Here is a 111,560-nt window from a genome sequence, read left to right on the forward strand (position 1 = left end):
CTGCGCGTCAAACCCCTCGGGGGCGCCGCCAACAGTTACGTGGTTCGGAGCCGTCATCGCCTAGCCTTTCCGAATTTCCTACCCCAGAACCCCGACCGAGAAGTTCTGATACATACCCCAAAGCGACGTGATCAAGATCGAGATCATTCCAATGATCTGCGTATAAATCCGGCAGCGGGTCAAAACCTTGCCGGTAAATTTCAGCGTCTCGTCGCCCTGCCGCAATTTCCGCGCCGCCCGGATGTTGATTAGCATCACCAGACAGACCGGGAACAACAACAAAAACACGGCCTGTGCAAATTCGACACCATAATAGAACCCAAGCATTGCCAAGCCGGTGAAGAAAAAACAGCTCAGCCCAAGTAGGACCAACCCGGATTTGTCAACGATGAAAAGAATACGATTTCCGTTGATTCGCACGATGTCCAGCAAGTCGCGCTCGGCCTGCCCGCCGACCCGTCGGGCCCGCACCAGCAGATCGAACGGAACTCCCATCGCCCAGTGGCTGGCCGACGACCACAACACGGCCAACATGATCCAGTACCACAGATTCGAAAAGCTGCGCATGTCGATGATTTCGAAAAGCGAAGAGTATAAGTCCAAGCGTCAGCCCTTTGTTCCCAGTCTTGATGGGCTGTTTCGCACAGGTGCGATCATCCTGACCCTTGAGACCACATGGAATTCATGCCACCCAATGCGGGAATATTCAAGGAGAGCGCGACATGAAACCGACCATCGCCCCCTATCCCCTGACCCGCTTTCGCCGGGCGCGCCAATCGCAGGCCCTGCGCGGGCTTGTTCGCGAAAACACGCTGACCACCGATGATCTGATCTGGCCGGTTTTCGTGCGTGACGGCGAAGGTGTGGAAGAGCCGGTGCCCTCAATGCCCGGCGTCGTGCGCCGGTCTGTTGATCTGATCGCCAAGGCCGCGGTCGAGGCGCAGGCGCTGGGAATTCCGGCGATCTGCATCTTTCCTTACACCAACCCCAGACTGAAAACCGAAGACTGCGCCGAGGCCTGGAATCCCGACAACCTGTCCAACCGTGCCATCCGAGCGATCAAAGCGGCAGCTCCGGACATTGCGGTGATGACCGACGTGGCGCTGGACCCCTACAACATCAACGGGCATGACGGGTATGTAGTCGATGGCGAAATTGTGAACGACAAAACGGTCGAGGCACTGGTCAAGATGACCCTCGCTCAGGCCGAGGCCGGTGCTGATATCATCGGCCCTTCCGACATGATGGACGGCCGCATCGGCGCGATGCGCCAAGCACTGGAAACGGCCGGGCATCAGAACGTGATGATCCTCAGCTATGCCGCAAAATACGCCAGCGCCTTTTACGGGCCGTTCCGCGATGCGGTTGGCGCGTCGGGCGCACTGACCGGAGACAAGAAAACCTATCAGATGGACCCGGCCAATTCGAACGAAGCGCTGCGCCTGATCGAACGCGACCTGACCGAGGGCGCTGACATGGTGATGATCAAGCCGGGGATGCCTTATTTGGATATCTGCCGCCGGGTGAAAGACGCTTTTGGAGCGCCAACATATGCCTATCAGGTGTCGGGCGAATACGCGATGATTCAGGCCGCCGCACAGAATGGCTGGATTGATGGTGAGAAGGTGATGCTAGAAAGCCTGCTGGCATTCAAACGCGCGGGCTGTGATGGCATCTTAACCTACTTCGCGCCCGAGGTCGCACGCATCCTTCAGAGCTAAAACCCCTAATTGTCGCGATTTTTTGCCGATTGAAGCCTGCGGTCACTCAGCTTTCCCGTGACACGCAGCCGCAATCGGCGTATTCTTGCACATAAGATCGGGATCACCCGACATATCAGGCAGTTATACAGAGAAAAAACATGAGCAGTTCCAATGCACCCCAATTGAGCCGTCGTGGCTTTGCCTTTGGCATGGCCGGATTGACGGTAACCGCAGCCTGCGGCAATGGCGTCGGCAGCACCAACGCAGCCAAGATCGACGCCCGCGTCGATGCCACGCTTGCCGAGATGTATGCGAAATATCCCAACACGGTTGAGATCGCCAATAAAGCCACTGGCATGTTGGTTATGCCCCTGATCACCGACGCCGGCCTAATCTTCTTTGGCGGCGCCTACGGTCAGGGCGCGTTGCGCATAGAAGGCGCAACAGTTGACTACTACTCCGCAATTTCCGGAACTGCCGGCCTGCAAATCGGCGCTCAGCAATATGCACATGTCCTGTTCTTCATGACGCAGGATGCACTGAATGATTTCCGCCGCTCCAGCGGATGGACTGCCGGTGCCGATATTGGCTATGTCGTTGATGCAACAGGAAGTTCCCTATCCACGGACACAACGACACTGCGTTCACCGGTGCTGGCCGTCGTATTCGGACAGGCCGGACTGAAATTCGGCGCCACGGTCGAAGGCACCAAATACACACGCATCATTCCATAACTCCGGGCTACCACGCGCCCCTCGAATGGAGCCCGTCACAGCGCCGCTGTGGCGGGTTTTTTTCTTATGGCTCTGGAATCGCGAATATTCCCGGGCTGTTCCTCTTTCGGTCAATGCGACCATCCACTAGTCTTGCCGCAATTGGAAATGGATCAGGATTAAAGGCCGCAAATGGGTTTGGTTTTTCGCTGGCTGGTGCGCATTACAACGGGTCTGATCCTGCTGGCCATGGCCGCTGTAGGGTTGGTGTATTTCCTGGCCAGCCAATCCCTACCGGACTATGATCAAACGGTTGAAGTAAGTGGGTTAACGGCCCCTGTAGAGATCATTCGCGACACTGCCAATGTCCCTCATATTCTGGCCGAGAACGACCCGGATGTGTTCTTTGGTCTTGGCTATGCCCATGCACAGGATCGCCTGTGGCAGATGACCGTCATGCGCCGCACGGCCCAAGGCCGTTTGTCCGAAATCTTCGGCACCCGCACTGTTCATATCGACAAGCTGCTGCGCCGGTTGGACTTGTACGGGCTGGCTCACCGCTCGGTCGAGGTGCAGGATGATTACACCAAAGCCGCGCTGCGTGCCTATGCCGCCGGGGTGAATGCAAGGCTGGATGAGATCAACGAGGCCGCCTTGGGCCGTGGTGCGCCCGAAATGTTTCTGTTCAACGCACCCGTGTCCCCGTGGCAGCCCGGCGACAGTATCGCAGTGATCAAACTGATGGGTTTGCAGCTGTCTGGGCATCTGCAGGATGAAGTGCTGCGTGCACGCACGTCCTTGATGCTAAACAACCCCGAACGGCTGGCCGATATCCTGCCCGACGTGCCGGGCGCAGGTATCGCTGCCCTGCCCGAATATGCCGCGCTGTTTCCCAATGTGCCGCGTTATGCTCGCGGCACGCCGACGCCCGACAGCCCGCTGTCCCCCTTCCCCAAACGCGGATTGGCCGGAGCTTCGAACGCATGGACCGCCGCACCTTCCCGTTCAGCGAGCGGTGGCACATTGCTGGCCAACGATCCCCATCTAGGCTTCACGGCACCGGGCGTCTGGTATCTGGCTCGACTGGAACTGGCCAAGGGCGGAGTGATCGGCGCGACCATCCCCGGCATTCCCGCCATCATGACGGGGCGCAGCGACCGGTTGGGCTGGGGTCTGACGTCTTCGTATCTGGACGATCAGGACGTACATATCGAACAGTTGAACCCTGAAAACCCAGAAGAATACCTGACGCCGGACGGTTACAAAACATTCCGCACTCGCCCCTCGATCATTGAGATCAAAGACCAGGCGCCGATCACCCTGACCCTGCGCTGGACGGAAAACGGCCCGGTGCTGCCCGGCAGTCACTATAATCTTGAAACGATTACACCTCCCGGCCATGTCGCGTCGCTGTCTTGGACGGCACTCAGCCCGCGTGACACATCGATGACGGCGTCGATGGCGCTGATGAATGCGGACAGCGTCCGTCAGGGCATCGATGCGGCCGAGCTGTTCATATCGCCCTCACAAAACCTGTCGCTGGTTGACAAGGACACAATCGGCCTCAAGCTCATCGGAGCGATGCCGAAACGCGACCTGCGCAACCAAAGCCGTGGCCGTATCCCAACGCCCGGCTGGCTGGCCGAAAACCTTTGGCAGGGCCGCCTGCCCTATGCAGACAACCCCGAATTCGTGGCTCCAGCGGGGGGGATTCTGGGCAACACCAACAACAAGATCATCGACCGTCCCTTCCCCGAGCATGTATCCTATGAATGGGGCGACACCCAGCGCGTGCACCGCTGGGAACGCCTGATGCAGTCGCGCGAGGTCCACACCCGCGACAGCTTTATCGAGGCGCAGCTGGATACCGTCAGTTTCACCGCCCGCTCACTTCTGCCGCTGATCGGCGCGGATTTATGGTTTACCGGAGCTTCAGCCCCCGAGGGCACACCCGAGCGCCAACGCCAGATCGCCCTATCCCTGCTGGCCGAGTGGAATGGGGAAATGAACGAACACCTCCCCGAACCGCTGATCTATGCCGCATGGTTGCGGTCGCTGCAGATCCGGCTGATCTCGGATGAATTGGGCCCGCTGGCCGCCGAATACAAGCATGTCGAGCCGTTGTTTATCGAGCGGGTCTACCGCGATATCGATGGCGCATCGGTCTGGTGTGACGTCCGCCAAAGCGCTCCGACCGAGACCTGCACCGACATGGCGCGGTTGGCACTGGACGACGCAATCATCTGGATTTCCGAAAATTACGGTGGCGCACTGGAATCCCTGCGCTGGGGCGATGCGCATCAGGCCACCCACGACCACCCGGTTTTGGGCTCGGTCCCGGTTCTGAGGTTCTTCGTCAATATCCGCCAATCCACCAGCGGTGGAGACAACACCCTTCTGCGCGGCCGCACCTCGGGCGAAGGCAAGCACCCGTTCCGCAACGTCCACGGCGCGGGTTACCGCGGTGTCTATGACTTCGCTGATCCGGACAGTTCAGTGTTTATCACCGCCACCGGTCAGTCCGGTCATTTCCTGTCGCGCTATTATGACGATCAGGCGCAGCTGTGGCGGCGGGGAGAGTACATTCCGATGTCGCTGGACCTCGATCTGGCGCGGGCTGCTGCTGTTGGTGTGACAAACTTGATCCCGCGCTGATTTCACCTGTTTCGGCAGGACCTTGCCCCTTTTTTTGGGTGCCGTGGACGCGCACCCGTCTTTTCGCCTACGATCTGGGGACCAACAAGTTGGGACCGGGGGCACAAATGGCAAGTATACGGGATAGGTTAAACAATCTCGCACGCGACTACGCAATCGCCTGGAGCTCGGGAGACCCGAACGCGGTGGCCGAATTCTTTGCGCGTGACGGGCAGATTTCGATCAACCGGAATGAGCCTATGGTCGGCCGCGAGGCGATTGCCGACGTAGCGCGGGGATTCTTTGCCGACTTTCCCGATCTGGAACTAAGATGCGATATGCTGCGATGGGCCGGAGCGCACGCAATTTTTGTCTGGACGCTGGAAGGCCATCACGCGGAAACCGGCAACCTTGTGGTCACCCGTGGCTGGGCCGAGTGGGAGCTGACCCCGGACCACAAGATCCAGTCCTCATCCGAGTGGTTCGACACGGACGACCATCAAAGACAGATTGACGGAGCTTGATCTTTAAAGCGCCGCGAACTGCGCCGCCTGCTTGTCTGTCCACAGAACGGTGATCTCAAACCCATCCTCGGTCTGCTTTTCGGACCGCACCACATCCTGCCGGAACAGCCACGCGCGCTTGTTGCCCTCGGCAAAGCCCAGCGTCAGCATCTCTTCGTGACGCGCACCCTGCAGCTTGGTAGCGATCTCGGCCAACAGAGGTTCAACCCCTTCGCCTGTCACCGCTGAAATGGCAAAGATTGCCGGATCACGGTCTGCCCGTTTAAAAGCAGCTTCGCGTTCGTCGTCGTTCAGCAGATCAATTTTGTTCCAGACCTCTAGCCGGGGTCGTTCGTCATCAACACCCAATGACGTCAGGATCGCCTCGACGTCCTGCGCCTGTGCGACGGTTTCCTCGTGGCTGATGTCGCGCACATGGACAACGATATCGGCGCCCAGAACTTCTTCGAGCGTTGCCCGGAACGCCGCGACCAGCTCTGTCGGCAGGTTCGAAATGAACCCCACAGTGTCTGACAGGATCACTTCTGGGCCGTCGGGCAATTCGACCCGGCGCATGGTTGGGTCCAACGTCGCGAACAGCATGTCCTTGGCCATTACCTCGGCCCCGGTCAGGCGGTTGAACAGCGTAGATTTTCCAGCGTTGGTATAGCCGACCAAAGCAACAATCGGATATGGCACCTTAGCACGTGCGGCGCGGTGCAGCGTTCGGGTCTTTACCACTTTCTGCAATTGTCGCCGCAGACGGACAAGTTGTTCGTCAATGGCGCGGCGGTCGGCCTCAATCTGGGTTTCACCGGGGCCACCAACAAACCCCAACCCACCCCGTTGCCGTTCAAGGTGGGTCCAGGCCCGCACCAGACGGGTACGCTGATAGCTGAGCGCCGCCATCTCGACCTGCAGCACGCCTTCGCGGGTGCGGGCGCGATCGCTGAAAATCTCCAAAATCAGGCCGGTGCGGTCGAGGATTTTAACCTTCCACGCCTTCTCAAGGTTGCGCTGCTGGACAGGCGACACAGGCCCATCGATCAGAACCAGTTCGATTTCGCTGTCGTGCAGCCGTTCGGCCAGTTCTTCGATCTTGCCGCTGCCGAACAACAGCCCGGGCTGGGCACGTTGTAGACGCACAATTTCGGACCCGATCACATCCAGATCGGGCAAAGCGGCAGCCAGTGCCACCGCCTCCTCCAGCGCCGGTTCAGGAACGCGGCGCTGTTCATCAGATTTGATTTCCGGATGCAGCACCCAAGCCCGGGTGCGCGTCCTGTCATGTTCCATCAAGAGGCGTCTTCGCCCTCATACAGGCTGATCGGCTGCGACGGCATGATCGTCGAAATCGCATGTTTGTAGACCAGCTGCGACTGTCCGTCGCGGCGCAACAATACGCAGAAATTGTCGAACCAGGTGATAACACCCTGCAATTTCACGCCGTTGATCAGGAATATTGTGACCGGGACCTTTGCTTTCCGTACATTATTCAGGAACGCGTCCTGCAGATTCTGTCTGTCCGAAGCCATATTTATTTATCTCGCCATTGTTCTTGCTACGCGCTGCGGACCAACGCGCTCCCTCTGGCTGAGTATGGAGTGGAGTTAACAGAGTTTCCAGATCAAAAATCAGTCTTTGCAAGACTGTTGAATCTTAGTCTCGCCAGAGGCTTGGCGTAATCAACGCGATGATCGCCAACGTTTCCAACCGCCCAATTACCATCGCCGCGCACATGGTCAGCTTAGCCCCGGCGGACAGGTCAACGATCCGAATTGGGATGTCCGTGGCCAGTTCGATGAGCGGGCCCGTCGTGCTCAGTGACGCAACGGTAAGTACCATCGCCTGTTCGAACCCTGCCCCCATCATTGCAAGCAGCAGATTAAACAACGCCGCCGTCAGCGCGAACATCATCAGGAAGATCCAGGCGATAAAGGCACCGTCGCTTTGAATGCGTCGGTTGCCACCACCGACACCACTGACAGACGACGGATAGATCAGGCGGTCAATCTCACGTGCACCGTTCAGGTACAGAGCAAACACGCGCAACAGTTTGACACCACCCGCAGTGGTTGCGACACCTCCGCCAATCAGGGCCATCCCCATCAGGATCAGACCTGGAGTTCCCAACCCCGAAAGTTGCTGTGCATCGTTCCAATTGGAGCTTTCGAACCCTGCAGTGGTCAGAAATGACAGGGCCGTAAACGTCATCCCCCAAAAAACGTGCATGGCTTCTACCGGATGCAGTGTACCGCCGATTTCATTGACCCCGGCCCAAACGCGGAAGAACAGCAACGTTGCAACAGCGATCACAATCGACAGGCCGATTCGAAACTCAGGGTCCTTGTCCAGCCGCGAATACCCCGTCGTGGCAGTGTCGGTGGAAAAGGTCAGCCGCGACAAGGCGAAGAACAGAAACAGAAAAAGAATCGCCTCACCGGTGATACCGGCCTGCGCCCCTTCAAGCCCCCCTACGGGCGAAATACCAGACGTAGCCATCGTGGACATGGCATGGCAGATAGCGGTCAATCCTTGCTCTCCCGCGATCAGCAGCAGCAACCAGATCACCCCCGTCAGGCCTGCGTAAACCGGTGTCAGCGTCAATGTCACCCGGATCAAACGCCCGCGCGGGTCGACCTTTTCGCTTTGCGCCACGCCCGAGACAGGGCGACCGGGCTGCCCCCGCGCTGTCACTTCGAACCCTCCAAGCGCCAGTGGCGCCAGGATGGCTGCTGCAGAAATCCACATCAGCAAACCACCCATCCAGCCCACCAAGGCGCGCCACAAATGCAAAGGTGCCGTCAGGCGGTCAGGATCGGGGAAAATGTCGGCACCTGTAGTCGAAAGTGCGCTGACCATATCGAAGTAGGCATTCAGGAAAGTCGTGTTTCCCAATGCGTCATGCAGAGGGATGGCAAGGAACAGTGGAAGGACGGTAAAGCACCCCAATAGCACCGCCAGTTGCCCCAGTGTCCCGCGGCGTGGAACTCGGCTTGACGACGCCATCGCAATTGTCGCCACCACGAACAAACCCAGCAACCCCGAATAGAAGAACGACCGCGAAGTGTCGTGGTCATCCAGTGCCAGTGCGTAGATCGCGGGGATCCACATGGCTACCGAGACGACGCCCCAGATCAGTAGAAACAGCGGCAAGCGCCGCACCAGACCGATCCGTTGTGTTCGCGTGCGCATCATCAGAAGAAATCGATCGAAACCTGCATCAGCCGTTCGACCTCGGGGACATCCTTGGTCATGGCAAAGATTGCCACCACATCTTTTTCCTCGATCCTCAGGCTGCCCGTGGGGCGCAGCAGCTCATCGCCCTTGCGAACCGCGCCCACCAAAACGCCTTCGGGGAAATCAATGTCACGCAATTTCTGACCGGCCATAGGAGAGGTCGAGAGAACCTCGGCCTCGATCACTTCAGCCTCGGCGTCGCCGATTGAGTATACCTGCCGCACCCGTCCGTGGCGAATGTGTCGCAGGATCGAGCTAACCGTGGTGGCGCGTGGGTTAATATAGGCGTCGATCCCAAGCGGACCCATCAAAGCAACCATGCTGGGATCGTTGATCAGGGCAATCGCCAGCGCGCAGCCCTCGGCCTTGGCACGTACAGCAGCCAGCATGTTGGCGCGGTCGTCATCGGTGACCGCCAGCATCGCGTCGGCGCGCTCAATCCCGGCCTCGCGCAGCAAGGCCGCATCCAGCCCGTCCCCGTTCAGAACGATGGTGCGTTCCAGCGATTCGGCGGCCAGTTCAGCGCAATGGCGATCCCGCTCAATGATCTTGGCGCGCACCCGGCTTTCGCGTTCTTCCAGCGTCCGCGCGACCTCGAGCCCGACGTTGCCGCCGCCCACGATTACCACGCGGTCCTGTTTCTTTTGCGTCTTGCCAAAGACCTCCATCGTGCGGTCCACGTCTTTGACATTGGTAAAGACATAGCATTCATCGCCGACAAACAGCTGGTCCTCGGATTCCGGAGCAAACAGGCTGCCGTCGCGCCGAACACCCACGACAATCGAGCTGAGCGTCGAGAACAGATCCGTCAGCTGGCGCAGCGGAGTGTTAATGATCGGGCAGTCTTCGTCGATGCGAATGCCCAGCAGCTGTGCCTTGCTGTCCATGAACATCTCGGTGTCGAAGGCCGACGGTGCAGACAAGCGGCGCATGGCAGCAGCGGCCACCTCGCGTTCTGGGCTGATCACCACGTCGATGGGCAAGTGATCGCGGCGGTACAGGTCCGAGTGGATCGCTTGAAGGTAGGACTTGGATCGCAGGCGCGCGATCTTGCGCTGGATCGAAAAGACGGAATGCGCCATCTGACAGGTGACCATGTTCACCTCGTCCGAATGGGTCGCGGCGATGATCATATCAGCATCCCGAGCCCCTGCCCGGTCCAGCACATCCGGATAGCTGGCAAACCCGGCGATCCCCTGCACATCCAGCGTCTCGGTCGCGCGACGCACCAGATCGGGGTTGTTGTCCACCACCGTTACGTCGTTGAGTTCGCCCGACAGGTGCCGTGCAATCTGCCAGCCAACCTGACCGGCACCGCAAATTATGACCTTCATGTTTCTGGCCCTTCTGCCTGAATTCTTTGAATGACAGATGCCCCGATAGCGGTCAATTGAATTGTCATGCCCGTAAAGCTAAGGCAAGATAAGCCTATGAAATCAGTACTTCGTTTGCTTATTCCAATGGTCGCCCTGTCCGCATGCAGCGGACCGCTTTCGCTGTACTACCGCGAGGGCGAAAGCGTATCGCGTGCACAGTCAGAGACCACGCAATGTCAGGTTCTGGCGCTTAAGGAGGTACCGGTCGCCAATCAGGTGCGGCAAAGCCCGCCCACTTACTGGCCCGGTCGCACTTATTGCGATGGCCGTGGACGGTGTTACCGTTCTGGCGGCTGGTGGCAACCGGGGCGGGTATATACCGTTGACGTCAATCAAGGGCTGCGCGATCAAGTCGAGGCTCAGTGCATGGCTAAAAAGGGTTTTCGCCCGGTCAGCCTTCCGCCCTGCAAGCAAAACGTAAGTTCGCGGGTCGCCGCAGTGCCGACAACAAAACTGCCGCCGCTGAGCACCGAGTCCTGTTACGTGAAATTCGACAACGGGTCGTTCCAGATCATCACACCCGGCCAGTCCGGATAACGACCCGGCGGATTATTCCGCCGGTTCCGGTTCATCCAGTTGCGCCACCCGTGCACCAGATTTGTTCGAGGTTACAACTCCCAGCGACTTGAGCTTGCGATGCAGCGCGCTGCGCTCCATTCCCACAAAGCTGGCGGTGCGGCTGATATTGCCGCCAAAACGGTTGATCTGGGTCAGCAGATACTCGCGCTCAAACGCCTCGCGCGCTTCGCGCAGTGGCAAGGTCGCAAGGGCTCCAGACAGTACCACGCGGCCTGAATCGTCGGTCTTTTCCTCTTCAGTCGGCAGTTCCCTGGCCTCAATCGGCCCGGTCCCATCACCCAGAATCAGCACCCGCTCAATCAGGTTCTTGAGTTGACGCACGTTGCCCGGCCAAGTCATGGTCTGCAGCAACGCAACCGCTTCTTCCGAGATTTCACGTAGGGTCAGGCCCTGAGATTCGTTGCACATTTCTATGAAATGCTGCGCCAGAACCGGGATATCCTCGCGCCGTTCCTCTAGCGACGGAACCGCGATCGGTACAACGTTCAGCCGGTGATAGAGCTCCTCGCGGAACCGGTCGGCGGCGATTTCCTCTTCCAGATCGCGATTGGTCGAAGAGATCACTCGCAGATCAACCCGCACCTTGTCCGATCCGCCAACGCGCTGGAATTGCTGATCTACCAGCACACGCAGGATTTTGGATTGCGTACCCAGAGGCATATCTGCGACCTCATCGAAGTAGACGACGCCGCCGTGGGCTTCTTCCAACAAACCGGACTCGACGCCCCGCTCCGAGGATTCCCGACCAAACAGCACTTCTTCGACACGTTCCGGTTCGATCCCGGCACAGTTCACGGTCACGAAGGGCGCGTTGGCGCGGTTGGAATGGGCATGGATGTAACGCGCGGCGATTTCCTTGCCTGATCCCGCCGGTCCGCTCAGCATCACGCGACCGTTCGATTTGGTGACCTTGTCCAACTGGCTCTGCATCGCCCGGAAGGAAGCAGATTTGCCGATCATGTCGGAACTGGTGACCTCCTTGCGTTTCAGCGAGGCATTCTCGCGGCGCAGGCGAGAGGTCTCCATCGCACGGCGGATCACCACCATCAGTTGGTCGATATTGAAGGGCTTCTCGATAAAGTCGTAAGCGCCCTGCTTGATTGCAGCCACCGCGATTTCAATATTGCCGTGGCCGGAGATAATCACCACCGGCACGTCTGGGTTGTCGCGCTTCACTGCCTTCAGGATATCGATCCCGTCCATGCGGCTATCCTTTAGCCAAATGTCCAGAATCAACAGCCCCGGCGGCTCGGAATTGATTTCGGCCATGCACTCATCCGAGTTGCCGGCCCGCCGGGTTGAATAGCCTTCGTCCTCCAGAATGTCGGACACCAGTTCGCGAATATCGCGTTCGTCATCTACGATCAGAATGTCGCTCATCTTTGGCCTGCTTTCAGTTTGTTTATATGAATTGCCTGCTTTTCTGGCGCTGCGGTCGGGGAAAGACTGCCCCCGGGCAAACGGATCACGGCCATCGCACCGAAATGGTCCTGTCCGTCAAAGACGGGCGCATCTTCTAGTGTGAGCGCTCCGCCATGTTCTTCGATAATCTTCTTGACGATAGGCAGGCCCAATCCAGTGCCCTCGTCCCGTGTGGTCACATACGGTTCAAACAGGCGCGCCCGGTCTTCGGGCAGCCCGATGCCGTTGTCTGCAATAGTGATAACTGTACCCGCGTCATCGCCAGTCACGTCCACCTTGATTTGTGGCCTTAAGTTATCTGGCGGGCCTTTTTTCTTCAGGGTTTCGATGGCCTCACCTGCATTCTTGATCAGATTTGTCAGCGCCTGGTTCAGCATCGTCGCATCCAGATCAGCCAGAATTGGATGATCCGGCAGAGAGGCGTCGATCTGCACATCCGGCTGCCCGGCCTGCTGCAACAGCACGGCCTCACGCACCAACCCGACCACGTCCTCCTCACGCCGATCCGGTTCCGGCATCCGCGCAAATTTCGAGAATTCGTCCACGATCCGCCGCAGATCATTGGTCTGCCGCACGATCACATCGGTCATGGATTCGAGGCTGTCGCAATCCTCTTCATTCAGTTTGCGAGAGAATTTCCGTTTGATCCGTTCAGCACTCAGCTGAATCGGGGTCAGCGGGTTCTTGATCTCATGCGCGATGCGCCGCGCTACGTCACCCCACGCGGCCATCCGCTGTGCGCTCACCAGATCAGTCACGTCGTCAAAGGCGACCACGTACCCTTCCAGCCCACCATCTTCGCCGCGTCGCGTCGCCATGCGAACCAGCAGGTTTTCCAAGCGCCCCTTGCGGGTAACCTTGATCTCTCCCTGAACCGCCTCCTGCCCGCTTTCCTTAAGGCTTTCGAACAGCGGCAGGAACTCGGGTACTGCGATGCCGATCGACAGCTTCTCGTCGACTTGCGCCCAGTCCAGCAGACGTTCAGCCGATCGGTTCACAAAGGTCACGCACCCGTCCGGGTCAACCCCGACGACGCCGGAGGTCACCGAGCTAAGTACCGAATCGAACAGGCGTCGACGGCGTTCGATCTGGCGAGTGTTCTCCAGAAGGGTGTCGCGTTGCCCTTTAAGCTGTCGGGTCATCTGATTGAAATAACGCCCTAACATCGCAATCTCGTCGTCGCTGGCTTCTTCGATCACCTGCACGCTCAGGTCACCTGCGCCGACTCGCTGCGCCGCAGTGGTCAATCGCCCAACCGGGCGCGACAAGCGCTCGGCGAACCACATGCCCAGTGACATCGCCGCCAGAATCAGGATCACCGCAAAGCCCAGATACAACAGACCAAATTCAAAGAGCACCCGGCCCCGATCGCTCTCGAGTTGTTGGTAGAATTGCACCGTTTCCTTGGTATCATCCAGCAGCGTCAGCAACTGGCCATCCACCTCGCGGCTGACATAGAGATACCGGTCGAGATAGGCCTGCAAAGGCACCAGCGCGCGGAATTCACTGTTTTGCCAGTCGGCTATGATCAGATACCCATTGTCCGTGGCTTCAACGAACTGTTCGGATGTTGGAGCCTCGTAGTCGAACAGGTAAGACCGATCACCGCGGGACCGGATTTCACCAATGCCGTCAATTACATAGGCCTCGCGTAGGCCGCGCTGAATCTGCGCCTGCCCCTGCGCCAAAACTTCGCGCAGTTCCGCGTCCGAAATATAGTAGTCCCGCGCACGGGCATTATCCAGAAATCGCGCTAGAACAACCGCGTCCTGCGTCAGGCCCTCGCGGTGTTCCTGTTCATAGGCCTCGGCCGCAGTCAGGGACGAGCCCACAACTTCGCGAACGCGGTCCGAAAACCACCCTTCGAGGCCGATATTCACCGTCAGGCCAGCAAAAATCGCGACTGTTACGGTTGGCACCAGCGCTAACAGCGTAAATGCGCCGATCAGACGAAGGTGCAGACGAGAACCCGCCGACTTTGCCCGACGGGCCGCGATCAGACTACCGACCTGTCCCAGAACCAGTGCGGCCACGACAAGCACATATACAAGGTCTGCAAGAAGGATCAGACGCAGCGTTGGGGCCGATGCCCCCAGATCAAATGGACCGATGACAAGATAGGTGGCCAGCGCCAAGGCAGGGCCTAGAAGAACCAGCCCCAAGGTGCCGAAATTGCGCAGTTTTCGGGATTTCCGCCACCGATTGATCGCTGGAATCGGCCCGCTCTGTGCCCGAGTTGCCACCGTCTGCCCTCATCCTGATGTGTCGCTTGCGCGACGTACCGCCATATGTCGTGGTCTTTGCCGGGTGCGAACCCGGATGCCACGGTTTGTGTGGCGATATTACATCAGTTTGCGTCGGCGTGTCACCTGAATATCGAGATCTGTAATCTTTTTCCGCAACGTATTTCGGTTTATCCCCAGAAGATCCGCACATTTCGCCTGATTTCCGCCGGTTGCGTCCAGCGCCAGTTCGATCAGCGGCGCCTCAACCTCGCGCAGGATGCGCTGATAGAGGCCCGGAGGCGGCAGAAGGTTACCGTGCAGGTCGAAATACCGACGCAGATGGCGCGCCACCGAAGCCGACAGTTTCTCCCGCTCGCCATCACCCAGAACCGGTTCTGCCTCGGGCTGGCTGCCCAACACCATCTCAACCTCGGCCTTGGAGATTTCGTCAGCGCGGCTTGTCAGGCTCAGGCGGCGGATGGCGTTTTCCAACTGCCGCACGTTGCCCGGCCAGGAATACCGCCGCACCAGTTCCACCGCATCGGGGCTGAGCCAGCGTTTGGTGCCGTGCTCGCGTTCTTCGCGCGCAAGGAAATGATCGGCCAGCAGAGTGATGTCATCTACCCGTTCCCGCAGAGCTGGCACGTGTACGGTGGCACCACATAGACGATAGTAGAGATCCTGACGCACCTGCCCACTCTCCATCGCTTCGGTCAGGTCTGATTGGCTGGTGGCCATAAAGCGCGGTACGTGATCGCCCGGCGTGTCCATCATGCGCACGATGCGGGCCTGCAACTCGTCCTCGATATCGGCGATCTCATCGATCAGCAGCGTGCCACCGCGTACCCGCGCCATAACCCGCGCAGGTCCTTCCAGATCACGCAGATCGGCCGCAGTTGCCGTTACAAACGGCAATGTTCGGCGATCCGAAAAGTCATGAATAGCACGCGCAATCAATGATTTACCGGTTCCGCTTTCACCAGAGATCATCACCGACAGATCGGTGTTCATCACCCGTGCGACCAACCGATACAGCGCTTGCATCACCGGGGTCCGCCCGACCAGAGGAAGTTCTTCGGGGCGGTCATCACTAGTCTCGACCACTTCGGCAGGCGCGCGTTGTTTCTGCTCCAACGCCCTCGCGGTGCGCTTCATCAGATCGGGCAAATCGAAGGGTTTCGGCAAATAATCATAGGCATCTGCCTCAGCCGCCTGAATCGCCGTCATGATGGTGTTCTGAGCCGAGATCACGATGACCGGCAAACCGGGCCGATCCTGCGCAATCTTAGGCAGCATCTCGAGGCCATTACCATCCGGCATGACCACGTCCGAGATCACCACATCGCCCTTGCCTTCGCCGACCCAGCGCATCAGCGTGGTCAGCGAGGATGTGGCGTGAACCTTGCACCCCGCCCGCGTCAGGGCCTGAGTCAGAACGGTGCGGATCGTGCGGTCGTCATCTGCGACCAGTACTGTGCCATCCATCGGGTGCTCTCCTTATATCTTTGCTCTTATCGGCTGTTTATGTTGCGTCTTTCGGTGCCCGCCTCAGCGAGATGCGGAACACCGTGCGACCCGGCACCGAGTCGGCGGAAATCCAGCCGTCATGGTCCGAGATGATCTTGCTGACCAGCGCCAGCCCAAGGCCAGTGCCGTTTTCCTTGCCCGACACGAAAGGGTCGAAGATGTCGCTGCGTATTTTCTCAGGCAGACCCGGCCCGTCGTCGATGATCTCGATCTGCAGTGGCAGGGAATGGCCGGAACCATCACTGCGGCGCAGGCGGAAGGAATGTTCGAAATAGGTCCTCAGGCGGATGGTTCCACCATTGGGATCAGCGGCTTCCGAGGCGTTCTTAAGTAGATTAAGGATCACCTGCAGGAACTGATCTGGGTCACCGTAGGCCAAGGGTAGAGACGGGTCATACTCTTCGATGATCTTCATATGCGCTCCAAACCCCAGCAGCGCCGAGCGGCGCGCGCGGTCCAAAACGTCGTGAATGTTGACCGGCTTGAAATCGGGTTGCGAGAGGTTCCCGAACTGCTCAACCTGCTCCAGCAGTTTCACGATTCGACGACTTTCCGCGACAATAAGATCAGTTAGTTCAAGGTCTTGCTGCGGAATGTTCATGCTCAGCAACTGTGCCGCGCCTGTGATTCCGGCCAACGGGTTCTTGATCTCATGCGCCAGCATTTCGGCCATGCCGATGGCCGACTGCGCAGCAGATTTCACCGTGTTGCCCCGCGTCATCCGCCCCGCCAATTCGCGAGGTGAGATCATCATGATCATCGACCCCGGATGCCCGACCAAAGGCGCAATCTGCAACGCGCATTGCAGCGGTGCCCGGTTACCCGACCCGGCATCCACATCGTTGACGAACAGCGGTGTGCCCTGCGCGCGCGCTCTTTCAAAAGACTCTTCCAGAGGCGCGTCCACGGCGATCTGGTCCCAGACCGGGTGTCCGATCACCGATTTGCGCGAGGCGTTCAGAAACCCTTCGCCAGCCGAGTTCACATCGGCAATCCGATCCTCGGCGTCGATGATGAAGGCCGGAACAGGCAGCGAGGTCCAGATGCTTTGATCCGAGGTCATGCTGCCACCTCCGCATCGGTACTCAGCGCATCGCCAAGCAGGCGCAGCACCTCATCCGTATAGCGTGAGGTCAGAACGGCGCGGCGCAGCGCGGGCGACGTCCCGACCTCATCCATGTACCAGCCCAGATGCTTGCGCGCGACGCGCAGACCCAGATCAGAACCGTAGAATTCCAGCATCGCCTGATAATGCGCGCGGACCATATCGATCAGATCATCGCCTTTAGGAACGCCAGGGGACGCGGCGCCGTAAAGATCGTGGCAAATCTGCGCCAGCAGCCAGGGTTTGCCCTGCGCCCCGCGTCCGACCATGACGCCGTCGGCCCCCGACTGATCCAAAGCAGTGCGCGCGGTGTCCGTGTCCACAATGTCACCATTGGCGATGACAGGGATCGAAACCGCCTCTTTCACTTCCCGGATTGCGTGCCAGTCTGCCTGACCTTTGTAGAACTGACAGCGGGTGCGGCCATGGATCGTGACCATGCAGATACCGGCCTCTTGCGCCCGCCTCGCCACGTCCGGCGCATTCAACAGGGCATCGTCCCAACCCAAACGGGTCTTCAGCGTAACTGGCACATCGACGGCCGCGACCACCGCTTCGATTAGGGTCAGCGCGTGATCCGGCGTTTTCAGCAGCGCGGACCCGGAATAGCCGTTGGTCACCTTCTTGGCCGGGCAGCCCATGTTGATATCAATTACGCGCGCGCCGCGATCAGCCACCTGCCGCGCCGCCTCGGCCATCCAGTGCGCCTCGCGTCCAGCCAGCTGCACAGCGGTGTTTTCCACATCCGCCGACAGCTCGGCCCGCTCGCGCACGCCGGGTTTGGCCTGAACCATCTCTTGACTGGCGACCATCTCGCTGACGACCATGCCCGCGCCAAAGCGCATCACCAGATCACGGAACGGCCGGTCGGTGATTCCGGCCATCGGAGCCAGCAGCACCGGCGGGTTCAGGTCTTTGTCGGCGAGTTGAAGAGTCAACGTGCTTAATCCTTGGGCAGTTGCGGCTGTGATATCGAATTGAGCGCATATGAACAACAAATCGGCGGCCATCAAGCCCGCAAAATCATCACATGCCTATTTTTTAGGCAGCTTAACGCGGGTGATTGCCTCTGCATTCACCGCACCCTAAACATTGCCCCCGAAACACCGGAGATAATGCCCCCATGACCACCGCCGCCATCATCGTCGCCGCAGGACGCGGGCTGCGCGCCGGAGGAGGTACTCCGAAACAGTGGCGCTCTCTAGGCGAACGCCGCGTCGCGGACTGGACCATTGATCGATTTCGTGGCCACGTCGACCATATTGTGCTGGTCCTGTCCGAAGATGATGGCCCTGCATGGGCCGAATTTGAAAACGCAGACCTGATTCTGGCCGCAGGAGGGAACGACCGGGCCGGTTCGGTCCGTAACGGCCTTGCCGCCCTAGCAGAGCTGGCGGTCGATCATGTCCTTATACATGACGTCGCCCGACCCTGTGTCGGACTGCAGACCATTCAGCAGGTTCTGGCCGCGTTGAACGCGCACCCGGCAGCGGCGCCGGGTCTGGCGGTGACCGACGCGCTTTGGACCGGGGACAGAGTCATTGTCACCGGAACGCAGGATCGCTCTGGCCTGTTTGCCGCACAGACACCGCAGGGTTTTCACTATGATGCCATTGTCGCGGCCCACGCCGCCCATCCCGGAGGGGCCGCAGATGACGTTGAGGTCGCTCGCGCCGCAGGGCTGGATGTGGCCATCGTGCCGGGCGATGCGGACAACATCAAAATCACACGGCCCGAGGATTTTGCCCGGGCGGAACGCATATTGGGAATGGAAATGGATGTAAGGCTGGGCAACGGGTACGACGTACATCGGTTTGGCGACGGGGATCACGTGGTCTTGTGTGGCGTGAAGGTGCCGCATGATCGTGGCCTGCAAGGGCATTCGGATGCCGACGTAGGAATGCACGCAGTGACCGACGCGATCTATGGCGCGCTGGCGCAGGGCGATATCGGACAGCACTTCCCGCCATCCGACCCGCAATGGAAAGGGGTCGCCAGCGAGATTTTTCTGCGCCACGCAGTCGAATTGGCCGGCAAGATGGGGTACGCCATCTCGAATGTCGACTGCACGCTGGTCTGCGAATACCCCAAGATCGGCCCCCACGCGCCTGCCATGCGGGACGAGATGGCGCGGATCATGGGACTGCGCGCCGATCAGGTCTCGGTCAAGGCGACCACGTCTGAACGGCTGGGATTTACTGGGCGCAGTGAGGGGATCGCCTCATTGGCCACAGCATGTCTGGTGAAATCATGAATGTCGCACGGCTGATCGGAACTGTCTGCGGCGTCGGCTACTTGCGCCCGGCACCGGGCACATGGGGATCGCTGGCTGCCCTACCCCTCGTCTGGGTCCTGCATACTATCGGTGGTTTCCCGTTGCTGGTGATCGCGACCATCGCAGTGTTTTTCGGCGGCCTTTGGGCTACCCGCGTGATGACTGAGGGTCAGGACAATCACGACCCGTCTGAAATCGTAATTGACGAAGTCGCTGGGCAGTTCATCGCGCTGTGGGCGATTTCCTATCCGTCCTGGGCGCATGGGATCGAGATCGCTGCACTCTGGCCCGGCTGGATCGTCGGGTTTCTGCTGTTCCGCTTGTTCGACATCACCAAACCCGGCCCTGTCGGCTGGGCCGACCGGCGCAACGATGCGATGGGCGTGATGCTGGACGATGTGATCGCGGGTGCCTTTGCCGGGATCGGCGTGCTGATCCTTGCCGGTATCGCACATGGGATCATGGGACTATGACCGTCGCCGCGCTTCTTGACCGGGCCAAAGCACAAGGCGTGATGATTGCCACCGCCGAAAGCTGCACTGGTGGTATGGTCGCCGCGGCGCTGACCGATATCCCGGGAAGTTCCGCGGTCGTTGAACGTGGATTTGTGACCTACACCAACACCGCCAAGCAGCAGATGTTGGGCGTGCGGGCCGAGACTCTGGCCGCAAATGGTGCCGTTTCGGAACAGGTCGCGGGCGAAATGGCGGAAGGGGCGCTTAAGAACTCAAACGCGCAGCTAACCGTCTCAGTCACCGGTATCGCTGGCCCCGGCGGATCAGAGTTCAAGCCCGAAGGCCGGGTCTGCTTTGGGCTGGCTGTGGAAGGCGCCCCGACCCGCACCGAAACGGTCGATTTTGGCGCGCTTGGTCGCGAAAACGTCCGCCAGGCGGCGCGGGATCACGCACTGGAACTGCTGTCGCAGGGACTTTTCACTATCGCCTAAAAATTCGGCACACCCCGCTATTTGGCGCACACTTAATCACCGGTTAACAAAAAGCCACCAAAACAGGCGCTAACAATCGCACTTGCCTCTTTTTTCCGCGCCCGCTCTCCGCTTCAAGCCGCGCCACCCAAGCTGAAGAGGAGAACGGCCGATGAATGGAGCCGATACCGCCTGGATCATAGTGGCAACTGCCCTGGTCCTGTTCATGACATTGCCGGGTCTAGCCCTGTTTTACGGCGGCCTCGTGCGTGCCCGCAACGTGCTAAGCGTCTTCATGCACTGCTTCAGCATCGCCTGTCTTATGAGCATCCTTTGGCTGGTCGCAGGTTATTCCATCGCGTTCGGTGAGGGCACCTCGGGCCTTTGGGGCGGTCTGGGCAAGGCCTTCCTGAACGGTGTCGATGCCGACAGCCTGTCGGGCACCCTGCCCGAGGTTCTGTTCTTTGCGTTCCAGATGACCTTCGCCATCATCACCCCGGCGCTGATCGTCGGTGCCTATGTCGAACGTGTAGGCTTTGGCTTTGTGCTCACCTTCTCTGCCCTGTGGATGCTGCTGTGTTATGCACCGGTCGTCCATTGGATCTGGGGCGGCGGCATTCTGACTGACGGCGGCATTCTGGGAGAAATCGGTGTTCGCGACTTTGCAGGTGGCATCGTTGTGCACGAAACCGCCGGCCTGGCCGCGCTGATTATCGCCGTTGTTCTTGGCCCGCGCCGCAACCGCACCACCCCTCCGCACAATCCCGGCTATGTGATGATCGGGGCCGCGATGCTGTGGGTTGGCTGGTTCGGCTTCAACGGCGGTTCTCAACTTGCGGCCGATGGCGGCGCCGCGATTGCGATGACCGTCACGCATATCTCAGCTGCGACCGCGTCGCTGAGCTGGGCGCTGTACGAACGCATCAAATATGGCAAAGCCTCAATGGTCGGCTTGGTGACCGGTACGATCGCCGGTCTGGCCTCGATCACCCCGGCCTCGGGCTATGTCGATCCGGTTCAGGCGCTGATCATCGGTGCCGTGGCGGGCGTCCTGTGTCAGGAGGCCGTCAACGTCATCCGCAAAATGCTGAACATCGACGACACGCTCGACGTTTTCGCGGTGCACGGCGTTGGTGGCATCTTCGGCACCATCATGATCGCTGTCTTCGGTCTGGGCAGCTGGACCGCACAGCTGGGCGGGCTGGTGATCGTGGGTGCCTTTACGTCAATCGTGACGTTTATCCTGATCAAGGCTATTGCGCTGGTAACGCCGCTCCGCGTCGACGCCGAGACCGAGACAAACGGGCTCGATCTTTCGGTCCATGGTGAGCGCGCCTATGACATGAGCAGCTGAGCCCACCTTGGCTGCCATGTGCCCGCAAGGGCCAAAGCGGACCTCCCATCGGGGTCCGCTTTTCTTTTGCACGCAAGCCTCTCGACTCTGGGCCAAGGGTCGCGCTATCAGCCCGCAACGCCATTTTGTCCCGAGGTTGCACCATGATCCCCAGTTCTTTCCCCGATAGCACCGAAATCGCCCGCCTGACCGCGCGGATGCTGCTGGAGATCAAGGCCGTGCACTTCAGTTCGCGCGAGCCGTTTACTTTGGCGAGCGGTCTGCCCAGCCCGACCTATATCGACTGCCGCAAGCTGATCTCGTACCCGCGCATCCGCTCGACTCTGATGGATTTCCTGACCGTCACCGTGATGCGTGACGCAGGCTTCGAGGCGTTCGACAATATTGCAGGTGGTGAGACTGCGGGCATCCCGTTCGCCGCCATGGTCGCCGAGCGCATGGCCCTGCCGATGACTTATGTGCGTAAAAAACCCAAAGGTTACGGCCGTAACGCCCGCATCGAAGGCGCGATGAGCGAAGGTGAGCGTGTGCTGCTGGTCGAGGACCTGACCACCGATGGCGGTTCGAAGCTGTCCTTTGTGGATGCGATCCGCGAAACCGGTGCATCCTGTGGGCATACGGCGGTGATTTTCTACTATGGCATCTTCCCCGAGACCGAAAAAACTTTGGGCGACCACGGCGTTCAGCTGCATCACCTGTGCACCTGGTGGGACGTTCTGGCCGAGGCCAAAGCGCAAAAAGCCTTTGATCAGGAGACACTTGAGGGCGTCGAGGCCTTCTTGAACGACCCGCGCGGCTGGCAGGAAGCCCATAAACCCACGTAAAGTTCCTGTGGATTTTATGGGGATAAGTGTTTTCCGAATCGTCTTGGACTGACCCTATTTAGTCAAACCTGCCACAATGCTTACTAAATGTTGCGGCAGCTGGGATGGCATGGCAAACTGAGTAAAAGTTATCCCCATTGCGAGGGACACTTATCCCAAGGGTTATGTCATTTATCCCGACATACCCCCAGTCATTTGCAGATAGCCCAAACAGGGCCGTCACGTGTAGAACCTCGGAACGGGCAGCGGGGACAAAATGAACGAGATTAGCAGCATCGAGCAGGCAGCAGCACAGATTCAGAATGCCGAAACCATGCCGCATTCAATTGAGGCCGAGCAGCAGCTTCTGGGTGCGATCCTGACAAACAACGATCTGTATGACCGGGTGGCTTCGATTATCGGGTCCGAGCATTTCTATGACCCGGTCCATGCCCGTATCTATGAGGTCGCAGCCAACCGCATCGCCAAGAATGCGCTGGCCTCGCCTGTCACGCTGAAATCCTTCATGGCCGAAGATGAGGGCCTCAAGGAGCTGGGCGGCCCCGCTTATCTGGTCAAGCTGGCGGGTGCCTCAATCAGCGCCTTTGCAGTGCATGACTATGCCCAGATGATTTATGACCTCGCCATCCGGCGTGAGTTGATCCGGCTGGGTCGCGACATCTCGGACAAGGCGGCGCGGGTCGATGTGTCCAGCGAGCCCAAGGAACAAATCGTCGAGGCCGAGCAACAGCTCTATCAGCTTTCCGAGCAGGGCCAGACCGAACAGGGTTTTCAATCCTTCCTTAAGGCGGTCACAGAAGCCGTCAACGTCACCAACGAAGCGTACCAGCGCGGTGGTGGCATGGCAGGGATTTCCACCGGTCTGGCCGACTTGGACAAACAGTTGGGTGGTCTGCACCCATCGGACCTGATCATCCTGGCCGGTCGTCCGTCGATGGGGAAAACCTCGCTGGCGACCAACGTCGCGTTCAACGTGGCCAAGGCCTATAAGCGCGGCACTAAGCCTGACGGGTCCGAGGGTGCGATTGACGGCGGTGTCGTGGGTTTCTTCTCGCTCGAAATGAGCGCCGAGCAGCTGGCGGGCCGTGTTCTGGCCGAAGCCTCTGAAATTTCGTCGCACAAGATCCGTCAGGGCGACATGACTGAGGCCGAGTTCCGCCGCTTCGTGGACGCTGCCAAAGAACTGGAAGCCTGTCCGCTGTTCATTGACGACACCCCGGCCCTGCCGATCTCGCAACTCGCCGCCCGCGCGCGCCGGTTGAAGCGGACGCACGGGCTGGACCTGCTAGTGATCGACTATCTGCAACTCTGCCGCGGCATGGCCGACAACCGCGTCAACGAAATCGCCGAAATTTCGATGGGTATGAAAGCCATCGCCAAGGAATTGAACATCCCGGTGATCGCGCTGTCTCAGCTATCCCGTCAGGTCGAAAGCCGCGACGACAAGCGCCCGCAGCTATCAGACCTGCGGGAATCGGGCTCGATCGAACAGGATGCCGACGTGGTGATGTTCGTGTTCCGCGAGGAATACTACAAAGAACGCGAAAAGCCCGGCGATCACGAGCTGGACAAGATGGAAGAGTGGAAGCAGGCCATGGAGCGCCTGCACGGCAAGGCCGAGGTTATCGTCGGCAAACAGCGCCACGGCCCCATCGGTACGGTTGAACTCTCGTTCGAGGCACAGTTCACCCGCTTTGGAAACCTGGTCAAACCCTGGCAGCAGGACGGCCAGATCGAAAGCTACTGATCTACCACAACTCAGGCCTGTTGAACGCGCTGACACAGAGCGACGGGCCCTCAATTGGTTTCTGATCGCCACTCAAAGTTTGCCCGATCCATCCCTGCGGCATACTCAGCGGCATGGGCGGTTGGGCAACCTCTTCGGTGATCGGCTGAAACCCGGTTTTGCCGTAATAGGCCGGATCACCGTAGCTCATGACAAAATCCACCCCGTGCAGACGCAATTGCTCCAGCCCGAAACCGATCAGCTTCTGGCCGATGCCTGATTTCTGCCGGTCCGTCCGCACGGCCACCGGAGACATCAGGAAAACCTGACGCGGGTCCTGATCGTAGTGAAGCCGTGAAAACAGAATGCACCCGACCAACACGTCGCGATCCATGGCCAATACGCCCAGCAGATCATCATCAGGAGTCGTGTTCAAAAGGTCAGCCGCCAACGCGCTGACCGCGCGCCCCTCGTCCTCGCTCTCGGACGCGGTAAAGACCTCTCGGAACAGCTCTGGCAACTCGACGGCTCGGGCTTTGAAATCGGCGGTCAGGTTCAGCATGTTCGGCCTCGCTCCTGCTGGATCAACGATCCCGTTTCAACAGACGTAGTTGATCACACAGAGGACACAATGGCGAGACACAGGGCCACCTGGCAAAGGCCTTTTTCTGCCAAGGCTTTGCGACACTGGCCAAAAGCTGCGCGGTATCGCAACGATAAGCACAAGAATTGCCGTATTCCCCCTTGACCTGCCGCAATCCAATGTCATGAACAGCACCATGAGTACCGCACGTTTGACGATCAATCTTCAGGCGCTGGCCAGCAACTGGCGGGCGCTCAACGCAAAAACGGATGTCGAGACCGGCGCCGTGGTGAAAGCTGATGCCTACGGCCTGGGTTCCGAGCCGGTATCCGCAACCCTGGCCGAGGAAGGCGTCCGCAAGTTTTTCGTCGCCGTTGCCGAAGAAGGCGTCGCCGTGCGAAAGGCCATTGGCCCCGGCCCGATGATCGGCGTGTTCTCAGGCCATATGGAAGGTGACACCGATCTGCTGCGCGATCATGACCTGACGCCGCTGATCAATTCGCCCGAACAATTTCTACGCCACCAGCAAGCATTGCCGGACCACCCCTTTGGCATCCAACTGGACAGCGGCATGAACCGTCTGGGTCTGGAACCCGCCGACTGGGCTGAACTGCGCCCCAAGGCGGAGCCTCTGAACCCTGCGGTGGTCATGTCACATTTGGCCTGCTCGGACGAACCCGAGCACCCGATGAACCGCCAGCAGTTGAAAACCTTCCGTGAGATGACAGACGGCGTCAGCGCACCTCGGTCGCTGGCGGCCACCGGAGGCACATTGCTGGGTCCCGAATTCCACTTCGACTTCTGCCGTCCTGGCGTTGGCCTTTACGGCGGCATGCCCTTTGCCGACGCCAAACCCGTGGTGACGGTCGACCTGCCCGTCGTTCAGGTGCGCGCGGTCGAGGTCGGAGAATCCGTTGGCTACGGCAACAGCTGGGTCGCGAGGCGCCCGTCACGTATCGCCACCGTGGCCGCAGGTTATGCTGACGGCCTGCACCGCGCCATCGGCGGTGGCATCGATACTTTTGCTGGTGGCAAGCCCTGCCCCGTTGTTGGCCGCATCTCAATGGACCTGATCACCGTCGACGTCACCGACTTGCCCGAAGACCCCGAACGCCTGCGCATCCTGAACGGCCACCAGACCGTCGATGATCTGGCCGAGGCTGCGGGCACCATCGGCTACGAAATCCTCACCTCGCTTGGCGCGCGCTATTCCCGGGGCTACGTGGAATGAACCCTCTCAACCTGCTGGGCGGTCTGGGCCGGGCGGTCCTTGCGCTATTCGCCACATTCGGCAAAGTTGCGCTGTTTTCGGTGGATGCGATCTCGCACATCTTTCGCCCGCCCTACTACCCGCGTGAGTTTCTGGTCGCGCTGATGAATATCGGCTGGCTGTCACTGCCGGTCGTTGGCATGACCGCCATCTTCACCGGCGGCGCACTGGCCCTGCAGATCTACGCCGGTGGCGCCCGTTTCAATGCCGAGGCTGTGGTGCCGCAGATCGTTGCCATCGGTATGGTGCGCGAACTGGGCCCCGTGCTGGTCGGCCTGATGATCGCGGCGCGCGTGACCTCTTCGATCGCCGCTGAGATCGCCACCATGAAAGTGACCGAGCAGATCGACGCGCTGGTTACCCTGTCGACGCACCCGATGAAATACCTGACCGCCCCGCGCGTTCTGGCCGCGCTGATCACCGTTCCCCTGCTGGTGGGTATCGGAGACATCATCGGCATCGCTGGCGGCTATGTGGTTGCGACCCAGAATCTGGGCTTTAACCCGGCAAACTACCTTTCAAACACAGTTAACTTCCTTGAAATGCGCGACATCGTATCGTCGCTCGTCAAAGGGGCTGCTTTCGGCCTGATCGCAGCGATCATGGGCTGTTACTACGGCATGGATTCCGGCCGAGGCGCGCAGGGCGTGGGTCGGGCCACGAAATCCTCGGTCGAATCCGCCGCGATCATGATACTGGCCGCCAACTTCATTCTGACAGGGGTGTTCTTCTCGCTATGATCCGGATGGAGAACGTACATAAAGCCTTTGGCGACAACCACGTGTTGCAAGGCATGAGCCTTGAGATCCCCAAGGGTACCTCGATGGTCATTATCGGCGGTTCGGGCACCGGTAAATCCGTGGCGCTGAAATGTATTCTGGGTCTGATCAAGCCCGACAGCGGAATGATCTACGTCGACGGCAAGGATGCCACCAAGGGTGACCGCGATAGGTTCCTGGCCCGGTTCGGGATGCTGTTTCAGGGTGCGGCGCTGTTTGACTCGCTGCCCGTCTGGCAGAATGTCAGCTTCCGCCTGCTGCGTGGCCCGCTGAAACGCCCGCCGGAATATGCCCGCGAGATCGCCATCGAGAAACTGCGCCGCGTAGGTCTGAAATCCGACGTGGCCGATCGGTTCCCTTCAGAACTGTCCGGTGGCATGCAGAAACGCGTCGGCCTCGCCCGCGCTATCGCCGCCGAGCCCGAGATCATATTCTTCGACGAGCCCACCACGGGGCTGGACCCGATCATGTCCGGCGTCATCAACGACCTGATCCGCGAGATCGTGACCGAAATGGGCGCCACCGCGATGACCATCACCCACGACATGAGCTCGGTCCGCGCGATTGCCGACAACGTGGCGATGCTGCACGGAGGCGTCATCCAATGGACCGGCCCGGTCGGCCAGATGGACGCCTCGGGTGATCCGTATGTTGAGCAGTTTATCAGCGGAAGTGCAGAGGGGCCGATTGAGGCGGTGCGTTAAGTTCACGCCCCAACCATCCAAAGCTTCGCCTTTTCCAAGACTTGATCAGGTAATTCCTCAGCGCGGCGTGACACTAGGTTCAACAAAACACACTTAAATACCGTGATGAAAGCCGTTTCACCATCGGCAACTTTTTTGAGCCTGTGCCGGAATGTCACTGATTTAGTGCCAATCTCAAGAATTTCAGTCTCCATTTGGATTGCTTCGCCGGCGCCAAGTTCTGATTGGAAGTTGCTTGTTGCATGCACAACAGCGAAGGATAGTTTTCTACCGCTGCGCATATCATCTGCGGTAAGTCCCATTTCTGCTTGCAAAGCGAACACCGCATCCGAACTAGCCGCAAAGTACTTTGAAACGTTCATATGACCCAAAAAATCGCAATCAGAGGGATCGACGACCGATTTAAAAGCTAAATAAGCTGCCATAGAGTTAAACTCCTTGTCGAATACTGTGACATGTCTTTTTTTGTTTAAGTTAACACATACTTGTTCCTAACGACCCTTACGAACCGGTTCGACCAATAGACGTATATGACCCTCCGCCTCGCCACCCTCTCCCTTCTGATCCTATACCCCATCGCATGGTTCGCCCCGCTGATGCGCGCAGGGCTTCTCCCAATCTTCGGCCTGTCGGAAATCAGCGTCATCACCGGCCTGCAATCCCTGTGGAAGTCGGACGTCTTTCTGGCGCTGATCGTCACCGTCTTCGCCCTCTTCGCGCCCTACATCAAAACCATCGGCACCGCCCTGATCCAATGGGACCTGCTGGATACCCGCGTCCAACCTGCGCTGAACATTCTCGGCAAGCTGGCCATGGCCGACATCTTCCTGATCGCGCTTTACATCACTTTGGCCAAGGGCATCTCCTACGCGACCATTGAGACCGCATGGGGTCTTTACCTGTTCACGGCCTGCATTCTGGCGTCGATCGCACTGGGCCACATTACCGAAATGACACGCAGTTCACGAAATTCTCAGAGCTAATTGATTGAAAACGTTTATCTGAGTATCATCTTATTATTTAGAGCAGTGAAAATTTGTAGTTTACGGGCCCGCGGCGGATCATTCTGCGTGTTTTAGGTGTCTCCGCTTGGGCTTGGTGTTAACCGGTTCCAGAAGGAGTTCGTCGATCATGACTGCCCTCCATAACATAACATTGCAATTTCAGAATGCCTTTTTAAGACTGACATTTTTACTGATATGCGTAGCCGCATTGGCTTCCGTTTCAGCTACACTTCTTTCGGCCTTTGGTGTATTGCCCTGGCTTTCGATGCAGGCCGGTTTCGGCGACGGCCAAGTCACCGACGCCGGGATGTTCATTCAGATCGGGTTGACCGCGCTGATTCTCATGCTGGCATTTTACCTGCCTGCCAATGCGCGGATGATGGCGCTGGAAAACAATCATCGTAAGTTCGCGCTGAACATGCACGATATTTCGTCCGCCTATCAGATGGCCCATGCCGCAGACCGCGAAGGTTTGTTCATGATGTCATCCGAATTCGATGCGGTCAAAGAGCGCATGGGTTTTCTCCGCCAGCACCCCGACCTGCAATCGCTTGAACCTGAGATTCTGGAATTGGCCGCGCAGATGAGTCAGATCAGCCAGGAGTTGGCTGAAACCTATGGTGACGCGCGGGTCAACCGCGCCCGGACTTTCCTGCAACAGCGTCAGGAGGAGATTGAGCTGTTCCAGAAGCGCTTGCAAGAAGCGCAGGTGATCCAAAGCGAATTGCGCCAATGGACGCGGGATGTCGAGTTAGAGGAATCCATCGCCAAATCCCAACTGTCCCGTTTGCGTGATGAACTATTCGAACTGCTGCCCGAATTGTCGGCTCAATTGCAGACCCCTCCAAAAGACAACACGTCCAAGGCCTCCAGCGTTATTGCCATGTCACGCCCGCCCCGCGCTGCAGAGTAGGCGCGCAAGCGCCCGCCGCGGACGATGGGCCCCTCGGGGCTTGAGGACACGGTAACCCACCTGCCGAGATGAAAGCCCTGCAAGGGCTTGAAGAACCGCACGACCTCGGGCACCAAGGCCGCATGGCAAAGACGACTTTCTCTTGCTCGGCTTGTGGCGCGTCCCATTCGCGTTGGTCCGGGCGTTGTGACGCATGCGGTGAATGGAACACAATCACCCAGGACTTCCCCCTTTCCGCTGGCCCCGCTAAAAAATCCCTCGGTGGCAAACGCGGCCAGTCCATCGCACTCACCGACCTTTCCACCGAGGAAACACCTCCACCCCGCACCCTCTGCGGGGTCGAGGAACTGGACCGCGTGTTGGGCGGCGGCCTCGTCCCCGCCTCGGCACTGCTGGTGGGCGGAGACCCCGGCATCGGCAAATCCACCCTCCTGCTGCAGGCCGCAGCTAGGTTTTCCCGCGCAGGTGTTAAAACAATCTATGTCTCGGGCGAGGAAGCCTGCGCGCAGGTCCGGATGCGTGCGCGTCGTCTGGGGCTAGAGGACGCGCCGGTCCAGCTGGCCGCCGAAACCAACCTGCGGAACATCCTGACGACGCTCGAGGCGGAAAAGCCCGGCCTTGCCATCATCGACTCGATTCAGACGATGTGGGCTGACAACGTGGACAGTGCCCCCGGCTCGGTGTCACAAGTCCGGGCCGCTGCGCATGAATTGACCACGTTTGCGAAACGGCACGGCGTGTCGATCATTATGGTTGGCCACGTCACCAAAGAAGGTCAGATTGCTGGCCCCCGCGTGGTCGAGCATATGGTCGACACCGTGCTCTACTTCGAAGGCGAACGCGGCCACCAATTCCGAATTTTGCGCGCCGTTAAAAATCGCTTTGGCCCCGCTGACGAGATCGGCGTCTTCGAGATGACCGGCAAAGGGTTGGCACAGGTCACTAACCCCTCGGCTCTGTTCCTTTCAGAACGCGGTACACCCAGCCCCGGATCTGCCGTTTTCGCCGGCATCGAAGGCACACGCCCTGTTCTGGTTGAATTGCAAGCACTGGTCGCACCGTCACCCCATTCCCAACCCCGCCGCACCGTCGTGGGGTGGGACAGCGGACGGTTGGCCATGATCCTCGCCGTGCTAGAGGCCCGCTGTAGCATCCCTTTTGCCGGGCTCGATGTCTATTTGAACGTTGCCGGAGGGTTGAAGGTCAGTGAACCTGCCGCTGATCTTGCCGTGGCCGCGGCGCTGCTGAGTGCCCGAGAAGACACAGCCCTGCCCGCAGATACAGTTGTTTTTGGAGAAATCTCGTTATCCGGAGCACTTAGACCTGCCCCTCAGACCGAAAACAGGTTGAAAGAAGCCCAAAAACTTGGTTTCACGTCGGCAATCGCTCCGGCCGGCGGTAAAACCGGCACTGTGGCAGGTCTGACACTTACCCGACCCTCTGATTTGGTGGGGTTTGTTGGAGAAACCTTCGGAGCAGGTTAGGATAACGCCTTGAGGGGCAGAAAAAACTACGGGCGAGGGCCATGGAAGGTTTTACAATAATCGACGGGGTGGTTGCCCTGATCATCGTCGTGTCGGGCCTTCTGGCCTATTCACGCGGTTTTTTGCGCGAAGTTTTGGCCATCGCGGGCTGGGTAGCAGCTGCAGTTCTTGCCTTCATCTTTGCGCCCCAAGCGGTACCGCTGGTTAAAGAGATCCCAGTGGTCGGAGATTTCCTGCGCGACAGCTGTGAACTTTCGGTGATAACGGGCTTCGCAGCTGTTTTTGCCATCGCACTGATCGTAGTCAGCATTTTTACGCCGCTGTTCTCGTCGATCGTTCAACGTTCAGCCCTTGGTGGGTTGGACCAGGCGCTTGGCTTCTTCTTCGGAATCGCGCGCGGTATCCTTTTGGTTGCCATCGCCTTCTTTGTTTACGACACCGTGATGACCGGCCAATCCTACACAATCGTTGATGAAAGCCGTTCAGCCAAAGTGTTCGAGCAGTTCAGCGATCGGATCGAAGAGCAGAACCCTGAACAGGCCCTGGGCTGGGTCACGCAGCAATATGAAGAATTGGTCGCAAGCTGCAGCGCTGGTACTGATGCCACGCAAGAGCCAACCGCGCCGACCACCGAGGAAACGGCCCCTTCAACCACCGAATAACGAAAAAGCCCGGTTTTGACCGGGCTTTTTTCTGTTGCGCGACGGGTATTAACTGACAAACCCCTCGCCCGCGCAGACAGTGCATCTGATAGTTTTCAGCCCGAAACAACCGTTGCAACGGTCAAAGATCGGCTTTCCGAGAACATCTCTGCTTTTAAACACCTCTCCGGCTCCGTTGCAGATTGGACAGGGTGCGCGGCCCATCCCCCGGCAACGGTGACACCGGCGCTTTACAGGTTCTTCCTTTTTTTTCCCTTGCTTGTGTTCCCACATAGCTAAGCCCCAATCGATCCCGCTTTGCGAAAAAACTTTTTTCGAGCGCAATGACAGCACAAGCCTGCAAACATGTCACCTTTTGTTACCGTGTCGGTTAAAATCCACCTTAGAGAAACGTCAATTGTGATCCTTTGATGACACAGGCCACATAAGGCATTATGTGGAGGCCGAACTGACATGGAATCGGAGCCACCGATCTTGCTGACCCTGTTTACTTTCGCGCTCGCCCTCGTGACGATAGCGCGTCTGCACCAACAGCCGGGATGGTGGCAAGGCGTACAGGTACACCCATGCAGATGTTCAGATCATCATCGCTAGTCAAAACGTCGTAGAAGTTGGAGCCCGTACATGTGTGGGATTTTGGGGATCGCAAGCAGGACGCATGATGTCTTTGCGGAAATCTATGACGGGCTGCTGATGCTGCAGCACCGGGGTCAGGACGCCTCGGGCATCGTCACCTATAACGATGAATTCTTCCGTGAGAAGAAAGCCAACGGTCTGGTCAAGGATGTGTTCAACGCCCAAGACGCCGAAACCTTGTTGGGCAAAGTCGGAATGGGACATGTTCGCTACCCCACCGCAGGGTCGCTCAGTGCGTCCGAAGCACAGCCATTCTTCGTAAACGCGCCTTATGGCATCTATCTGGTCCACAACGGCAACATCACCAACACCGCTGAACAGCGCGAGAAGGTGACCGCGAAGTACAGCCGCCATCTGCGCACCACGTCGGATTCGGAAATCCTGCTGAACGTACTCGCCGACAAAGTGGCCGATGCGATCAAGGTCAATGGGAATGCCGAGCCGATCCGCAATCTCTTTGCCGGTGTGAAGATGACAATGGAACGGGTTCAGGGTGCCTATTCGGTGATCTGTCTGGTCGCCGGTGTCGGAATGCTGGCCTTCCGCGACCCCTATGGCATTCGCCCGCTGTCCGTCGCCAAGCGCGATGTCGATGGCGAAGGTGATGACTATGCTTTTGCCTCGGAAGACGTGGCCTTTGGCATCAACGGCTTTGACAAGCTGCGCGACGTCAAACCCGGTGAGGCGATCCTGATCGATCTGGACGGTAACATGCACACGTTCCAGGCCGTCGAAGGGCAGCTTACGCCGTGCATCTTTGAATATGTCTACCTCGCCCGCCCGGATTCGTTGCTGGATGGCGTTTCTGTCTACAAAACCCAGATGCGTATGGGGCAGACCTTGGCCCGCCAGATTGAGGCCGCTGGCCTTGATATCGACCGTATTATTCCCGTGCCCGACAGCGCCCGCCCTGTGGCGCTCGAGGTCGCGAAGGCGATTGGCATTCCTTACCGCGAAGGGCTGGTCAAGAATCGCTATGTCGGTCGAACCTTCATCATGCCCGGTCAGGAAGAGCGTCAGAAGTCGGTGCGCCGAAAGCTGAACGCGGTACCGCTGGAGTTCAAGGATCACAACGTGCTGCTGATCGACGATTCGATCGTGCGTGGCAACACGATCAAAAAGATCGTGCAGATGTGCCGCGAGGCCGGTGCTAAGAAAGTCTACATCGCAAGCGCCTCACCGCCTGTTAAGTTCCCGAATGTCTACGGCATCGACATGCCCACCAAGCATGAGCTTATCGCCAATGGCAAAGAGATCGAGGAAATCCGGCAGGAACTGGGTGCTGACGCCCTGTTCTATCAGGAACTCGACGACCTGATTTGGGCTGCACAGGAAGGCAACCCCGAGATTAAGGCTTTCGACTGCTCCTGTTTTGATGGCAACTACATCACCGGCAGCGTCAGCGACGACTATCTGGACAGCCTGGAAAACAGCAGTCGCGTCAGCAAAAAACGCGAAGACATGCAGGTACCCGGCGGTTCATGGAACGGCGCGAAGCTGGCATCCGGGTAAGTTCACAACCCGAATCAATACCGTAAATGGCCCGCTTCGCGTGAGTGAAGCGGGCCATTTTCTTTCGGGTTTTACGACCGATGAGTGGGATTTCGCGCACAACCCTTCGATGAAGAAATTGCAATCGCAATGGCTTCGGTGGAGATGTGGAACCGGCCGATTTCCTGCCTTTCAACTGGGGTTTTAGTCGTGGTTCCGGTTTGCTAGGCCACCCGCAACCATCCACTCATAATAGGGATCTGGTCGCTGCAACTGGGGCCAAAAAATCAATGTCAAACTCAACCGTCAAAAGTGCGGCCACCCAAAAGGGCGCGCTGAACAAAAACTCTGTGTCCGTACTGGGCGTATTTGGCCCAAAATCGGACATGCGCGCGCTGGTTCGCATGTCTTCGGGACGCGTGAAAGAAATCAAGCCTGGAAGCAGGGTATCAACTGGCACCGTTATTGCTATTGATGCCGATGGCGTGATGCTGCGACAAAGCGGCCAGACCAAACGGATCACCATTCCCGGCAGCTAAACTGGCTTGACGCCCTGCGTGCAGGGGTTCAAACCGCTGTTATGACAGATCAGAATAAAATTGCCCTCGTCACCGGGGCCTCTCGCGGGCTGGGCGCTGCCCTGGCCGAAGCTCTGGCACCTGAATATCACATCGTCGCTGTCGCCCGCACCACAGGCGGATTGGAAGAGCTGGATGACCGTATTCAGGCCAAAGGTGGTGCGGCTACGCTTGCCCCCATGGACATCGCCGATCCGAATGCCATGGCGACCCTGTGCCGGGGTATTCATGACCGTTGGGGTAAAGTTGATCTGTGGCTGCACACGGCGGTCCACACCTCGGCCCTGACGCCCACGCATTTCATCGACCCCAAGGAATGGACCAAAGCCGTCAACACTAACGCCACGGCCACGTCGGTCCTGATCCCCTACATCGCCCCCCTGCTGGGAGAGACCGGTCACGCGGTGTTCTTCGATGACCCCAAAGCGGGCGAGAAATTCTATGGCATCTACGGTGCAACCAAGGCGGCGCAGATAGCGCTGGCGCGCAGCTGGGCGCTTGAGACCGAACGCACCGGCCCACGGGTGACAATTGTCGAACCCAAGCCGATGCCAACGGCTGTGCGCGCTCGTTTTCATCCCGGCGAAGATCGGGATGTATTGACCAGCACTGCGGATGAGGCCGCGCGCATTCTGACCCTGCTGTAAGAAATGGCCCTTTGGGCTATGCCTCCGGCGGGAGTATTTGGGAAAAGATAAAGCGGGCGGGTTACGCGATATGTACGCCGTTGCGCCCAGCTAGATCGACGAAAAACTGCCACGCCACGCGGCCCGAACGTGCGCCGCGTGTGGCCTGCCATTCGATGGCTTCGGCGCGCATAGTCTCAGGAGCAACTGAGACCCCATAGGCCGCGCAATAGCGGTCGATCATGGCTAAGTATTCATCCTGATCACAGGGGTGGAAACCCAGCCACAAACCGAACCGATCAGACAGTGAGACCTTTTCTTCGACGGCTTCGGACGGGTTGATGGCGCTGGAGCGTTCGTTCTCGATCATGTCCCGCGGCATCAGGTGGCGCCGGTTCGAGGTGGCGTAGAAAACGACGTTTTCAGGGCGGCCTTCGATGCCACCGTCCAGCACAGCTTTGAGCGATTTGTAATGCTGGTCGTCATGGCTGAAGGACAGGTCATCGCAGAACAGGATGAACCGGTGCGGCGCGGCGCGCAGATGGTTCAGCAGGCGCGCGACCGACCCCATGTCTTCACGCTGTAGTTCCACCAGCTTCAAGTCCGGGAAATCCGCCTGCAACGTGCCATGGACCGCTTTGACGAGGCTGGATTTGCCCATCCCCCGCGCGCCCCAAAGCAAGGCGTTATTGGCCTTGAAACCAGCCGCAAAGCGCCGTGTGTTGTCCAGCAACGTATCGCGGGATCGGTTGATACCGACCAGCAGCTCCAGATCGACGCGGTTTACCTGCGTCACCGGTTCCAGCCGATCCGGCTCTACATGCCAGACAAAGGCCGGGGCTGCGGCAAAATCCGGTGTGGCCAGAGGGGCTGGCGCCATACGCTCCAGCGCGTCAGCGATACGGTTCAGGGCTTGGTCGTCCATTGGGGCCTCCGGTCGTGTCTTGCGGGGTTCAAACCATGTTCCGCCACCCGCAACAAGTACCGCAAACGAAAAAGGCGCGCCGTATCGGGCGCGCCTGATCCTTTTGAGTCCGGCCAGCTTACTTGCCGTCTTCTTCTTTTACGATCTCTTCGTCCGCCTCTTCTTCGTCATCATAGTAGCCGTCTGCGCGCAGTTGTTCCTCGCGCTTTTTCTCGACCCGAGCGACGAGGAAGATCGACACCTCGTAAAGCCCATAGACCACCACAAAGAGGATGATCTGCGTGATCACGTCCGGCGGGGTGACCAGCGCCGCCAGCACCAGAATAGCAACCACGGCGTATTTGCGCACCGAGCCTAGCCCTTCGGCGGTGACCAGCCCCGCCTTGCCCATCAACGTTAGCAAAACGGGCAGTTGGAAGCACAAACCAAAGGCCACGATGAATTTGATCGTCAGGTTCAGATATTCCTGTGCCGAGCCCTGGAACACCACGCTCAACGGTGCTGCGGTTGCACCCTCGGTTACGGCCTCACCTTCGGCCCCGAATTGCTGGAAGCCAAGGAAGAAGTCATAGGCCAGCGGCGTGACCACGTAGAAGGCAAAGCTTGCGCCCAGCAGGAACATGAAGGGCGAGGCCAGCATGAACGGTAGGAACGCGTTCTTTTCCGACTTGTACAAGCCCGGCGCCACAAACCGCCACATCTGCATCCCGATATAGGGAAAGGCCAGAATGAAGCCGCCCAGCAGCGAGACTTTGATGGCGACAAAGAAGCCCTCTTGCGGCGAGATGAAGATCAACCCGCAATCCTGTCCCCGTTCAGCCAGAACACTGCACAAGGGGTTCGTCAGGAAGTTAAAGAGGGGCGTGGCCACCGTAAAGCAGATGATCATCCCAACCAGAAACGCCACGACGCAGTGAATCAACCGCGTGCGCAACTCCGCCAAGTGCTCGATCAATGGGGCCGAGCTGTCCTCGATCTCGTCGGTTTTGGTCATGTCTTGCTTTCGGTTTTCAGCGCGGCTTCAGCCTCTTCAGCCTTGGCCAGTGCATCAGCAGCTTCCTTGGCCTTGCGCTCGGCAGCAGCACGAGCGGTCGAGGCCTGAATCTTCTTGGCCTGCTCGGCCCGTTCAGCGGCCAGTTTGCCGGTTTCGCTGTCGGGGTCGAACTTGGTCGGGTCGATGCTTTTCGCCAGATCCTGCGCGGCCTCTTTCACACCGTCCATGGCGCTGCCCACCGGGTTGGTGGCCGCGTTGAGACCTTTCTTGATCTCGTTCACGCCCGCCTGATCGGCTGCTTCGTTCATGGCGCTGGAAAACTCGCGCGCCATGCCGCGGGCCTTGCCGACAAAGCGACCGACATTGCGAAACAGCACCGGCAGGTCCTTTGGCCCCACAACGATCAGGGCAACAACGCCGATGACCAGAAGCTCGGTCCAGCCCAGATCAAACATCTGAGCTTAGACCTTGTCTTTGTCGGTCTCGGGGGTGACGTCCTTGGCCACTTCGGCAGCGTCTTGCTCCAGCTCGTCCGCGCCTTCTTTTACGCCGCGCTTGAACGAGGTGATGCCCTTACCCACTTCACCCATCAGCGAGCTGATTTTGCCGCGGCCAAACAGCACCAGCACCACAACGGCGATCAGCAGAAGACCGGGAAGGCCGATATTGTTAAGCATGTCTTTTCTCCTTAGTACGTCGACGCCACGCGCCGGGAATGTTGTCTGGCACCGTGTCTACGCCCACAAACCGTCGCGCAAAAGTGAGGTAAGTCAATTCCACGCCGAATTGTGAACGGTTCCCACGTTTTTTGGCGACTGGCCTTTCTCAACTGACAGGTTTATGTCAGTTGCAAGTTAATAGTTAGAGGGCATCGAAACCTGGTCAACGGAGATTCAAATGACCCATGTTGCAGAAATCGTCACCTTTACCCTCGCCAATGGCACCTCGGCGGAAGAGTTCGTAAAACTCAGCCAGGCTTCCGAGGCGTTCGTCCGCTCGGCGCCAGGCTTTACCCATCGGCAGCTGAGCCAGGGCGAAGATGGCCGCTGGACCGACTATGTGGTTTGGACAGACATGAAAGCCGCCAAGAACGCCGCCGCACAGTTCCCGCAACAGGACTTTTGTGCGGGTTTGATGGCCGCCATCAACCCCGAAAGCATCCAGATGCGTCATGAGAATGTGCTATGGAACATGACCGCCTAAGCGCGGTTCGGACGGCGTTTCATGCGCCGCACTGACCGCTTATTTGATATCGTCCAGATCCTGCGCGACGGCAAACTGCACCGCGCGCAGGACATCGCGGACCGGCTCGAAGTGTCGGTTCGCACGATCTATCGCGACATGGACACTCTGGTTGCGTCTGGCGTTCCGGTCGAGGGCGAACGCGGCGTCGGCTATATGGTGCGCGAACAGATCACCCTGCCACCGTTAAACCTGACACCTGCAGAGTTGGAGGCGCTAAACCTTGGAATGGCCATCGTGGCCGAAGCTGCCGATCCTGACCTGAAAGCAGCAGCCGAGTCGCTCGCCGATAAGATCGATGCAGTCTTGCCCACTCAGGTGGTGGCCGAGGCGGATACGTGGAAATTCGCCGTCTATCCTTTTGCAGATGCCGCACGCGGATTGGCGCACATGGCCCCGATCCGGACCGCCATCAAGTCCCGTCAGAAACTACATCTCTCCTATCGTAGGATTGATGGTGTTCTGACCAAGCGCGCCATCCGCCCCCTGCACATGGAATACTGGGGGCGCGTCTGGACTCTGACGGCCTGGTGCGAGTTACGAGAAGGCTTTCGCGTCTTCCGCATCGACCTGATCGAAGCCGTCGAGCCGCTGCCGGAGATTTTCGCCGACGAACCCGGCAAGCGTTTGAGCGACTTCGATCCTCACGCCTGACCGACTTCATCTTTTCCCAAATACTTCCGCCGGAGGCATGGCCCGGAACGGGCCATTTCCGTCACTTCAGGTAAGGCTCGGGATCAACCGACTCAAACCCCTTGCGCACTTCAAAATGGACATAGGAGTTTTCCCCACCACGCAACGACGCGATCTGTTGCCCACGGCGCACCCGGTCGCCCTTCTTGACCGTGGCCTTGTCGACATTCGCGTAGACAGTGAGAAGGTCACTATTGTGCTTGATCACGATGATTGGCACCTGATCGGCATCCGCGGTGATCGCCGCAACTGTTCCGGCCTCAGCGGCTTTGACCGGCGCGCCCGGTCCGGCTGCGATGTCGATGCCTTCGTTCTTGCCTTTGTCATACGTCCGGATGATCGTCCCCGCCACCGGCAAACCAAGAGCCGAGTTGCTCTGGCTGGTCGGCGGTTCTGCGGTCACATCAGGTGCTGGCGTGGCTGGTGCGATCACCTCGTCAGGCAAAGGTTGCGTGGCGCTCGGAGGTGTCGGTGTGGGCGACCCCTGCCCCGGCTGCGTCACATTGGTGGCGGGTACAGCCACTTGCTGTGGCGCGGGCTGGTTCTTGATCGGAATCAGCAGGAACTGGTCCTCGCGCACGGTAAAATCCGAATCCAGCCCGTTCCATTCAGCCAGCGAATTGACCGGGACATCATACAGCCGCGAGATGGTGAAGGCCGTCTCGCCCCGTTTGACTTTGTGACGGATCGGCTCGGGGCCCGATGTGGCAGAAGGTGTCTGCGCGGACGCCGCAGGTTGCGCAGGTTCCAACGTCGATGTCCGAACCGAGCCGCCCGCCGGAGCCTCATCAATTGCGGTTCCGGCAATGGTGGCGATGTCCACCGTGCTGGCGGCTGCAACCGTGCGCGGTAGGGCGATGATTTCGCCGTCGCGTAGCTGGTCGGTAGGTTGCAATCCGTTGAAACGGGCTAACTCAGCCACTGGCAATCCGACACGGGCTGCCACGTCGTTGACGGTATCGCCCCGGCGCGCGACGGCTACCTGGTAGTTTGGATAGGTGATCACTCCGCGCGCGTCAGGTGTTGGGCGATTAGCGGTCACGCCCCGCGCGGCATCGGCGGTCGAGAAGCCCCCGACCTCCCCGCGCAGATCATAATCGAACGGGCCTTCGCACCCGGCCAGAATCACTACGGCTGCCACCCCGGTCGCGCAGCGGATCATCGCTGATTTGGAAACTGCTCTCATTTTACTGTCCTCAACACCTGCCCCTGTTCTCCGGGGTTCCGGTGCATATTGTAGAATACTGTTTTACGCCCCGTCCCTGCCAAGACCCTCTAGCAAGGGCACGAAACGAACGGGCAACAATTCGTCATAGTCCAGACCGGTTTCGGTACGCCGGACCCGAATCAAGGTCTGAACCGCGTCCGACTGTCCCACCGGCAATACCATGATACCGCCGATTTTAAGCTGCGCCAAGAGCGGCCCTGGTGGGTCTTCTGCCGCAGCCGTCACAATGATTCGATCAAACGGGGCCTGCTCGGACAAACCGAAGGATCCATCCGACAGCATCGCGGTGACATTGGTCAGCCCCAACTCGCGAAACAACTGCCCGGTTTCACGCACCAGACGCTTGTGGCGTTCCACCGTATAGACCCGACGCGCCAGCTTGGACAGGATCGCCGCCTGATAACCCGAGCCGGTACCGACCTCGAGCACCGTATCCCGCGGGCTGACCTCAAGCGCCTGCGTCATAAGCCCCACAACCGAGGGCTGGCTGATCGTCTGCCCGCAGGCAATCGGCAGAGGCGTATCCTCGTATGCGCGCTCGGCAAACAATCCTTTCACGAACTGCCCGCGATCAACCTGCTCCATCGCTGCCAGCACGCGCGCATCCGTCACGCCCCGCGACCGCAGGGCGAACAGGAACTGCATTTTCGTTTCGGGATCCAGTCCGGTCATTCGATTGTCTTCAGTGCCTCAAGCGCATCGTGCGCTGTCAGATCGGCCCGCATCGGCGTGACCGAGATATAGCCTGCCAGATTGACTGCCGCATCAGTGCCCGGCGCGGTCGGGTTGTGCTGATAGCCGCCCTTGATCCACAGGAACCGCCGCCCCGAAGGCGAGCTGTGCGGCTCGACCGAGAAATGGGTGTCGCGGCGATAGCCCTGTGGGGCCACACGCGTGCCCAGCACTTCGTCCGCAGGCACGGGCGGGAAATTCACGTTGTAAAACAGGCGGTAATCACCCTGCGCTGCCGGATTCGCGTCCAGGATTTTCCGCACCAGATCAGCTCCGAAGCGGGTTGCGGCTTCGAACGGGTCGTCAAGCCCCAGATTGCGCGGGCCGAAATACTGCGACAGCGCAATCGCCGGGATGCCCTGCAACGCCGCCTCCATCGCGCCGCCAACCGTGCCGGAATAAAGCGTATTCTCAGCCGAGTTGTTGCCCCGGTTCACCCCAGACAACACCAGATCAGGCCGCGCATCCTTCATCACGTCATGCAGCCCGGCCAGCACGCAATCAGCCGGAGAGCCTTCGGCGGCAAAGCGGCGGTCGCCCAGTTTGGCGACCATCATCGGGTGGGTATAGCTGATGCAATGGCCGACGCCGGATTGTTCAAATGCAGGGGCGACAACCCACACTTCACCATCTGGACCAGCCAGATCAGCGGCGATTGCCTCCAAGACGATCAGGCCCGGCGCGTTTATACCGTCATCATTGGTCAAAAGAATACGCATATGCCCCATCCACCGCTGCGTTTTGACCTTGATAGACCTGCCCCCGCGCGGCGGCAAGCAAAGCGAACCCGCAATCTGCGGCATTCGCGCACCACTTTGGCCTAAACTGTGGGTTCAGACCCTAAACCGGGAAAACAAAGCACCGATCCCGGCGCACGGTCAGCCACATGACCCGCCCCGGATTGGGCACAAAGACATTCGGCACGGTGGCCTTCAGGACCGAACCATCATGGTCCATCCGAAACTCCACCAGGCTTTCATTGCCCAGAAACCGTGCCCGCTCGACCACGCCGCGGGCGGCGACCCCGTCGGTTGCCGTGGGCAGTGGCCCTTTGCCATTGCGGTCAAAGTCTAGCCGGACGTGCTGAGGCCGAAATACAATCTCAACATCTGTGCCATCCGGGACGCCCGGGGCTAGAAACTGGCCGAACGGAGTTTTCGTCAATGCACCTTCAACTCTTCCGCGCAACACGTTGACATCACTGAAGAATGCCACCGCAGCCTTGTCAACTGGGCGAGTATAGACGTTGTACGGTGCACCCTGCTGCACAATCTTGCCGCGCCGCATCAGGGCGATCTCATCGGCCATGCGCATCGCCTCTTCCGGCTCATGCGTCACCAGCACGACAGCCGCATCTTCTTCTTTGAGGATCGCCAGCGTTTCATCGCGAATACCGTCGCGCAGACGGTTGTCGAGACCCGAGAACGGCTCGTCCATCAGCATGATACGTGGGCGCGGTGCCAGCGCACGCGCCAAAGCCACACGTTGCTGTTCACCCCCCGACAGATGATGCGGGAACTTGTCGATGAAATGGATCAGATCGACCTTGCGCAGCAGTTCTTCGACGCGGGCGCGTTTTTCCTGTTTGCGGCCCGTTAGGCCAAAGGCCACGTTGTCGGCGACATTCAAATGCGGGAACAGGGCAAAATCTTGAAACATCAACCCGATCTCGCGGCGTTCGGGAGGTACTCGAAACACCGTGTCGCAGATCAGCTTGCCGTCGACATAGATCTCCCCCGACTCCTGCATCTCTACCCCGGCAATCATGCGCAGAGTAGTCGACTTGCCGCAGCCCGACGGACCCAGCAGACAGGTCACCTTCCCCGCCTCAACGGTCAGAGAGACGTCGTCCACTACGACGCGCCCCTCGTACCGGGCGATCATATTGCGGATTTCCAGACGAGGAGGAGTTGCGTCAACTGTCACCGATGGACCCCATTGCCTTTTCCCGATCAATTTCATCGGGCTTTAGGCGGGGATAGCAACCCCGTCCGTCAGGCGCAAGGGATCAGCAGCACCCGCCCGCTGGGGCTTCGCCGTTCGCTTCGAACGGGCTTTCGCCGCCGCAACCTTCGAAGATTCCATAATGGGTCGAGAAATCGCCGATGAACTCAAAATGCCGGGCAAACCGGGTGTCTTTCAGCATCATCCAGGTGTTGCCGCAGACCGGGAAAACCTTGCCGGTTTCGATAGCATGGTGGTCATCCAGTTCGAACAGATGCGGCGCGTTGGGGATGGTGCCTTTGTAGATTGCCGCTTGACCGTAGTCTTCGCAGGCCGGTTCCAGTTCGGGCAGCTTGAACAGTCGATACGTTGCCGAGAGGAAGTTCAGCGGAGCGACACGCTCTTCCAGCACCGGGTTTTCGATGGTCAGCGGGCGGTGTGTCACACGGCGCGGGTCGCCAAAACCTGCCTTGCGCGAGATCGACAAAAAGTCATTCCAATACAGCGCACCCGACAGGCATTCGCCGTACAGAACCTCGTCCTCAGCCATTTCCTGCGGGATACGGCGGTCGGCGTAGACGTCCGAGAAATACATCTCGCCGCCCTCTTTCAACAACCGGTGTGCACCGCGCAGAACGGCCTCTTTGTCGGTGGCCAGATTGATTACGCAGTTTGAAACGATGATGTCGAAAGAGCCCGGTTCAAGATCCAGTTCATCCAGTTTTTCGATATAGCCGTGGTGGAATTCCACGTTGCTGACCGCGTGACCAAACGCCTGCGCGTGGTAATCCTGATGCGCGCGGGCGACGTCCAACTGCTCGGGCGTCATATCGACACCAACAACGCGGCCCTTTTCGCCCACCATCGCGGACAGGGCGTAAACATCACGACCCGCTCCACACCCCAGATCAAGGATGCTCATCCCTTCAAGATCCAGCGGCGCGATCAGGCCGCAGCCATAGTAACGTGTCAGCACATCGTCATGAATTTTCGCGAGGATCTTTTTGACATGATCCGGCATGTAATCGGGCGTGCAGCACGCGTTGGTTTGCAAATCGGCGCTGCCCTGCAGGACCTCGCCATAGTAATTCTGCACCGATTCATGCTTCATCGCAGCTATCCCTTTTCCTCACTGGCTGCATCGCAGCTAATGCAGTGCTGGTCCGGGTGCAATCCGGGCCTGTCAGATTTGACGAAAGCGTGAGAGTGCTGGATTACTCCAGCAGGTCGAAATCGACGCCCGCGCGCACCTGCCCGTTCACCTGAATCTCAAGTCGATGTGCGCCGGGGACCAGTTGGAACGTGGTCGCGTTGCCCTTCAGCTTGTGCTTCTTGCTCAGCTTCAGCGAGCCGTCCTGCAGTGCGGCCTGTTTCAGTTTGTGCACCTTGGCTGAAGTTTTTCCACCAGGCCGTTGAAAGTGAATGATATAATCCACAAGAACCGCTTGACCTCCGGCTCCGTTCAAGGTCACTTCGAACTCCAGCGCTTCACCAATCCGGGCGTCGCCATTCACCTGAACATCCGCCGCAACCTTGGCATCCGGGTCATAGCCCAGCATCTTCATGGCCCCCGGATGACCAGATTTCACCAACCCCCGCAGGGTGTGAGAGGTCATCCAGCGAAGCTCGCCCTGCTCCTGCTGCTTGGCCGAAGCCCACACCTGAAGCCGATCCAGCACCAGTTCGGGGTCTTTCTTGGTAATGTCGTTCAGGTGGTTCGCCACCGACCGCGTGACATACCGTGTCGGGTCGCCATGCAACCGGTCCAGCATCGGCAGAGGGTCAGCCATATCCAGCCCAACCGACTGCCCCCATGGCAAGCGCGGTCGAGTGCCTTCACTGACCAGACGGCGCACATGGTAACTGTCATGCCCACACCAGAGCTCCATCCGCGCCAGCACTAAGTCAGGGTGTTGATTAAGGAACGGGCGGATAGCCCATTCCATTGAGAACCGTTGCGTCAGTTCCTCAAATACGTCCAGAGCCAGATCGGGATGGTCCAACCCGATATTGACCACCCAATCCCCCAGAGGCGCAAAGATGAAGTCGCCGAAATCATCGTCCGTTTTGGTCGGGTCCAGAGGCGGAGGCAACGCAAGCAGCAGGGTCGATGCAATGTCTGGCAAATCTCCGGGCACCGCCTGTTGCAGGCATTCGGCGATCCAGGCCATACGCTCCTTCAGCTCAAGCCCCAACAAGCGGGACATAACCTGCGCCTCGAACACCTCAGCGTCAAAGGTCGGATCCGCGCCAGCAAAAAGCCCTGCCAGATAACGGGTCTTTTCGGCATTGAATAACTGGTCCTTGAGCGAAAAGTTCTGAGCCATTTCTACATCGTCAAATTGGTTGCACCGCCGTCCAGCAGAATATTCTGCCCAACGATGAAGCCAGCATGTTGCGAGCACAGGAACGCACAGGTCGCGCCGAATTCCTGCCGCGACCCATAGCGCCGCGCCGGGATCGTCGCTGCGCGCTGCGCACGTGCTTCGTCAATGGAAACCCCTTGTTGGGCTGCCACACCGCCATCCAGCGCATCCGCGCGGTCGGTGGCGTGGATGCCTGGCAGCAGGTTGTTGATCGTCACGCCATGCGGCGCCACTTGTCGCGATGTCCCGGCCACGTAACCGGTCAACCCGGTGCGAGCCGCATTCGACAGACCCAACACTGCAATCGGTGCGCGTACGGATTGCGATGTGATATTCACCACCCGACCCCAGCCCTTGTCCATCATCCCCGGCAGCAATGCCTTCATGAAGGCGATCGGCGTCAGCATGTTGGCGTCCAACGCCTTGATGAAGTCTTCGCGCTCCCAATCCGACCACATACCCGGTGGCGGGCCACCAGCGTTTGTCACAAGGATATCAACACCCTGCGCTGCCTCGATCACGCGGGACTGACCTTTGGTCGAGGTTACGTCGCAGGCCACTGTCTGGATATCCACGCCGTATGCAGATCGTAAACGCGCGGCTTCGGCTTCCAACGCCTCGCCCCCCCGAGCGTTCATCACCAAATCAACACCCGCCTGCGCCAAAGCCTCGGCGCAGCCCAGACCCAAGCCTTTACTGCTGGCGCAAACCAGAGCGCGTTTTCCTCGAATTCCCAGATCCATAAGGTCCTCCCCATCTTTTGTTGCCCGCATGTCTAGCATCGCTCAGACAGGGAAAACCAGAAACTGTTCTATGCTCAGTAAAAGAACTCTTCCCGCACAATTTTGCCGTTGGCCACGTGATAAACGCCTATTTCGCGCATATCGAACGCCTCGCCGGATTCTTTCACTTTGCCCTGCACTTCGAAGATCACGGCAAAGCGGTCATCCCCATGCGGGAACGGATCGCTGACCGATGCGCCAGAAACTTCGTGCGCACCTTCCCACCATTCATGCTTGCCGCGAATGGCGTCGCGCCCATGCGTTTCGCGACCCATATCCATAAAATCCTGTGCTTCGACCGAAACGGCATCTTCAGCATAGAGCTTTTCCAGATTTTCCTTGGCGCGATCCTCGCGGCAGCCAGCGACCAGTTCGTCAGCAATCTCTTTCAAATTCATTGGTCTTCTCCATCATTTGTTCACTATATGTTCTTATTGCCATAGGTGTACGATTCGAACCACCCCCTTTGTCTTGCTTCGGCGGGTTTCCCCGCCTATACGCGCGGTCATGCTAGATACCTCGAACCAACCCGTATTGCCGCCCGAAATCGCCCGGCGCCGGACATTCGCCATCATCTCGCATCCTGATGCGGGTAAGACGACGCTGACTGAAAAGTTCCTGCTGTATGGCGGTGCGATTCAGATGGCTGGTCAGGTGCGCGCAAAAGGTGAGGCACGTCGGACCCGTTCGGATTTCATGCAGATGGAAAAGGATCGGGGCATTTCGGTTTCGGCTTCGGCAATGTCGTTCGACTATGGCAATTATCGATTCAATCTTGTGGACACCCCCGGCCACTCGGACTTCTCGGAAGACACCTATCGCACGCTGACCGCCGTGGACGCCGCTGTAATGGTGATCGACGGGGCGAAAGGTGTGGAAAGCCAGACGCAGAAACTGTTCGAGGTCTGCCGCCTTCGCGATCTTCCGATCCTGACCTTCTGTAACAAGATGGACCGAGAAAGCCGCGATACGTTCGAGATCATCGACGAAATTCAGGAAATGCTGGCGATCGACGTCACGCCCGCCGCGTGGCCAATTGGCGTTGGGCGCGATTTCATCGGCTGCTATGACATGTTGCGCGACCGGCTGGAGCTGATGGACCGCGCCGACCGCAACAAGGTGGCCGAAAGCATCAAGATCGATGGTTTGGACGATCCGAAACTGGCTGAACACGTACCTGAGCACCTTCTTGGAAAGCTGCTGGAAGAGGTTGAGATGGCACGCGAGCTGCTGCCCGCGCTGGACCCTCAAGCAGTACTTGAAGGGCATATGACCCCGATTTGGTTCGGCTCGGCGATCAACTCGTTTGGTGTGAAGGAACTGATGGAGGGCATCGGCGACTATGGCCCACAGCCACAGATTCAGTCCGCCGAACCGCGTCAAATTGCTCCGGATGAAAAGAAAGTCGCCGGCTTTGTGTTCAAAGTGCAGGCCAACATGGACCCCAAGCACCGCGACCGGGTGGCGTTTGTCCGCATGGCCTCGGGCCATTTCAAGCGCGGCATGAAGCTGACCCATGTGCGGTCGAAAAAGCCGATGGCGATCTCGAACCCGGTGCTGTTCCTGGCCTCCGACCGCGAACTTGCCGAAGAGGCTTGGGCCGGTGACATCATCGGCATCCCGAACCACGGGCAGCTGCGCATCGGTGACACGCTGACCGAAGGCGAAGCGTTGCGCGTGACTGGTATCCCATCGTTTGCGCCGGAACTGCTGCAAACAGTTCGCGCGGCGGATCCGTTGAAAGCCAAGCACCTGGAAAAGGCCCTTATGCAGTTCGCCGAGGAAGGCGCGGCCAAGGTGTTCAAACCCTCAATCGGTTCGGGCTTTATCGTCGGCGTTGTCGGTGCGCTACAGTTTGAAGTGCTCGCCAGCCGGATCGAGATGGAGTACGGACTGCCCGTCCGGTTTGAGGCGTCTCAGTTCACCTCGGCCCGCTGGGTCAGCGGCGAAAAGGCTGAGGTTGACAAATTCGTCAACGCCAACAAGCAGCACATTGCCAACGATCATGACGGTGACATCGTTTACCTAACCCGCCTGCAATGGGATATCGACCGGGTCGTACGCGACTACCCGGCACTGAACTTGACGGCGACCAAGGAAATGATGACGTGATCCACCCAAAGGCCGCATATGGTCGGTAACCCGACCTGGGGCATCGTCTCAACGGTCCGGGGGTCTGCCCCGGACATCCTGCGCTTCGCAGCCTATCACCTCGATCTTGGGGCCGACCGGCTTTACATCTATTTGGACGAACCCAACCCCGAAGCCTTCGACAAACTGAACCGGCATCCACAGATCCAAGTCCGAACTTGCGACGCCAGATTCTGGACCTACCGGCAGCGCGAACGCCCGGGCAAACACCAGACTCGCCAGACTGCAAACGCCACGTTCACCTATCGCAAGGCCAGCGAAGACTGGTTGGCTCATCTGGACATAGATGAGTTCCTCTGGTCGCCCCATCCCATCGCCGCACTGCTGGCGGATGTTCCCGACCACATTCCCGGCGTGCGCGTTCGACCGATTGAGGCCATGGCCGGAGGTGATGACCTTTACAAAGCCTATATCCCAAAAGTTCCAAACCGCGACGCGGTAGTGCAAGAGCTGTACCCGAACTACGGGGCCTTCGTTCTTTGCGGATTTCTAAGCCATGTTCAGGGCAAGCTTTTTGCCCGCACCGGGCTGCAAAAAATCAATTACCGCATCCACAACTTGTTCCAGAATGGTGAAGTCCTGACCTGCAAGATCGAACTGCCCGGGGTCGAGCTTTGCCATCGGCACGCACCCGATTGGGAGCATTGGCAGGCCCACTACCGGTTCAGGTTGGAGCGCGGTTCGTACAAACCCGGCATGTCCCCCAACGTTCCACGTGAGCGTGGCGGTATGAACATGAACGAGCTACTCAAATGGATAGAGACCGAGGAAGGCGAGGACGGGCTGCGCGCCTTTTTCGATGAACTCAGCGGAGCTGCCCCAGACGTGCGTGCTCGTCTTACGCAATATGACCTAATCCGGCACCGACCGCTGGATCTGGATGGCAAACTCAGGAAACACTTCCCTGGAAGTATTTGAATTGTTGCGCATAATCCGCACCATTAGAGCGTGGAAAATCCTAAAAGGGTCTTCATTTGACCCTGACCAACGATTTTGTTATGTCCCCCACCAAGCCGAAATTGCGCAATGACGCGTATGGCCATCCGGGCCCGGCAAACCTCTGACGCGCGGGCCAGGTCTAGTGTCCGCATGAACCGGACATACATGACAAAGTTTAACGAACTGAACCTGAACCCGAAGGTCCTCAAAGCCATTGAGGAAGCCGGATACGAAACCCCCACCCCGATCCAGGCCGGTGCAATTCCGCCTGCGCTTGAGGGCAAGGATGTTCTGGGGATCGCCCAGACCGGCACCGGCAAGACCGCCAGCTTTACGCTGCCGATGATCACGCTGCTAGCCCGTGGCCGTGCGCGCGCACGGATGCCGCGCTCGCTGGTTTTGTGCCCGACGCGGGAACTGGCCGCACAGGTTGCCGAAAACTTCGACACCTATACCAAGCACCTGAAACTGACCAAAGCGCTGTTGATCGGCGGTGTCAGCTTTAAGGAGCAAGAAGCGCTGATTGACCGTGGTGTCGACGTTCTGATCGCCACTCCAGGCCGTCTGCTGGACCATTTTGAACGCGGCAAGCTGCTGCTGACCGGCGTTCAGATCATGGTGGTGGATGAGGCCGACCGGATGTTGGATATGGGCTTTATCCCAGATATCGAACGCATCTTCTCGCTGACCCCGTTCACCCGCCAGACCCTGTTCTTCTCGGCCACCATGGCATCTGAGATTGAACGGATCACCGATACCTTCCTGTCCGCCCCTGCCCGGATCGAGGTCGCCCGTCAGGCCACCGCCTCCGAGACCATCGAACAGGGCGTGGTCATGTTCAAAGGCGGTCGCCGTGATCGTGAAGCCAGCGCCAAGCGCAAGGTTCTGCGCGCTCTGATCGACGGTGAGGGTGAAAAGTGCACCAACGCGATCATCTTCTGCAACCGCAAGACGGACGTGGATATTTGCGCAAAGTCGCTGAAGAAGTACGGCTACAACGCTGCCGCGATCCATGGCGATCTGGACCAGTCGCAACGGATGAAAACGCTGGATGGTTTCCGCGATGGATCTCTGCGACTGCTGGTTGCCTCGGACGTGGCCGCGCGCGGTCTGGACATTCCGTCGGTCAGCCACGTGTTCAATTTCGACGTCCCCGGTCATGCCGAGGATTACGTCCACCGCATCGGCCGCACCGGCCGCGCCGGACGTGAGGGCAAGGCGATCACCATCTGCTCTGGCCGCGATGAAAAAGCTCTGGATGCGATCGAAAAGCTGATCCAGAAGGACATCCCGCGACTGGACAATCCGGTCAAGGAAGAGCCGAAGACTGAAAAGCCGAAGCCTGAGAAAAAAGCGAAGCCCGAGGACGGCAAAAAAGCTGAAAGCAAAAGAGGCGACCGCAAGAAGGACAAAGAGCCCAAAGGCCGCGGCCGTCGTGATCACAACGGCCCCGCCGTTGTGGGTATGGGCGATCACATGCCCAGCTTCATCGCGCTGAGCTTTGATGAGCGCCGCGCTGGCTAGTCGGGTTTGATTGCATTGAACCGGTTTTCGCTGCCTCTCGCCTGACGGCTCGAACGCAGAAAACCAGTGCTTCTGCGACCGTGAAATCAAACACGACCTAAATTGCCAGCACTAGCGCAAGAATAGATACACCAAGCAACGTCATCCCGGCGATCTCACGCCGGGTGATGGTTTCCCGGAAAAACAGAAGCGAGGCGAACAGGCTGAGCAGAAGCTCGACCTGACCCAGCGCTTTGACATAGGCTGCGTTCTGCAGCGTGAAAGCCAGAAACCAGCAGAACGAGCCGCACAGGCTGGTCAGGCCGACAAACACGCTGGTCCGCCGCGTCTGCCATACCGCAAGCAGTTCAGCCCGGTCGCGCCACAGCAACCAGATCCCCATGCTGAGAAACTGGAATGTCACCACAACAGCCAGCGTCACCAGCGCGCGAAACCACGCATCGATATCGCCCAGCTCCAGCGAGGCACCGCGATAAGTGACTGAGGAAAAGGCGAACAGCACCCCCGACCCCAGCCCCAGACGCGAGGCGCGGTTGGTCAAGTGCTTCCACCACACTCCATCGCCTCCGGGGGATTTCGACAGCAGCAGCACCGCCAGCAGACCCAGTAAAATCGCCACCAATGCCCCGGCCGAAACCTGATCGCCCAGCACGAGAAATCCGACAATGGCGGTCTGGATCACCTCGGTTTTCTTAAAGGTAATTCCAACGGCAAAGTTGCGTTGCTTGAACAGGGCTACGACGCAGATGGTAGCCAGAATCTGCGCCGTTCCGCCGATGACGGCGAACAGAAAGAACTTAGCTGTCAAAGACGGCAGACTGAAACCGGTCACCTGCAGCGCCACAAACAGCCCCAGCAGCGCCAGCGGCAGCGAATAGGCAAACCGGGCAAAGGTCGCGCCAGCCGCTGTCAGCTTTACCGTGCTGAGCGACTTTTGCAGCATGAACCGCACGGTCTGGAACGAGGCCGCGGCGATGGTAACGGGAATCCATAAACTCATGGTTTCCCTTGTGTCGTGAAATCAACCCTTTGGCCAGAGAGGATGGGCCACCGGGTCCTTTGCCCGCAGGAGGTATGACCGGAAAATCTGCGCATATGAGCGGTAGACATAGGCCTCATTTCGGGCCTGATACCGGTCTTTCTCCGAACGGTAAATGGCGGGTAACAGATACCAAGGCGCACCCGGATTCATGTGATGAACGACGTGCAGGTTGTTGTTCAAAAACAGAAAAGCCAGCGGCCCTCGATCTTCGATGATCACCGTGCGAGCACCAGAGTTTTCATGCGCACGGTGCTCCAGAAAGGTTCGGATTTTGACCAGCCCCAACCCGAGATAGGCCGAGAACACATAGGCCCAGATCGACATGTTTGACTGCGCCACAATCCACAGAACTACCGCGACTCCGGGCAGATGCAGCGCCCAAGCTTGCAGAACATCTCGCCCGCCGCGCAACTCGTTGCGCAGGAACATGACCTGCCCGATGGCCGGACCCAACACAATCCGCCCCAGCAGAGTGTTGTTCACACTCAACAACCACCGTTGCCAACTGCGCAAGGTGCCCCAGACCTTCGGGTCCAGATAGTTGGTTTCGGGATCGTCATAGGGATCGGTCAGCGTCTCATCCCGGTGATGTGCCAGATGCAGGTCGCGGAACCTCTGATATGGAATGAACAAGGTCAACGGCAACGCCATCAGCGCCTCGTTCAGCCACCTTGCGCGAAAAGGGTGACCGTGCAGTGCCTCATGTGTGAGCGAAGAATGCAGCGCGGCCACGACTGCCATCGCCGGGATCGCCAACCACAACGGCAGAAGGAACACCACGGCCAGCCACGCGCCATAACACGCCGCGATCAGGGCTAACGTGCCCCATTCGGGTGTCGCGGGCCTAGACATTGCGGCCCCACGAGATGCCAGCCCAGATACGCTCGTAAATCACGTACATGGTCAGGCCGATGGCCGTATTTACAATCGCCAGTGTGCCGCCAATCGCAGCCGACCCGGTGGCAATCAAACCCACCAGAGTCATCACGATCAGGCCCATCACATTCCACAGCACAGCCTTCACGACCGATCTTCGCCGTGTCTCCATTCCGTCACCCATATTATTGTTATGTCTTTAAAATTACGGGTCACAGCTCCCGTTGAAAATTCTGAATATGATTAACAAAACTCATCATCTGTGATATTTTCAAACACATGCAGGATAAAATCGATAAACGAGACCGCGCGGCGCAATTCCGCCAACGACTTTCCCGCGCCATGGAAGAGCGTCACGTCAGCCAAAGCGCGCTGTCGCGACGTATCGGCGTGGATCGCTCAACCGTATCGCAGCTTTTGACTGATGAGGGTGCGCGGCTTCCGAATGCGCATGTCGTCGGCAGTTGCGCCTCTGCCCTTGGGGTTTCAGCGGATTGGTTGCTGAGCCTTTCAAACCGGCCGGAAAGTGCGGCAGAACTGCTGGCCAGTTCTCTGACCATGACCGAGGCCCCACGTGCGCTGGTGGACGAGCGGATATTTGAATGGCACCAAGAAGCTGCTGGTTATAAAATCCGTTATGTTCCAGCGACTTTGCCCGACATGTTAAAGACCCGCGCCGTGCTGGAATGGGAATACGCGCCGCATCTGGGCCGCACGGCAGATCAGGCCATCGGTGCCTCGGCGGACCGGCTGACATGGATGCGCAGCGCCCAGTCGGACTATGAAATTGCCATGCCGCTGTATGAGATCGACAGTTTTGCCCAGGCCTCAGGCTATTACGAAGGGCTTTGCCCCAAAATCCGGCTGGAACAGATCGACCACCTGCTGGAGATCTGCGAACAACTCTACCCCCGCCTACGCATCTATCTGTTTGACGCAAAACGGCTTTATTCCGCACCGGTAACCATTTTCGGCCCCCTGCTCTGTGTATTTTATGCAGGCAGCCACTACATGGCCTTCCGCGACCGCGACCGGATTGAGACATTCACGCGCCATTTCGACCGTCTGGTGCGCGAGGCCGATCTGACCGCGCGCGACTTTCCCGACCACCTCAGACAGTTGCGCGCGGCGATTTCCGGCCCACCCCAGGGTTGAGGATGCACCGGCGGCTTTCTTGTGCTATCGTCATTCGGCGCGAACCTTCGGGTATTCCGATCAAATACGGGAGGACGATAGGAATGGACGCAATTCAAACCGCTCAATACGCACGGGCGCTCTATAGCGCTCATGGTGATCAAGCCGAGGCGGAAGCCGCCAAGAAGATGCGCGAATGCGAAGCTGCAGGGAATATTCAGCAAGCGCAGGACTGGCAGGCGGTCCGTCAGACCATCCGCCAGATCCGTGGGCCAAATCAGGGCTGATACGGCCTAAATTTTCGGGTCAGGGTTCACCGTATGGCCATCCACGGCAATCACCTGACCCGACACCAACCGCGCCGCATCCGAGGCGAGGAACACGGCCATATTTGCAATATCCTGTCCTTCGACAAACCGCCCCATCGAGGTACCGGCCGCATAGCCGTCATAGACCTGATCGCGGGTCATACCTTTGGCGGCAGCCTCGCGCGCCAGCACGCCCTCCATTCGGGGGCCTTCGACCGCACCGGGGCAGATGACATTGCACCGCACACCGTGTGATCCAAGCTCCATTGCTAGCGTCTTGCCTAGCCCGATCACGCCCCATTTCGCTGCTGCATAAGGCGCGCGGTTAGGATAGCCGTACTGCCCGGCAGTGGAGGATGTGATCACCACTGCCCCGCCGCGTTGCCGCTTAAGGATCGGTGCTGCGTATTTCGCGCACAGGAATGCCCCCTCAAGGTTGACCGAAAGACAGAACCGCCAATCCTCCAGCACCACATCCTCGACTTGCGCTGTCGGTCCGGCTACGCCCGCGTTTGCGCAGAGCGTGTCCAACCCGCCCCACGCGGCCTCGAGCTCGGTGAACAACGCGGCCACGGCAGTTTCGTCCGCCACGTTTACTTCGGACCGTTTCCAGTGCGTCGGGCATCCGTCCAAGGCAGCCGTATCGACATCGGCCACCCAAACCTGCGCACCAGCCGCATCGAAGGCGTCGGCCATGGCCCGACCGACACCTGAGGCACCAGCCGTAATAAGAACACGCCCGCTCATGCCGGTTTCCGGATCGCGGCACCGGCACCTTCCGGGTATGGCAACCCGGCCTGCGCTTCGGCGATACGAGCCATTGCGGCCTCGATTTCGACCGATGGCGCGCTGGGGCGACGGGTTTCAAGGCTGACATGCAGTAGGAAGCTTTCGCCTGTGGCAATCAGCTTGTCGCCCTCATACATGCTGTGGAAGACGTGCAGCTTCTTGCCCTGCCCCAGCAGCATCTGCGTGCGAATCTCGATCTTCGCACCCGCATGAACCTCATCGATATAGCGGATGTGGTTTTCGGCGGTGAAATAGCTGCCGCCCGAAGCGATATAGTCCGCGTCACAGCCGATGATCTCCATGAACCGGTCGGTCGCGTCGGCAAAGGCCTCAAGGTAACGCGCCTCGTTCATGTGACCGTTATAGTCGGTCCAATCCAGCGGCACTGCGCGCGCGACGGTCAGAATCGGCTGGCTCAGGTCGGCCTGCTCCATCGTTGGCAGAGCACCAGGTTTCAGCGCTGCGTCGTGCTGGTTCAGCACCGCACCCGCGCCCCAATTCTGTGCCTTCAAAGCCCGCATCATGCCGACAAGGTTGTTGTCGCGGATCCGCTCCAACTCGCGGATCGAATGCATCCCCGACTGCGCATCCGACTGATCGGCGATCATGTCGACCAACTCATCGGTGAACTCGGGCACATCCATCAACTTGGTCCAAGGCCATTTCAACGCCGGCCCGAACTGCGCCATGAAATGCCGCATCCCGGCCTCGCCGCCCGCCACTCGGTAGGTTTCGAACAGACCCATTTGGGCCCAACGGATGCCAAAGCCCATGCGGATCGCCTCGTCGATCTCTTCGGTAGTGGCGATACCGTCCTTGACCAGCCACAGCGCCTCGCGCCAGACGGCCTCAAGAAAGCGGTCGGCGATATGCGCGTCGATTTCCTTTTTGACATGCAGCGGGAAGAAACCGACCGATTTCAACAGCTCTTGCGCGCGCTCGACCATCTCAGGCGCGTTCTTGTCCGTCGGCACCACTTCGATCAGCGGCAACAGATAGACCGGGTTGAACGGGTGCGTGACCACGATCTGTTCGGGTCGCAGAGCGCCTTCCTGCAATTCGGATGGTTTGAACCCGCTGGTCGAAGACCCGATGATCGCGTCTGAATCACATGCCTCTTGCAGACCCTTATAGACCTTAAGTTTCAGGTCTAGCCGCTCTGGCACGCTTTCCTGAATCCACGCGGCACCCTGCACCGCCTCGGCTAGGTCATCGTGAAAAGTCAGCGCACCTTCGGGGGGCAAAGGCACGTTGCTCAGCCCCGGCAGCGACCGCCGTGCGTTGTCCAGAACCTCACCAATCTTGCGCTCGGCCTCGGGGTCCGGATCGAACACCCGGACGTTCCAACCATTCAGCAGAAACCGAGCGGCCCAACCACCGCCGATCACGCCACCGCCAATAATAGCTGCTGTATTCATCAACATTCCTCCGGCCTGAAAGCCTCCAAAGCTCACACAAGCACCATGTCTTCATCTTTTCCCAAATACTTCGGGGGTTTGGGGGCTGGCCCTCAATCCACCCAAAAAAAATGCCCCTAGGCAGCCACCGGCGCCCGTTTCACCAGACCCAGCTTTTCACGCACTTCCTGCGGCCCAATAACCCGCGCGCCCATGTTCGACACCACGGTGTTGGCGCGCTCAACCAATTGCCAGTTCTCGGCCAGCACGCCTTTGTCCAGCCACAGGTTGTCTTCCAAACCAACGCGCACGTTGCCGCCTGCCAAAACTGCAGCCGCGGCATAGGCCATCTGGTTGCGCCCCAGCGCAAAGGCACTGAAGGTCCAATCGTCGGGCACGTTGTTCACCATGGCCATAAAGGTGTTCAAATCGTCCGGCGCACCCCACGGAACCCCCATGCACAGCTGGACCAGCGCGTTGGGTTCCAGAATCCCTTCTTTCACCAGCTGCTTGGCAAACCACAGATGGCCAGTGTCAAACGCCTCAATTTCGGGTTTAACGCCCATGTCCGTCATCATCTGCCCCATCGCGCGCAGCGCACCGGGGGTATTGGTCATGACGTAATCGGCCTCGGCAAAGTTCATGGTGCCGCAGTCCAAAGTGCAGATCTCGGGCAGACACTGGGCGATATGAGACACACGTTCCGAGGCCCCGATCATGTCGGTGGCTGCCTCGTTTACCGGAAACGGGCTTTCGACGCCGCCGAACACGATGTCTCCCCCCATCCCTGCGGTCAGGTTCAGCACAACGTCCACGTCAGCGTCGCGAATGCGGTCCGTCACCTCGCGATACAGGTCCAGACGGCGGCTGGGCGCGCCGGTCTCGGGATCACGCACATGGCAATGCACAACGGCCGCCCCGGCCTTGGCGGCGGCAATCGCACTGTCCGCAATCTGCTGCGGCGAGCGCGGTACATGCGGGCTGCGATCCTGCGTTCCGCCCGAGCCTGTGACGGCACAGGTGATAAAGACTTCGCGGTTCATTTCCAAAGGCATGACGTTCTCCCCAAGTTATACCCTGATATGCCCGGGTTTTCCCCAGGCTTCTCCACGGATTCCGATTTGCGTTCGGGCCCGAGTTTGACGCAGCCTTGTGCAAACACTTGCCAGAATGCGAATCGAACTTGATGAAATCCGCAAAAAACATACTGCAACCCGAACATCGTGCCCTGAAAACCGCGGTACTTGTGCTGGATGAATGCAACACGCTCAGCTTCGCATCTGCCGTCGATCCGATGCGCGCAGCCAACCGCCTCGCGGATCGTCCGGCATTCGATTGGGACTACGTCACCGCGACGGCAGAACCCGCGATGCTGACCAGTGCACTGAACGTTCCCGGCATCCCTTTAGCCCGTCTGGAAAGCTGCGACCTGATGATCGTCGTGGCCGGGTTCCAACTGGCGCGCCACGCAACACCAAGCCTGCTGGCGGGCCTGCGCCGCATCGCGGGCACCGGCGCTACAATGGCCGGTATTGATGGTGGCCCCTGGCTGCTGGCCGAAGCCGGATTGCTCGACGGTCATGCCGCGACCACCCATTGGGAGGATAAAGAAACCTTTGCCGCCCGTTTCCCGGACGTCGACGTTCGATCCGACAGGTACACCGTTTCCGGCAACCGCCTGACATCAGGCGGCGCGATGCCTGCGATCGAGATGATGCTGCATATTATTGCCGCCCGCCATGGATCGGGTTTTGCCGCCCGTGTCTCTGGGTTGTTCCTGTACGATGGTGCCCCCGAGCCTACGAAGCCGCAGAGCAGAACCGGCATCCCGCATCGACATACAGCTTTGACGGCCAAGGCAAATACACTGATGGAATCGTCCCTGGATGAACCCTTGCCGCTGGCCGAAATCGCTGAAACCCTCGGCACCAGCCCCCGCACGCTGCAGCAGCAGTTCCGCCTGCGCCTGAACACCACGCCGCAGGACCACTATCTGCAACTGCGCCTGGCCGAAGCTCGCCGTCTTGTTTCAGACACCGACATGCCGTTGATGGACGTGGCGCTTGCCACCGGGTTCGCCTCACAATCCAGCTTTGCACGTGCCTTCCGCACCGCCCACGGCCTGTCAGCCCGCGACCTGAGGCAAGAGCGCACGCAGCCCACCCATCACTAACGGGTTCCCCTTCATCTGGCCAAAAACATCCCGGGGAGTCGCGCGCAGCGCGGCGGAGGCAGAGCCCTCTAATACGGCATCGGATGCGCGCGATGCGCCTGACTGATCTCGGCCACGACCTCATCCGACAACCGTAGTTCCCTGCCAGCCAGAATACGCTCCAACTGCGTCACGGTGGTCGCTCCAAAAATGGCGGACATCATAAAAGGTCGCGTCCGACACCAGGCCAGCGCCATGTGCACCGGGTCCAACCCATGCCGCTCAGCAATTTCAAGATAGGCCGCAACTGCGCCCAGAACTCGATTTGATTTCCGTCCACCCATGTCAGGGTTCAACGACATACGTGACGCATCCGGGACGGCACCGCCTTGATACTTTCCAGTTAGGAACCCTGCCCCAAGTGGCGAAAAGGCCATTAACCCAACATCTTCATGCACGCTCAGTTCGGCCATGTCCGTATCGAAATGACGGCAGAGCAGTGAGTATTCGTTCTGCACCGACGCCACCCGTGGCATTCCCATCTGCTCGGCAATTCGCAGCCATTGCGCGGTGCCCCAAGCGCTTTCGTTCGACAGGCCGAAAGCGCGGATGTTGCCCTTGTCCACTTGCGCTTGTAGCGCCGCAAGGCAGTCCTGCATGTTGTCCAGAACTTCGTTGGTATTGTGCCCCGAGGGCGAATAGTTCCAGTTCTGCCGGAACATGTAGCTGCCCCGGTTCGGCCAGTGAAACTGGTAAAGGTCAATACAATCCGTCTGCAACCGCCGCAGCGAGCCTTCGATCGCCTCGGGAATGGTCTCACCCGTAATCCACGCGCCGTCACGGGCATGGGCAAAGCCCGCGCCCGAGTGCTTGGTCGCCAGAACATAGTCGCCCCGCCGCGACGGATTGGCGGCGTTCCAGTTACCCACTATCTCTTCGGTTCGGCCCACGGTCTCTTTCGAGATCGGGTTCACCGGATACATTTCGGCGGTGTCGACGAAGTTAATCCCGGCCTCCAGCGCCATGTCAATCTGCGTATGGCCATCCGCCTCGGATGTCTGTGTACCAAAGGTCATGGTGCCAAGGCATAGGTCGGTCACCATGATACCAGTGCGGCCCAAAGGCTTCATTTCCATCTGTAACTCTCCCGAGATTTACTTTGAAGCCAAAGCCTTACGCTTCGGCCTTTTTCTCCCACCGACCCGATTCCTCGGACCAGTATTGCGCCGAACATCCCGCGCCAGTCAGAGCCTTCCACTGGCCCCGCGCGTGCTGGACGGCTTCGCCATCATTGCCATCGAACAGGATGCACACCCGTTCCAGTGCCGCGACCTCATCCGGATCAACGGCCGCCCCGTCCACGGCCATGACGCAGGCCGGCTCGTTGGCAGCCTGTGGCCCGGTCGTCAGCAAAATCGGCTGCGCAGCGTCATGCGGGCCACCTTCGCGGCCATGTGGCAGAAACCCATCGTCGGATCCCAACCACAGTTTTTCATCCAACCAATCCATCCGCGCGGGATCAGTGCCCCGCACGGCGATCTTCCACCCGGCCTGCCGTGCCTTGTCCAGCAGCACCGGCAATGTGTACTCCAGAGGCTGACGGGTCAGGTGGTAGAAATAGACGGCGCCCATCAGCTTACTCGAAGTTGTCCTGTACAAAGCGGCTGAGCGCGCGGACACCCCAACCGGTTGCACCCTTGGGAGCGTAGGACGTTTCGGACGAGACCGAAGCCACACCAGCGATGTCCAGATGAATCCACGGCGTGTCCTCTTTCACGAACCGCTGCAGGAACTGCGCTGCGGTGATCGAGCCTGCAGGACGACCGCCAACATTCTTCATATCCGCGATGCGCGATTTCAGTTGCTTGTCATAGGCCTCACCCAGAGGCATGCGCCACGCGCCTTCATCCTCAGCCTTGGCCGATTTCAGGAAGGCATCGCAGAATGTGTCGTTGTTTGAGAAGACACCTGCGTTCTCATGCCCCAACCCGATGATGATCGCGCCGGTCAGTGTGGCCAGATCAATCATGCCAACCGGCTGGAACCGCTCCTGCGCGTACCACATCACGTCGCACAGAACCAAACGGCCCTCGGCATCGGTATTGATGATCTCGACCGTGTCACCCTTCATGGATTTGACCACATCACCCGGACGGGTTGCGTTGCCCGAGGGCATATTCTCGACCAGACCAACCAGCCCGACCACGTTGGCCTTGGCCTTGCGCTTAGCCAGCGCGCGCATGGTGCCCGCGACAACGCCTGCACCACCCATGTCCATGGTCATGTCTTCCATGCCACCTGCAGGCTTAAGTGAGATACCGCCAGTGTCGAACACCACGCCCTTGCCAACCAAGGCCAGCGGCGCATCGTCCTTGTCGCCGCCGTTCCACTGCATCACTACAACCTTCGAGGGGCTGACCGAGCCCTGCCCCACGCTCAGCAGCGTGCGCATGCCAAGTTCTTCTAGTTTGTCCTCGTCCAGAACCTCTACCTCGAGGCCCAGTTCCTTCATCTCGACCAGACGGTCGGCGAATTCGGTAGTGGTCAGAACGTTGGCTGGTTCGTTGGTCAGATCGCGGGTCATCCGTACGCCATCGGCCACCGCGTATTGCGGGGCATACGCAGCCTCGACCTCTTCGGCTTTCTGATGGCTGACGGTGACGGTCCCAGCCTCGTCCGATTCCTTGGTCTTGTGCGCGTCGAAATCATAACAGCGCAGCGCGACCCCCATGGCCAGATCTTCGGCTCGGAGTTGATTGCCCGCCATCACCAGCAAGTCTTTGCTGCCGGACAGCTTGGCCAGCGCGGCTCCGGCCTTGCGTGCCTCAGCGGCATCAGGACGGCGCGGCAGAACGACGATATCCAGCGCCTCGGCCGCCATACCGCCGGGCCAGGCCAGAGAGATCACATCGCCCGTTTTCACCTTTTCAAACTTGGCACTTTCAACCAACCGGGCAACCGCACCGCGGGTCAGACGGTTGGCGCGACGCACCGCGGGGCTCATCTTTCCATCGGGCGGAACGATCACAGCCACGCGCCCTTCGGCCTGTGCCATTGCGTCCACGTCAAAGGGCTGAAACCGGATCGGTACAAGACTGCTCATTGCAAACTCCTTAAAATCTGTTCCCCAAGACCTAGCCCGCGCTGGACGGCTTGACCAGATAGCAGTTTTCCCCGCGCGCCAATTGCATTACAGTCCCCGAAAAATTCCGGCAGGATCGGGGGAGAACGAGTTGGCGAGACAGGGCAGGCATAAGCCGGTGCGCATCCGCGCAGGCGACGGTGAATTCGGCCCGATGTTCGCCCATTTCCCCAAGGATGCCGTCTGGGCGGAGGCACATTCGTGATCCTCGACCGTTATTTCGCCCGCCGGTTCATTCAAAGCTTTCTGGTCATCGGCGGCATATTTCTGACACTGCTGATTCTCATTGATCTGGTCGAACAGGCCCGCCGGTTCGACTCGGAAAACCTGTCCTTCGGCACCCTGCTCCACCTGACCTTGCTGAATACACCGGCGGCGATCAGCGAAATGCTTCCACTGCTGGTGATCCTATCCACCATCGCTCTGTTTGTCGGGATGGCGCGCAGTTCCGAGCTGGTGGTGACCCGTGCCATTGGACGCTCAGGCATCCGCGCGCTCTTGGCGCCTGTGACGCTGGCCCTGGTGATTGGCGCCCTTGCCGTGGCTCTTCTGAACCCAATCAGCGCCGCTACGTCCGAGGAATTCCAGCGCCTTTCTGATACTTACAGGAATAATGGTGATTCCGCTCTGTCGATCACCAGCGAGGGGCTGTGGTTGCGGCAAGGATCGGCGAATGGACAATCGGTCATCCACGCGCGTGGAACTACGAATGCCGAAACTCTGGAGCTAACGGGCGTGACAATCATCACGTTTTCGTCTGACGGAAAACCGACGCAGCAGATCATCGCTGAAATGGCCCAGTTGTCCAACGGGTCCTGGATTTTGTCGAACGCAAAGATCTGGTCGCTGGACGATGACCTAAACCCCGAGTCCACGGCCGAGGTGTTCCCGCAGGTCGAGGTTCCGACCACCCTGACGCGGCAACGTATTCTCGACACCTTGGGCAAGCAGGATTCGGTTTCGGTGTATGATCTGCCCCAACTGATCCGAGACCTCCGTGAGGCCGGATTTTCAACAAAACAGTATGAAGTCTGGCTGCAAGTTCAGCTTGCAAGGCCGTTGTTTTTGATGTCGATGGTGATGATCGGCGCCGCATTCACAATGCGCCACGTTCGCTTTGGCGGCACCGGCATCGCAGTTCTGTCGGCCGTTTTGCTGGGTTTTGCCATTTATTTCGTTCGCAATTTTGCCCAGATACTTGGGGAAAACGGTCAATTGCCTATCATCGTCGCGGCTTGGGCGCCGCCCTTTGCAGCCATTCTATTGTCCCTCGGCTTACTGCTTCATGCGGAGGACGGCTGATGCGGATGTTATCCCGCCTTCTGCTGTCAGGCGCCGTTGCCCTGACCCTGCCGACCGGTGCTTTGGCCCAGACCCAGCCCGAGTCCGATCCCGCGCAGAATGCTCAACAACAAGACCAGCCCGCATTACTGGTGGCGGACGAGATTTTCATCACGCCCGACCGCGTGCTGGTCGCAGAAGGCAATGTCGAAGCCTATCAGGGCGACGTCAAAATAACCGCCGATCGCGTCACCTATGATCGCGAGACTGGCATGCTAACGTTGGACGGCCCAATCCGTATCGATCAGGGCGGCGAGACGACGCTGCTTGCGGATTCGGCCGAGTTGGACGATACCATTCAGAACGGGCTTCTGATCGGTGCCCGGATGGTCTTCGACCAACAGGTGCAGATCGCCTCGGTTCAGGCCACTCGTGCAGGGGGCAGGTACACCCAATTCAGCAAAGTCTCGGCTACGTCGTGCCATGTCTGCGCCAACGGGAAACCCCCGATCTGGCAAATTCGCGCCCGAAAAGTCACCCATGATCAGGTGGAACGCCAGCTCTACTTTGAGGGAGCGCAACTGCGGGTTCTGGACGTGCCTGTCTTCTACTTTCCTTATCTGAGGTTACCAGACCCGACACTGGAGCGCGCCACCGGATTTCTTGTGCCGTCGATTCGGACCACGTCGCAACTGGGAACCGGTGTCAGGACACCCTATTTCATAAAGTTGGGCGATCATAAGGACCTAACGCTAACACCTTATATCTCACCCAAGACCAAAACCTTGGGATTGCGCTATCGGCAGGCATTCAAGAATGGTCGCATCCAGCTCACCGGCGCGTTAACCCGCGACGACCTGCAACCGAACGAAGATCGGGGATATCTGTTTGCCAATGGCTGGTTTAACCTGAATGACGGATTTCGTTTTACGTTCAACATCAGAACCACATCCGACGACGCCTACCTGGCCGATTACGGCCTGCCAGATCTTGACCGTCTGCGCAGCGAGGTGGCCCTTGAAAGGATCAAACGCGACACCGCGTTCCGCACCAGCTTAATCCACTACAAAACACTGCGCGACAGTGAAGATCAGGATGAAATCCCGTCACGGGTATTCGACCTGTACTATCAGAAACGCTTATTCCCAACTTCCTTGGGAGGCGAAGTACGGCTCAGTTTCATCACTCATGCGCATGAACGCACCAGCAACGAGGACATTGTAGGCCGCGACATCGCGCGCGCAACGTTTGATGCGGTATGGATGCGTAACTGGACACTTGCGTCCGGTCTGCGGGCTGAGGCCCGTGTGGGCACCTCAGTCGACGCATTCAACATTCGCCACGACAGCGAGTTTCCCCAGAATGTGACGCGGGCCACCCCGCGTGCGGCTCTGACACTGCGCTATCCGATGCAACGGCGAGAACAGACCGGAGCGACTCAGGTACTCGAGCCGATTGCCCAGATTGGCTGGACCCATGTGACCGATGATGATGTGCCAAACGACGAAAGCACCTTTCAGGAGTTTGATCAGGGTAACTTGCTGGCCCTGTCACGATTTCCGGCGCCGGATCAGCGCGAAGATGGTGTGACAGGTGTCATCGGTGTCAATTGGTCTCGCTATGCTGCCAACAATTGGCGAGCCCTGGCCACGGTCGGCCAGGTTTTTCGTACAAAAGCGAATCCCAATTTCAACCTGACGTCTGGCCTGCAGGGTACGTCCTCGGATCTGCTGTTGGCTGGTCAGATTCAAACCGCCAACGGCTGGTCGTTGGCAGGGCGCGGCCTGCTAAACGGGAATTTCAGCTTTACCAAGGCGGAACTCCGCGCCGCCTGGCTGCAAGAGATAGTAGGCGTGACTGGCAGTTACATCTGGCAAGAGCAAGACCCGGCCGAAAACCTGGATGAAGAGATTTCCGAAGTCAGGTTGACTGGACGTTACCGTGTAAATCAGAACTGGAACACAACGGCCTCGGCGCGCTATGACCTTAAAGAATCCGAACCGATCCGCTATGGACTGGGGGTCACGTATCGGAATGAATGTGTGCAGGTTAACATGAACGTCAGCAGGCGCTTTACTGTGTCATCCAGTATTGAGCCTACGACAGAATTCGGCTTTACCGTAGCCCTGACGGGATACTCCGTTGACGGTGGCGGCCAACAGTTCAAGAGAAGATGCAGTTGATTTCAGGTTTCACCAGTTTCCTTCGCTCCGGTTGGCTAAAGCCGGTCGCCCCCGTGATTGTCGGGGCAATGTTGTCGATCACATCACCTCAGGTCGATGCCCAAAGCCTGTTTTCACCGGCTATCAAGGTCAACCAGGATATCATCACCTGGTACGAATTGAGCCAGCGGCAACAATTTCTCACCGCTCTAGGCGCGCCTGGCGCTTCTGAAGACGAAGTGCGCAAGGCTCTGATAGACGAGCGGCTGCGTCGACAAGTGATGCGCGATGCCGGGATTCAGGCCGCTCCCGAAGACATACAGGGCGGTATCGACCAATTTGCCGCGCGTGGGCAATTGTCGTCCGACGAGTTCCTGCAGTTGCTGGCCGATCAAGGCGTTGATCGCGAAACCGTTCGGGATTTTGTCGCCGACCAGATCACGTGGCGGGATTACGTCAGTTCGCGTTTCCTGTCGCAGGCCCGCCCAAGCGATGATGAAATTAACCGTGCGCTGGGACAAACCGACGGCGGCGGTCTTCAGGTACTCTTGTCTGAAATCATCATCCCTGTGAACCAGCAAACCGTGGCACAAGCCGAACTTCTGGCAGAAGAAATTTCTCAGTTGGAAGGCTTTGATTCTTTTTCAGCGGCAGCGACGCAATACTCAGCGGCCACCACCCGCGACAATGGCGGGCGCCTGGACTGGCTGAATCTCTCCAGCCTGCCACCGGCCCTGCAACCGGTCATCATTGGACTTAAAAACGGGGATATCACCCAACCACTGTCTCTGCCCAACGCCATCGCTCTGTTCCAGATGCGCGGTCTGCGCGAGGTCGCAACCGGGACCACCAGCTACTCCGAAATCGACTACGCGATCTACAACATGCCCGGCGGACGCAGCGCCGATACTCTGGCCAAAGCGGCCCGATTGAAGGAAGAGATCGACACCTGCGACGACCTTTACGGCATCGCCCAAGATCAACCAGCCGAAGTGCTGCAACGGATTCAGGCCAGCCCGAGCGAGATCCCCCGCGACGTCGCGCTGGAACTTGCCAAGTTGGACCTCAACGAGGTGTCTACGGCGCTGACCCGAAACAACGGTCAGACACTGTTGTTCCTGATGCTGTGCACTCGCACCCGCGATCTGGGTGAAGAGACAAGCCGTACAGATGTCGCCAACGCGCTTACCCAACAACGGCTTGAGGCTTTTGCGGATAGTCTTCTGGCACAGTTGCGCGCCGAAGCGACCATCGTCGAACAATGACGGCACCGATTGCGCTCAGCTGCGGAGACCCGGCCGGTATAGGCCCGGAAATCGCAGCCAAGGCGTGGTCGAACCTGCGCGACACCTGTCCGTTCTTCTATATCGGTGACGCAGGCCATCTGCCGCCCGACACTTCGGTTGCGCGTATCACGCACCCATCCGAGGCCGCTAAAGCCTGCGCCACCGCCCTGCCGGTTCTGCACATGAATTTCCCGGCCCCCAACGTTCCGGGCCAGCCGGACCCGGCCAACGCGCCTTATGTCATCGACGCCATTGAACAAGGTGTGTCGCTGGTGCAATCCGGTGTCGCATCAGCGCTGTGCACCGCGCCGATCCACAAAAAAGCCCTGATCGACGGGGCTGGGTTCGCCTATCCCGGCCATACCGAGTTTCTGGCCGCTCTTGCGGATTGCAAACGGGTGGTGATGATGCTGGCCTCCGATCAATTGCGCGTGGTGCCCGCAACCATCCACATCCCCCTGTCGCAGGTGCCCTCCGCCTTGACCCCGGATTTGCTGCGCGAGACCATCGCCATCACTGCCGAGGGTTTGAACAATCAGTTCGGCATCGTACATCCTCGCATCGACATCGCAGGCCTGAACCCTCATGCGGGCGAAGGCGGCAAGATGGGCCGGGAAGAACTGGACTGGATCGCCCCGCTGATCGAAGACCTGCCCACTGACAGTTTCACAGTCACCGGTCCGCACCCGGCGGACACAATGTTCCACGCCGCCGCCCGCGCGCGCTATGACGCGGCGATTGCGATGTATCACGATCAGGCGCTGATCCCGATCAAGACGCTGGATTTCGACCGCGGTGTAAACGTGACGCTGGGCCTGCCCTTCATTCGCACCTCACCCGACCACGGCACGGCGCTGGATATCGCTGGAAAAGGAGTCGCCACCCCTACAAGCCTGATTGAGGCCCTGAAACTGGCCCAACGCATGGCACAAAGCTCTTGAACCTTCACCTGGCCCCAAATATCCCCGCCGGAGGCAAAAAATCACTGGCGCATCCCCCTAACCCCGCGCCTTGGTAACCAGATCATGAGCGCAATCGACAATCTTCCCCCTCTGCGCGAGGTCATCGCGACACACCAACTCTCGGCCCGCAAATCGCTGGGCCAGAACTTCCTGCTGGATCTGAACCTGACCGCCAAGATCGCGCGCCAGGCCGGAGATCTGACTGACTGCGACGTTCTGGAAATCGGCCCCGGCCCCGGAGGTTTGACCCGTGGTCTGCTGTCCGAAGGCGCCCGCAAGGTCGTGGCGGTGGAAAAAGACACCCGCTGTATAGCCGCCCTGAGCGACATCGCCGCCGCTTACCCCGGCAGGCTTGAGGTGATAAACGGCGACGCGCTGGAAATCGATCCGCTGGCGCATCTGACACCTCCGATCCGTATTGCGGCCAACCTACCCTATAACGTGGGCACCGAATTGCTGGTTCGCTGGCTGACGCCACCCGAATGGCCGCCATTCTGGCAGAGCCTCACCCTGATGTTCCAGCGCGAAGTGGCCGAGCGTATCGTCGCCCAACCCGGCAGCAAGGCCTATGGTCGGCTTGCCATCCTCGCCCAATGGCGGGCTGAAGCCCGTATCGCAATGTCCCTGCCCCCCGGAGCCTTTACCCCGCCGCCCAAGGTGTCCAGCGCGGTGGTCCACCTGACCGCCCTGCCCGAGCCACGCTTTCCGGCCGAGGCGGCAACCCTCTCGCGCGTCGTGGCGGCTGCCTTCAACCAGCGCCGCAAGATGCTACGCGCTTCGTTGAAAGGCGTTGCTCCCGATATTGAAGATCGTCTGCTTGCGGCTGGCATCCAGCCCACGGAACGGGCCGAGCAAGTGCCGCTCGAGGCGTTTTGCGCGCTGGCCCGCGAAATCAAAAAAGGCTGACAGCAAAATAGCCCCGGAAACTCCGGGGCTTTTGCAAATTCTCTACCAGCGCTTATTCGGCCGCTTCTGGCGCATCCCCATCGGTCTTGGGGGCATCCTCGGCAGGTGCTGCCTTGGGTTTACGTGCCCGCGGCTTACGTGCAGGCTTTTCCTTTTTCTCCGGCGCCGGAGCGGGCTCGGACCCTTTGCTTTCCGGCGTCTCGACCAAACCGCTTTCCGGTGCGGCCTCAGGCGTGCCGAAATCCATCACGTCGGGCTGCGGAGCCTCGGCCGGGTCTGCCTGGCGCGCGGCCTCGCGTTCCTGACGCTCGGCGCGTTCGCGGTCCCGTTCGGCTTGGCGTTCGCGGTTCTGGCGCTCTTGCTCTTCGCGGCGTGCTTCCATCTCGCGCTGCGCTTCGCTCAGAAGGCGCAGGTAATGCTCGGCGTGCTGCTGAAAGTTTTCGGCTGCCACGCGGTCGTTGGAAAGCTGGGCATCGCGCGCCAACTGATTGTATTTGTCAATGATCTGCTGGGGCGTACCGCGCACCTTACCTTCGGGACCCGAGCTGTCAAAAACCCGGTTAACAACGTTGCCGCCAGAAGGACGATTGCGGTTATTCTTGGCCCGCGAGCGGGATTTGGAAGATCTCATCTTACTTTACGTCAGCCTTGTCATTCGGTGCCGATGTAGTCGCGTCCTGCACTGCTCAATGGCTTTAGCCGTCACGCGATGTCGACTTTTTTGGGCTTGGCGTCAGGGGCCCGCTGAAACAGCGTCAACCTCTCCGACTATCTCTGAGTAAGCATGTCCAGCGCGCGCAGACAAGAGGTTTGTCAAAAAATTCGCAGCTTTTTTACATTGATCGGCGTTTTTTGGCCTCACCCACAGGTCCAACTACGGCATTTTTGCAAGGACAACGCGATCACGGCCATCCAGATCGTGAATGACCCGCGTTTCGACCAGACCCGCAGCCTGGAACAGGGATGCGACGCTTTGACCCTGTGTCGGGCCGATTTCGACCAAAATCCGTCCCCCCGGCATCAGGAAATCCGGTGCCGAAGCCGCGATATGGCGATACGCGCCAAGCCCGTCGCCCTCATCCGTCAGGGCCATGCGCGGCTCATGCTCGCGCACTTCGGGGGACAACTCTTCCATTTCGGACAGAGAAATATATGGCGGATTTGAAACAATCAGGTCGAATTCGCCCTCAATGTTCTCAAACCAGTCCGAGCGCAGAATCTCAACCCGCTCCTGCACCTGATGCTGCACCGCGTTGGCACTGGCCTGCAGGCAGGCGGATTCGCTCAGATCCGCGCCCACGCCCGAGGCACTAGTACGCTCGGCCAACAGTGTGATCAGGATGCAGCCTGAGCCGGTGCCCAAATCCAGCACATGATCGAAGGGTTCACTTAACGCCGCCTCGATCAGCGTTTCGGTTTCGGGCCGTGGGTCCAACACATCTCGGCTGACACGGAATTGACGACCGTAGAATTCACGCTCGCCCAACAAATGCGAGACCGGCACCCGAATCGCACGCAACGAGATCAACTGGTCATAGCGTTCGGCAATTTCGGGCGACAGTTCCTCGGGCGCGATCAGCGTGACCCGGCTGGCTTCGATTCGAGCAGCGTGAGCCAGCAACACCCGTGCATCCCGCGCCGGATCGGCTACCCCTGCGGCCCGCAGACGTGCGGTGGCGGCGACCATCGCCTGCGCCGCTGTCAACGCTGCGATCATTGTGCCATCTCCGCCAGCAAGCGCGCCTGATCGTCGGCGGTCAGCGCATCGATCACCTCGTCCAGATCGCCCTGCATTACCTGATCCAACTTATACAGCGTCAGATTGATACGGTGATCGGTCATGCGGCCCTGCGGGAAATTATAGGTCCTGATCCGCTCGGACCGGTCGCCCGAACCCACCTGACTGGCGCGGTCAGCAGAGCGTTCGCTGTCGATCCGCTGGCGTTCCAGATCGTAAAGGCGCGTTTTCAGAACCTGCATCGCAATCTCACGGTTGCGGTGCTGGGATTTCTCGGAACTCGTAACCACCAATCCTGTTGGCAGGTGCGTGATCCGAACCGCCGAATCCGTAGTGTTCACGTGCTGCCCACCTGCACCCGAGCTGCGCATGGTGTCGATGCGAATGTCGTTGGCGTCGATCTGGATATCCACATCCTCGGCTTCGGGCAGAACCGCCACAGTGGCCGCCGAAGTATGGATACGCCCCCCGCTTTCGGTTTCCGGTACGCGCTGCACCCGATGCACACCGGATTCGTATTTCATCCGGGCAAAGACATTGTCACCCTTGATATGGGCAACGACTTCTTTGATCCCGCCTAAATCCGAGGCCTGTTCCTCGATAATCTCGAACTGCCAGCCGCGCCCTTCGGCATAGCGCTGGTACATCCGCAGCAGATCCCCTGCGAACAGCGCGGCCTCGTCCCCGCCAGTGCCGGGCCGGATTTCCAGCATTGCAGGCCGTTCGTCGGCTTTATCCCGGGGCAACAACGCCAATTGCAGTGCATGCTCGGCCTGTGGAATACGGGCCTGAAGGTCGGGGATTTCCTCCTCTGCCAGCTCTTTCATGTCGGGGTCGGCCAGCATTACCTCGGCCTCGGCCAGATCGGCGACAAGCTGTCGCCACGCCAAGATCTGATCGACCACCGGCTTGAGGTCCGAATACTCCTTGGCCAAAGCCGCAATGTCGCCGCCCGAGGCGCCATCTGCCATAGCGGCTTCGAGGTACTGGAATCGCTGGGTTATCTGCTCAAGGCGTTCTTCGGGGATCATCCGCGCGGTGTCTATCAATCCGAGGCTTTGGTCAAGGGCCGTCGCTGTGCTAAGCTGACGCGCATGAGACGTTTGGTGCTTGTTTTCCTACTGTGCGCGGCGCCTGCCATGGCCGATGTGATCGGCCCCGGAGGCAAGGTTCAGGACTGTTATTGCACCGACAAATCCGGCACGCGCGTGGAACTGGGTGAGATGATCTGCCTTCAGGTCGATGGCCGCATGTTCACGGCGCAGTGCCAGATGTCGCTGAACGTACCGATGTGGCGCGAGGTGCAAGAAGGGTGTTTGTCGTCAAGGTTGCAAAGCATCGAGCCACCCATCAACCCGGTTTCGGTTTACCCCAAAATCTGAACGCCCAAAGCGCAGGCGAGCGTGGATGCGCAAGGTGTCTCCGTCCTGCTGAACGGTAGTGTAGTCGGGAAAGCCGATCATTTTGGTGCGGCTGATGTAGGTGACCATACCTTCTTCCACTGAGCCGGCCAAAACCGAGGTTCGGGGTGTAGCTCTGGCGACAGCGTCTAGCCGCGCAAGACCATCCGGCCCGGTTTCCACCACGCGAGTGACACTGCCCTGACTATCGTGGTTCGTTTCACCCAAAGGTGCCGCATGCCATATGCCCGGGTCGGACGGCGCCAAACGGATATAGGCGCCCAGCACCACCACGGCCCCAACAATCAACCAAAACAACATTCTTTTCATCCCGAACCCATTCTGATTGCAGACAATATTCGGAACAAAGTACTCGGCAAGGTGCCGAACTGCTTACCGTGACGTCACCCCGGGCAATATGCACAAAAGCTCGAACAACAGATTTGCCGCCGTCAACGCTGTGTTCCCTGTGGGGTCATAGGGCGGAGAAACCTCGACCAAATCGCAACCCACCACATTCATCCCAGCCAGCGCGTGGATCAGTTGCAGCGCTTGCGGTGTGGTAAGGCCTCCGATCTCGGGCGTTCCGGTGCCGGGCGCGAAGGAAGGATCGAGGCTGTCTATGTCATAAGAGATATAGGTCGGGTGGTCCCCGACGGTCTTTCGGATTTGTGCGCCGATCTCGGTTAAGTTCTGCTGCCACAGCTCCCACGCCGGAAATTGACGGAAGCCCCAACCTTTGGCCTCGGTGAAATCTGACGCGGCATAGCCCGAACCGCGAATACCAATCTGGAAGGTCTTGTCGGGAACGATCAGCCCCTCTTCGTAGGCACGGCGGAAGACAGTGCCGTGGGTTTCCTTTTCACCGAACATCTCATCATTCACGTCCGCATGGGCATCCACATGGACCAATGCGACCGGCCCCCGTTTGGCCGCAATCGCCCGCAGAATCGGCAGGGTGATCGAGTGATCGCCGCCCATGGCAACCGGTATCACGCCTTGCGCCAAAATTGCGTCATAGCTTTCTTTGATGATCGTCAGACTATCAGCCAGCGAGAAGGTATTGATCGCCAGATCGCCGATATCCGCGATCTGCAGACTGTCGAACGGGGCCGCGGAATTGGCCATGTTATAGGGCCGGATCATCGCGCTTTCACTGCGGATCTGCTTTGGCCCGAACCGCGTACCCGACCGCCACGAAGTGCCGATGTCCATCGGAATACCCAACACGGCCACGTCCAGCCCGGCCAACGTATCCGCCTGCGGCAGGCGCATGAACGTGTTCGGCCCGGAAAACCGCGCCAGATCATTGCCGCTGATGGGTTGGTTAAACTCTGTCATGCCCGTATGTCTCCCGTCCGGCCTTTTGGTTAACGTGATATCGGAAAGATGGCTAACCAATGGTTAAGGCACCAGTTTGTTCCACCCCAACAGGCAAATAATCTGCGTTGCCACATGGGCCCCGGCAATCGCCGTCGCGCCGGATGTATCGTAGGGCGGAGAAACTTCAACCACGTCGCCACCCTTGATATTGATCCCGGCAATATCGCGCAGGATGATCTGCGCCTGAATCGACGTAAGGCCTCCCCAAACGGGTGTGCCGGTGCCCGGGGCAAAGGCCGGGTCCAGACCATCGATGTCAAAGCTCAAGTAAACCGGGCTGTCACCCAGAATGCCTTTGATCTTTTGTGCCACGACGGCGGGACCGGACTCGTAGACCTCGCGCGCGTCGATGATGTTGACGCCCAAAGTGTCCTCATTGGTGGTGCGGATGCCCACCTGAACCGAGCGTTTCGGGTCCACGATCCCCGACTTCACCGCCTTGTAGAACATGGTCCCGTGATCCACGCGAGTCATGTCGTCATCGGCCCAGGTGTCCGTATGCGCATCGAATTGCAGCAAGGACATGGGGCCATATTTCTCGGCATAGGCTTTCAGGATCGGAAAGCTGATATAGTGATCGCCGCCCAGCGAGACCGAGGCTACGTCAGCCGCCAGAATGGTGCGGACATGATCGGTCAAGGTGTCGGGAAAGGCCGGGATATTGGCATAGTCATAGGCCACGTCGCCATAGTCCACGATGGCCAACTCGCTGAGTGCATCGAACGGCCAGCCATAGGGCGCGTCGGGCGATTGCAGCGCGCTGGCCTCACGGATGGCGCGGGGTCCCAGCCGGGTACCGGGGCGGTTGGTTACCGCCTGATCAAACGGCACACCGGTCACGGCAATATCCACGCCCTTCAGGTCTTTGGTATAAAGCCGCCGCAGGAACGAGGTGGCACCTCCAAAGGTGTTCTCGAACGACAGCCCTTTGAGGTCCGGGTTGGTGAATGCCTCATCCACCTGATTTTTTGCGTCTTCCAGTGCCATGATTTTCCCCCGTCAGCCCAGCGGCTGCGCCTTTTCCACGATCCGCGCAAAGAATGAGGCCCCCACCGGCGCGATCTCGTCGTTGAAGTTGTATTTCGGATGGTGCCACCCGGCCCCTTCGCCCTGCCCCAGGAACAGATAGGCCCCCGGGCGGGCGTTCAACATATAGGCGAAATCCTCGGCCCCCATGTTTCGCGGAACGTCATCGACGACCCTGTCAGACCCCGAGATTTCCCGCGCGATATCTGCCGCGAAATTCGTTTTTTCGGGGCTATTGATCGTAGCAGGATAATGCACTATGTAGTCAAGCCGCGCCTCAACCCCGTACGAGGCCGCCTGCCCCTGTACGATCTGCTCCATCCGCTCCATCACCATCTTTTGCACGGCCGGATCAAAAGTGCGTACCGTGCCGTTGATATAGGCGGTATCCGGGATCACATTGTCTACCGTGCCCGTGTGGATTTGCGTGACTGAAACCACCAGATCGTCCAGCGCATGGTGATTGCGGCTGACAATGGTCTGCAGCGCCTGCGCAATCCCGCAGGCCGCCATCACTGGGTCACGGGCTTCGTGCGGCATGGCGCCATGGCCGCCAACGCCCTGAATATACACATGGAACGTGTCCACCGCCGCCATGATCGCCCCGGGCGTCGTGTGAAAATCCCCCACCGGGACGTTGGGCGCATTATGCAGTGCATAGACCTGATAGATGTCGAACCGGTCCATGATCCCTTCTTCGACCATCACACCGGCCCCACCGCCAGCCTCCTCGGCCGGTTGAAAGATCAACGCCACGCGGCCTGAAAAATTCCGCGTTTCGGCCAGATAACGCGCGGCCCCCAGCAGCATCGAGGTATGTCCGTCATGGCCGCAGGCGTGCATCTTTCCTGGAGTTTTCGAGGCATACTCGACTCCCGTCTCCTCTGGGATCGGCAGCGCATCCATGTCAGCGCGCAGACCAATCGTAGGCCCGTCGCCCTGCCCGTTGATAATGGCGACGATTCCGGTTTTGGCGATGCCTTCATGCAGTTCGTCCACGCCAAATTCTCGCAGACGCTCGGCGACAAAGGCGGCAGTCTCATGGCATTCGAACTCCAGTTCGGGGATCGAGTGCAGGTGCTGGCGCCATGCGGCCATATCGGAAGAGAAATCGGCAATTCGGTTGACGACGGGCATCTGGGGTGGACTCCTGATCCTGACTGCGGAATGGATGCATCTGACACCGGAACGAAAGGGTTCGCAATGGCCGAAAATCCTCTGATCCACGACAGCGATGCGGGTATCGAGCGTTTGCTGGAAATCATGCGCCGCCTGCGCGACCCGAAAACCGGCTGCCCGTGGGATATCGAACAGGATTTCGCCACCATCGCCCCCTATACGATCGAAGAGGCCTATGAGGTCGCCGACGCCATTGAGCGTGAAGCGTATGATGAGTTGAAGGGCGAGCTAGGCGACCTGCTGTTCCAATCCGTCTTTCACGCACAGATGGCCGAGGAAGCCGGGCATTTCACCTTTCAGGACGTGGTGCGCACCATGTCGGACAAGATGGTCGACCGTCATCCGCATGTTTTTGGTGACGAATCTCGGGACAAGTCGGCCGATCAGCAGACGGTGGATTGGGAGGCCATCAAAGCCGCCGAACGTGCTGGCAAAGAACAAAAAGGCGCGTTGGACGGTGTGGCGGCGAACCTGCCCGCCCTGCTCCGCGCCCACAAGCTACAGAAGCGTGCCGCCCGTGTGGGCTTCGACTGGCCCGACGCCAGCCACGTGCTGGCCAAGATCACCGAAGAAGCCGCCGAATTGGAAGAGGCGCGCAACAGCATGGACGCCGACGCGCTGGAGGATGAATTCGGCGATCTGCTGTTCGTGATGGTCAATCTGGGCCGCCATCTGGGCATCGAACCCGAGGCCGCCCTGCGCCGCACCAACGCCAAGTTCACCCGCCGGTTCGAACAGGTCGAGGCGCGGCTTTCCGCCCGTGGAAAAACCCCGTCTCAAAGTGACTTGGCCGAGATGGACGCGCTATGGGACGAGGTTAAAACCGAGGAACATCGCGCCAACGGCAAACTCCCGCCTGTGGACGCCGCGACCGGGGCCTGAAACCGCTGGACAAGCGCGGTGACACTTGCGAGTGTCCGCGCTTCAAGACCCCGGAGGCAGAGCATGGCACCCCGCAAAATCATCATCGACACCGACCCCGGACAGGACGACGCCGTCGCCATTCTGCTCGCGCTGGCCAGCCCGGAAGAGATTGATGTTCTGGGGATCACCGCCGTTGCCGGGAACGTGCCGTTAGAGTTGACTGCCAAGAACGCACGGATCGTCTGTGAACTGGCTGGACGCACAGACGTACCGGTCTATGCCGGGTGCGATCGCCCACTAAACCGCCCTCTGGTCACGGCGGAACATGTGCACGGCAAAACTGGGCTGGATGGTCCTGTCCTGCCGGACCCGGAAACGCCCTTGGCTGAGGGCCACGCGGTTGATTTCATCATCGACACCCTGCGCGCGAATGAACCCGGAACCGTGACGCTGTGCCCTTTGGGACCGCTGACCAATCTCGCCACGGCTTTTCAGAAAGCCCCCGACATCATCGAACGGGTTCAGGAAATCGTCCTGATGGGCGGGGCGTATTTCGAGGTTGGCAACATCACCCCGGCGGCAGAATTCAACATTTACGTTGATCCTGAAGCCGCTGAAATTGTGTTTAAATCCGGAATTCACGTCGTGGTGATGCCGCTAGATGTGACACATGACGCACTGGTCACCAAACACCGCAACGACGCCTTCCGCGCGCTGGATTCGAAAGTCGGCCATGCCGTCGCCGAGATGACGGATTTCTTCGAACGGTTCGACAAGGAAAAATACGGGTCCGAGGGTGCGCCGTTGCATGACCCCTGCGTGACCGCCTACCTGATCCGGCCCGAGCTGTTCTCGGGCCGTCACATCAACGTCCAGATCGAAACTCAGTCGGAACTGACCATGGGCATGACCGTCGCCGACTGGTGGCGCGTCACGGACCACGCGCCCAACGCAATGTTCATGGGTGAAATCGATGCTGACGGATTCTTTGACCTGCTAACAGAAAGGCTGGCCCGCCTATGAGCGCCGCACTGAAACTTGCCCGCCCCGAAGACCTGGATCGTCTGATGGGGCTGGTCACCGCCTTTCACGCCGAAGCAGGCATCGAACAGGACATCGATCAGACACGCAACGCCCTGGCCCCCTTGCTAGAAGGCATCCCCCACGGTTGCATCTATCTTATCGGGCCGGGCCGCGCACCGTTGGGCTATATCGTTTTGACCTTCGGATGGTCGGTCGAATTTGGCGGTATGGATGGTTTCGTAGACGAGATTTACATCCGCCCCGCCGTCCGGGGCCGCGGCATCGCGACTGAGGTTCTATTGGACTTGCCCAAAGCCCTTGCTGGCGCTGGCCTGACCGCCCTGCATCTTGAGGTCGACCGCGCCAACGAAGCCACGCAAAAGTTATATTTACGCACAGGCTTCAGACCACGTGATCGTTACGTATTGATGAGCAGAAAGCTCTGACTTTCGGCCGCCCCCATCGGAGCCGACACATGGTCGGCTCAGTTATTAGCGGGATTCCCCACGGAAGACGTAGGTTGGCATGTCCATATCATGAACAGGATCACTCGCAGACACCGGATCACCGGTGATTGGGTAAGTGCCCGGCCCTGAACAGGCCGCCAAAAATACAGTGCTGATCACTGAAGCTACGAGAAGGAATTTCGAACCAGACATGGTATGCTCCTTTCTGTAATGCAGCTAGAATACGACAGCTCAAATTGACACAAATAGGAAAAAGTTCACACATAATGGAAATTATGCTTGCCCGAACTCCGTGTTTTGAAAAAGAGCCGTCTTTTCTGGCAGTTACAGAAGAAATTTTTTCGGATTTTTTTTGCGCGACCCGCGTTAACCGAGTTTCTTGGCCAATTCTGTAAAATCTTCTGCCACAATAGCCCAGTTGCCCTCTGCCTTCAGATCGTGGGATTGAGACGGCCCATACTCGGTCGGACGAGCAACAAACGCGGTTTTCAACCCAGCCTGCCGGGCCGCATAAAGATCGTCATTGTGTGCCGCAACCATCATGACCTGATCGGGGTTAAGACGTAACGCGGCACAACTGGCCAGGTAAACTTGTGGCTTGGGTTTATAGTCCTTGGCAATTTCGGCACCAAGAATGCAGTCCCAAGGCAGCCCTCCAAACTTAGCAAGCCGCGTCATCAACGCGATCGAGCCGTTGGAACATGGCGCTATAATCCGCTTGCATTTCAGCGCCTGCAGCCCCGGCACCACGTCCGGCCAAGGATCCAAGCGTTCCCATGCTGCTGTTAAATCGGTGGGATTTGGGACAGTCACACCAAAGCGGGTGGCGACGACCTCAAGGTTTTCGCGGTGAAGATCGTCCAGCGGCACATAGCCCCTACCCCCTTCGCGGATGGCGGCCATCGATGGGTCGTACTCTGCCCGCCACGCATCGGCAAATTCCAGGGCGTTCAGATCCGGCAAGACCGCCGCCACTTCGCGCGCGATGGAACTGCGCCAGTCAACGCAGGTGCCGAACACGTCAAAGATTAGCGCTTCTACCATGATCTGGCCTTCATCCTGACAGGTCCTGCCCGGTGTCGGGCAGGACTATTTTTGCCGGATCAGCGCTTCAGGATCGAAGCCCCGGCATATTCCGCGACCTCGCCCAGCGATTCCTCGATGCGGATCAGTTGGTTGTACTTGGCCAACCGGTCCGACCGCGCCAGCGAGCCGGTCTTGATCTGACCGCAGTTGGTGGCCACTGCCAGATCGGCGATCGTGGCGTCCTCGGTCTCGCCCGAGCGGTGCGACATGACGTTGGTATAGCGCGCCCGGTGCGCCATATCCACGGCACGCAGGGTTTCGGTCAGCGAACCAATCTGGTTCACCTTGACCAGCATCGAGTTCGCACAGCCGTTTTCGATCCCCTGAGCCAGACGTTCAGGGTTGGTCACGAACAGGTCGTCACCCACCAGCTGCACCCGGTCACCCAGCATATCAGTCAGCGCGCGCCAACCGTCCCAGTCATCCTCGGACATGCCGTCTTCGATCGAGATGATCGGGTAGTCGTTGACCAGCGCCGCCAGATAGGCCGCGTTTTCGTCAGAGGTCAGGGTCTTGCCCTCACCGGACAGAAGGTATTTGCCGTCCTTATAGTATTCAGTTGCGGCACAATCGAGCGCCAGATGGATTTCCTCGCCTGGCTTGTAGCCTGCCTTTTCAATGGACTTCAGGATGAAATCCAGCGCCTCGCGGGTCGAGGCGATGTTCGGGGCAAAGCCGCCCTCGTCACCGACTCCGGTGGCCAAACCAGCCGCCGAGAGTTCCTTTTTCAGAGTGTGGAAGACCTCGGACCCCATGCGGACCGCCTCGCGGATGTTCGCGGCCGAGGTCGGCATGATCATGAATTCTTGAATGTCGATCGGGTTGTCAGCATGCTCACCACCGTTGATGATGTTCATCATCGGCACCGGCAGAACGCGGGCCGAGGTGCCGCCGACATAACGGTACAAAGGCTGCGTAGTGAAATCTGCAGCCGCCTTCGCAGCCGCCAGCGAGACACCCAGAATGGCGTTTGCGCCCAGACGGCCCTTGTTCTCGGTCCCGTCCAGTTCGATCATCGCCTGGTCGATTGCAACCTGCTCGGTCGCGTCAAAGCCCACCAGTTCTTCGGCGATCTCACCGTTCACGGCGGCGACGGCTTCCAGCACGCCCTTGCCCATGTAGCGGCTTTTGTCGCCGTCACGCTTTTCCACCGCTTCGTAGGCACCGGTCGAGGCACCCGAAGGCACGGCGGCGCGACCCATGGTGCCGTCTTCCAGGATCACGTCCACTTCGACCGTCGGGTTACCCCGGCTATCCAGAATTTCGCGTGCGTGAATGTCGATGATGGTGCTCATGAGGCCCGTCCCTGTGGCTGAAATCAGTTGCACGCCTCATAGCATCACAGGGTAAAAAGTAAACCGGTCATGTTATCGCTAACACGCATATAATCGGAGCTTTAGGGCTAACAGGTTCCTGTTTGCGCCAACGTGCGACGATCCGTCAGGCCGCAAGCGCCATCTGGCGGGCCAGCTTGCGTTCGCGAATAAAGGTGTACATGCCCGACCCCATGATCAACGCCGCCCCAGCAAAGGTCAGGAAATCAGGACGTTCCCCAAACATCAGCATTCCCGCCATGATCGAAAAGATCAGCCGCGTATAGCGGAAAGGCATCAACGCCGAAGCCTCGCCAATCCGCATGGCGGTGACGATGCCGTAGTAACCAAGCACACCAAATCCGACGGCACCGATATACGGGCCGATCTGCGCCGATTGCAGCGGAACGACGGGTTGGGCGGTAAACACCATCAGCGCCACACCCGACAAGGCCACCGCAAAATAGGCCTGCAGAGCCACCACCGAAGACGCGATCCGCGGGTCAAGCTTGCGGGTGATCAGGTCCCGCGCGGCAATGGCGATCACGGTTGCCACAACATACAGAGAGTCGGGCTGAAACCCGTCGAAACCCGGCCGAATGATCATCAGGACGCCGATGAAGCCAAGCCCAACGGCGCTCCACCGCCGCCAGCCGACCTTTTCACCCAGAAACAGCGCCGCCCCCATGGTGACGGCCAGTGGCATCGCCTGGAACACCGCGGCCACCGTGGACAGGTCCACCAGTGACAGAGCGGTCACGAAGGTTAGCGCCCCGACCATCTCGGTCGCGGCACGGGCCAGAGGCAAGGGCTGCCAGACTACTGGATCAAGGATGCGCTTGCGGGTGGCCACAGCCAGTGCCACAAACAGAAGACCACAGACCACACCCAGAACAACCATGATCTGACCAGTCGGCACAGTGACCGACAGCAGCTTGATGAACATGTCCTCAAGTGCAAAGGCCGCCATCGCGCCGACGACCAGCAAAATGCCGTTTACGTTGTTCATGGTCATTTCCGTAAAATCTCGCGGCCCTATTCGCCGCCCCTTACGTCACCCAATACGCAAGACGCCGGTTCAGGCAAGCACTATCAGGCCGAAAAATCATGATTTCCCGTGAGCCTGACCTTCGCGTTTTGTGATGGGTCAGTCCTGATCCAGCGGCACGCCGTACAGTTCCAGTCGGTGGCCTTTCAGCTTATAGCCCAATTTGGCCGCGATTTTTTCCTGCAGCGCTTCGATCTCGGGGTCGACGAATTCAATCACCTCACCCGATTGCATGTCGATCAGGTGATCGTGGTGGTCACGCTCGGCATCTTCATAGCGCGCGCGGCCGTCGCCGAATTCCAGACGCTCGAGAATCCCGGCCTCTTCGAACAGCTTCACGGTGCGATAGACTGTGGCGATAGAAATCCCCGAATCCACCTCGGAGGCGCGGAAGTAAAGCTCCTCGACATCCGGGTGATCTTCGCTTTCTTGCAAAACCTGCGCGATCGTGCGGCGCTGGCCGGTCATACGCAGGCCTTTCGCTTCGCAACGGGCGATGATCGTATCGGACATTTGTGATCCCCAGAGTAGTTCGGGTTTCTGTCTTAATACGTCTGAGCGGCTGGCGCTACCGCGGAATTGCGGTTTCCCGCGTCACCCGCAGATCGGCCCAAATCGGCAGATGGTCCGAGGCAATATGCGCAGGCCGGGTGTCATGCACCCCATGCAAAACTGCCTCAAGCCCCACGCCCAGCGCGATCCGGTCCAACGCCCCCAAAGGCTGCGCGGCCGGGAAGCTGGGAACGGGCGGGAGAAAGCGCATGTCCGGCGCCAGATGGTCCAGCACCGGCTGACGCGACCATTCGTTGAAATCGCCTGCCCAAACAGTAGGCATCTGGTCCAGGTCATCGTCGAAACGGCGGATATGAGTGATTTGCTGGCGCCGGGACGCGGGCAACAGACCCAGATGCATCCCCATCACCCGCAACGGTCCGATATGCGTATCGAACTCTACCCGCACCGCCCCACGAGGCTCCAACCCCGGCAGGTCGTGATGATGGGTCTGCCGCACCCGGATCGCGTCGCCGCGCCAAATGACTGCGTTACCGTGCCACCCCAGACTGCCTGCCCCGCCCAGATCGACAATCTGCCACCCGGCCTCATCCAGCATGAAATGCGGCAAGGCAGCAGGTCGCGGCGGCAAACGTTTGTCAGCCTCTTGCAGCACCACAATATCGGCTTTCATGCTGTCGATGACCTGCATGATGCGTTGCGGCTGCCGCCGGAAATCGAGACCTACGCATTTCTGGATATTATAGCTGGCGATGCGCAGGGTTGAGGATTGGGTCATGGATATCCTGTGATTGGCATGTAACGGTGCGCGGCAACCCGGTTTCTCTCAAAACTGCGTAACCATCAAATTGACAGGTTCCCCTCCTTCAGCAGAGGAGGCATGACCCGTTCCGGTGACATCTTCTGCCCAGAACAGATCACCGGCGGTAAAGTCGCGAATCTCACCCGATCCGGCCTGAACGCGAAACGTTCCCGACAGAACCGTTGCAAGCTGTCGCTTGGGCGAGCGGTGCGGTTCGCCCTTCCACCCTGCAGGCAAGGTGAGGAAGACAAAGCGTGAAGCATCATACACGTCAGATACATGGAACGGCGCGGCGGGTGGGGCAAAGGTCTTGAGTTCGAGGTCAACGTCTCTGTCCTCAAAATATGAAACGCCCCCTGAATCTTCGAGCAAAATGGAATAGCGCATTATCTGCCCCCTTAAATCAAATATGATTATTCCCCTAGTGTACTCATTATGCAGTATTCCGCGTTGATGGTAAGCCGCAGGGCGATGTGATCTTCCGAATATTCCCTTTAGCCGCCCGGATATCGCTTTGTTCTTTTGGAACGCTCATTCGCCTGCAATTGCTCAATGACGCGGGGCGCGAATTGTTGGATTGAGGTTCATTCGCGATCCGAGAGTTTCTTGTTCGACATCACCTTGCTGATCTCTGATCCTGGCATCGCGTCACTGGCATAGGTAAATGTTCCCGTCTCTCGCACCTCAATCGCTGCGCGTTGCAATGCACCAAATGCGGCCCGGGCAAATGACCCACCAACGCTGATCCGTTTCACACCGGCCTCTGCCAATTGTGCAACGGTATAAGTCGGGGCTTGCAGGCCCATCACGACATTTACGGGCTTATCCAAAGCGCGGCACACGGTTCGGATCGCCTCGATATCCGGCAGGCCTGGGGCGTACAGGACATCTGCCCCTGCATCTGAAAATGCCTGTAGGCGTCTGATTGTGTCTGAAAGGTCTTTTCGACCCCAGAGATAATTCTCAGCCCGGGCCGTCAACAAAAACGGCTTACCCTGAACAGCATCTGCCGCCGCGCGAATGCGATCAACAGCCATTGGCAACGGGTAGATCGGATCGCTCTTGTTACCCGTTGCATCTTCGATGGAGCCACCGACCAGCCCAACCTCGATTGCCTGTCCTATAGTTTCTGCGCAGATTTTGGGATCGGCACCAAATCCGTCTTCCAGATCAGCAGCCACCGGCAAATCCGTAGCCTGAACAATTTCGGATGCATTCGCCAAAATTTCCTCCCTACTGAGGCTGGCGAATGAATCCAGTTTTCCTTTGGAAAAGGCGTATCCAGCACTTGTAGTTGCCAATGCTTCAAACCCCATGCAGGCCAATAACCGCGCCGAGCCCGCATCCCAGGGATTCGGAATAACGAAAGCTCCATCCCTGTTATGAAGCGCTTTGAAATGCTCAAATTTTGTTTCCTGATTCAACACGCTACCTCCGATTTCTGGGAAGTATAACAATCAGGACCAAATAGGGCATCGGTTTCTCAGCTGCCTGAAACCCACCTTATGTTCCGCAGAAAGTCGCGTGAACCACCTCTTCATCAGTCGGGGGATTTCTCAGATCAGCCGCATCGGGTTGATCAACATATGGTCGCGCCAGAACCTTGTTCAGACGATGGAACGGGGCGTAATCCCCGTTAACCGCCGCCTGTATCATCTGCTCGACCCGGTGGTTGCGCGGGATAAAGGCAGGGTTGGCGGCCTTCATTACCGCCTTTGGGCATTCTTCCCGGACCAGTCGCGCCTGCCAGCCTTCGGCCCATGTGTCGTAGGCCTCAGGCGAAAGGAACTGATCGCGGGCATTATCGTCGCCCAGTGCCCGGAAGGTGTTGGTGAAATCAGAGCGGTTCTCGGCCATGCGGGTGAGAAGATCGGTGATCAGGGCTTCGTCGCCATCATTTTCGATAGTCAGACCGATCTTGGCACGAAAGCGCGCCAGCCATTCCTGATGGATCAGACCGGGCATTGCGTGTACGATCTCGGTCGCTTCTTCGACCGCGGCTTCGGGGTCATCTACCTGCTGGATCAATGCCGTCGCCAATTGCGCCAAATTCCAGACCGCAATGTCCGGCTGGTTGGAATAGGCATAGCGTCCCATCCGATCGATTGAACTGTAGACCGTGTTCGGGTGATAGCTGTCCATGAAGGCACACGGCCCATAGTCGATGGTCTCACCAGCAATCGAGCAATTGTCAGTATTCATCACCCCGTGGATGAACCCCACGCTCATCCACTGTGCGATCAACCGCGCCTGCGCATCCCGCACCGCGCGCAGAAGGCCCATCGGCCCCTCGGCATCCGGATAGTGGCGAGCAATGGCGTAGTCGGTCAGTTTACGCAGGTTGTCGGTCTGCCCGCGGCTGGCAAACACCTGAAACGTCCCCACACGCAAATGGCTTTGCGCCACGCGGGTCAACACCGCGCCGGGCATCGGTCCTTCGCGCAAAACGACCTCACCGGTCTCAACCGCTGCCAGCGCGCGGGTGGTTGGGATGCCCATCGCGTGCATCGCCTCGGACACCACGTATTCGCGCAGGACAGGTCCCAGCCAGGCCCGGCCGTCACCTCTGCGACTGAACGGCGTTGGGCCTGAGCCCTTCAATTGAATATCCCGACGAATGCCATCGGTGCCGACTGTTTCCCCCAGCAGAACCGCGCGCCCATCGCCGAGCTGCGGATTATAGCTGCCGAACTGATGTCCTGAGTAAAGCTGCGCTATCGGCTCGGCCCCTTCGAGCAGAGTGTTACCGGCAAATGCCTCGGCCATCTCATGCACGTCACCGGGCGTGACACGCAGGATCTGCGCCAATTCCTCGTTGAACGCCACCAGATGCGGCGCACGCACCGGTATTGGCGCTTGCCGCGCATAGAAGCTGTTGGGAAGCCGGGCGTAGCTGTTGTCAAACGGGATCGTCAGGGTCATGCCGCAAACATATTGCTGAAATACACGAATACCATAGCGGATCGCACCCTCGCGTGCATAATCGCGCCAAACAACACCGAGGCCCCCATGACCGTGCAAGAGATCATCGACCACCTGAACCTGACCCAACACCCCGAGGGTGGATGGTTTCGCGAGACATGGCGTGCGGAAAACGAAGGCCGCGCCACCGGCACCTGCATCTATTTCCTGCTGCAGGCGGGTGAACGCAGCCACTGGCACCGCGTCGATGCCACCGAGATCTGGCTGTACCACGCCGGTGCACCGCTGACCCTGTCGCTCAGCCCCACAGATGACGGTCCCGCGACCGACCAACTGCTGACCCCCGACCTGACAACGGGCGCACCGCAGATCATCGTGCCTAAAAATCACTGGCAATCGGCGCAAACCACCGGAGACTACACTCTGGTCAGTTGCACCGTCTCACCTGGGTTCGAGTTCGACGGTTTCGTGCTGGCCGATTCGGGGTTTGATATCGCACGAGAATGAAGAATGGATCACCGCGAATTGATAGCGTCTATCCCGCCAGATTCCAAAGACAGCCTGCAAAAGCGGTCGAACTATGCCGGACTTAGGCATCTTGCGCTTTACGGGGTTGTGCTGACAGGCACGTCGGTGTGCATCGCAACCAAGGCCCCACTTTGGCCCCTGCTCATCCTGCCTCAGGGCGTCCTGTTGGTTTTCCTGTTCACCCTCAGCCATGAATGCACGCACAAGACGCCTTTTCGCACCGGATGGTTGAACGAAGTTATCGGGCATTTGGCTTCCATCCCCATCGCCCTGCCCTTTACGTGGTTTCGGTATTTCCATCTGGCGCATCACAAGTGGACCAACCACCCTGAAAACGACCCGGAACTTGCGGGAAAACCGCGACCAGAGAATAGGGTTGATCTGCTGGTCTACCTCAGTGGCTGGCCGTACTGGACCGGTATGGCCAAAGTTCTGGTGACAAACGCTGTGGGCAGGATCGGCGCGCCCTACCTGCCAGCTCGCCAACACCGCGCCATGCGCATTGAAGCACGCCTGTTGCTTGGGCTTTACGCCCTCGCTGGTATCAGCCTGCTGTATTCGTCGCTTTTGTTCTGGCTTTGGATTTTCCCTGTTCTGCTCGGTCAGCCATTCCTTCGCCTTTACCTTCTGGCCGAACACGGGCTTTGCCCACCCGTTGCCAACATGCTCGAAAATTCCCGCACGACTTTCACAAACCGTATCATTCGCTTTCTAGCCTGGAATATGCCCTACCATGCCGAGCACCACGCCTACCCGAACGTGCCATTCCATCAGTTACCGGCCTTGCATGAGTGGACCCAGTCACATCTGAAATCGACTTCGGAAGGCTATTCCGAGTTCACCGTAGATTACCTGAATTCCCTACAGCGCTAAGCACTCCACCCCCAACCAGCGCCTTGACCCCGGTCGTACCCGGGCATGAGGTTGGCAATCCTCTTGCGACCCGCACGGCCAGGTAAGCGAAAGCCTGCGCCTCGAGCATGTCTCCGTCCAACCCCACGGCCTCGACCGGTTCGACCTGGCAATCGAGCGAGACGCGCAGCATTTCCATCAGAACCGGGTTGTGGCGTCCACCCCCGGTCACCAACACGCGCGAGGGCGGTTTCGGGCAGTGCTCCATCCCCTGCACCACGCCTGCCGCGCACATACCGGTCAAAGTGGCAACGGCATCGGAATCTGAGAGTTCCTGAACCAGCCCGATCATCTCGGCAAAGTCGTTGCGGTCCAGCGATTTGGGCGGCATCCGGGTAAAGAACGGCTCGGCCAGAAACAGCTCCAGCGCCCCGGTTTCGACCGTCCCGCCCCGCGCGACAGCGCCGTCGCGGTCCATCGGCAGTCCAAGCCGGGCCTGCATCAAGTCGTCCACAGGTGCATTTGCGGGGCCGGTGTCGAAGGCCAGCAGCGCGCCAGGGATTTCCGGCCCGTCAAAGCTTGGGTCTACATAGGTCAGGTTCCCGACCCCACCGAGGTTCAGGAAACACAGCGGCTCGGTCGCACCGATCCATTTGGCGCAAGCAAAATGGAAGAACGGCGCCAGCGGAGCACCCTCGCCTCCCATTGCCACGTCATCGGTGCGGAAATCCCAGACGACCGGCACGCCCAGCGCCTGCGCCAGCCCCTTGCCGTCGCCCACTTGCAACGTACCGCGCCCGCTGGGTTCATGCGCAAGGGTTTGGCCATGGAATCCGATCAGATCGACCTCTTCGAACTCGGACAGCGCCTCGGCATGGGCAAAGGTCACCAGTTCGGCCGCCTTGTCCACTGCAGGTCCGTGCCATTGGCCAAGGGCACCGCGCAGATCGGCGCGTTCGGCGTCGGTATAGGCGCGATAACCGCTGGGTCCAAAGCCGATGATCCGGTGCCCGTCGGTTTCGACCACCGCCGTATCCACACCGTCCAACGACGTCCCAGACATCGCACCCAGGGCTCTGATCGGCCCGCTATTCCTGATGGCCCGGTTCACGCTCACCTCTTGTGTTTATTGGCGTCGAAACCCCGACGCGGCGCGCTAAACCTGCACGTTTTGCGCGTTCAAAGGCAAGAAAGAACGCACCTTCCGCGTGTATTTTTGTCGCCATGTGCACGCCTGCAACCACAACCAATTCGTCGAGAGAGTTGCGCGAAAGCCTGGGCTGAGTAACCATTGTCGACATCTGCATGCCAAACGGACAGCCATGACGGACACTGAGACACCCAAACAACCCGCCGAGGGGCGCAATTACCAGCTGATCTTTTGGTCAGGGTCGCTGGCGACAATTGGCGGGCAGTTGGTGAATCCCAACCTAGTGCTGCCGTTCCTGTATCTCGCCTTGGGGGCACCAACGTTTTTCGCCGGACTACTGCTGCCGTTCGTGACCGGGTCGCGGTTGATCGCCGAGATATTCATGTCTCCGTTTATCAACCGGGTGACCCGCGCAAAGCTTGCGGTTTACGTCCCCAACATCCTGACCGCAGCGATTCTGGCCATTGTTGCATTGTTTGCGACCGATCTGCCTAATGTGATGATCGTGCTGCTGTTTCTGACGACCGCTTTGATCATGGGGCTGTGTCAGGGTATCACCAGCCTGGGCACCAGTCAGATCTACGGTATTTCTGTCCCCAATGAAAAACGCAACCGGATGGTGTTTGCGCAGGCCACGATCTCGGGCATTCTGGCCATCCTTGTTGTCTGGATTACCCGTGACCTGTTGGCCTCGGAAGAACCCATGCAGCGCCACATCGTTGTCCTGTGGTGCGGGGTCATTGCCATGTTCGCCGCTGGCGTCAGCTTTGCTGGCGTTCGCCTGCTGGAAGAGGAACAGGCCCGCGCGCCCGAAAAGACAGAGAAACCCAAACCGCTGGCCGAACTGGTGACCGGGTTCAAAACCGGCATGGCCTATGAGTGGTATCGCAAGTTCCTGACGGCCCGACTGATCTTTGTCTCGGTGGAATTGGCGATGCCATTCTACACGATCCACGCGGCAACGTTTCATGTCGGAACCAAACACTCATTGAGCTACTTCGTTATGGCCGCCAGTCTGGGGATGGTGCTTGGCTCTATCATCTGGGGCTGGCTCAGTGGGCGCATCTCGGTCAAGCCGGTGATGTGGTTGGGGTGCCTGATCTCGGCCGTTTCAGCCATCCTGGCGCTGGCCTTCACCTTCATTGGCTATGCGCAAAATGTCTGGATCTACGCTTTGATCATTCTGCTGCTGTCGTTGGGCGGGAATGGCGTGATCTACGGACGGTACCTCTACATCATCGAAATGACATCGGAGAAAGAGCGCCCTTATCTGGTCGCCCTCGGCGATGTGAGCGCCGGGTTGGTCGGGATGGTCTTTGCCGCGATCCTCGGTGCAGTGGCGCATCTGCACGACCCAGTGACGCCGATATTGGCGCTGGCGGTGCTGAACGTGATAGCGATGGTCTATGCCTTCCGCCTGCCGCCGACCAAAAGCTGACGTCGGCGCGTTTTCCGTGAAAAGGTGCCTTTTCCTTGACTAAAGCGCCGCCTATACAGTGCCCCGCAACTTCAACCCAAAGGGCACGCTATGACCTACCATCCCAAATCGGATTTCATCGCCACGATGATCGAGCGCGGCTTTCTCGCCGACTGCACCGATTATCAGGGCCTTGACGAAGCGCTGATGAGTGGATGCAAGTCGGCCTATATCGGCTTTGATGCAACGGCCAAGTCGTTGCATGTGGGCAGCCTTATCCAGATCATGATGCTGCGCTGGTTCCAGAAAACCGGCCACCAGCCGATCACCCTGATGGGCGGCGGCACCACCAAAGTGGGCGATCCGTCCTTCCGCGCCGATGAGCGCCCCCTTCTGGGCCCCGAACAGATCGAAGAGAACATCGCTGGCATCAAAAAAGTGTTCTCGGCCTATATCGACTATGACAGCGACGCCGAGAACAAGGCGCTGATGCTGAACAACGCCGAATGGCTGGACGGTCTGAACTACCTTGATTTCCTACGGGATATCGGGCGGCATTTCTCGGTCAACCGAATGCTTTCATTTGAATCGGTGAAATCGCGGCTGGATCGCGAGCAGTCGCTGAGCTTTCTCGAGTTCAACTACATGATCCTGCAGGCCTATGACTTCCTTGAGCTGAACCGCCGTTACGGCTGCGTTCTGCAGATGGGCGGTTCGGACCAGTGGGGCAACATCGTCAACGGTATCGACCTGACCCGCCGCGTGCTGGATCACGAGATTTACGGCCTGACCTCGCCCCTGCTGACCACCAGCGACGGCAAAAAGATGGGCAAATCTCAGGACGGAGCGGTCTGGCTGAACGCCGACATGCGATCGCCCTATGAGTTCTGGCAGTTCTGGCGCAACACCACCGACGCGGACGTCGGACGGTTCCTTAAGCTCTACACCGAAATGCCGGTGGATGAATGCGACCGTCTGGGTGCCCTGCAAGGGTCCGAGATCAACGAGGCCAAGATCCGTCTAGCCAACGAAGTGACTACTCTCGCCCACGGTGCCGCTGCTGCCGCAACCGCCGAAGCCACCGCGCGCGAAGTCTTCGAAAAAGGCGGTGTAGGGGGCGATTTGCCCACCCTGACGCTCAGCCCGGAGGAGTTGGGCGACGGTATGTCCATCGTGCAGGTGATCGTTAAATCGGGGCTGGCGAAGTCCGGGAAAGAGGCCAAACGCCTGATCGCCGAAAACGGCGCCAAACTGGACGACGCGCCACTGACCGATGCCGGGCTGATGATCGATGCGGGCGCCCTGTCCTCGCCGATCAAGCTGAGCGCGGGTAAAAAACGCCATGCGTTGGTGCAATTGGGCTGATCAGAGCCTAAGACAACATTGAAAACGGCCACCCAGTTGGGTGCCCGTTTTGTTTTCCACTCACCTAAGGGCGCACATCTGTGCGGTTACTTTTTACCGCCACCTTTACCTTTGCCGCCCTTGCCGCCACCTTTACCGTCGCCGCCCTTGCCGCCACCTTTACCGTCGCCGCCTTTGCCGTCGCCGCCCTTGCCGCCACCCTTGCCGTCGCCGCCTTTGCCGCCACCCTTGCCGTCGCCGCCACCCGGACTACCGCCATCGTCGCCGCCGTTGCCGCCGCCGCTATTATTGTTGCCGCCAGTGTTGCCGCTGTTCCCACCGCCAGTGTTGCCGCCGTTGCCCGGGTTGCCACCCCCCGTGCTTGAACCCGAGTCGTTCCCATTGTCCGAGTCAAACTGCGCAAACTGATCACTGCTGCGGTTTTCGCCAGGATTGCCAGGCACGCCAGTTGAACCTGTCGGCAAATCAGTCAACAAAGCAGCTAAACCGGGACACTGCGACCCGGTCACATTCAAAGTCGTTTCGAAATCCGCCCGTCGTTGCAAACGATCCAAAAAACTCGGCGTAACCTGTGCGCAATCGCACAACGCTGCATAGTCACCTGCATTTGCATAGTCTCTGGCAGTTTGCCAATTGCAGGTTTCAGGCGCTGCAGCCGCTCCACTAACCGTCAAAAGTCCGACAAACGGTGCTGAGACCAAAACACCAACTACTTTCTTCTTACTTTTTACCATATTTGGCACCTCCTGAACTCTTAACACACGATCGTAACTGTTTGTTCATTCACGAGATGGCGACTGCCCGTGAAGAGTTGTTAAACGCTGCCTGAAGAAACCTTCAGAAAACGCAGCGCTCGTGGGGAAACGTGCCTTGGCCGCAAATCTGTAGACATCTCTCTGCTGATAAGGTTATTGAACATATGTTCATAAAACCGGAGGAGACCGTCATGCATCTGTCCACCACAGCCGCGATCATCACCGGCGGCGCGTCGGGCCTGGGTGAGGCCACCGCCCGCCATTTCGCGGATCAGGGCGCGCAGGTCACCATTCTGGACCGAGACGCTGAGCGCGGAACTCAGGTTGCAGCGGAAATCGGCGGGCATTTCGCCAAAACGGACGTAACCGATGAGGCATCTGTCGCGAATGCGATCACGCATGCAATGGACAAGATGGGCCGGATCACAGCCGCCGTTAACTGTGCTGGCATTGCCTATGGCATCAAGACAGTCGGCAAAGATGGCCCGCACCCTCTGGACGCTTTCCAACGCACTATCGATATCAATCTGGTCGGCACTTTCAACGTTTCGCGCCTGGCTGCGGCCGAGATGGCAAAGAACGAACCCGAACCCGACGGCGCGCGCGGAGTGATCATCAACACGGCTTCAATTGCTGCCTTTGACGGGCAAAAGGGACAGGCAGCCTATGCGGCCTCGAAAGGCGGCGTGGTGGGCATGACCCTGCCGATGGCGCGCGATCTGGCCTCGACCGGTGTCCGGGTGATGACCATCGCGCCTGGCATTTTCATGACGCCCATGCTGGCTGGCCTGCCCGAAGAGGTGCAGCAACAACTGGCCGCCGATGTGCCTAACCCCGCCCGTTTGGGCGATCCAAATGAATACGGGCGGCTGGCTGGGTTCATCGTCGAGATGAGTTACCTGAACGGAGAGGTCATCCGCATCGACGGCGCGCTTCGGATGCGTTAAGTCTGGCCCATGACCGAGCGGGAAAAGATGCAGGCCGGACAGTGGTATTGCTGTCTGAACCCGGAACTGGAAGCCCTGCGCGCGCAGGCCCGGCGCGCTGTTCATGCGCATAACGCCTGCCTGCCCGATAACCGCGGTGCGATGGCACCGGAATTGCGGGACCTGTTTGCCGATGCCGGGACCGATTGTTTTCTTGAAGCCCCGTTTCACTGCGCTTACGGCATAAACATCCACCTCGGCGCGCGGGTCTATTTCAACACAGGTTGTGTGGTTCTGGATACGGCACCTGTGCGGATTGGAGACGACACGATGTTTGGACCGCACGTGCAGATCTATTGCGCCCAGCATGCCAAGGACCCGGCTGAGCGGGCACAGGGTCTGGAAATCGGACTACCAGTTACTATTGGCCGAAATGTCTGGGTCGGTGGAGGTGCCATCCTGATGCCCGGCATCACCATCGGTGACAACGCCACCATCGGCGCCGGCAGCGTCGTGACAAAAGACGTCGCAGCCGGAGAAACTGTGGTGGGCAACCCTGCCCGTCCGCGGCCCTAAGCGCCCTCGGCCTTTTCTTCCAGCATCAGCCACTCTTCCTCGGAAGCGGCCAGCTTTTCTTGGCGCTCGACCAGTGCCTCGGTCGCCTTCTGAAACTTGATCGGCTCGCGGGAAAAGAGTTCTGGGTCGGACATGAGCTCTTCCAGCTTGCCGATCTCGGCCTCTAGGCGTTCGATCTCGGCAGGCAGTTTCTCAAGCCGGTGCTTTTCCGAGAAGGACAGACCGGATTTCTGCTGAGCCTCTTGCTTTATCTTTGGCTTGGAGGATTTTGTTTTTTCTTCTTTCTTCGGCAGAAGGTCACCGCGCTGCACTATGTAGTCCGACCAGCCACCTGCATAAACGGTAGCGCGGCCGTTCCCCTCCATCGCGATGGTAGTGGTGGCAACCCGGTCCAGAAAGTCCCGGTCGTGGCTGACCAGCAGGACGGTGCCGTCATAGTCGTCCAGCAGCTCTTGCAACAGGTCCAGCGTTTCCACATCCAGATCGTTGGTTGGTTCGTCCAAGACTAGCAGGTTCGAGGGTTTGGCCATCAGTTTAGCCAACAGCAACCGCGCTTTTTCACCGCCGGACAAGGACTTAACGGCCGCTCTTGCCTGCCGTTCGTCGAACAAAAATTCCTTGAGGTAACCGACTACATGCTTGGGATGACCACCAACCATCACCTGATCGGCCTTGCCCGACACCCGCATCTCGGGGTCACCGGTTAGACTGTCCCAAAGACTCATCTCGGGGTCTAATTGAGCGCGGGTCTGGTCGAACACCGCAACCTCAAGGTTGGTTCCCAAGGTCACCGAGCCCTCATCCGGTTGTTCCTGCACCAGCAGCATCTTCAACAGCGTCGTTTTGCCCACACCGTTGGGACCAACAAAGGCCACGCGATCTCCGCGTTGCACCAACAGGTCAAAGTTCCGAACAATCTGTTGCGCGTCAAAAGACTTGGCCAAACCCTTGGCTTCGATCACCTTTCGCCCGGATTTCGGTCCGGCCTCCAACGTCATTGCCGCTGAACCCTGCCGCTTGATCTGCGCTGCCTTCTCGGCCCGTAACGCCTGCAATGCGCGAACCCGGCCCTGATTGCGTTTGCGGCGGGCGCTGATGCCTTCGACGGCCCACTTGGCCTCGGACTTAATCAGGCGGTTCAGCTTGTGGCGCTGCTGATCCTCTTCGTCCCAGATCTTATCGCGCCAAGCCTCAAAGGCATCAAACCCCTGCTCTTGCCGCCGCACCGCGCCGCGGTCTATCCACAAAGTCGCACGTGTCAACGCGCGCAGAAAGGCCCGGTCATGCGAAATCAGCACGAAGGCCGCCCGGTTCGATCCAAGCTCGCGTTCCAGCCAAGCAATGGCCTCGATATCGAGATGGTTGGTCGGCTCGTCCAGCAGCATCAAGTCCGGCGCCTCGGCCATCAGCTTGGCCAACGCCGCCCGCCGCCGTTCCCCGCCCGAAGCAGTTTCGACCGCGCGTGAAGGATCGAACTTCAACCCCTCACCGGCGCGCTCGACCTTGTAAAGCTCACCCGGCTCCAACCCGCTAGAGGCATAATCACCCAGCGTGGCAAACCCCTCCATTCCAGGGTCTTGTTCCATGTAGCCGACTGATTTTCCCGGAGGTATCACGATGTCGCCGTGATCCGGTTCAACCAGACCGGCCATCACTTTCATCAGCGTCGATTTACCGGATCCGTTCCGCCCCACCAGAGCCACGCGGTCACCCGGTTGAACCACCAGATCAAGCTCGGAAAACACCGGATCGCCCCCGAAGGTCAGGGAAATGCCAGACATCTGCAATAAAGGAATTCTCGCCATGCCCGCCAGCTAAACCGGCGGACAGAAAGCGTCAACGCCCCGGCTTCATCTTTTCATAAATACTCATTCTACCCGGCCACAGCCCGAAGCAAACGTTTTCGGGCCGGGGGAATCGCGCCGATCTCGAGCCCGGTGAAGACATGCAGAGTATTCATTTGGCGGTCCACCACCGCATGATCGCTGACCCAGCCCCCCATCATCAGATAGGTGCGCAGCAAAGGCGGCATCCGCAGCATTGCTTTTTTCGCATCCGGTTTGCGACGCAAACGGGCAGCGAAGCGGAACACGTTCGGGGCCTTGACCCGCGGCAACCAGCGTTTCGGCGCCAGATGCCGGTGTTTAAGCATGGCAAACGCGTCCAGGTACTCCTCGGTCTCGGTTCCAGCGAATGAGGAACAGCCGAACAGCATCTCAACATTGTTCTGATCCACATAAGCCGTCATCGCCCCCCACGCGACGCGCAGGATGTCCGGGTCGGACCAGTTGGGATGGATGCAGAAGCGCCCCATCTCGACCATACGTCCAGTGTACCCCTGCAACGCAGAAAGATCGTAGAATTGTGCCGAATAACTACGGCTAACCTCAGCGCCGTTCTCCATGGTCAGCATTCGGAAGCAGCAAACCAGTCGCCCGTTTTCTCGCATGTCTTCGACGAGTATATGCGCGCAGACCGGGTCAAAATCGTCCTGATCGATCTGGTCCGTGCCAAAAGCCAATGTCCGCAACTGCTGTGCAGACGCCACATCCTGCGGCGATTGCGCCAGACGGGCGCGATACCGGCCTTTGCCAAGCAATAGTGCCATGGTTGCATCCTCCGCGGTTGCCAACCCGTTACGTCTTGCTTCGTCAGTACCACAGTATGTGTGACTGTCGTGTGACCAGATCAAGATGTGGCTTTTATTGCTGAGATGCTCCTGGGATGTTGGCAGGGTTGAAGTTGCCGATGTTACCCAACAACTGACGTATCAGGCCCTGCCCCTGAATGGTGGACTCGGTAATGCGGCGATCCAGCGGAACGACGATGCCGTCCTCAAGCCCGAACCGTTCGATGTTGCGAACGACCCCACGATCATCAAAGCTGATCGCCAGCAGTTCGCGCGAAACCACTTCGGGTTTTTTCGGACCATAATGACGGATGCGCGACCGTACGTAATAAAATCCGGAATCGCGCACCACCCCGGATGAGCTGGGTGCGCCAACGGATTCCAAAACAGTGTCTCGGGTGTCGACGCCCACCTTGATCTCAGCAAGATCCTCAGGGGGCGGCATATAGCCGTGATTCTTGTAGATGGGTGTACAAGCCGTGACCACAGCCAGACAGGCTGCAAAAGCAAGCGCTTTGGACGCCGGATTCAACCTGTTCACAACCTTCAACATTTACACCCTCTTGCCTTGACCCTATGCGGGCCCTATCCGCTTACATCAAACCGCCGCCCCGGTTCAACACAGGAAAGGGTCACGAATGAGCAACCAGACATCTCTGCGGGTGGCCGATCTGCCCCAGAACGCAGCCACCCCCTTTGACTTGCGCCCGGACAGCAAGGCGTTGGAGGCAATCCGGGACGATCTGGGCCTGCTTGGCCTACGCAAGCTCAGCTTTGTGGGTGACGTAAGGGCACAGGGTAAACGCGACTGGGCGCTGAGCGGAAAATTGGGCGCCACGGTGATTCAGCCCTGCGTCGTGACCCTGGAACCGGTGACCACTCGCATCGACATTCCCGTCACACGGATTTTTGTTGCAGATTGGGTCGACCCTGAAGAGCCCGAGTTCGAAATCCCCGAAGGCGACGAGACCGAACAGCTGGGCGCCGAGATCGACCCGGCGCTTGTTATGGTCGAGGCCCTATCGCTGGCCCTGCCCCAATACCCGCGCAAAGAAGGCGCTGAGCTGGGTCAGGTAGACTTTACTGAGCCGGGCAAACAGGCGATGACAGACGAAGACGTTAAGCCGTTTGCCGGGTTGGCAGGTTTGCGCGATGCGTTTAAAAAAGACGAGTGACATAGGTCTGTTTTCCTGTCATAGCAGGCGCTCAGAAAAATCGCTTGAACATGTCGAGAATCGCAGTATTTTCGCGCGCTCATCGGAATTTGGGTTGGACAACGTAGGGCTCGTACCCTAAACGCGCGTCAAACCACGATAAAAACGAAGAATGAAACCCGGTCGGCGGCGAATCTGCTGACCCTCAGTAGACAAAGGTTGAGACCATGGCCGTCCAACAGAACAAAGTTTCCAAGTCGCGTCGCAACAACCGCCGCGCACACGACGCTCTGGTTGCTGCAAACCCGAACGAATGCCCGAACTGTGGCGAGCTGAAGCGCCCGCACCACGTCTGCGCATCCTGCGGTCACTACGATGATCGTGAAGTCGTCGCACAAGCCGACGAAATCGATCTGGACGAAGACGCGGCCTAAGCCTTTAAAAGCGCAGGCAAGGCATGACTGAACAGCCCTCGCACGCCGGACGGATTACCATCTCGGTTGACGCTATGGGCGGAGACTCGGGGCCCGCAACCGTGGTTGCGGGCATTGCCAAATCGGCAGACAAGAACCCCGATATCGCGTTCGTCCTGCACGGGCCTGAACAGGTTCTGCGCAAACTTGTCGCCAAACGGCGTGTCCTGCAGGGACGCGTCGTTTTTCGTGATTGCCCTGATGTGGTTACGATGGAGGACAAGCCCAGCCAGGTTGTCCGCAACGGCAAACAGACCTCGATGTGGTCGACGCTGGATTCGGTGCGCGCAGGCGAAGCACACGGCGCTGTGTCTTGCGGCAATACCGGCGCGCTGATGGCGCTGTCGATGATGCGGCTGCGCAAATTGCCGGGCGTCAACCGTCCTGCGATTGCGATTCTGTGGCCGTCGCGCAACCCGCAGGGGTTCAACGTGATGTTGGATGTGGGTGCCGACGTGCGCGCCGACGCCAAGGATTTGCTGCAATATGCGCTGATGGGCGCGTCTTATGCTCGCAACGGCATGGCGCTGGAACGTCCGCGCATTGGTCTGCTGAACGTCGGCACCGAAGAACACAAGGGCCGCTCTGAGCTGAAAGAAGCGCACGCGATGATCGCGGATTTCGCAGAGCAGGCGAATTTCGATTTTGTCGGCTTCGTTGAGGGCAGCGACATTCCCGGTGATAAAGCAGATGTGGTTGTCACAGATGGGTTTACCGGCAACGTCGCGATCAAGACCGGCGAAGGCACGGCCAGCCTGATTGGCGACCTGCTACGCCAAGCTTTCAAATACTCTCCGCTGTCCCGGTTGGCCTCTGTGTTGGCGATTACTTCGCTAAATCGTCTGAAAAAACGTATAGACCCGCGCCGTGTGAATGGCGGGGTTTTCCTTGGCCTCAACGGAACCGTGGTCAAGTCGCACGGTGGCGCGGATGCCACCGGAGTCTCAGCGGCAGTTAAACTGGCCTTTACTCTGGCACAGTCTGGTTTTGCCGAAAAATTGGCGGCACGGGTTGCATCGACAGCCGAGCTTGCACAAGATGCCGCCCACACGCCGCCAAAGGCCGGCGAATAACAAAAAAGGCAGTACCCAAGCATGGCAGGCCGTTCAGTTGTCGTAGGTGTCGGACACTATTTGCCAGAGCGCGTTGTTCCGAACTCCGAGTTTGAAAAGACGCTCGATACAACGGATGAGTGGATCAGAACCCGCTCGGGTATTGAACGACGCCATTTTGCTGCTGACGATGAATCCACCTCGGATCTGGCCACCAAAGCGGCCGAGGCCGCGCTGGCCGATGCGGACCTGGCAGCGGACGATATCGACGCGATCATCGTGGCGACCTCGACTGCCGACCTGACCTTTCCGTCTGCCGCAACCATGGTTCAGGCCCGGTTGGGCATGACCAAGGGCTTTGCCTTTGACGTTCAGGCCGTTTGTGCCGGGTTCGTCTTTGCGCTTAGCAACGCCAACGCCCTGATCCTGTCGGGTCAGGCCAAACGTGTGCTGGTGATCGGGGCCGAGACCTTCTCGCGAATCATGGATTGGACCGACCGATCGACCTGTGTGCTGTTCGGCGATGGCGCCGGTGCTCTGGTTCTTGAACTGCAAGAGGGTGCAGGCACGTCCGATGATCGCGGCATTCTAGCGACCGATCTGAATTCGGACGGTCGGTACAAGGACCTGCTTTATGTGGATGGCGGCGTATCGACCCAATCGACCGGCCATTTGCGGATGCAAGGTAATCAGGTTTTCCGCCATGCCGTTGAAAAATTGGCGAAAACTGCGGAAACTGCACTGGGGGCTGCTGGCCTCGGCAGTGCGGAAGTGGACTGGATCGTGCCGCATCAGGCCAATATTCGCATCATTCAGGGCACCGCCAAGAAAATGGGGCTGCCGATGGATAAAGTGGTAGTCACGGTACAGGACCACGGCAACACATCGGCGGCATCGATTCCCCTCGCGCTGTCCGTCGGCAAGCAGCGCGGCCAAATTAAGTCAGGTGATCTGATTGTAACTGAGGCCATCGGAGGCGGTCTGGCTTGGGGTGCCGTCGTCTTACGCTGGTAACCGGCGCAAATCGGCTTACACACACGCCCGCAATTCATTGATATTGACAGCGAATTTCCCCACGCCGTATTCTTTGGTATCAACAGGGGAAAAGGTATGGGCGATAAAACACTGACCCGAATGGATCTGAGCGAAGCCGTCTTTCGCGAGGTTGGCTTGTCACGCAACGAAAGTGCGCAGCTGGTAGAAAGCGTTCTGAACCACATGTCCGACGCGTTGGTGCGTGGCGAGCAGGTCAAGATTTCGTCTTTTGGCACCTTCAGCGTTCGGGACAAGACCGCGCGTATCGGCCGCAACCCCAAAACCGGCGAAGAGGTTCCGATTCAACCCCGTCGCGTACTGACTTTCCGCCCGTCGCACCTGATGAAGGATCGCGTCGCCGCAGGGAACCGCAAGTAAGATCAGGACGGCACGGTCATGAGCAAGTCCCCCGACGCGTTTCGCACAATCAGTGAAGTTGCGGATTGGCTGGGCGTTCAGGCTCATGTCCTGCGATTCTGGGAAAGCCGTTTCAGTCAGGTCAAACCAGTGAAACGCGCCGGGGGTCGACGCTACTACCGACCCAACGACATGCGACTTCTGGGCGGTATCAAAAAACTGCTGCACGAGGACGGTATCACCATCAAGGGTGTTCAACGCATCCTGCGCGAACAGGGCGTGGCTCATGTCGCGGCGCTGTCGCAGGGGCTGGACGAGGTGGCAGAGCCGGAAACTTCGAAGAACGACAGCGTGGTCGTCCCCTTCACCGCGAAGCCTGACCCGGCCAGCGAACAGATCAATCTGGACTTGGGCGATTCTGCCCCCGAGCCCACGGCCCCGCAAACGGCAGAAGCGCCGCTGGCCAAACCCGCAGCACCGGAACAGATCGCCCCAAAGGCCGAGCCTGAGTATCTGGATGAAGCGCCCCTGCTCGGTGGAATCGCGACGCAGGCATGGAATCGGACCGAATTCGACGACCAGTTGTTGAAACAGATCGCACCGGTAGCAAAGGACCTGCGCGCCGTTCTAAACCGCATTGAAAACCGATCGGCGGGATAAGAAAAAAAGGCGATGATTTCCTCTTGCCCCTGCCGGGAAAGTCTTTATGAACACCTCAACGTCGGGCTATGGCGCAGCCTGGTAGCGCGTCCGTCTGGGGGACGGAAGGTCGCAGGTTCGAGTCCTGCTAGCCCGACCAAATCACACCGACGTTTATGGCAGACAGGCCAGATCCCGCTCTGGCACCAGGGGGGATCGGAATGACAGGTGTATGCCCAAACCAACAGATCGAAGGCATGATTGCGCGTGGTGAAATCACCGCCAGCCCCGAGGTCAGTCCCGCGCAGGTCCAACCAGCCAGCCTAGACTTACGTCTGGGAACAGTCGCTTACCGCGTGCGCGCATCATTTTTGGCGGGCGAAGGACGGTCCGTCGCCGACCGTTTGGCCGAGTTTGAGATGCACCGCATCGACATTTCCGACGGCGCTGTGCTGGAAAAAGGCTGCGTCTATCTGGTGCCCCTGATGGAATCGCTGGCCCTGCCCGAGACCGTGACTGCCGTCGCCAATGCCAAAAGCTCGACTGGGCGGCTCGACCTGCTGACCCGTACCATCACCGATGGCGGCACCGAGTTCGACCGGGTTCCGGCCGGTTATACCGGACCGCTTTATGCTGAGATCTGCCCACGTTCCTTCTCGGTTCTGGTGCGTCCGGGAATGCGGCTGAACCAGATTCGGTTCCGGCAAGGACAGGCCGTGCTCAGCGACGCGGAACTAACGGCGCTGCACAACGACTCGCCGCTGGTCGATGGTCCGGCGGTGATACAGGATGGGCTGGGTTTTTCGGTCGATCTGCAACTGCCCGATACCGATCTGGTGGGGTACCGCGCCAAGCCGCATACCGGCGTGATCGATCTGGAACGGATCGGCGAATACGACCCGCAGGAATACTGGGAAGAAGTGCGCACAAGCGATGGCCGCATCATACTGGACCCGGGCGCGTTCTATATTCTGGTCAGCCGCGAGGCCGTCCACATCCCGCCGATGTACGCCGCGGAAATGGCCCCCTATCTGGCGATGGTGGGCGAATTCCGGGTGCACTACGCCGGTTTCTTTGATCCGGGCTTTGGCCACGCTGAAGCCGGTGGCGCCGGATCGCGCGGTGTGCTTGAGGTACGCTGCCACGAAGCACCTTTTGTGCTCGAACACGGCCAGGTCGTCGGACGGCTAGTTTATGAAAAGATGGCCGAGATGCCCACGCAGCTATATGGCGCGGGCATTGCGTCAAACTATCAGGGACAGGGGCTGAAGCTGTCCAAGCATTTCAAGGCAGTTGGTTAGAACTTAATGAACCGGCGCATCTGCCGGGTCATCCGCTGCGCCTGTCTCAGGTTTTGCGATGGGCGAGGACCGTTGGTTTGCCTGCGGTTAGCCCCGGATTTCTGATCCGGTTTGCCTCCCATGCGACTGGCCATGTCAAAGCCCTTGTCCACACCTTTACTGACAAGGCGGCGCATGACCTGGCGCACGATCATGTCGATGATCCGATTGGCGTTCATTGCTCAACTCCGTTTTCTTGCCGTTCAACATAGGGGGCTCAAGTGACAACAAAAGGGCCGCGTGATCACTCTTCCTCGAACAGTTCGGTCTGATCTTCGTCTGCTTCGTCCTCGCGCCCCTCGCCCAGCGGGATCGTGCCTGGTGGAGGCCGGTTTTCCAGCAAGCCAGCCGCGCGCAATTCCTTCAACCCCGGCAAATCACGCGCATTCTCAAGCCCGAAATGGTCAAGGAATTGCGGCGTCACCACAAAGGTTACCGGACGGCCCGGAGTCATGCGGCGACGGCCCAGACGGATCCACTCCATCTCAAGCAACTGATCGATGGTTCCGCGAGACACCGACACACCGCGGATCTCTTCGATTTCGGCCCGTGTGCAGGGTTGGTGATAAGCTACGATAGCCAGTGTTTCGATCGCGGCCCGGCTGAGCTTGCGAGTCTCAACCGTTTCTTTCTGCATCAGAAAACCCAGATCAGGGGCTGTGCGGATGGCCCAGGCCTCGCCCACGCGAACCACGCGAACACCACGGCCTTCATAGCGTTTCTGAAGCATTTCAACCGCTTGCGCCGCGTCGCTGCCGTGGGGCATCCGCGCCTCAAGGTCGCCAATTGTCACCGGTTCGGCGCTGGCGAACAGCACGGCTTCGACCATGCGTTCCTGTTCCGCAATGGGTGGCGCTTCGAACAGGGTGCCGGTGCCTTCTTCTTGCGGTTCGTCAGTCACGTGTGTCAGTCCTCTTGCGCAGATGGATCGGGGCAAAGGTCTCGCTTTGCTTGATCTCCATATGTCCTTCTTTCACCAGCTCCAGCGAGGCCGCAAAGGTCGCCGCCGTGGCCGATCTGCGGCGCACCGGATCGGCATCCCAGCCGTCGGGCAGGTAGGTCTCCATATCCGTCCAGGTGCCCGCGAACCCGATCAAAGGGCGCATCCGTTCCAACGCCTGCTCCATCGTGAACACGGCGTCGCGGTCCATTACAAAGGGCCGGAATTCGTCGCGCGTCCGAATGCGGGCATAGCCCTGCATCAGGTCCAGAAGAGTGGCGGAATATGTCACGGTGCGAATGCGGGTGATATCCTCACCCTGCCCGCGTTTGAAGAAATCGCGGCCCAGTTGGTCGCGCGCCATCAGGCGGGCGGCGGAGTCACGCATGGCCTGCAGACGTTCCAGTTGGAACGCCAGGTGTGCCGCCAGTTCCTCGCCCGAGGGGCCCTCGTCATCCGGGTCGGGTGGCAACAACAGACGGGATTTCAGGAAAGCCAGCCAGGCAGCCATCACCAGATAATCCGCCGCCAGTTCGATCCGCAGCGCCCGGGCTTTTTCCACGAAGGCCAGATATTGCTGCGCCAACGCCAGAACCGAGATTTTCCGCAGATCGACCTTTTGCGTCCGTGACAGGGTCAGCAGCACATCCAGCGGGCCTTCGAACCCGTCGACATCAACGATCAGGGCTTCGGCAGCCAGTCGATCGGCGACCGAAACCGGGTCTTCGCTGAAAAGATTATCGTTCATATACCTGCCCGCCCATTAGGGCAGATAGTTCCGCCTCGGCGGCCTGGATGTCAAGTTCCGCAGGCTTTTGCCGCATCGACAGCGCCTTTTCCGCGCGCTTCCCGGCCTGTTCGGTCATTTCTCCGGCGGCGTCCAGAACCTTGGCGCGGGCGTCGAACGAGCCATTGCAGTGCAGAACCACATCGCACCCGGCGTCCAGCGCCTGACGGGCGATGTCCTCGGGTGCGCCACTGAGAGCCTTCATCGAGATATCGTCAGTCATGATCAGCCCGTCGAACCCAATCTTGTCGCGGATCAGGCCAATCATTGTCGGCGAAATCGTCGCTGGCTGCGGATCGATCCGGTCATAGACCAGATGGGCGGTCATCCCCATTGGCAGGTCGTTCAGATCGCGAAATGGCGCGAAATCAGCCTGTTCCAGCGCATCCTGCGTCAGGTCCACATGCGGTAGGTCGTGATGGCTGTCGAGCGTGGACAGACCGTGCCCCGGCATATGCTTGATGACGGGCAGCACGCCGCCATCCAGATGGCCTCTTGCAACGGCCTTCCCCAAGTGGGAAACCTGTTTGGGATCAGAACCATAGCAGCGATTCTTCAGAAACTTGTGCGTATCCTCTCGCGCCAGATCGACCATCGGCGCGCAGTTGCTGTCGATACCCAGCCCGAACAGTTCATCCGCAATCAGCCGATAACGCAGATACATCGCCCGTTCGGCCTGATCCCCAGCCCGCGCAGCGTGATCCAGCGGCGGCAACCATTCGCGGGCCAGAGGTGCGCGCAGGCGCTGTACCCGGCCGCCCTCCTGATCGATGGTGATGGGGCAATTTCGGCCCACCGCCTCGCGGAACTCATCGCACAGGGCACGGACCTGATCGGCGGTGTCGATGTTGCGGGCAAACAAAATGAACCCGAACGGTTTCATCTCGCGAAACAGTTTCTTTTCGTTAGGCGTCAGGTGCAGGCCTTCGGCATCGGTGATCGCCGCGCCGAAACTCACCGAGCGGCCACCGGAATACAGTCCGCACCGCGCGCCTCGAGAGCGGCACAGAACTGACGCGAGTCGCTCAGGTCATCAAACCCCAGCACGCGCAGGCGATAGAAGGTCCGCCCCCCGCGTGAAGTTTTCTGGATAACGCGCTGTTTTCCATCCATATAGTCTCCGAACCGACTATTCAGTCGATCCCATTCAGCGCGTGCAACGTCCGAGCTCTCATAAGCACCAAGCTGCGCCATGCGTGTGCCTTTGGACAGCGTATCAGGGTCAATATCCACACCGACGGCGGCTTTGACGGCAGCGTTGATTGCATCCTCGGCACTGCTGTTCGACGTGATGCGGCTAGGAGTCGCCCGGGCCGGACGCGTGATCGGGCGCAGAGACCGGCGGACCCCCGGCAACGCGGCCAGTTCCGGATCGGGCAGTTGCGCGGCCAGATCGGCGGGGTCGATCGCAGGCTCTTCTTCAGGCAAGGACAGGGCGGCCAATTGCACACCTTCTTCCTCCGGTTCGTCTATCCGCGCTGCATCTCCAGCCAGTTCTGAGACCAGTGCGTCCACCGCACCCTGACGCAGCTCAGCGGCCTCCTGATTGGAAATCTCTTCCTGAACTACATGCACAGCCGGAGTGGGTTTCAGAGGTTCAACCGGTGTATCTTCATCAGTCAGCGACACCGGACGCGGGGCAAGGATCAGACGATCCGCAGGCGGTGCAGCCGTTCCCACCGCAGCCACGGCATTAACGGCCAGACCCTGATGATCCGCAGGCGTTCCGCCCGGGTTTTCGGGCTGAATGCGCATCGGCCCTTCGATGGCCCTTACAACCGGCACACCGGACACATCGCGCATCACCAGCTTGTAGCCCCAGACGCCGATTCCAGCGACCAGAGCGAGGGACGCAACCGCCCCCATCGCATTGACGATACGGCTCAGACCCGCTGCGCGCGGTGCTTCTTCATATCCGTACATTTCGTCGGAATAATCGTACCCATCCTGCGGATGTGGTTGATTCGTGTAATGCATCTGCTCGGGGCGCGCTTGCCCCGAGTAATCGTAACTCGCCATATCCGCCTCACCGCCCGATAGCGCCTTAAAACGTGGCGCGCGGGTCATTTCTTGTCTGCCTCGTTCCGGCGGTTCGGGCGGTGTTTGTTACCGCATCTCCTGCGCCGGAGTGACGCCAAGAATACCCAAGCCCGCTGAAATCACAACAGAAACAGCCCGGGCCAATGCGATTTTTGACTGGCTTGTGGCAACATCGCCATCCTGAATGAAGCGCAGCTGCGTTTCATCATTGCCCTTGTTCCACAGAGCGTGGAAATCCCCTGCGAGTTCATACAGATAGAAGGCAACGCGATGCGGTTCGTTGGTGCGCGCGGCGATCTCGACCAGACGTGGCCATTCGGCCAGTTTCTTGGCAACCGTCAGTTCCGAGGCATGGTCGTTCTTGCTCAGATCAGCGCCTTTCAAGGTCGCATCGTCGGCGGCAATGCCGGCCTCAGCCGCGCGGCGCAGCACGCTCATGACACGGGCATGGGCGTATTGCACGTAGAACACGGGGTTCTCGCGGCTCTGTTCCAGCACCCTGTCGAAATCGAAGTCCAGCGGCGCGTCGTTCTTACGGGTCAGCATCACGAACCGGGTCACATCCGGGCCCACCTGATCGACCACATCGCGCAGGGTGACAAAGTTCCCTGCCCGTTTCGACATCTTGAAGGGCTCGCCATTCTTCCACAGCTTCACCAGCTGGGTCAGCTTGATATCCAGCGGCACCTTGCCGTCAGACAGAGCCGAAACAGCCGCCTTCATCCGTTTGACATAGCCACCGTGGTCCGCTCCGAACACGTCGATCAGCGCGTCAAATCCACGGGTCACCTTGTCATAGTGATAAGCGATATCCGGGGCGAAATAAGTCCAGCTGCCGTCCGACTTCTTGACCGGGCGGTCGACGTCGTCGCCATGCTCGGTGGATTTGAACAGGGTCTGCTCACGCGGCTCCCAATCCTCGGGCTTCTTGCCCTTCGGCGGCTCCAGCACGCCTTCATAGATCAGGCCCTTGTCGGTCAGAGACTGCAGCGCAGCTTCGATCCGGCCGGTGCCGTAGAGCGATTTCTCTGAGAAGAACACGTCCATCTCGACGCCCAGCGCCTTCAGGTCGGCGCGGATCAGGTCCATCATCGCATCGGTGGCAAAGTTGCGCAGCTCTTCCAGCCACTCGCTTTCCGGTTTGTCGATCAGGCTGTCGCCGTATTTCTCTTTTAGCGCCTCGCCAATCGGTATCAGGTAGTCGCCCGGGTACAGGCCCTCGGCGATCTCTGGGCTCAGGCCATTGGCCTCGCGATAGCGTTCATAGGCCGAGCGCGCCAGTACATCCACCTGCGCACCGCCGTCGTTGATGTAATATTCGCGAGTTACATCATGGCCCGAGTAGGCCAGCAAGCTCGCCAGAGCATCACCGAACACGGCGCCCCGAGTATGACCAACATGCAGCGGGCCTGTGGGGTTCGCAGACACGTACTCCACGTTCACCTTCTGGCCATGCCCCATGGTCGAGCGGCCGTAGTCGGTGCCCTTCTCCAGCACCGCTGCCAGAACGCCCTGCCAGACCGACGGCGCAAGACGCAAGTTTAGGAAACCCGGACCGGCCACCTCGGCACTGGTGATACGGTCATCAGCCGCCAGTTTCCCGGCCAGCACATCGGCAATGTCGCGCGGCTTCATCTTGGCCGGTTTGGCCAGTACCATCGCAGCATTGGTTGCCATGTCGCCATGCGCGGCATCGCGCGGCGGTTCAACTGCCACGTTGTCAAAACTCAGCCCCTCGGGCAACGCGCCTTCGGACTGCATCTGTGCCAGCGCGTCCAGTACGAGGCCGCGGATCTCGGAAAACAGGTTCATTTCGGATGTCCTTTTGCTTGCCCGGCGGTTTATCACGCAAGGCGGCAAGGTCAATGGAAGCCTAAAGATTGAGCTTGGTTTAGCGGCAAACCCCGGTAATGTCGGCAAGACTTTTATTGCCGGAGACCCGCCGATGCGCCTTGCCTTGCCCCTTGCCCTGTTGCTGACAACCTCGTTTCCCGCCATTGCCGACATCCCGGCACCTACCGGCCATGTCCTCTTGACGTTGGGCGGTGTTGTGACCGAAACCAATCTGCCAGCCCGAGGGGAAGATGACGGTGGCCTACTGGGCTACCTTGAAGTTCAACACGATGGTGCTGCCGGTTTTGACGCGGCAATGCTGGATGGGCTGGAACAGGTCGAGATCACGATCACATATGGCCCCGAAGGTAAACAGCGCGAGATCGCCTTTTCCGGCCCTTTGCTGTCTGACGTGATGACGATGGCCGGAGCTGCAGGGAAAACCGCGAAACCTATGGCGCTGGATGGGTACCAGTCGGAAATTGAATGGGAGAGCATTACAGCACATCAGCCCATCGTCGCGACCCATGCAAATGGGTCTCCAATGGGGATCGGTGGCTATGGTCCTACCATGATCGTGTTCCCGCCGACCGATGATGCGGAGCTGGCGCAGAAACAATCCGGTCAACAGGTTTGGGCACTGGCCTATATCGGCGTCGAGTAACTACTCGCCTGTCAGCTTTTTGTGATCCTGAAGGGCAAACCGGTCTGTCATTCCGGCAATATAGTCCGACACGATCCGGGCTAGCGCGGTTTCATCCGGCGCCGCCTCAATGTTGTCGTGCCAGCGCGTTGGCATCTGTTTCGGGTCGTTAAGGTATATCGGAAACAGCTCCTGTACGACCGCGCTGACTTGGGCGCGTACTTCCATCACACTGGGCGCGCGGTACATTCGTGTGAACAGGAATGCGCGAATTTCCTTGAGCTGCGCCCATAGCCCGTTTGAGAACTGGACAACCGGATAGCCCAGATACCGGATATCTTCGACCGTCTGCGCCCCCGAAGCAGCGATCAGCCCGCGCGAAGTGTCGATCACGTCTGACACCATGACGCCAAACACACGCCGCAACGCTTCGTGTCTGCGGCGATACGGGTCGAGACCGGGATACTTGCGATCCACCTCGGCATAGCAGTCACCCACGATCGGCAATTGCTGGATTTCGTCGTCTGTGAACAGGTTGGCGCGCAGGCCGTCCAGCAGATCGTGGTTATTATAAGCAATGTCATCAGACAGCGCGGCCACCTGTGCCTCGGCACTGGCATGAGTGTGCAGTTCCAGATCGAAACCTTCGTTGCACTCGGCCAGAGCCCAGGGCAAATCCCCTACGACCGGCCCGTTGTGCTTGGCGATGCCCTCAAGACACTCCCAAGTCAGGTTGCAGCCATCGAATTCGGCATAGTGGCGTTCCAGTTTGGTGACGATCCGGATGGCCTGCGCGTTGTGGTCGAAGCCGCCATAAGGCACCATCAGCGCATGCAGTGCATCTTCCCCAGTATGACCAAACGGCGTATGTCCAAGGTCGTGCGCCAGCGCCACCGCCTCGGTCAGTTCCGGGTTCAACCCCAAAGCCCCGGCAATGGTCCGCGCCACCTGCGCCACTTCGATGGAATGGGTCAGACGGGTTCGATAGCTGTCGCCCTCATGCTCAACAAACACCTGGGTCTTGTGTTTAAGTCGCCGAAACGCGCTGGCATGAATGATCCGGTCGCGATCACGCTGAAAGCATGACCGGAAGCTGCTCTCCTCCTCCGGCACAAGCCGCCCTCTTGCGCGGCCTGGGTCCGAGGCAAAACCCGCTCTGTCCAAAGGTCTTGTCCTTGTCGCCTGTCGTTAGGTTTCATATATTGTAGTGTGCTTAGGAAATAAACCTTTGGAGTCTGGCATGAATCTGCCCCCGACAGTTACTGAACGCGCTTTTGACCGACTCGCCGAAATTGGCGCGGCGGATCAGGGGCAGGCTTTGCGCGTTGCCGTGGAAGGCGGCGGATGCTCTGGTTTTCAATACGAAATCGCGTTGGATGAACCGAAAGAGGATGATCTTGTGCTGGAAGGCAAAGGTCAAAAGGTGATTGTAGACTCGATTTCTCTGCCGTTTCTGGAAAACGCTGTAATCGATTTTACGCAGGAACTGATCGGCGCACGTTTTGTGATCGAGAATCCTAACGCCACCTCATCCTGCGGCTGCGGTACGTCTTTTTCGATGTAATCGCCGGTGGGGGCTTTGCCCCCACACCCCCAGGATATTTTTGGACAGATGAAGCAGGGATCCGCTCTCCGACCATCCATCGGAGAGCTTCACCTGTCGCGGTCATCGGCGTCCCCGCCTGTACCGTACTCGTTTCTTCGAGCAAATTGGTTAAGGATCCGTTTCTTCATCTGTCTAAAAATATCCCGGAGCGCGAGGCAGAGCCTCGCCAATCCGCCATCCGCCTTGCCGTTGGGCCGGTTCTGGGCGATAGGTTGCGTTAAGCCACCGGAGGATCGCGCATGAAAATCGCCACATTCAACATCAATGGCATCAAAGCGCGGGCCGAGGCCCTACCCCGTTGGCTTGATGATGCGCAGCCAGATGTTGTGCTGCTGCAAGAGATCAAATCGGTGGATGAAAACTTCCCACGCGAATTGTTCGAAGAACGTGGCTATAACGTCGAAACGCACGGGCAAAAAAGCTTCAACGGTGTCGCGATCCTGTCGAAGCTACCTCTGGAAGACGTATCTCGTGGCCTGCCCGGTGACGACGAGGATGAGCAGGCACGCTGGATTGAGGCCACGGTGGTTGGTAAAAAGGCGCTGCGCATTTGCGGCCTGTATCTACCCAATGGCAACCCCGCGCCGGGTCCGAAATACGACTACAAACTGGCCTGGATGGAACGTCTGTATCAGCGCGCCCGTGGTTTGATGGCCAGTGAAGAAGTGGCGCTGATGGCCGGTGACTACAATATTATCCCTCAGGCCGAGGACGCAGCCCGCCCCGATACCTGGCGTGAAGATGCGCTGTTCCGGCCCGAAAGCCGCGCCGCGTTTCGCAAGGTTCTGAACCTCGGGTTCACCGAGGCTTTCCGAGCCCGCACGCAAGGACCCGGTCATTACTCTTTCTGGGACTATCAGGCAGGCGCTTGGAACAAAAATGACGGCATCCGCATCGACCACTTTCTACTGACGCCTCAGGCAGCTGACCTGATGCGCGACTGCCAGATTGATTCAGCGGTACGCGGCCACGAAAAACCCTCGGATCACGTGCCGGTCTGGATTGATCTCGATCTGTGACCGATCACGCGGTTGCGTCATAGCTGTAGATCCACTCGTATTTCTTTGCCAACTGAGACCCAATAGCCATCAGCGCCATCTGCGCCGCCAGTCGCATCGGGCCACGCAGGTGGAAGTTGCGCGCGTTTGCTCCTGCAGCGGCGACCACTTGCCTTGCCCTGGGTCGGCGTTGGTTTTCGTAGGCAGCAAGGGCTTGTGTCGCACCTGACTGGCTTTCGAAAGACCGCGCCAAAATCCATGCATCTTCCAGTGCAAGACAAGCCCCTTGAGCCATAAATGGCAGCGTTGGATGCGCGGCATCGCCCAAAAGCGCCAGACGACCGTTCTGCCAACTTTGCGCGATGGGTCGCAGAAACAGGGCCCAGAGGTGAGCCTCGGTCACTTCGGCCAGAATATCATCCACGGGTCCACCGAAATCGGCGAAACGCGCGCGCAGGTCATCCGGGTCGCCTTGCAGACGCCAGCCTTCCTCCTGCCAATCCGACTGCTCCTCGATCGCAACCACGTTCATCATACGTTGATCTCGCAGCGGATAGGTGACCACATGACGACCCGGGCCCATAGTCAACGATGCCCGCGGCATCTCTTCGCGCTGCGACCATGGGATTGTCGCACGCCATGCGATTTGATGGGTGAACTGAGGGTCCTCAATACCGTTCAGGATCGGCCGGATGGTGCTACGCCCGCCATCCGCGGCAATCACACATTCCGAACGCAACCTCTCTCCGTTATCCAGCACAACCTCGGACTCGCTTGGGTGCTTAACAACATTGGACACACGCGCGCCAAGCCGAACGTCAACGCCGGCCTTTACAGACGCGCGGTGCAACAGGTTCAGAAGGTCAGCGCGGTGATAATAATAGGTTGGACCGGCGGCAGGCGCAGGAATCCGGCTGATCAAACGGCCTTTACGGTAGTCACGCAAGATCGTTCCGTGCGACAGTTGCCCGTTCTCGGGTACGTTCCCAACAACACCCAGCGCCCGCAGAACCGCCATCCCGTTGGCGCTGATCTGCAACCCAGCGCCAACCTCGGTCAGGGCCGGTGCCTGTTCCAGAACCGTAACCTGCGCCCCGCGCTGCCGCAGCGCCAGAGCGGCCGCCAGCCCCCCTATTCCGCCACCGACGACGCTGAACTTCAATCCGTCAATATTCATGGCACCGCCTTAAAGCAAAAACGCCGAGGCGACAGGCCCCGGCGTTTTAGATTTTCCGAATTTCCCAGCGATCAATCGTCGCGGTGAACTTTCTCACGGCGCTCGTGGCGCTCCTGAGCCTCAAGCGTCATGGTCGCGATCGGACGCGCATCCAAACGCTTCAGCGAGATCGGATCGCCCGTCATCTCGCAATAGCCATATTCACCCTCGTCGATGCGGCGTAGCGCCGAGTCGATCTTGGCCACCAGCTTGCGCTGACGGTCGCGGGTGCGCAGCTCCAGCGCGCGGTCGGTTTCCTCGCTCGCGCGGTCGGCAACGTCCGGAATGTTACGGGTGTTGTCCTGCAACCCTTCGATCGTGTCGCGGCTGCCTGCCAATAATTCTGTCTTCCAATCCAGCAGCTTGCGGCGGAAATACTCAAGCTGACGGTCATTCATGAAAGGCTCATCTTCGGCCGGACGGTAGTCCTCCGGCAGAAAAACTTCCTGCTTCATCTTTGCTCCCTCGGTATGGCCATAAACGTCGGTAGCGGTTGTTTCACCTGACATTTGGCTCTCCCTTCTGCGGAGCGTGTATCCGACGCGCGTTGGAATGTCACTACACAAACGTCGCAATGATACGTTACGTCTCCGGCTTGTCTAAATATGAGACATGTAACAACAAAACCTTGTTTTACTGTGGAATTCGTTGGGCATTTCTGCGGCAA

At 59.1% G+C, this 111,560-nt stretch carries 117 protein-coding genes and 1 tRNA gene (1 of these 118 running past the window's edge); 55 read left to right on the forward strand and 63 right to left on the reverse strand.

Annotated elements, in window-relative coordinates; translation table 11 throughout:
• Both mfd and ACR0ER_RS09745 read right to left on the reverse strand, forming a co-directional pair.
• Positions 1–57 carry the 5' portion of a transcription-repair coupling factor gene (mfd, locus tag ACR0ER_RS09740; RefSeq protein WP_480768751.1) on the reverse strand. The gene continues 3,399 nt to the left of window position 1, outside the view, so 57 of the gene's 3,456 nt are visible here — the first part of the coding sequence; it begins with the start codon at positions 55–57; its stop codon lies beyond the left edge, outside the window.
• Between the two features lie 21 nt (positions 58–78).
• On the reverse strand, positions 79–603 hold the full coding sequence (locus tag ACR0ER_RS09745) for a component of SufBCD complex (RefSeq protein WP_480768752.1): 525 nt from the start codon (positions 601–603) through the stop codon (positions 79–81).
• Between the two features lie 119 nt (positions 604–722).
• Between ACR0ER_RS09745 and hemB the strand changes: the two genes are divergently transcribed.
• The 4 genes from hemB to ACR0ER_RS09765 all read left to right on the forward strand — a co-directional run bounded on the left by hemB (position 723) and on the right by ACR0ER_RS09765 (position 5,574).
• A complete protein-coding gene (gene hemB, locus ACR0ER_RS09750; RefSeq protein ID WP_480768753.1) occupies positions 723–1,721 on the forward strand; it encodes a porphobilinogen synthase in 999 nt (332 codons plus the stop codon).
• A gap of 140 nt (positions 1,722–1,861) precedes the next feature.
• A complete protein-coding gene (locus tag ACR0ER_RS09755) occupies positions 1,862–2,437 on the forward strand; it encodes a lipid-binding SYLF domain-containing protein (RefSeq protein ID WP_170328858.1) in 576 nt (191 codons plus the stop codon).
• Positions 2,438–2,608: 171 nt separating this feature from the next.
• Positions 2,609–5,071, forward strand: a complete 2,463-nt coding sequence (locus tag ACR0ER_RS09760; protein WP_480768754.1) for a penicillin acylase family protein — start codon at positions 2,609–2,611, stop codon at positions 5,069–5,071.
• 107 nt (positions 5,072–5,178) lie between these two features.
• Complete coding sequence (locus ACR0ER_RS09765; protein ID WP_480768755.1) at positions 5,179–5,574, forward strand: nuclear transport factor 2 family protein; 396 nt, start codon at positions 5,179–5,181, stop codon at positions 5,572–5,574.
• Between the two features lie 3 nt (positions 5,575–5,577).
• Here the strand turns inward: ACR0ER_RS09765 and hflX are convergent, their stop codons facing one another.
• The 4 genes from hflX to trkA all read right to left on the reverse strand — a co-directional run bounded on the left by hflX (position 5,578) and on the right by trkA (position 10,127).
• Complete coding sequence (gene hflX, locus ACR0ER_RS09770; protein WP_480768756.1) at positions 5,578–6,849, reverse strand: GTPase HflX; 1,272 nt, start codon at positions 6,847–6,849, stop codon at positions 5,578–5,580.
• On the reverse strand, positions 6,849–7,088 hold the full coding sequence (gene hfq / locus ACR0ER_RS09775) for an RNA chaperone Hfq (RefSeq protein WP_010440340.1): 240 nt from the start codon (positions 7,086–7,088) through the stop codon (positions 6,849–6,851). The genes hflX and hfq overlap by 1 nt, the downstream gene beginning before the upstream one ends.
• Positions 7,089–7,212: 124 nt before the next feature.
• A complete protein-coding gene (locus ACR0ER_RS09780) occupies positions 7,213–8,751 on the reverse strand; it encodes a TrkH family potassium uptake protein (protein ID WP_480768757.1) in 1,539 nt (512 codons plus the stop codon).
• The gene (gene trkA / locus ACR0ER_RS09785; protein ID WP_480768758.1) at positions 8,751–10,127 is read right to left on the reverse strand and encodes a Trk system potassium transporter TrkA; all 1,377 of its coding nucleotides are present in this window, start codon (positions 10,125–10,127) and stop codon (positions 8,751–8,753) included. The genes ACR0ER_RS09780 and trkA overlap by 1 nt, the downstream gene beginning before the upstream one ends.
• Before the next feature lie 96 nt (positions 10,128–10,223).
• Between trkA and ACR0ER_RS09790 the strand changes: the two genes are divergently transcribed.
• Positions 10,224–10,706, forward strand: coding sequence for a hypothetical protein (locus ACR0ER_RS09790; protein ID WP_480768759.1), 483 nt, complete (start codon positions 10,224–10,226; stop codon positions 10,704–10,706).
• Positions 10,707–10,718: 12 nt separating this feature from the next.
• On the opposite strand, the gene ntrX is transcribed toward ACR0ER_RS09790, so the two are convergent.
• The 5 genes from ntrX to dusB all read right to left on the reverse strand — a co-directional run bounded on the left by ntrX (position 10,719) and on the right by dusB (position 17,965).
• Positions 10,719–12,128 carry a nitrogen assimilation response regulator NtrX gene (gene ntrX / locus ACR0ER_RS09795; protein WP_170328870.1) on the reverse strand — a complete coding sequence of 470 codons (1,410 nt, stop codon included), beginning with the start codon at positions 12,126–12,128 and terminating at the stop codon, positions 10,719–10,721.
• The gene (locus ACR0ER_RS09800; RefSeq protein ID WP_480768760.1) at positions 12,125–14,413 is read right to left on the reverse strand and encodes a sensor histidine kinase NtrY-like; all 2,289 of its coding nucleotides are present in this window, start codon (positions 14,411–14,413) and stop codon (positions 12,125–12,127) included. Before ACR0ER_RS09800 ends, ntrX begins: the two co-directional genes overlap by 4 nt.
• Positions 14,414–14,512: 99 nt before the next feature.
• A complete protein-coding gene (locus ACR0ER_RS09805; RefSeq protein WP_480768761.1) occupies positions 14,513–15,880 on the reverse strand; it encodes a response regulator in 1,368 nt (455 codons plus the stop codon).
• A gap of 37 nt (positions 15,881–15,917) precedes the next feature.
• Positions 15,918–16,985, reverse strand: a complete 1,068-nt coding sequence (locus tag ACR0ER_RS09810) for a two-component system sensor histidine kinase NtrB (RefSeq protein WP_480768762.1) — start codon at positions 16,983–16,985, stop codon at positions 15,918–15,920.
• Entirely contained in the window at positions 16,982–17,965 is a 984-nt protein-coding gene (gene dusB / locus ACR0ER_RS09815) for a tRNA dihydrouridine synthase DusB (RefSeq protein ID WP_480768763.1), read from the reverse strand. The genes ACR0ER_RS09810 and dusB overlap by 4 nt, the downstream gene beginning before the upstream one ends.
• Before the next feature lie 185 nt (positions 17,966–18,150).
• Here dusB and ACR0ER_RS09820 point away from each other — a divergent pair, with 185 nt between their 5' ends.
• From ACR0ER_RS09820 to ACR0ER_RS09845, 6 genes are all read left to right on the forward strand, one after another.
• Positions 18,151–19,281 carry a bifunctional 2-C-methyl-D-erythritol 4-phosphate cytidylyltransferase/2-C-methyl-D-erythritol 2,4-cyclodiphosphate synthase gene (locus ACR0ER_RS09820; RefSeq protein WP_480768764.1) on the forward strand — a complete coding sequence of 377 codons (1,131 nt, stop codon included), beginning with the start codon at positions 18,151–18,153 and terminating at the stop codon, positions 19,279–19,281.
• Complete coding sequence (locus tag ACR0ER_RS09825; protein ID WP_480768765.1) at positions 19,278–19,775, forward strand: phosphatidylglycerophosphatase A family protein; 498 nt, start codon at positions 19,278–19,280, stop codon at positions 19,773–19,775. Before ACR0ER_RS09820 ends, ACR0ER_RS09825 begins: the two co-directional genes overlap by 4 nt.
• Positions 19,772–20,248: a CinA family protein gene (locus tag ACR0ER_RS09830; RefSeq protein ID WP_480768766.1), complete on the forward strand. Its 477-nt coding sequence runs from the start codon at positions 19,772–19,774 to the stop codon at positions 20,246–20,248. The genes ACR0ER_RS09825 and ACR0ER_RS09830 overlap by 4 nt, the downstream gene beginning before the upstream one ends.
• A gap of 151 nt (positions 20,249–20,399) precedes the next feature.
• On the forward strand, positions 20,400–21,581 hold the full coding sequence (locus tag ACR0ER_RS09835) for an ammonium transporter (protein WP_480768767.1): 1,182 nt from the start codon (positions 20,400–20,402) through the stop codon (positions 21,579–21,581).
• Positions 21,582–21,724: 143 nt separating this feature from the next.
• Complete coding sequence (locus ACR0ER_RS09840; protein WP_480768768.1) at positions 21,725–22,405, forward strand: orotate phosphoribosyltransferase; 681 nt, start codon at positions 21,725–21,727, stop codon at positions 22,403–22,405.
• 256 nt (positions 22,406–22,661) lie between these two features.
• Positions 22,662–24,152 (forward strand): replicative DNA helicase, encoded by a 1,491-nt coding sequence (locus tag ACR0ER_RS09845; RefSeq protein ID WP_480768769.1) that lies wholly within the window; start codon positions 22,662–22,664, stop codon positions 24,150–24,152.
• A gap of 1 nt (position 24,153) precedes the next feature.
• Here ACR0ER_RS09845 and ACR0ER_RS09850 read toward each other — a convergent pair whose 3' ends face one another.
• A complete protein-coding gene (locus tag ACR0ER_RS09850) occupies positions 24,154–24,693 on the reverse strand; it encodes a GNAT family N-acetyltransferase (protein ID WP_480768770.1) in 540 nt (179 codons plus the stop codon).
• A gap of 217 nt (positions 24,694–24,910) precedes the next feature.
• On the opposite strand from ACR0ER_RS09850, the gene alr reads away from it, so the two are divergent.
• Genes alr through ACR0ER_RS09865 form a run of 3 tightly spaced genes read left to right on the forward strand, consistent with a single transcriptional unit; the run spans position 24,911 to position 27,467 of the window.
• Positions 24,911–25,945, forward strand: a complete 1,035-nt coding sequence (alr, locus tag ACR0ER_RS09855; RefSeq protein ID WP_480768771.1) for an alanine racemase — start codon at positions 24,911–24,913, stop codon at positions 25,943–25,945.
• Positions 25,942–26,724, forward strand: coding sequence for an MlaE family ABC transporter permease (locus tag ACR0ER_RS09860; RefSeq protein ID WP_170328887.1), 783 nt, complete (start codon positions 25,942–25,944; stop codon positions 26,722–26,724). Before alr ends, ACR0ER_RS09860 begins: the two co-directional genes overlap by 4 nt.
• Positions 26,721–27,467: an ABC transporter ATP-binding protein gene (locus ACR0ER_RS09865; RefSeq protein WP_480768772.1), complete on the forward strand. Its 747-nt coding sequence runs from the start codon at positions 26,721–26,723 to the stop codon at positions 27,465–27,467. Before ACR0ER_RS09860 ends, ACR0ER_RS09865 begins: the two co-directional genes overlap by 4 nt.
• Before the next feature lie 2 nt (positions 27,468–27,469).
• Here the strand turns inward: ACR0ER_RS09865 and ACR0ER_RS09870 are convergent, their stop codons facing one another.
• Positions 27,470–27,892, reverse strand: a complete 423-nt coding sequence (locus tag ACR0ER_RS09870; protein WP_480768773.1) for an acyl-CoA thioesterase — start codon at positions 27,890–27,892, stop codon at positions 27,470–27,472.
• Positions 27,893–27,997: 105 nt separating this feature from the next.
• On the opposite strand from ACR0ER_RS09870, the gene ACR0ER_RS09875 reads away from it, so the two are divergent.
• The 7 genes from ACR0ER_RS09875 (at position 27,998) to ACR0ER_RS09905 (ending at position 34,882) form a co-directional block, all read left to right on the forward strand.
• Complete coding sequence (locus ACR0ER_RS09875; RefSeq protein WP_480768774.1) at positions 27,998–28,450, forward strand: paraquat-inducible protein A; 453 nt, start codon at positions 27,998–28,000, stop codon at positions 28,448–28,450.
• A 229-nt stretch (positions 28,451–28,679) separates the two neighbouring features.
• The gene (locus ACR0ER_RS09880; RefSeq protein WP_480768775.1) at positions 28,680–29,384 is read left to right on the forward strand and encodes a DNA repair protein; all 705 of its coding nucleotides are present in this window, start codon (positions 28,680–28,682) and stop codon (positions 29,382–29,384) included.
• A gap of 122 nt (positions 29,385–29,506) precedes the next feature.
• Positions 29,507–30,868 (forward strand): DNA repair protein RadA, encoded by a 1,362-nt coding sequence (gene radA / locus ACR0ER_RS09885; protein WP_480768776.1) that lies wholly within the window; start codon positions 29,507–29,509, stop codon positions 30,866–30,868.
• A gap of 41 nt (positions 30,869–30,909) precedes the next feature.
• Positions 30,910–31,530, forward strand: coding sequence for a CvpA family protein (locus tag ACR0ER_RS09890; RefSeq protein ID WP_480768777.1), 621 nt, complete (start codon positions 30,910–30,912; stop codon positions 31,528–31,530).
• Between the two features lie 624 nt (positions 31,531–32,154).
• Positions 32,155–33,678 (forward strand): amidophosphoribosyltransferase, encoded by a 1,524-nt coding sequence (gene purF, locus ACR0ER_RS09895; RefSeq protein ID WP_480768778.1) that lies wholly within the window; start codon positions 32,155–32,157, stop codon positions 33,676–33,678.
• Positions 33,679–33,824: 146 nt separating this feature from the next.
• A complete protein-coding gene (locus tag ACR0ER_RS09900; protein ID WP_480768779.1) occupies positions 33,825–34,196 on the forward strand; it encodes a hypothetical protein in 372 nt (123 codons plus the stop codon).
• 41 nt (positions 34,197–34,237) lie between these two features.
• Positions 34,238–34,882 (forward strand): SDR family NAD(P)-dependent oxidoreductase, encoded by a 645-nt coding sequence (locus ACR0ER_RS09905; protein WP_480768780.1) that lies wholly within the window; start codon positions 34,238–34,240, stop codon positions 34,880–34,882.
• A 61-nt stretch (positions 34,883–34,943) separates the two neighbouring features.
• Here the strand turns inward: ACR0ER_RS09905 and ACR0ER_RS09910 are convergent, their stop codons facing one another.
• The 4 genes from ACR0ER_RS09910 to ACR0ER_RS09925 form a co-directional block, all read right to left on the reverse strand.
• Positions 34,944–35,786, reverse strand: coding sequence for an ATP-binding protein (locus ACR0ER_RS09910; RefSeq protein ID WP_480768781.1), 843 nt, complete (start codon positions 35,784–35,786; stop codon positions 34,944–34,946).
• 118 nt (positions 35,787–35,904) lie between these two features.
• A complete protein-coding gene (tatC, locus tag ACR0ER_RS09915) occupies positions 35,905–36,780 on the reverse strand; it encodes a twin-arginine translocase subunit TatC (protein ID WP_480768782.1) in 876 nt (291 codons plus the stop codon).
• Positions 36,777–37,235 carry a Sec-independent protein translocase protein TatB gene (gene tatB / locus ACR0ER_RS09920; protein WP_170328916.1) on the reverse strand — a complete coding sequence of 153 codons (459 nt, stop codon included), beginning with the start codon at positions 37,233–37,235 and terminating at the stop codon, positions 36,777–36,779. The genes tatC and tatB overlap by 4 nt, the downstream gene beginning before the upstream one ends.
• Before the next feature lie 6 nt (positions 37,236–37,241).
• A complete protein-coding gene (locus tag ACR0ER_RS09925; RefSeq protein WP_170328918.1) occupies positions 37,242–37,457 on the reverse strand; it encodes a twin-arginine translocase TatA/TatE family subunit in 216 nt (71 codons plus the stop codon).
• Between the two features lie 220 nt (positions 37,458–37,677).
• Here ACR0ER_RS09925 and ACR0ER_RS09930 point away from each other — a divergent pair, with 220 nt between their 5' ends.
• Positions 37,678–37,983 carry a hypothetical protein gene (locus tag ACR0ER_RS09930; RefSeq protein WP_480768783.1) on the forward strand — a complete coding sequence of 102 codons (306 nt, stop codon included), beginning with the start codon at positions 37,678–37,680 and terminating at the stop codon, positions 37,981–37,983.
• Between the two features lie 21 nt (positions 37,984–38,004).
• On the forward strand, positions 38,005–38,676 hold the full coding sequence (locus tag ACR0ER_RS09935; protein ID WP_480768784.1) for a helix-turn-helix transcriptional regulator: 672 nt from the start codon (positions 38,005–38,007) through the stop codon (positions 38,674–38,676).
• Positions 38,677–38,737: 61 nt separating this feature from the next.
• Here ACR0ER_RS09935 and ACR0ER_RS09940 read toward each other — a convergent pair whose 3' ends face one another.
• From ACR0ER_RS09940 to ACR0ER_RS09975, 8 genes are all read right to left on the reverse strand, one after another.
• On the reverse strand, positions 38,738–39,901 hold the full coding sequence (locus ACR0ER_RS09940) for a peptidoglycan DD-metalloendopeptidase family protein (RefSeq protein ID WP_480768785.1): 1,164 nt from the start codon (positions 39,899–39,901) through the stop codon (positions 38,738–38,740).
• A 63-nt stretch (positions 39,902–39,964) separates the two neighbouring features.
• Positions 39,965–40,615 (reverse strand): protein-L-isoaspartate(D-aspartate) O-methyltransferase, encoded by a 651-nt coding sequence (locus tag ACR0ER_RS09945; protein WP_170328928.1) that lies wholly within the window; start codon positions 40,613–40,615, stop codon positions 39,965–39,967.
• The gene (surE, locus tag ACR0ER_RS09950; protein WP_480768786.1) at positions 40,612–41,394 is read right to left on the reverse strand and encodes a 5'/3'-nucleotidase SurE; all 783 of its coding nucleotides are present in this window, start codon (positions 41,392–41,394) and stop codon (positions 40,612–40,614) included. Before surE ends, ACR0ER_RS09945 begins: the two co-directional genes overlap by 4 nt.
• Positions 41,395–41,515: 121 nt before the next feature.
• Positions 41,516–42,637 (reverse strand): ABC transporter ATP-binding protein, encoded by a 1,122-nt coding sequence (locus ACR0ER_RS09955; RefSeq protein WP_480768787.1) that lies wholly within the window; start codon positions 42,635–42,637, stop codon positions 41,516–41,518.
• 46 nt (positions 42,638–42,683) lie between these two features.
• Positions 42,684–43,730 (reverse strand): methyltransferase domain-containing protein, encoded by a 1,047-nt coding sequence (locus ACR0ER_RS09960; RefSeq protein ID WP_480768788.1) that lies wholly within the window; start codon positions 43,728–43,730, stop codon positions 42,684–42,686.
• A gap of 103 nt (positions 43,731–43,833) precedes the next feature.
• Complete coding sequence (locus ACR0ER_RS09965; protein ID WP_480768789.1) at positions 43,834–44,946, reverse strand: hypothetical protein; 1,113 nt, start codon at positions 44,944–44,946, stop codon at positions 43,834–43,836.
• A 2-nt stretch (positions 44,947–44,948) separates the two neighbouring features.
• Complete coding sequence (locus ACR0ER_RS09970; RefSeq protein ID WP_480768790.1) at positions 44,949–45,728, reverse strand: SDR family oxidoreductase; 780 nt, start codon at positions 45,726–45,728, stop codon at positions 44,949–44,951.
• A gap of 74 nt (positions 45,729–45,802) precedes the next feature.
• The gene (locus tag ACR0ER_RS09975) at positions 45,803–46,165 is read right to left on the reverse strand and encodes a nuclear transport factor 2 family protein (protein ID WP_170328940.1); all 363 of its coding nucleotides are present in this window, start codon (positions 46,163–46,165) and stop codon (positions 45,803–45,805) included.
• 109 nt (positions 46,166–46,274) lie between these two features.
• On the opposite strand from ACR0ER_RS09975, the gene ACR0ER_RS09980 reads away from it, so the two are divergent.
• The 3 genes from ACR0ER_RS09980 (at position 46,275) to ACR0ER_RS09990 (ending at position 50,381) form a co-directional block, all read left to right on the forward strand.
• The gene (locus ACR0ER_RS09980; RefSeq protein WP_480768791.1) at positions 46,275–47,879 is read left to right on the forward strand and encodes a peptide chain release factor 3; all 1,605 of its coding nucleotides are present in this window, start codon (positions 46,275–46,277) and stop codon (positions 47,877–47,879) included.
• A gap of 18 nt (positions 47,880–47,897) precedes the next feature.
• Positions 47,898–48,836 carry a glycosyltransferase family 2 protein gene (locus ACR0ER_RS09985; RefSeq protein WP_480768792.1) on the forward strand — a complete coding sequence of 313 codons (939 nt, stop codon included), beginning with the start codon at positions 47,898–47,900 and terminating at the stop codon, positions 48,834–48,836.
• Between the two features lie 186 nt (positions 48,837–49,022).
• A complete protein-coding gene (locus ACR0ER_RS09990) occupies positions 49,023–50,381 on the forward strand; it encodes a DEAD/DEAH box helicase (protein WP_480768793.1) in 1,359 nt (452 codons plus the stop codon).
• A gap of 97 nt (positions 50,382–50,478) precedes the next feature.
• Here ACR0ER_RS09990 and ACR0ER_RS09995 read toward each other — a convergent pair whose 3' ends face one another.
• Genes ACR0ER_RS09995 through ACR0ER_RS10005 form a run of 3 tightly spaced genes read right to left on the reverse strand, consistent with a single transcriptional unit; the run spans position 50,479 to position 52,471 of the window.
• Positions 50,479–51,381 (reverse strand): EamA family transporter, encoded by a 903-nt coding sequence (locus tag ACR0ER_RS09995; RefSeq protein ID WP_480768794.1) that lies wholly within the window; start codon positions 51,379–51,381, stop codon positions 50,479–50,481.
• Between the two features lie 21 nt (positions 51,382–51,402).
• On the reverse strand, positions 51,403–52,275 hold the full coding sequence (locus tag ACR0ER_RS10000) for a fatty acid desaturase (RefSeq protein WP_480768795.1): 873 nt from the start codon (positions 52,273–52,275) through the stop codon (positions 51,403–51,405).
• Positions 52,268–52,471, reverse strand: coding sequence for a DUF2061 domain-containing protein (locus ACR0ER_RS10005; RefSeq protein ID WP_170328952.1), 204 nt, complete (start codon positions 52,469–52,471; stop codon positions 52,268–52,270). Before ACR0ER_RS10005 ends, ACR0ER_RS10000 begins: the two co-directional genes overlap by 8 nt.
• 107 nt (positions 52,472–52,578) lie before the next feature.
• On the opposite strand from ACR0ER_RS10005, the gene ACR0ER_RS10010 reads away from it, so the two are divergent.
• Both ACR0ER_RS10010 and ACR0ER_RS10015 read left to right on the forward strand, forming a co-directional pair.
• Complete coding sequence (locus tag ACR0ER_RS10010) at positions 52,579–53,454, forward strand: helix-turn-helix domain-containing protein (protein ID WP_170328954.1); 876 nt, start codon at positions 52,579–52,581, stop codon at positions 53,452–53,454.
• 83 nt (positions 53,455–53,537) lie between these two features.
• Positions 53,538–53,720, forward strand: coding sequence for a hypothetical protein (locus ACR0ER_RS10015; protein WP_480768796.1), 183 nt, complete (start codon positions 53,538–53,540; stop codon positions 53,718–53,720).
• A gap of 6 nt (positions 53,721–53,726) precedes the next feature.
• Here ACR0ER_RS10015 and ACR0ER_RS10020 read toward each other — a convergent pair whose 3' ends face one another.
• The 3 genes from ACR0ER_RS10020 to bcoG all read right to left on the reverse strand — a co-directional run bounded on the left by ACR0ER_RS10020 (position 53,727) and on the right by bcoG (position 56,982).
• Positions 53,727–54,488, reverse strand: coding sequence for an SDR family oxidoreductase (locus ACR0ER_RS10020; RefSeq protein ID WP_480768797.1), 762 nt, complete (start codon positions 54,486–54,488; stop codon positions 53,727–53,729).
• Positions 54,485–55,951, reverse strand: coding sequence for a carnitine 3-dehydrogenase (locus ACR0ER_RS10025; protein WP_480768890.1), 1,467 nt, complete (start codon positions 55,949–55,951; stop codon positions 54,485–54,487). Before ACR0ER_RS10025 ends, ACR0ER_RS10020 begins: the two co-directional genes overlap by 4 nt.
• Before the next feature lie 113 nt (positions 55,952–56,064).
• Entirely contained in the window at positions 56,065–56,982 is a 918-nt protein-coding gene (bcoG, locus tag ACR0ER_RS10030; protein WP_480768798.1) for a 3-dehydrocarnitine:acetyl-CoA trimethylamine transferase BcoG, read from the reverse strand.
• Between the two features lie 131 nt (positions 56,983–57,113).
• On the opposite strand from bcoG, the gene ACR0ER_RS10035 reads away from it, so the two are divergent.
• Positions 57,114–58,100 carry a GlxA family transcriptional regulator gene (locus ACR0ER_RS10035; protein WP_480768799.1) on the forward strand — a complete coding sequence of 329 codons (987 nt, stop codon included), beginning with the start codon at positions 57,114–57,116 and terminating at the stop codon, positions 58,098–58,100.
• A gap of 68 nt (positions 58,101–58,168) precedes the next feature.
• Here the strand turns inward: ACR0ER_RS10035 and ACR0ER_RS10040 are convergent, their stop codons facing one another.
• From ACR0ER_RS10040 to ACR0ER_RS10050, 3 genes are read right to left on the reverse strand one after another with little or no spacing between them, the layout of a single operon-like run.
• The gene (locus tag ACR0ER_RS10040; RefSeq protein WP_480768800.1) at positions 58,169–59,215 is read right to left on the reverse strand and encodes an aldo/keto reductase; all 1,047 of its coding nucleotides are present in this window, start codon (positions 59,213–59,215) and stop codon (positions 58,169–58,171) included.
• Between the two features lie 37 nt (positions 59,216–59,252).
• Positions 59,253–59,711: a DNA polymerase III subunit chi gene (locus tag ACR0ER_RS10045; protein ID WP_480768801.1), complete on the reverse strand. Its 459-nt coding sequence runs from the start codon at positions 59,709–59,711 to the stop codon at positions 59,253–59,255.
• 4 nt (positions 59,712–59,715) lie between these two features.
• Positions 59,716–61,182: a leucyl aminopeptidase gene (locus ACR0ER_RS10050; protein WP_480768802.1), complete on the reverse strand. Its 1,467-nt coding sequence runs from the start codon at positions 61,180–61,182 to the stop codon at positions 59,716–59,718.
• A gap of 240 nt (positions 61,183–61,422) precedes the next feature.
• Here ACR0ER_RS10050 and lptG point away from each other — a divergent pair, with 240 nt between their 5' ends.
• From lptG to rsmA, 5 genes are all read left to right on the forward strand, one after another.
• On the forward strand, positions 61,423–62,523 hold the full coding sequence (lptG, locus tag ACR0ER_RS10055) for an LPS export ABC transporter permease LptG (RefSeq protein ID WP_480768803.1): 1,101 nt from the start codon (positions 61,423–61,425) through the stop codon (positions 62,521–62,523).
• Positions 62,523–64,685, forward strand: coding sequence for an LPS-assembly protein LptD (locus ACR0ER_RS10060; protein ID WP_480768804.1), 2,163 nt, complete (start codon positions 62,523–62,525; stop codon positions 64,683–64,685). The genes lptG and ACR0ER_RS10060 overlap by 1 nt, the downstream gene beginning before the upstream one ends.
• Positions 64,676–65,929, forward strand: coding sequence for a peptidylprolyl isomerase (locus ACR0ER_RS10065; protein WP_480768805.1), 1,254 nt, complete (start codon positions 64,676–64,678; stop codon positions 65,927–65,929). Before ACR0ER_RS10060 ends, ACR0ER_RS10065 begins: the two co-directional genes overlap by 10 nt.
• Complete coding sequence (gene pdxA, locus ACR0ER_RS10070; RefSeq protein ID WP_480768806.1) at positions 65,926–66,891, forward strand: 4-hydroxythreonine-4-phosphate dehydrogenase PdxA; 966 nt, start codon at positions 65,926–65,928, stop codon at positions 66,889–66,891. The genes ACR0ER_RS10065 and pdxA overlap by 4 nt, the downstream gene beginning before the upstream one ends.
• 84 nt (positions 66,892–66,975) lie before the next feature.
• Positions 66,976–67,818, forward strand: a complete 843-nt coding sequence (gene rsmA, locus ACR0ER_RS10075; RefSeq protein ID WP_480768807.1) for a 16S rRNA (adenine(1518)-N(6)/adenine(1519)-N(6))-dimethyltransferase RsmA — start codon at positions 66,976–66,978, stop codon at positions 67,816–67,818.
• 52 nt (positions 67,819–67,870) lie between these two features.
• Here rsmA and ACR0ER_RS10080 read toward each other — a convergent pair whose 3' ends face one another.
• The 3 genes from ACR0ER_RS10080 to prfA all read right to left on the reverse strand — a co-directional run bounded on the left by ACR0ER_RS10080 (position 67,871) and on the right by prfA (position 70,587).
• Complete coding sequence (locus ACR0ER_RS10080) at positions 67,871–68,449, reverse strand: DUF4167 domain-containing protein (protein ID WP_170328984.1); 579 nt, start codon at positions 68,447–68,449, stop codon at positions 67,871–67,873.
• A 243-nt stretch (positions 68,450–68,692) separates the two neighbouring features.
• Positions 68,693–69,535 (reverse strand): peptide chain release factor N(5)-glutamine methyltransferase, encoded by an 843-nt coding sequence (prmC, locus tag ACR0ER_RS10085; RefSeq protein WP_480768808.1) that lies wholly within the window; start codon positions 69,533–69,535, stop codon positions 68,693–68,695.
• The gene (prfA, locus tag ACR0ER_RS10090; protein WP_480768891.1) at positions 69,532–70,587 is read right to left on the reverse strand and encodes a peptide chain release factor 1; all 1,056 of its coding nucleotides are present in this window, start codon (positions 70,585–70,587) and stop codon (positions 69,532–69,534) included. Before prfA ends, prmC begins: the two co-directional genes overlap by 4 nt.
• A gap of 63 nt (positions 70,588–70,650) precedes the next feature.
• Between prfA and ACR0ER_RS10095 the strand changes: the two genes are divergently transcribed.
• On the forward strand, positions 70,651–70,938 hold the full coding sequence (locus tag ACR0ER_RS10095; protein WP_480768809.1) for a hypothetical protein: 288 nt from the start codon (positions 70,651–70,653) through the stop codon (positions 70,936–70,938).
• On the opposite strand, the gene ACR0ER_RS10100 is transcribed toward ACR0ER_RS10095, so the two are convergent.
• The 4 genes from ACR0ER_RS10100 to ACR0ER_RS10115 all read right to left on the reverse strand — a co-directional run bounded on the left by ACR0ER_RS10100 (position 70,879) and on the right by ACR0ER_RS10115 (position 74,502).
• Positions 70,879–71,277, reverse strand: coding sequence for a DUF1499 domain-containing protein (locus tag ACR0ER_RS10100; protein ID WP_480768810.1), 399 nt, complete (start codon positions 71,275–71,277; stop codon positions 70,879–70,881). The genes ACR0ER_RS10095 and ACR0ER_RS10100 overlap by 60 nt on opposite strands.
• A 72-nt stretch (positions 71,278–71,349) precedes the next feature.
• Positions 71,350–72,297 carry an agmatinase gene (gene speB / locus ACR0ER_RS10105; RefSeq protein WP_480768811.1) on the reverse strand — a complete coding sequence of 316 codons (948 nt, stop codon included), beginning with the start codon at positions 72,295–72,297 and terminating at the stop codon, positions 71,350–71,352.
• Between the two features lie 63 nt (positions 72,298–72,360).
• Entirely contained in the window at positions 72,361–73,326 is a 966-nt protein-coding gene (gene speB / locus ACR0ER_RS10110) for an agmatinase (protein WP_480768812.1), read from the reverse strand.
• A gap of 12 nt (positions 73,327–73,338) precedes the next feature.
• Complete coding sequence (locus ACR0ER_RS10115; protein ID WP_480768813.1) at positions 73,339–74,502, reverse strand: M20 aminoacylase family protein; 1,164 nt, start codon at positions 74,500–74,502, stop codon at positions 73,339–73,341.
• A gap of 66 nt (positions 74,503–74,568) precedes the next feature.
• Here ACR0ER_RS10115 and mazG point away from each other — a divergent pair, with 66 nt between their 5' ends.
• The 3 genes from mazG (at position 74,569) to ACR0ER_RS10130 (ending at position 76,877) form a co-directional block, all read left to right on the forward strand.
• A complete protein-coding gene (gene mazG / locus ACR0ER_RS10120; RefSeq protein ID WP_480768892.1) occupies positions 74,569–75,426 on the forward strand; it encodes a nucleoside triphosphate pyrophosphohydrolase in 858 nt (285 codons plus the stop codon).
• A gap of 63 nt (positions 75,427–75,489) precedes the next feature.
• Positions 75,490–76,431 (forward strand): nucleoside hydrolase, encoded by a 942-nt coding sequence (locus ACR0ER_RS10125; protein ID WP_480768814.1) that lies wholly within the window; start codon positions 75,490–75,492, stop codon positions 76,429–76,431.
• A complete protein-coding gene (locus ACR0ER_RS10130; protein WP_170329004.1) occupies positions 76,428–76,877 on the forward strand; it encodes a GNAT family N-acetyltransferase in 450 nt (149 codons plus the stop codon). Before ACR0ER_RS10125 ends, ACR0ER_RS10130 begins: the two co-directional genes overlap by 4 nt.
• 387 nt (positions 76,878–77,264) lie before the next feature.
• Here the strand turns inward: ACR0ER_RS10130 and ACR0ER_RS10135 are convergent, their stop codons facing one another.
• The 8 genes from ACR0ER_RS10135 to ACR0ER_RS10170 all read right to left on the reverse strand — a co-directional run bounded on the left by ACR0ER_RS10135 (position 77,265) and on the right by ACR0ER_RS10170 (position 84,582).
• Positions 77,265–77,942 carry a haloacid dehalogenase type II gene (locus ACR0ER_RS10135; protein ID WP_480768815.1) on the reverse strand — a complete coding sequence of 226 codons (678 nt, stop codon included), beginning with the start codon at positions 77,940–77,942 and terminating at the stop codon, positions 77,265–77,267.
• A 59-nt stretch (positions 77,943–78,001) separates the two neighbouring features.
• Positions 78,002–79,279 (reverse strand): phosphopyruvate hydratase, encoded by a 1,278-nt coding sequence (gene eno, locus ACR0ER_RS10140; protein WP_480768816.1) that lies wholly within the window; start codon positions 79,277–79,279, stop codon positions 78,002–78,004.
• A gap of 145 nt (positions 79,280–79,424) precedes the next feature.
• On the reverse strand, positions 79,425–80,306 hold the full coding sequence (locus ACR0ER_RS10145) for a DMT family transporter (protein WP_480768817.1): 882 nt from the start codon (positions 80,304–80,306) through the stop codon (positions 79,425–79,427).
• 138 nt (positions 80,307–80,444) lie between these two features.
• Positions 80,445–80,858 carry a Fur family transcriptional regulator gene (locus tag ACR0ER_RS10150; RefSeq protein ID WP_480768818.1) on the reverse strand — a complete coding sequence of 138 codons (414 nt, stop codon included), beginning with the start codon at positions 80,856–80,858 and terminating at the stop codon, positions 80,445–80,447.
• A 55-nt stretch (positions 80,859–80,913) separates the two neighbouring features.
• Positions 80,914–81,636: an endonuclease/exonuclease/phosphatase family protein gene (locus ACR0ER_RS10155; RefSeq protein WP_170329012.1), complete on the reverse strand. Its 723-nt coding sequence runs from the start codon at positions 81,634–81,636 to the stop codon at positions 80,914–80,916.
• Between the two features lie 48 nt (positions 81,637–81,684).
• The gene (locus ACR0ER_RS10160) at positions 81,685–82,047 is read right to left on the reverse strand and encodes a cupin domain-containing protein (RefSeq protein WP_480768819.1); all 363 of its coding nucleotides are present in this window, start codon (positions 82,045–82,047) and stop codon (positions 81,685–81,687) included.
• Positions 82,048–82,244: 197 nt separating this feature from the next.
• Positions 82,245–83,087 (reverse strand): isocitrate lyase/PEP mutase family protein, encoded by an 843-nt coding sequence (locus ACR0ER_RS10165; RefSeq protein WP_480768820.1) that lies wholly within the window; start codon positions 83,085–83,087, stop codon positions 82,245–82,247.
• 76 nt (positions 83,088–83,163) lie between these two features.
• Positions 83,164–84,582 carry a protein adenylyltransferase SelO gene (locus tag ACR0ER_RS10170; protein WP_480768893.1) on the reverse strand — a complete coding sequence of 473 codons (1,419 nt, stop codon included), beginning with the start codon at positions 84,580–84,582 and terminating at the stop codon, positions 83,164–83,166.
• 87 nt (positions 84,583–84,669) lie between these two features.
• On the opposite strand from ACR0ER_RS10170, the gene ACR0ER_RS10175 reads away from it, so the two are divergent.
• Positions 84,670–85,089 (forward strand): cupin domain-containing protein, encoded by a 420-nt coding sequence (locus tag ACR0ER_RS10175; RefSeq protein ID WP_480768821.1) that lies wholly within the window; start codon positions 84,670–84,672, stop codon positions 85,087–85,089.
• Positions 85,090–85,092: 3 nt separating this feature from the next.
• A complete protein-coding gene (locus tag ACR0ER_RS10180; protein WP_480768822.1) occupies positions 85,093–85,983 on the forward strand; it encodes a fatty acid desaturase in 891 nt (296 codons plus the stop codon).
• On the opposite strand, the gene ACR0ER_RS10185 is transcribed toward ACR0ER_RS10180, so the two are convergent.
• On the reverse strand, positions 85,949–87,025 hold the full coding sequence (locus ACR0ER_RS10185; protein ID WP_480768894.1) for an anhydro-N-acetylmuramic acid kinase: 1,077 nt from the start codon (positions 87,023–87,025) through the stop codon (positions 85,949–85,951). The genes ACR0ER_RS10180 and ACR0ER_RS10185 overlap by 35 nt on opposite strands.
• A gap of 259 nt (positions 87,026–87,284) precedes the next feature.
• On the opposite strand from ACR0ER_RS10185, the gene ACR0ER_RS10190 reads away from it, so the two are divergent.
• Together ACR0ER_RS10190 and tyrS are read left to right on the forward strand one after the other, a co-directional pair.
• Positions 87,285–88,550 (forward strand): MFS transporter, encoded by a 1,266-nt coding sequence (locus ACR0ER_RS10190; RefSeq protein WP_480768823.1) that lies wholly within the window; start codon positions 87,285–87,287, stop codon positions 88,548–88,550.
• Positions 88,551–88,640: 90 nt separating this feature from the next.
• On the forward strand, positions 88,641–89,894 hold the full coding sequence (gene tyrS / locus ACR0ER_RS10195; protein ID WP_480768824.1) for a tyrosine--tRNA ligase: 1,254 nt from the start codon (positions 88,641–88,643) through the stop codon (positions 89,892–89,894).
• A gap of 86 nt (positions 89,895–89,980) precedes the next feature.
• Here the strand turns inward: tyrS and ACR0ER_RS10200 are convergent, their stop codons facing one another.
• Positions 89,981–90,337: a hypothetical protein gene (locus ACR0ER_RS10200; RefSeq protein ID WP_480768825.1), complete on the reverse strand. Its 357-nt coding sequence runs from the start codon at positions 90,335–90,337 to the stop codon at positions 89,981–89,983.
• A 503-nt stretch (positions 90,338–90,840) separates the two neighbouring features.
• Here ACR0ER_RS10200 and ACR0ER_RS10205 point away from each other — a divergent pair.
• Entirely contained in the window at positions 90,841–91,596 is a 756-nt protein-coding gene (locus ACR0ER_RS10205; RefSeq protein WP_480768826.1) for a 3-hydroxyacyl-CoA dehydrogenase, read from the forward strand.
• A gap of 9 nt (positions 91,597–91,605) precedes the next feature.
• Positions 91,606–92,151, forward strand: a complete 546-nt coding sequence (locus ACR0ER_RS10210) for a sugar O-acetyltransferase (RefSeq protein ID WP_480768827.1) — start codon at positions 91,606–91,608, stop codon at positions 92,149–92,151.
• Here ACR0ER_RS10210 and ACR0ER_RS10215 read toward each other — a convergent pair.
• The 3 genes from ACR0ER_RS10215 to ACR0ER_RS10225 all read right to left on the reverse strand — a co-directional run bounded on the left by ACR0ER_RS10215 (position 92,148) and on the right by ACR0ER_RS10225 (position 95,333).
• Positions 92,148–93,956: an ABC-F family ATP-binding cassette domain-containing protein gene (locus ACR0ER_RS10215; protein WP_480768828.1), complete on the reverse strand. Its 1,809-nt coding sequence runs from the start codon at positions 93,954–93,956 to the stop codon at positions 92,148–92,150. The genes ACR0ER_RS10210 and ACR0ER_RS10215 overlap by 4 nt on opposite strands.
• Before the next feature lie 68 nt (positions 93,957–94,024).
• Positions 94,025–94,759, reverse strand: coding sequence for a GNAT family N-acetyltransferase (locus ACR0ER_RS10220; RefSeq protein WP_480768829.1), 735 nt, complete (start codon positions 94,757–94,759; stop codon positions 94,025–94,027).
• A 94-nt stretch (positions 94,760–94,853) separates the two neighbouring features.
• A complete protein-coding gene (locus ACR0ER_RS10225; protein WP_170329041.1) occupies positions 94,854–95,333 on the reverse strand; it encodes an outer membrane protein assembly factor BamE in 480 nt (159 codons plus the stop codon).
• An 85-nt stretch (positions 95,334–95,418) separates the two neighbouring features.
• Here ACR0ER_RS10225 and ACR0ER_RS10230 point away from each other — a divergent pair, with 85 nt between their 5' ends.
• The 8 genes from ACR0ER_RS10230 (at position 95,419) to ACR0ER_RS10265 (ending at position 100,791) form a co-directional block, all read left to right on the forward strand.
• Positions 95,419–95,955 carry a YceD family protein gene (locus ACR0ER_RS10230; RefSeq protein WP_480768830.1) on the forward strand — a complete coding sequence of 179 codons (537 nt, stop codon included), beginning with the start codon at positions 95,419–95,421 and terminating at the stop codon, positions 95,953–95,955.
• 206 nt (positions 95,956–96,161) lie between these two features.
• Positions 96,162–96,368 carry a 50S ribosomal protein L32 gene (gene rpmF, locus ACR0ER_RS10235; protein ID WP_008756996.1) on the forward strand — a complete coding sequence of 69 codons (207 nt, stop codon included), beginning with the start codon at positions 96,162–96,164 and terminating at the stop codon, positions 96,366–96,368.
• A gap of 23 nt (positions 96,369–96,391) precedes the next feature.
• The gene (gene plsX, locus ACR0ER_RS10240; protein ID WP_170329046.1) at positions 96,392–97,480 is read left to right on the forward strand and encodes a phosphate acyltransferase PlsX; all 1,089 of its coding nucleotides are present in this window, start codon (positions 96,392–96,394) and stop codon (positions 97,478–97,480) included.
• Positions 97,481–97,501: 21 nt separating this feature from the next.
• Positions 97,502–98,473: a beta-ketoacyl-ACP synthase III gene (locus ACR0ER_RS10245; RefSeq protein ID WP_480768831.1), complete on the forward strand. Its 972-nt coding sequence runs from the start codon at positions 97,502–97,504 to the stop codon at positions 98,471–98,473.
• A gap of 96 nt (positions 98,474–98,569) precedes the next feature.
• Positions 98,570–98,872, forward strand: coding sequence for an integration host factor subunit alpha (gene ihfA / locus ACR0ER_RS10250; RefSeq protein WP_008755922.1), 303 nt, complete (start codon positions 98,570–98,572; stop codon positions 98,870–98,872).
• An 18-nt stretch (positions 98,873–98,890) separates the two neighbouring features.
• Positions 98,891–99,511, forward strand: a complete 621-nt coding sequence (locus tag ACR0ER_RS10255; RefSeq protein ID WP_480768832.1) for a MerR family transcriptional regulator — start codon at positions 98,891–98,893, stop codon at positions 99,509–99,511.
• A gap of 62 nt (positions 99,512–99,573) precedes the next feature.
• A tRNA-Pro gene (locus ACR0ER_RS10260) sits at positions 99,574–99,650 on the forward strand.
• Between the two features lie 61 nt (positions 99,651–99,711).
• Positions 99,712–100,791, forward strand: coding sequence for a 2'-deoxycytidine 5'-triphosphate deaminase (locus ACR0ER_RS10265; protein ID WP_480768833.1), 1,080 nt, complete (start codon positions 99,712–99,714; stop codon positions 100,789–100,791).
• On the opposite strand, the gene ACR0ER_RS10270 is transcribed toward ACR0ER_RS10265, so the two are convergent.
• The 6 genes from ACR0ER_RS10270 to argS all read right to left on the reverse strand — a co-directional run bounded on the left by ACR0ER_RS10270 (position 100,788) and on the right by argS (position 106,409).
• Positions 100,788–101,009, reverse strand: coding sequence for a hypothetical protein (locus tag ACR0ER_RS10270; RefSeq protein ID WP_480768834.1), 222 nt, complete (start codon positions 101,007–101,009; stop codon positions 100,788–100,790). The genes ACR0ER_RS10265 and ACR0ER_RS10270 overlap by 4 nt on opposite strands.
• Before the next feature lie 65 nt (positions 101,010–101,074).
• On the reverse strand, positions 101,075–101,731 hold the full coding sequence (gene scpB / locus ACR0ER_RS10275) for an SMC-Scp complex subunit ScpB (protein WP_480768835.1): 657 nt from the start codon (positions 101,729–101,731) through the stop codon (positions 101,075–101,077).
• Positions 101,724–102,518 carry a segregation and condensation protein A gene (locus ACR0ER_RS10280; RefSeq protein ID WP_170325216.1) on the reverse strand — a complete coding sequence of 265 codons (795 nt, stop codon included), beginning with the start codon at positions 102,516–102,518 and terminating at the stop codon, positions 101,724–101,726. Before ACR0ER_RS10280 ends, scpB begins: the two co-directional genes overlap by 8 nt.
• Positions 102,508–103,515, reverse strand: coding sequence for a beta-N-acetylhexosaminidase (nagZ, locus tag ACR0ER_RS10285; protein ID WP_480768836.1), 1,008 nt, complete (start codon positions 103,513–103,515; stop codon positions 102,508–102,510). Before nagZ ends, ACR0ER_RS10280 begins: the two co-directional genes overlap by 11 nt.
• A complete protein-coding gene (locus ACR0ER_RS10290) occupies positions 103,512–104,624 on the reverse strand; it encodes an SPOR domain-containing protein (RefSeq protein ID WP_480768837.1) in 1,113 nt (370 codons plus the stop codon). The genes nagZ and ACR0ER_RS10290 overlap by 4 nt, the downstream gene beginning before the upstream one ends.
• Positions 104,625–104,663: 39 nt before the next feature.
• Complete coding sequence (argS, locus tag ACR0ER_RS10295) at positions 104,664–106,409, reverse strand: arginine--tRNA ligase (RefSeq protein WP_480768838.1); 1,746 nt, start codon at positions 106,407–106,409, stop codon at positions 104,664–104,666.
• Between the two features lie 133 nt (positions 106,410–106,542).
• Here argS and ACR0ER_RS10300 point away from each other — a divergent pair, with 133 nt between their 5' ends.
• Positions 106,543–107,094, forward strand: a complete 552-nt coding sequence (locus ACR0ER_RS10300) for a putative pterin-binding protein (RefSeq protein ID WP_480768839.1) — start codon at positions 106,543–106,545, stop codon at positions 107,092–107,094.
• Here ACR0ER_RS10300 and ACR0ER_RS10305 read toward each other — a convergent pair whose 3' ends face one another.
• On the reverse strand, positions 107,095–108,237 hold the full coding sequence (locus ACR0ER_RS10305) for a deoxyguanosinetriphosphate triphosphohydrolase (protein WP_480768840.1): 1,143 nt from the start codon (positions 108,235–108,237) through the stop codon (positions 107,095–107,097). It abuts the gene before it with no gap.
• 76 nt (positions 108,238–108,313) lie between these two features.
• Between ACR0ER_RS10305 and ACR0ER_RS10310 the strand changes: the two genes are divergently transcribed.
• On the forward strand, positions 108,314–108,637 hold the full coding sequence (locus ACR0ER_RS10310) for a HesB/IscA family protein (protein ID WP_170325221.1): 324 nt from the start codon (positions 108,314–108,316) through the stop codon (positions 108,635–108,637).
• A 281-nt stretch (positions 108,638–108,918) separates the two neighbouring features.
• Positions 108,919–109,698, forward strand: coding sequence for an exodeoxyribonuclease III (xth, locus tag ACR0ER_RS10315; protein WP_480768841.1), 780 nt, complete (start codon positions 108,919–108,921; stop codon positions 109,696–109,698).
• A 4-nt stretch (positions 109,699–109,702) separates the two neighbouring features.
• Here xth and ACR0ER_RS10320 read toward each other — a convergent pair whose 3' ends face one another.
• Positions 109,703–110,854 carry an FAD-dependent monooxygenase gene (locus tag ACR0ER_RS10320; protein ID WP_480768842.1) on the reverse strand — a complete coding sequence of 384 codons (1,152 nt, stop codon included), beginning with the start codon at positions 110,852–110,854 and terminating at the stop codon, positions 109,703–109,705.
• Between the two features lie 71 nt (positions 110,855–110,925).
• Entirely contained in the window at positions 110,926–111,348 is a 423-nt protein-coding gene (gene dksA, locus ACR0ER_RS10325; protein WP_170329440.1) for an RNA polymerase-binding protein DksA, read from the reverse strand.
• Positions 111,349–111,560 lie beyond the last annotated feature (212 nt).

The sequence above is a fragment of the Ruegeria sp. CH8 genome (assembly GCF_056536985.1).

Coding starts and splice junctions, on each gene's coding strand:
- ACR0ER_RS10130 (WP_170329004.1), top strand. CDS start 76,428: ATGAGCGCCGCACTGAAACTTGCCCGCCCCGAAGACCTGGATCGTCTG.
- ACR0ER_RS09985 (WP_480768792.1), top strand. CDS start 47,898: ATGGTCGGTAACCCGACCTGGGGCATCGTCTCAACGGTCCGGGGGTCT.
- ACR0ER_RS10180 (WP_480768822.1), top strand. CDS start 85,093: ATGGATCACCGCGAATTGATAGCGTCTATCCCGCCAGATTCCAAAGAC.
- ACR0ER_RS10095 (WP_480768809.1), top strand. CDS start 70,651: ATGAGACGTTTGGTGCTTGTTTTCCTACTGTGCGCGGCGCCTGCCATG.
- ACR0ER_RS10035 (WP_480768799.1), top strand. CDS start 57,114: ATGAAATCCGCAAAAAACATACTGCAACCCGAACATCGTGCCCTGAAA.
- ACR0ER_RS10185 (WP_480768894.1), bottom strand. CDS start 87,025: ATGTCTGGGACGTCGTTGGACGGTGTGGATACGGCGGTGGTCGAAACC.
- bcoG (WP_480768798.1), bottom strand. CDS start 56,982: ATGCCTTTGGAAATGAACCGCGAAGTCTTTATCACCTGTGCCGTCACA.
- ACR0ER_RS09930 (WP_480768783.1), top strand. CDS start 37,678: ATGACCCATGTTGCAGAAATCGTCACCTTTACCCTCGCCAATGGCACC.
- ACR0ER_RS10300 (WP_480768839.1), top strand. CDS start 106,543: ATGCGCCTTGCCTTGCCCCTTGCCCTGTTGCTGACAACCTCGTTTCCC.
- ACR0ER_RS10205 (WP_480768826.1), top strand. CDS start 90,841: ATGCATCTGTCCACCACAGCCGCGATCATCACCGGCGGCGCGTCGGGC.
- ACR0ER_RS10115 (WP_480768813.1), bottom strand. CDS start 74,502: ATGCCCGTCGTCAACCGAATTGCCGATTTCTCTTCCGATATGGCCGCA.
- ACR0ER_RS09890 (WP_480768777.1), top strand. CDS start 30,910: ATGGAAGGTTTTACAATAATCGACGGGGTGGTTGCCCTGATCATCGTC.
- ACR0ER_RS10220 (WP_480768829.1), bottom strand. CDS start 94,759: ATGGCACTATTGCTTGGCAAAGGCCGGTATCGCGCCCGTCTGGCGCAA.
- ACR0ER_RS09940 (WP_480768785.1), bottom strand. CDS start 39,901: ATGAGAGCAGTTTCCAAATCAGCGATGATCCGCTGCGCGACCGGGGTG.
- prfA (WP_480768891.1), bottom strand. CDS start 70,587: ATGATCCCCGAAGAACGCCTTGAGCAGATAACCCAGCGATTCCAGTAC.
- ACR0ER_RS09820 (WP_480768764.1), top strand. CDS start 18,151: ATGACCACCGCCGCCATCATCGTCGCCGCAGGACGCGGGCTGCGCGCC.
- tatB (WP_170328916.1), bottom strand. CDS start 37,235: ATGTTTGATCTGGGCTGGACCGAGCTTCTGGTCATCGGCGTTGTTGCC.
- ACR0ER_RS09965 (WP_480768789.1), bottom strand. CDS start 44,946: ATGGCTCAGAACTTTTCGCTCAAGGACCAGTTATTCAATGCCGAAAAG.
- ACR0ER_RS10010 (WP_170328954.1), top strand. CDS start 52,579: ATGCAGGATAAAATCGATAAACGAGACCGCGCGGCGCAATTCCGCCAA.
- eno (WP_480768816.1), bottom strand. CDS start 79,279: ATGAGCACCATCATCGACATTCACGCACGCGAAATTCTGGATAGCCGG.
- ACR0ER_RS10005 (WP_170328952.1), bottom strand. CDS start 52,471: ATGGAGACACGGCGAAGATCGGTCGTGAAGGCTGTGCTGTGGAATGTG.
- alr (WP_480768771.1), top strand. CDS start 24,911: ATGAGTACCGCACGTTTGACGATCAATCTTCAGGCGCTGGCCAGCAAC.
- ACR0ER_RS09975 (WP_170328940.1), bottom strand. CDS start 46,165: ATGAATTTGAAAGAGATTGCTGACGAACTGGTCGCTGGCTGCCGCGAG.
- hemB (WP_480768753.1), top strand. CDS start 723: ATGAAACCGACCATCGCCCCCTATCCCCTGACCCGCTTTCGCCGGGCG.
- ACR0ER_RS09865 (WP_480768772.1), top strand. CDS start 26,721: ATGATCCGGATGGAGAACGTACATAAAGCCTTTGGCGACAACCACGTG.
- ACR0ER_RS09925 (WP_170328918.1), bottom strand. CDS start 37,457: ATGCTTAACAATATCGGCCTTCCCGGTCTTCTGCTGATCGCCGTTGTG.
- ACR0ER_RS10015 (WP_480768796.1), top strand. CDS start 53,538: ATGGACGCAATTCAAACCGCTCAATACGCACGGGCGCTCTATAGCGCT.
- ACR0ER_RS09825 (WP_480768765.1), top strand. CDS start 19,278: ATGAATGTCGCACGGCTGATCGGAACTGTCTGCGGCGTCGGCTACTTG.
- ACR0ER_RS09850 (WP_480768770.1), bottom strand. CDS start 24,693: ATGCTGAACCTGACCGCCGATTTCAAAGCCCGAGCCGTCGAGTTGCCA.
- ACR0ER_RS10045 (WP_480768801.1), bottom strand. CDS start 59,711: ATGGGCGCCGTCTATTTCTACCACCTGACCCGTCAGCCTCTGGAGTAC.
- hflX (WP_480768756.1), bottom strand. CDS start 6,849: ATGGAACATGACAGGACGCGCACCCGGGCTTGGGTGCTGCATCCGGAA.
- ACR0ER_RS09875 (WP_480768774.1), top strand. CDS start 27,998: ATGACCCTCCGCCTCGCCACCCTCTCCCTTCTGATCCTATACCCCATC.
- plsX (WP_170329046.1), top strand. CDS start 96,392: ATGACTGAACAGCCCTCGCACGCCGGACGGATTACCATCTCGGTTGAC.
- ACR0ER_RS09960 (WP_480768788.1), bottom strand. CDS start 43,730: ATGAAGCATGAATCGGTGCAGAATTACTATGGCGAGGTCCTGCAGGGC.
- ACR0ER_RS10290 (WP_480768837.1), bottom strand. CDS start 104,624: ATGACCCGCGCGCCACGTTTTAAGGCGCTATCGGGCGGTGAGGCGGAT.
- ACR0ER_RS09980 (WP_480768791.1), top strand. CDS start 46,275: ATGCTAGATACCTCGAACCAACCCGTATTGCCGCCCGAAATCGCCCGG.
- ACR0ER_RS09935 (WP_480768784.1), top strand. CDS start 38,005: ATGCGCCGCACTGACCGCTTATTTGATATCGTCCAGATCCTGCGCGAC.
- ACR0ER_RS09810 (WP_480768762.1), bottom strand. CDS start 16,985: ATGACCTCGGATCAAAGCATCTGGACCTCGCTGCCTGTTCCGGCCTTC.
- argS (WP_480768838.1), bottom strand. CDS start 106,409: ATGAACCTGTTTTCCGAGATCCGCGGCCTCGTACTGGACGCGCTGGCA.
- ACR0ER_RS10050 (WP_480768802.1), bottom strand. CDS start 61,182: ATGAGCAGTCTTGTACCGATCCGGTTTCAGCCCTTTGACGTGGACGCA.
- ACR0ER_RS09995 (WP_480768794.1), bottom strand. CDS start 51,381: ATGAGTTTATGGATTCCCGTTACCATCGCCGCGGCCTCGTTCCAGACC.
- purF (WP_480768778.1), top strand. CDS start 32,155: ATGTGTGGGATTTTGGGGATCGCAAGCAGGACGCATGATGTCTTTGCG.
- ACR0ER_RS10060 (WP_480768804.1), top strand. CDS start 62,523: ATGCGGATGTTATCCCGCCTTCTGCTGTCAGGCGCCGTTGCCCTGACC.
- ACR0ER_RS10210 (WP_480768827.1), top strand. CDS start 91,606: ATGACCGAGCGGGAAAAGATGCAGGCCGGACAGTGGTATTGCTGTCTG.
- rsmA (WP_480768807.1), top strand. CDS start 66,976: ATGAGCGCAATCGACAATCTTCCCCCTCTGCGCGAGGTCATCGCGACA.
- ACR0ER_RS10020 (WP_480768797.1), bottom strand. CDS start 54,488: ATGAGCGGGCGTGTTCTTATTACGGCTGGTGCCTCAGGTGTCGGTCGG.
- ACR0ER_RS10255 (WP_480768832.1), top strand. CDS start 98,891: ATGAGCAAGTCCCCCGACGCGTTTCGCACAATCAGTGAAGTTGCGGAT.
- prmC (WP_480768808.1), bottom strand. CDS start 69,535: ATGATCGCAGCGTTGACAGCGGCGCAGGCGATGGTCGCCGCCACCGCA.
- tatC (WP_480768782.1), bottom strand. CDS start 36,780: ATGACCAAAACCGACGAGATCGAGGACAGCTCGGCCCCATTGATCGAG.
- ACR0ER_RS09805 (WP_480768761.1), bottom strand. CDS start 15,880: ATGGATGGCACAGTACTGGTCGCAGATGACGACCGCACGATCCGCACC.
- ACR0ER_RS09845 (WP_480768769.1), top strand. CDS start 22,662: ATGAACGAGATTAGCAGCATCGAGCAGGCAGCAGCACAGATTCAGAAT.
- ACR0ER_RS10280 (WP_170325216.1), bottom strand. CDS start 102,518: ATGAACGATAATCTTTTCAGCGAAGACCCGGTTTCGGTCGCCGATCGA.
- ACR0ER_RS09840 (WP_480768768.1), top strand. CDS start 21,725: ATGATCCCCAGTTCTTTCCCCGATAGCACCGAAATCGCCCGCCTGACC.
- ntrX (WP_170328870.1), bottom strand. CDS start 12,128: ATGAGCGACATTCTGATCGTAGATGACGAACGCGATATTCGCGAACTG.
- hfq (WP_010440340.1), bottom strand. CDS start 7,088: ATGGCTTCGGACAGACAGAATCTGCAGGACGCGTTCCTGAATAATGTA.
- ACR0ER_RS10215 (WP_480768828.1), bottom strand. CDS start 93,956: ATGGCGAGAATTCCTTTATTGCAGATGTCTGGCATTTCCCTGACCTTC.
- speB (WP_480768812.1), bottom strand. CDS start 73,326: ATGGCACTGGAAGACGCAAAAAATCAGGTGGATGAGGCATTCACCAAC.
- ACR0ER_RS09760 (WP_480768754.1), top strand. CDS start 2,609: ATGGGTTTGGTTTTTCGCTGGCTGGTGCGCATTACAACGGGTCTGATC.
- ACR0ER_RS10320 (WP_480768842.1), bottom strand. CDS start 110,854: ATGAATATTGACGGATTGAAGTTCAGCGTCGTCGGTGGCGGAATAGGG.
- ACR0ER_RS09870 (WP_480768773.1), bottom strand. CDS start 27,892: ATGGCAGCTTATTTAGCTTTTAAATCGGTCGTCGATCCCTCTGATTGC.
- ACR0ER_RS09910 (WP_480768781.1), bottom strand. CDS start 35,786: ATGGACGACCAAGCCCTGAACCGTATCGCTGACGCGCTGGAGCGTATG.
- ACR0ER_RS09955 (WP_480768787.1), bottom strand. CDS start 42,637: ATGAAATTGATCGGGAAAAGGCAATGGGGTCCATCGGTGACAGTTGAC.
- ACR0ER_RS10100 (WP_480768810.1), bottom strand. CDS start 71,277: ATGTTGTTTTGGTTGATTGTTGGGGCCGTGGTGGTGCTGGGCGCCTAT.
- ACR0ER_RS10080 (WP_170328984.1), bottom strand. CDS start 68,449: ATGAGATCTTCCAAATCCCGCTCGCGGGCCAAGAATAACCGCAATCGT.
- ACR0ER_RS10125 (WP_480768814.1), top strand. CDS start 75,490: ATGGCACCCCGCAAAATCATCATCGACACCGACCCCGGACAGGACGAC.
- ACR0ER_RS09765 (WP_480768755.1), top strand. CDS start 5,179: ATGGCAAGTATACGGGATAGGTTAAACAATCTCGCACGCGACTACGCA.
- radA (WP_480768776.1), top strand. CDS start 29,507: ATGGCAAAGACGACTTTCTCTTGCTCGGCTTGTGGCGCGTCCCATTCG.
- rpmF (WP_008756996.1), top strand. CDS start 96,162: ATGGCCGTCCAACAGAACAAAGTTTCCAAGTCGCGTCGCAACAACCGC.
- ACR0ER_RS10040 (WP_480768800.1), bottom strand. CDS start 59,215: ATGGAAATGAAGCCTTTGGGCCGCACTGGTATCATGGTGACCGACCTA.
- ACR0ER_RS10150 (WP_480768818.1), bottom strand. CDS start 80,858: ATGTCCGATACGATCATCGCCCGTTGCGAAGCGAAAGGCCTGCGTATG.
- ACR0ER_RS10065 (WP_480768805.1), top strand. CDS start 64,676: ATGCAGTTGATTTCAGGTTTCACCAGTTTCCTTCGCTCCGGTTGGCTA.
- speB (WP_480768811.1), bottom strand. CDS start 72,297: ATGACAGAGTTTAACCAACCCATCAGCGGCAATGATCTGGCGCGGTTT.
- ACR0ER_RS10245 (WP_480768831.1), top strand. CDS start 97,502: ATGGCAGGCCGTTCAGTTGTCGTAGGTGTCGGACACTATTTGCCAGAG.
- ACR0ER_RS10000 (WP_480768795.1), bottom strand. CDS start 52,275: ATGTCTAGGCCCGCGACACCCGAATGGGGCACGTTAGCCCTGATCGCG.
- tyrS (WP_480768824.1), top strand. CDS start 88,641: ATGACCTACCATCCCAAATCGGATTTCATCGCCACGATGATCGAGCGC.
- ACR0ER_RS10270 (WP_480768834.1), bottom strand. CDS start 101,009: ATGAACGCCAATCGGATCATCGACATGATCGTGCGCCAGGTCATGCGC.
- mazG (WP_480768892.1), top strand. CDS start 74,569: ATGGCCGAAAATCCTCTGATCCACGACAGCGATGCGGGTATCGAGCGT.
- ACR0ER_RS10190 (WP_480768823.1), top strand. CDS start 87,285: ATGACGGACACTGAGACACCCAAACAACCCGCCGAGGGGCGCAATTAC.
- ACR0ER_RS10265 (WP_480768833.1), top strand. CDS start 99,712: ATGACAGGTGTATGCCCAAACCAACAGATCGAAGGCATGATTGCGCGT.
- surE (WP_480768786.1), bottom strand. CDS start 41,394: ATGCGTATTCTTTTGACCAATGATGACGGTATAAACGCGCCGGGCCTG.
- ACR0ER_RS10225 (WP_170329041.1), bottom strand. CDS start 95,333: ATGTTGAAGGTTGTGAACAGGTTGAATCCGGCGTCCAAAGCGCTTGCT.
- xth (WP_480768841.1), top strand. CDS start 108,919: ATGAAAATCGCCACATTCAACATCAATGGCATCAAAGCGCGGGCCGAG.
- dksA (WP_170329440.1), bottom strand. CDS start 111,348: ATGAAGCAGGAAGTTTTTCTGCCGGAGGACTACCGTCCGGCCGAAGAT.
- pdxA (WP_480768806.1), top strand. CDS start 65,926: ATGACGGCACCGATTGCGCTCAGCTGCGGAGACCCGGCCGGTATAGGC.
- ACR0ER_RS10175 (WP_480768821.1), top strand. CDS start 84,670: ATGACCGTGCAAGAGATCATCGACCACCTGAACCTGACCCAACACCCC.
- ACR0ER_RS09860 (WP_170328887.1), top strand. CDS start 25,942: ATGAACCCTCTCAACCTGCTGGGCGGTCTGGGCCGGGCGGTCCTTGCG.
- ACR0ER_RS10160 (WP_480768819.1), bottom strand. CDS start 82,047: ATGCGCTATTCCATTTTGCTCGAAGATTCAGGGGGCGTTTCATATTTT.
- trkA (WP_480768758.1), bottom strand. CDS start 10,127: ATGAAGGTCATAATTTGCGGTGCCGGTCAGGTTGGCTGGCAGATTGCA.
- ACR0ER_RS10155 (WP_170329012.1), bottom strand. CDS start 81,636: ATGACCCAATCCTCAACCCTGCGCATCGCCAGCTATAATATCCAGAAA.
- ACR0ER_RS09835 (WP_480768767.1), top strand. CDS start 20,400: ATGAATGGAGCCGATACCGCCTGGATCATAGTGGCAACTGCCCTGGTC.
- ACR0ER_RS09970 (WP_480768790.1), bottom strand. CDS start 45,728: ATGGATCTGGGAATTCGAGGAAAACGCGCTCTGGTTTGCGCCAGCAGT.
- ACR0ER_RS10135 (WP_480768815.1), bottom strand. CDS start 77,942: ATGGTAGAAGCGCTAATCTTTGACGTGTTCGGCACCTGCGTTGACTGG.
- ACR0ER_RS09945 (WP_170328928.1), bottom strand. CDS start 40,615: ATGACCGGACTGGATCCCGAAACGAAAATGCAGTTCCTGTTCGCCCTG.
- ACR0ER_RS10145 (WP_480768817.1), bottom strand. CDS start 80,306: ATGAACAACGTAAACGGCATTTTGCTGGTCGTCGGCGCGATGGCGGCC.
- ACR0ER_RS10310 (WP_170325221.1), top strand. CDS start 108,314: ATGAATCTGCCCCCGACAGTTACTGAACGCGCTTTTGACCGACTCGCC.
- ACR0ER_RS10230 (WP_480768830.1), top strand. CDS start 95,419: ATGAGCAACCAGACATCTCTGCGGGTGGCCGATCTGCCCCAGAACGCA.
- ACR0ER_RS10170 (WP_480768893.1), bottom strand. CDS start 84,582: ATGACCCTGACGATCCCGTTTGACAACAGCTACGCCCGGCTTCCCAAC.
- ihfA (WP_008755922.1), top strand. CDS start 98,570: ATGGGCGATAAAACACTGACCCGAATGGATCTGAGCGAAGCCGTCTTT.
- ACR0ER_RS09990 (WP_480768793.1), top strand. CDS start 49,023: ATGACAAAGTTTAACGAACTGAACCTGAACCCGAAGGTCCTCAAAGCC.
- ACR0ER_RS09790 (WP_480768759.1), top strand. CDS start 10,224: ATGAAATCAGTACTTCGTTTGCTTATTCCAATGGTCGCCCTGTCCGCA.
- ACR0ER_RS09830 (WP_480768766.1), top strand. CDS start 19,772: ATGACCGTCGCCGCGCTTCTTGACCGGGCCAAAGCACAAGGCGTGATG.
- ACR0ER_RS09755 (WP_170328858.1), top strand. CDS start 1,862: ATGAGCAGTTCCAATGCACCCCAATTGAGCCGTCGTGGCTTTGCCTTT.
- ACR0ER_RS09905 (WP_480768780.1), top strand. CDS start 34,238: ATGACAGATCAGAATAAAATTGCCCTCGTCACCGGGGCCTCTCGCGGG.
- ACR0ER_RS09780 (WP_480768757.1), bottom strand. CDS start 8,751: ATGATGCGCACGCGAACACAACGGATCGGTCTGGTGCGGCGCTTGCCG.